General features: G+C 67.0%; 91 protein-coding genes and 4 tRNA genes (1 of these 95 cut by a window edge). 49 read left to right on the top strand and 46 right to left on the bottom strand.

The window, feature by feature from the left end; genetic code table 11:
- From XARJCFBP2528_RS10930 to XARJCFBP2528_RS10875, 12 genes are all read right to left on the bottom strand, one after another.
- On the bottom strand, positions 1–554 hold a 554-nt coding region (locus XARJCFBP2528_RS10930), incomplete at its 3' end, for a GTP-binding protein (protein ID WP_047124661.1).
- A 46-nt stretch (positions 555–600) separates the two neighbouring features.
- Positions 601–676: transfer RNA gene (locus XARJCFBP2528_RS10925), tRNA-Thr, on the bottom strand.
- Positions 677–709: 33 nt separating this feature from the next.
- Positions 710–783: transfer RNA gene (locus tag XARJCFBP2528_RS10920), tRNA-Gly, on the bottom strand.
- 29 nt (positions 784–812) lie between these two features.
- Positions 813–898: transfer RNA gene (locus XARJCFBP2528_RS10915), tRNA-Tyr, on the bottom strand.
- A gap of 154 nt (positions 899–1,052) precedes the next feature.
- Positions 1,053–2,144, bottom strand: coding sequence for a redox-regulated ATPase YchF (ychF, locus tag XARJCFBP2528_RS10910; protein ID WP_016900686.1), 1,092 nt, complete (start codon positions 2,142–2,144; stop codon positions 1,053–1,055).
- Between the two features lie 77 nt (positions 2,145–2,221).
- Positions 2,222–2,800 (bottom strand): aminoacyl-tRNA hydrolase, encoded by a 579-nt coding sequence (pth, locus tag XARJCFBP2528_RS10905; RefSeq protein WP_016900687.1) that lies wholly within the window; start codon positions 2,798–2,800, stop codon positions 2,222–2,224.
- Positions 2,801–2,849: 49 nt separating this feature from the next.
- A complete protein-coding gene (locus XARJCFBP2528_RS10900; RefSeq protein WP_016900688.1) occupies positions 2,850–3,485 on the bottom strand; it encodes a 50S ribosomal protein L25/general stress protein Ctc in 636 nt (211 codons plus the stop codon).
- A 110-nt stretch (positions 3,486–3,595) separates the two neighbouring features.
- Positions 3,596–4,555 (bottom strand): ribose-phosphate diphosphokinase, encoded by a 960-nt coding sequence (locus XARJCFBP2528_RS10895; protein ID WP_002811729.1) that lies wholly within the window; start codon positions 4,553–4,555, stop codon positions 3,596–3,598.
- A gap of 186 nt (positions 4,556–4,741) precedes the next feature.
- Positions 4,742–4,818 (bottom strand) — tRNA-Gln (locus tag XARJCFBP2528_RS10890).
- A gap of 3 nt (positions 4,819–4,821) precedes the next feature.
- Positions 4,822–5,709: a 4-(cytidine 5'-diphospho)-2-C-methyl-D-erythritol kinase gene (ispE, locus tag XARJCFBP2528_RS10885; protein ID WP_026063965.1), complete on the bottom strand. Its 888-nt coding sequence runs from the start codon at positions 5,707–5,709 to the stop codon at positions 4,822–4,824.
- The gene (gene lolB, locus XARJCFBP2528_RS10880) at positions 5,691–6,335 is read right to left on the bottom strand and encodes a lipoprotein insertase outer membrane protein LolB (protein ID WP_016900690.1); all 645 of its coding nucleotides are present in this window, start codon (positions 6,333–6,335) and stop codon (positions 5,691–5,693) included. The genes ispE and lolB overlap by 19 nt, the downstream gene beginning before the upstream one ends.
- Positions 6,332–8,020: a tetratricopeptide repeat protein gene (locus tag XARJCFBP2528_RS10875; protein ID WP_026063966.1), complete on the bottom strand. Its 1,689-nt coding sequence runs from the start codon at positions 8,018–8,020 to the stop codon at positions 6,332–6,334. The genes lolB and XARJCFBP2528_RS10875 overlap by 4 nt, the downstream gene beginning before the upstream one ends.
- A 65-nt stretch (positions 8,021–8,085) precedes the next feature.
- Between XARJCFBP2528_RS10875 and hemA the strand changes: the two genes are divergently transcribed.
- The 5 genes from hemA to ppk2 all read left to right on the top strand — a co-directional run bounded on the left by hemA (position 8,086) and on the right by ppk2 (position 14,042).
- Positions 8,086–9,384: a glutamyl-tRNA reductase gene (gene hemA / locus XARJCFBP2528_RS10870; RefSeq protein WP_016900692.1), complete on the top strand. Its 1,299-nt coding sequence runs from the start codon at positions 8,086–8,088 to the stop codon at positions 9,382–9,384.
- Positions 9,362–10,447: a peptide chain release factor 1 gene (gene prfA, locus XARJCFBP2528_RS10865; protein WP_016900693.1), complete on the top strand. Its 1,086-nt coding sequence runs from the start codon at positions 9,362–9,364 to the stop codon at positions 10,445–10,447. Before hemA ends, prfA begins: the two co-directional genes overlap by 23 nt.
- Complete coding sequence (locus tag XARJCFBP2528_RS10860) at positions 10,444–12,150, top strand: O-linked N-acetylglucosamine transferase, SPINDLY family protein (RefSeq protein WP_016900694.1); 1,707 nt, start codon at positions 10,444–10,446, stop codon at positions 12,148–12,150. The genes prfA and XARJCFBP2528_RS10860 overlap by 4 nt, the downstream gene beginning before the upstream one ends.
- Before the next feature lie 560 nt (positions 12,151–12,710).
- On the top strand, positions 12,711–13,229 hold the full coding sequence (gene moaB, locus XARJCFBP2528_RS10855) for a molybdenum cofactor biosynthesis protein B (RefSeq protein WP_016900695.1): 519 nt from the start codon (positions 12,711–12,713) through the stop codon (positions 13,227–13,229).
- A gap of 30 nt (positions 13,230–13,259) precedes the next feature.
- The gene (ppk2, locus tag XARJCFBP2528_RS10850) at positions 13,260–14,042 is read left to right on the top strand and encodes a polyphosphate kinase 2 (protein ID WP_016900696.1); all 783 of its coding nucleotides are present in this window, start codon (positions 13,260–13,262) and stop codon (positions 14,040–14,042) included.
- Here ppk2 and XARJCFBP2528_RS10845 read toward each other — a convergent pair.
- The 4 genes from XARJCFBP2528_RS10845 to XARJCFBP2528_RS10830 form a co-directional block, all read right to left on the bottom strand.
- A complete protein-coding gene (locus tag XARJCFBP2528_RS10845) occupies positions 14,024–15,247 on the bottom strand; it encodes a hypothetical protein (RefSeq protein ID WP_016900697.1) in 1,224 nt (407 codons plus the stop codon). The genes ppk2 and XARJCFBP2528_RS10845 overlap by 19 nt on opposite strands.
- Before the next feature lie 84 nt (positions 15,248–15,331).
- The gene (locus XARJCFBP2528_RS10840) at positions 15,332–15,598 is read right to left on the bottom strand and encodes an acylphosphatase (protein ID WP_016900698.1); all 267 of its coding nucleotides are present in this window, start codon (positions 15,596–15,598) and stop codon (positions 15,332–15,334) included.
- The gene (locus XARJCFBP2528_RS10835; RefSeq protein WP_016900699.1) at positions 15,598–16,206 is read right to left on the bottom strand and encodes a TlpA family protein disulfide reductase; all 609 of its coding nucleotides are present in this window, start codon (positions 16,204–16,206) and stop codon (positions 15,598–15,600) included. The genes XARJCFBP2528_RS10840 and XARJCFBP2528_RS10835 overlap by 1 nt, the downstream gene beginning before the upstream one ends.
- Positions 16,203–17,480 carry a YihY family inner membrane protein gene (locus XARJCFBP2528_RS10830; protein ID WP_016900700.1) on the bottom strand — a complete coding sequence of 426 codons (1,278 nt, stop codon included), beginning with the start codon at positions 17,478–17,480 and terminating at the stop codon, positions 16,203–16,205. Before XARJCFBP2528_RS10830 ends, XARJCFBP2528_RS10835 begins: the two co-directional genes overlap by 4 nt.
- Positions 17,481–17,531: 51 nt before the next feature.
- Between XARJCFBP2528_RS10830 and wrbA the strand changes: the two genes are divergently transcribed.
- The 4 genes from wrbA to ybaK all read left to right on the top strand — a co-directional run bounded on the left by wrbA (position 17,532) and on the right by ybaK (position 19,578).
- A complete protein-coding gene (gene wrbA / locus XARJCFBP2528_RS10825; RefSeq protein WP_026063967.1) occupies positions 17,532–18,188 on the top strand; it encodes an NAD(P)H:quinone oxidoreductase in 657 nt (218 codons plus the stop codon).
- Positions 18,185–18,529 (top strand): DUF2069 domain-containing protein, encoded by a 345-nt coding sequence (locus XARJCFBP2528_RS10820; protein ID WP_016900702.1) that lies wholly within the window; start codon positions 18,185–18,187, stop codon positions 18,527–18,529. The genes wrbA and XARJCFBP2528_RS10820 overlap by 4 nt, the downstream gene beginning before the upstream one ends.
- 85 nt (positions 18,530–18,614) lie before the next feature.
- The gene (locus XARJCFBP2528_RS10815) at positions 18,615–19,100 is read left to right on the top strand and encodes an asparaginase domain-containing protein (RefSeq protein ID WP_016900703.1); all 486 of its coding nucleotides are present in this window, start codon (positions 18,615–18,617) and stop codon (positions 19,098–19,100) included.
- Between the two features lie 4 nt (positions 19,101–19,104).
- On the top strand, positions 19,105–19,578 hold the full coding sequence (gene ybaK, locus XARJCFBP2528_RS10810) for a Cys-tRNA(Pro) deacylase (RefSeq protein WP_016900704.1): 474 nt from the start codon (positions 19,105–19,107) through the stop codon (positions 19,576–19,578).
- 186 nt (positions 19,579–19,764) lie between these two features.
- Here the strand turns inward: ybaK and XARJCFBP2528_RS10805 are convergent, their stop codons facing one another.
- The 5 genes from XARJCFBP2528_RS10805 to sufT form a co-directional block, all read right to left on the bottom strand.
- A complete protein-coding gene (locus tag XARJCFBP2528_RS10805; RefSeq protein ID WP_016900705.1) occupies positions 19,765–21,462 on the bottom strand; it encodes a S8 family peptidase in 1,698 nt (565 codons plus the stop codon).
- Positions 21,463–21,827: 365 nt separating this feature from the next.
- Positions 21,828–23,237 (bottom strand): S8 family peptidase, encoded by a 1,410-nt coding sequence (locus tag XARJCFBP2528_RS10800; RefSeq protein WP_016900706.1) that lies wholly within the window; start codon positions 23,235–23,237, stop codon positions 21,828–21,830.
- A gap of 261 nt (positions 23,238–23,498) precedes the next feature.
- Positions 23,499–25,244 (bottom strand): S8 family peptidase, encoded by a 1,746-nt coding sequence (locus XARJCFBP2528_RS10795; RefSeq protein WP_016900707.1) that lies wholly within the window; start codon positions 25,242–25,244, stop codon positions 23,499–23,501.
- A gap of 315 nt (positions 25,245–25,559) precedes the next feature.
- The gene (locus tag XARJCFBP2528_RS10790; RefSeq protein WP_016900708.1) at positions 25,560–26,645 is read right to left on the bottom strand and encodes a branched-chain amino acid aminotransferase; all 1,086 of its coding nucleotides are present in this window, start codon (positions 26,643–26,645) and stop codon (positions 25,560–25,562) included.
- A 64-nt stretch (positions 26,646–26,709) separates the two neighbouring features.
- Positions 26,710–27,264, bottom strand: coding sequence for a putative Fe-S cluster assembly protein SufT (gene sufT / locus XARJCFBP2528_RS10785; RefSeq protein ID WP_016900709.1), 555 nt, complete (start codon positions 27,262–27,264; stop codon positions 26,710–26,712).
- A gap of 174 nt (positions 27,265–27,438) precedes the next feature.
- On the opposite strand from sufT, the gene XARJCFBP2528_RS10780 reads away from it, so the two are divergent.
- Positions 27,439–27,858 (top strand): hypothetical protein, encoded by a 420-nt coding sequence (locus XARJCFBP2528_RS10780; protein WP_016900710.1) that lies wholly within the window; start codon positions 27,439–27,441, stop codon positions 27,856–27,858.
- A gap of 955 nt (positions 27,859–28,813) precedes the next feature.
- On the opposite strand, the gene XARJCFBP2528_RS10775 is transcribed toward XARJCFBP2528_RS10780, so the two are convergent.
- Both XARJCFBP2528_RS10775 and XARJCFBP2528_RS10770 read right to left on the bottom strand, forming a co-directional pair.
- The gene (locus XARJCFBP2528_RS10775; RefSeq protein WP_016900711.1) at positions 28,814–30,271 is read right to left on the bottom strand and encodes an NAD(P)(+) transhydrogenase (Re/Si-specific) subunit beta; all 1,458 of its coding nucleotides are present in this window, start codon (positions 30,269–30,271) and stop codon (positions 28,814–28,816) included.
- Entirely contained in the window at positions 30,268–30,573 is a 306-nt protein-coding gene (locus tag XARJCFBP2528_RS10770; RefSeq protein WP_024940817.1) for an NAD(P) transhydrogenase subunit alpha part 2, read from the bottom strand. The genes XARJCFBP2528_RS10775 and XARJCFBP2528_RS10770 overlap by 4 nt, the downstream gene beginning before the upstream one ends.
- A 123-nt stretch (positions 30,574–30,696) precedes the next feature.
- On the opposite strand from XARJCFBP2528_RS10770, the gene XARJCFBP2528_RS10765 reads away from it, so the two are divergent.
- The 3 genes from XARJCFBP2528_RS10765 to XARJCFBP2528_RS10755 are packed head-to-tail and all read left to right on the top strand — an operon-like array spanning position 30,697 to position 32,098.
- Positions 30,697–31,260: an RNA polymerase sigma factor gene (locus tag XARJCFBP2528_RS10765; RefSeq protein WP_016900713.1), complete on the top strand. Its 564-nt coding sequence runs from the start codon at positions 30,697–30,699 to the stop codon at positions 31,258–31,260.
- The gene (locus XARJCFBP2528_RS10760) at positions 31,257–31,601 is read left to right on the top strand and encodes a hypothetical protein (protein WP_016900714.1); all 345 of its coding nucleotides are present in this window, start codon (positions 31,257–31,259) and stop codon (positions 31,599–31,601) included. Before XARJCFBP2528_RS10765 ends, XARJCFBP2528_RS10760 begins: the two co-directional genes overlap by 4 nt.
- 5 nt (positions 31,602–31,606) lie before the next feature.
- Positions 31,607–32,098: a DUF3106 domain-containing protein gene (locus XARJCFBP2528_RS10755; protein ID WP_016900715.1), complete on the top strand. Its 492-nt coding sequence runs from the start codon at positions 31,607–31,609 to the stop codon at positions 32,096–32,098.
- Positions 32,099–32,267: 169 nt separating this feature from the next.
- On the opposite strand, the gene XARJCFBP2528_RS10750 is transcribed toward XARJCFBP2528_RS10755, so the two are convergent.
- The 4 genes from XARJCFBP2528_RS10750 to XARJCFBP2528_RS10735 all read right to left on the bottom strand — a co-directional run bounded on the left by XARJCFBP2528_RS10750 (position 32,268) and on the right by XARJCFBP2528_RS10735 (position 38,540).
- Positions 32,268–33,359, bottom strand: coding sequence for an NAD(P) transhydrogenase subunit alpha (locus XARJCFBP2528_RS10750; RefSeq protein WP_016900716.1), 1,092 nt, complete (start codon positions 33,357–33,359; stop codon positions 32,268–32,270).
- Positions 33,360–33,419: 60 nt separating this feature from the next.
- Positions 33,420–33,635, bottom strand: coding sequence for a hypothetical protein (locus tag XARJCFBP2528_RS10745; protein ID WP_016900717.1), 216 nt, complete (start codon positions 33,633–33,635; stop codon positions 33,420–33,422).
- A 78-nt stretch (positions 33,636–33,713) separates the two neighbouring features.
- The gene (locus tag XARJCFBP2528_RS10740; protein ID WP_026063969.1) at positions 33,714–36,071 is read right to left on the bottom strand and encodes a DUF1631 domain-containing protein; all 2,358 of its coding nucleotides are present in this window, start codon (positions 36,069–36,071) and stop codon (positions 33,714–33,716) included.
- Positions 36,072–36,293: 222 nt separating this feature from the next.
- Positions 36,294–38,540, bottom strand: a complete 2,247-nt coding sequence (locus XARJCFBP2528_RS10735) for a DUF1631 domain-containing protein (protein WP_016900719.1) — start codon at positions 38,538–38,540, stop codon at positions 36,294–36,296.
- 130 nt (positions 38,541–38,670) lie between these two features.
- On the opposite strand from XARJCFBP2528_RS10735, the gene XARJCFBP2528_RS10730 reads away from it, so the two are divergent.
- From XARJCFBP2528_RS10730 to XARJCFBP2528_RS10715, 4 genes are read left to right on the top strand one after another with little or no spacing between them, the layout of a single operon-like run.
- Positions 38,671–39,246 carry a nitroreductase family protein gene (locus tag XARJCFBP2528_RS10730; RefSeq protein ID WP_016900720.1) on the top strand — a complete coding sequence of 192 codons (576 nt, stop codon included), beginning with the start codon at positions 38,671–38,673 and terminating at the stop codon, positions 39,244–39,246.
- A gap of 14 nt (positions 39,247–39,260) precedes the next feature.
- The gene (locus tag XARJCFBP2528_RS10725) at positions 39,261–40,229 is read left to right on the top strand and encodes a 5'-3' exonuclease (protein ID WP_016900721.1); all 969 of its coding nucleotides are present in this window, start codon (positions 39,261–39,263) and stop codon (positions 40,227–40,229) included.
- On the top strand, positions 40,226–40,777 hold the full coding sequence (locus XARJCFBP2528_RS10720; protein WP_005988855.1) for an NUDIX hydrolase: 552 nt from the start codon (positions 40,226–40,228) through the stop codon (positions 40,775–40,777). The genes XARJCFBP2528_RS10725 and XARJCFBP2528_RS10720 overlap by 4 nt, the downstream gene beginning before the upstream one ends.
- A complete protein-coding gene (locus XARJCFBP2528_RS10715; RefSeq protein ID WP_039810807.1) occupies positions 40,770–41,555 on the top strand; it encodes an N-formylglutamate amidohydrolase in 786 nt (261 codons plus the stop codon). The genes XARJCFBP2528_RS10720 and XARJCFBP2528_RS10715 overlap by 8 nt, the downstream gene beginning before the upstream one ends.
- Positions 41,556–41,807: 252 nt before the next feature.
- Here XARJCFBP2528_RS10715 and pip read toward each other — a convergent pair whose 3' ends face one another.
- A complete protein-coding gene (pip, locus tag XARJCFBP2528_RS10710; protein WP_039810810.1) occupies positions 41,808–42,749 on the bottom strand; it encodes a prolyl aminopeptidase in 942 nt (313 codons plus the stop codon).
- 235 nt (positions 42,750–42,984) lie between these two features.
- Positions 42,985–43,836, bottom strand: coding sequence for a peptide chain release factor N(5)-glutamine methyltransferase (gene prmC / locus XARJCFBP2528_RS10705; RefSeq protein WP_016900724.1), 852 nt, complete (start codon positions 43,834–43,836; stop codon positions 42,985–42,987).
- Between the two features lie 200 nt (positions 43,837–44,036).
- Between prmC and ahpC the strand changes: the two genes are divergently transcribed.
- The 6 genes from ahpC (at position 44,037) to XARJCFBP2528_RS10675 (ending at position 50,223) form a co-directional block, all read left to right on the top strand.
- Positions 44,037–44,600: an alkyl hydroperoxide reductase subunit C gene (gene ahpC, locus XARJCFBP2528_RS10700; RefSeq protein ID WP_016900725.1), complete on the top strand. Its 564-nt coding sequence runs from the start codon at positions 44,037–44,039 to the stop codon at positions 44,598–44,600.
- A 215-nt stretch (positions 44,601–44,815) separates the two neighbouring features.
- Positions 44,816–46,408 carry an alkyl hydroperoxide reductase subunit F gene (gene ahpF, locus XARJCFBP2528_RS10695; protein WP_047124660.1) on the top strand — a complete coding sequence of 531 codons (1,593 nt, stop codon included), beginning with the start codon at positions 44,816–44,818 and terminating at the stop codon, positions 46,406–46,408.
- 79 nt (positions 46,409–46,487) lie between these two features.
- Positions 46,488–47,429, top strand: coding sequence for a LysR substrate-binding domain-containing protein (locus tag XARJCFBP2528_RS10690; RefSeq protein ID WP_016900727.1), 942 nt, complete (start codon positions 46,488–46,490; stop codon positions 47,427–47,429).
- A 423-nt stretch (positions 47,430–47,852) separates the two neighbouring features.
- Complete coding sequence (gene rnk, locus XARJCFBP2528_RS10685) at positions 47,853–48,275, top strand: nucleoside diphosphate kinase regulator (protein WP_016900728.1); 423 nt, start codon at positions 47,853–47,855, stop codon at positions 48,273–48,275.
- 75 nt (positions 48,276–48,350) lie between these two features.
- The gene (tal, locus tag XARJCFBP2528_RS10680; RefSeq protein WP_016900729.1) at positions 48,351–49,316 is read left to right on the top strand and encodes a transaldolase; all 966 of its coding nucleotides are present in this window, start codon (positions 48,351–48,353) and stop codon (positions 49,314–49,316) included.
- A gap of 337 nt (positions 49,317–49,653) precedes the next feature.
- On the top strand, positions 49,654–50,223 hold the full coding sequence (locus XARJCFBP2528_RS10675) for a type 1 glutamine amidotransferase family protein (protein WP_016900730.1): 570 nt from the start codon (positions 49,654–49,656) through the stop codon (positions 50,221–50,223).
- A 330-nt stretch (positions 50,224–50,553) separates the two neighbouring features.
- Here the strand turns inward: XARJCFBP2528_RS10675 and msrA are convergent, their stop codons facing one another.
- On the bottom strand, positions 50,554–51,204 hold the full coding sequence (gene msrA, locus XARJCFBP2528_RS10670) for a peptide-methionine (S)-S-oxide reductase MsrA (RefSeq protein WP_016900731.1): 651 nt from the start codon (positions 51,202–51,204) through the stop codon (positions 50,554–50,556).
- An 82-nt stretch (positions 51,205–51,286) separates the two neighbouring features.
- A complete protein-coding gene (locus XARJCFBP2528_RS10665) occupies positions 51,287–51,802 on the bottom strand; it encodes an SgcJ/EcaC family oxidoreductase (RefSeq protein ID WP_016900732.1) in 516 nt (171 codons plus the stop codon).
- A gap of 124 nt (positions 51,803–51,926) precedes the next feature.
- Here XARJCFBP2528_RS10665 and XARJCFBP2528_RS10660 point away from each other — a divergent pair, with 124 nt between their 5' ends.
- The 3 genes from XARJCFBP2528_RS10660 to XARJCFBP2528_RS10650 are packed head-to-tail and all read left to right on the top strand — an operon-like array spanning position 51,927 to position 55,002.
- Positions 51,927–52,634, top strand: a complete 708-nt coding sequence (locus tag XARJCFBP2528_RS10660) for a helix-turn-helix transcriptional regulator (RefSeq protein ID WP_016900733.1) — start codon at positions 51,927–51,929, stop codon at positions 52,632–52,634.
- Complete coding sequence (locus tag XARJCFBP2528_RS10655; protein WP_047124659.1) at positions 52,631–54,541, top strand: ATP-binding protein; 1,911 nt, start codon at positions 52,631–52,633, stop codon at positions 54,539–54,541. Before XARJCFBP2528_RS10660 ends, XARJCFBP2528_RS10655 begins: the two co-directional genes overlap by 4 nt.
- Positions 54,538–55,002 (top strand): response regulator, encoded by a 465-nt coding sequence (locus XARJCFBP2528_RS10650; protein WP_016900735.1) that lies wholly within the window; start codon positions 54,538–54,540, stop codon positions 55,000–55,002. Before XARJCFBP2528_RS10655 ends, XARJCFBP2528_RS10650 begins: the two co-directional genes overlap by 4 nt.
- Positions 55,003–55,143: 141 nt before the next feature.
- Here the strand turns inward: XARJCFBP2528_RS10650 and XARJCFBP2528_RS10645 are convergent, their stop codons facing one another.
- Together XARJCFBP2528_RS10645 and XARJCFBP2528_RS10640 are read right to left on the bottom strand one after the other, a co-directional pair.
- Entirely contained in the window at positions 55,144–55,374 is a 231-nt protein-coding gene (locus XARJCFBP2528_RS10645; protein ID WP_016900736.1) for a putative signal transducing protein, read from the bottom strand.
- A 1-nt stretch (position 55,375) separates the two neighbouring features.
- Positions 55,376–56,017, bottom strand: a complete 642-nt coding sequence (locus XARJCFBP2528_RS10640; RefSeq protein ID WP_016900737.1) for a glutathione S-transferase family protein — start codon at positions 56,015–56,017, stop codon at positions 55,376–55,378.
- A gap of 243 nt (positions 56,018–56,260) precedes the next feature.
- On the opposite strand from XARJCFBP2528_RS10640, the gene XARJCFBP2528_RS10635 reads away from it, so the two are divergent.
- From XARJCFBP2528_RS10635 to rlmM, 6 genes are all read left to right on the top strand, one after another.
- On the top strand, positions 56,261–58,000 hold the full coding sequence (locus tag XARJCFBP2528_RS10635; protein ID WP_016900738.1) for a glutamine--tRNA ligase/YqeY domain fusion protein: 1,740 nt from the start codon (positions 56,261–56,263) through the stop codon (positions 57,998–58,000).
- Between the two features lie 218 nt (positions 58,001–58,218).
- Entirely contained in the window at positions 58,219–59,148 is a 930-nt protein-coding gene (locus XARJCFBP2528_RS10630; protein ID WP_016900739.1) for a DMT family transporter, read from the top strand.
- Positions 59,149–59,188: 40 nt separating this feature from the next.
- A complete protein-coding gene (locus tag XARJCFBP2528_RS10625; RefSeq protein ID WP_126750566.1) occupies positions 59,189–59,461 on the top strand; it encodes a hypothetical protein in 273 nt (90 codons plus the stop codon).
- Between the two features lie 175 nt (positions 59,462–59,636).
- Entirely contained in the window at positions 59,637–60,053 is a 417-nt protein-coding gene (locus XARJCFBP2528_RS10620; RefSeq protein ID WP_080591274.1) for a hypothetical protein, read from the top strand.
- Entirely contained in the window at positions 60,053–60,613 is a 561-nt protein-coding gene (locus tag XARJCFBP2528_RS10615; protein WP_016900742.1) for a nucleoside deaminase, read from the top strand. The genes XARJCFBP2528_RS10620 and XARJCFBP2528_RS10615 overlap by 1 nt, the downstream gene beginning before the upstream one ends.
- 36 nt (positions 60,614–60,649) lie before the next feature.
- A complete protein-coding gene (gene rlmM / locus XARJCFBP2528_RS10610; RefSeq protein ID WP_016900743.1) occupies positions 60,650–61,693 on the top strand; it encodes a 23S rRNA (cytidine(2498)-2'-O)-methyltransferase RlmM in 1,044 nt (347 codons plus the stop codon).
- A 280-nt stretch (positions 61,694–61,973) separates the two neighbouring features.
- Here the strand turns inward: rlmM and XARJCFBP2528_RS10605 are convergent, their stop codons facing one another.
- Positions 61,974–63,083 carry a Gfo/Idh/MocA family protein gene (locus XARJCFBP2528_RS10605; RefSeq protein WP_047124658.1) on the bottom strand — a complete coding sequence of 370 codons (1,110 nt, stop codon included), beginning with the start codon at positions 63,081–63,083 and terminating at the stop codon, positions 61,974–61,976.
- Between the two features lie 260 nt (positions 63,084–63,343).
- Here XARJCFBP2528_RS10605 and XARJCFBP2528_RS10600 point away from each other — a divergent pair, with 260 nt between their 5' ends.
- The 7 genes from XARJCFBP2528_RS10600 to XARJCFBP2528_RS10570 all read left to right on the top strand — a co-directional run bounded on the left by XARJCFBP2528_RS10600 (position 63,344) and on the right by XARJCFBP2528_RS10570 (position 70,330).
- Positions 63,344–64,246: an SMP-30/gluconolactonase/LRE family protein gene (locus XARJCFBP2528_RS10600; protein WP_047124657.1), complete on the top strand. Its 903-nt coding sequence runs from the start codon at positions 63,344–63,346 to the stop codon at positions 64,244–64,246.
- An 81-nt stretch (positions 64,247–64,327) separates the two neighbouring features.
- The gene (locus tag XARJCFBP2528_RS10595; protein WP_016900745.1) at positions 64,328–65,050 is read left to right on the top strand and encodes a hypothetical protein; all 723 of its coding nucleotides are present in this window, start codon (positions 64,328–64,330) and stop codon (positions 65,048–65,050) included.
- A gap of 166 nt (positions 65,051–65,216) precedes the next feature.
- On the top strand, positions 65,217–65,612 hold the full coding sequence (locus tag XARJCFBP2528_RS10590) for an EF-hand domain-containing protein (RefSeq protein WP_016900746.1): 396 nt from the start codon (positions 65,217–65,219) through the stop codon (positions 65,610–65,612).
- Between the two features lie 146 nt (positions 65,613–65,758).
- Complete coding sequence (locus XARJCFBP2528_RS10585; RefSeq protein WP_016900747.1) at positions 65,759–66,232, top strand: MarR family winged helix-turn-helix transcriptional regulator; 474 nt, start codon at positions 65,759–65,761, stop codon at positions 66,230–66,232.
- Positions 66,233–66,266: 34 nt separating this feature from the next.
- Positions 66,267–67,094 carry a p-hydroxycinnamoyl CoA hydratase/lyase gene (locus XARJCFBP2528_RS10580; RefSeq protein ID WP_016900748.1) on the top strand — a complete coding sequence of 276 codons (828 nt, stop codon included), beginning with the start codon at positions 66,267–66,269 and terminating at the stop codon, positions 67,092–67,094.
- Positions 67,095–67,177: 83 nt separating this feature from the next.
- The gene (locus tag XARJCFBP2528_RS10575; protein ID WP_047124656.1) at positions 67,178–68,647 is read left to right on the top strand and encodes an aldehyde dehydrogenase; all 1,470 of its coding nucleotides are present in this window, start codon (positions 67,178–67,180) and stop codon (positions 68,645–68,647) included.
- Between the two features lie 204 nt (positions 68,648–68,851).
- Positions 68,852–70,330 carry an AMP-binding protein gene (locus tag XARJCFBP2528_RS10570; protein WP_047124655.1) on the top strand — a complete coding sequence of 493 codons (1,479 nt, stop codon included), beginning with the start codon at positions 68,852–68,854 and terminating at the stop codon, positions 70,328–70,330.
- A 185-nt stretch (positions 70,331–70,515) separates the two neighbouring features.
- On the opposite strand, the gene XARJCFBP2528_RS10565 is transcribed toward XARJCFBP2528_RS10570, so the two are convergent.
- The 3 genes from XARJCFBP2528_RS10565 to XARJCFBP2528_RS10555 form a co-directional block, all read right to left on the bottom strand.
- A complete protein-coding gene (locus XARJCFBP2528_RS10565) occupies positions 70,516–71,517 on the bottom strand; it encodes a LysR substrate-binding domain-containing protein (protein WP_016900751.1) in 1,002 nt (333 codons plus the stop codon).
- A gap of 66 nt (positions 71,518–71,583) precedes the next feature.
- Positions 71,584–71,943 (bottom strand): protocatechuate 3,4-dioxygenase, encoded by a 360-nt coding sequence (locus tag XARJCFBP2528_RS10560; protein ID WP_039523676.1) that lies wholly within the window; start codon positions 71,941–71,943, stop codon positions 71,584–71,586.
- 10 nt (positions 71,944–71,953) lie between these two features.
- Positions 71,954–72,859 (bottom strand): gallate dioxygenase, encoded by a 906-nt coding sequence (locus XARJCFBP2528_RS10555; RefSeq protein ID WP_024938270.1) that lies wholly within the window; start codon positions 72,857–72,859, stop codon positions 71,954–71,956.
- Positions 72,860–73,094: 235 nt separating this feature from the next.
- On the opposite strand from XARJCFBP2528_RS10555, the gene XARJCFBP2528_RS10550 reads away from it, so the two are divergent.
- On the top strand, positions 73,095–73,769 hold the full coding sequence (locus XARJCFBP2528_RS10550) for a GntR family transcriptional regulator (protein ID WP_039514223.1): 675 nt from the start codon (positions 73,095–73,097) through the stop codon (positions 73,767–73,769).
- A gap of 201 nt (positions 73,770–73,970) precedes the next feature.
- On the opposite strand, the gene XARJCFBP2528_RS10545 is transcribed toward XARJCFBP2528_RS10550, so the two are convergent.
- The 5 genes from XARJCFBP2528_RS10545 to ubiH all read right to left on the bottom strand — a co-directional run bounded on the left by XARJCFBP2528_RS10545 (position 73,971) and on the right by ubiH (position 78,871).
- Positions 73,971–75,005, bottom strand: a complete 1,035-nt coding sequence (locus XARJCFBP2528_RS10545; RefSeq protein WP_039810838.1) for a SphA family protein — start codon at positions 75,003–75,005, stop codon at positions 73,971–73,973.
- Positions 75,006–75,130: 125 nt separating this feature from the next.
- Entirely contained in the window at positions 75,131–75,562 is a 432-nt protein-coding gene (locus XARJCFBP2528_RS10540; protein WP_039514219.1) for a nuclear transport factor 2 family protein, read from the bottom strand.
- A gap of 85 nt (positions 75,563–75,647) precedes the next feature.
- Positions 75,648–76,370 carry an alpha/beta fold hydrolase gene (locus XARJCFBP2528_RS10535; RefSeq protein ID WP_039514216.1) on the bottom strand — a complete coding sequence of 241 codons (723 nt, stop codon included), beginning with the start codon at positions 76,368–76,370 and terminating at the stop codon, positions 75,648–75,650.
- A gap of 114 nt (positions 76,371–76,484) precedes the next feature.
- Positions 76,485–77,666 (bottom strand): UbiH/UbiF family hydroxylase, encoded by a 1,182-nt coding sequence (locus tag XARJCFBP2528_RS10530; RefSeq protein ID WP_047124654.1) that lies wholly within the window; start codon positions 77,664–77,666, stop codon positions 76,485–76,487.
- A complete protein-coding gene (gene ubiH / locus XARJCFBP2528_RS10525) occupies positions 77,663–78,871 on the bottom strand; it encodes a 2-octaprenyl-6-methoxyphenyl hydroxylase (protein ID WP_047124653.1) in 1,209 nt (402 codons plus the stop codon). The genes XARJCFBP2528_RS10530 and ubiH overlap by 4 nt, the downstream gene beginning before the upstream one ends.
- A gap of 284 nt (positions 78,872–79,155) precedes the next feature.
- Here ubiH and XARJCFBP2528_RS10520 point away from each other — a divergent pair, with 284 nt between their 5' ends.
- The 9 genes from XARJCFBP2528_RS10520 (at position 79,156) to XARJCFBP2528_RS10480 (ending at position 88,480) form a co-directional block, all read left to right on the top strand.
- Positions 79,156–79,734 (top strand): hypothetical protein, encoded by a 579-nt coding sequence (locus XARJCFBP2528_RS10520; protein WP_039515445.1) that lies wholly within the window; start codon positions 79,156–79,158, stop codon positions 79,732–79,734.
- Between the two features lies 1 nt (position 79,735).
- The gene (locus XARJCFBP2528_RS10515) at positions 79,736–80,293 is read left to right on the top strand and encodes a cob(I)yrinic acid a,c-diamide adenosyltransferase (RefSeq protein WP_039515447.1); all 558 of its coding nucleotides are present in this window, start codon (positions 79,736–79,738) and stop codon (positions 80,291–80,293) included.
- A 37-nt stretch (positions 80,294–80,330) separates the two neighbouring features.
- On the top strand, positions 80,331–81,239 hold the full coding sequence (locus XARJCFBP2528_RS10510; RefSeq protein WP_039515448.1) for a histone deacetylase family protein: 909 nt from the start codon (positions 80,331–80,333) through the stop codon (positions 81,237–81,239).
- Between the two features lie 125 nt (positions 81,240–81,364).
- The gene (lptD, locus tag XARJCFBP2528_RS10505; protein ID WP_047124652.1) at positions 81,365–83,797 is read left to right on the top strand and encodes an LPS-assembly protein LptD; all 2,433 of its coding nucleotides are present in this window, start codon (positions 81,365–81,367) and stop codon (positions 83,795–83,797) included.
- The gene (locus XARJCFBP2528_RS10500) at positions 83,794–85,194 is read left to right on the top strand and encodes a peptidylprolyl isomerase (RefSeq protein WP_047124651.1); all 1,401 of its coding nucleotides are present in this window, start codon (positions 83,794–83,796) and stop codon (positions 85,192–85,194) included. The genes lptD and XARJCFBP2528_RS10500 overlap by 4 nt, the downstream gene beginning before the upstream one ends.
- Positions 85,195–85,198: 4 nt before the next feature.
- Positions 85,199–86,167 (top strand): 4-hydroxythreonine-4-phosphate dehydrogenase PdxA, encoded by a 969-nt coding sequence (pdxA, locus tag XARJCFBP2528_RS10495; protein WP_047124650.1) that lies wholly within the window; start codon positions 85,199–85,201, stop codon positions 86,165–86,167.
- Between the two features lie 116 nt (positions 86,168–86,283).
- Positions 86,284–87,072, top strand: coding sequence for a 16S rRNA (adenine(1518)-N(6)/adenine(1519)-N(6))-dimethyltransferase RsmA (rsmA, locus tag XARJCFBP2528_RS10490; RefSeq protein WP_047124649.1), 789 nt, complete (start codon positions 86,284–86,286; stop codon positions 87,070–87,072).
- 36 nt (positions 87,073–87,108) lie between these two features.
- Complete coding sequence (gene apaG, locus XARJCFBP2528_RS10485) at positions 87,109–87,492, top strand: Co2+/Mg2+ efflux protein ApaG (protein WP_039523655.1); 384 nt, start codon at positions 87,109–87,111, stop codon at positions 87,490–87,492.
- A gap of 28 nt (positions 87,493–87,520) precedes the next feature.
- Entirely contained in the window at positions 87,521–88,480 is a 960-nt protein-coding gene (locus XARJCFBP2528_RS10480; RefSeq protein WP_039523653.1) for a symmetrical bis(5'-nucleosyl)-tetraphosphatase, read from the top strand.
- Positions 88,481–88,832: 352 nt separating this feature from the next.
- Here XARJCFBP2528_RS10480 and XARJCFBP2528_RS10475 read toward each other — a convergent pair whose 3' ends face one another.
- The 4 genes in view from XARJCFBP2528_RS10475 to lgt are tightly spaced (at most 53 nt apart) and all read right to left on the bottom strand, a layout consistent with a single transcriptional unit that may run on beyond the window.
- Positions 88,833–89,327 (bottom strand): dihydrofolate reductase, encoded by a 495-nt coding sequence (locus XARJCFBP2528_RS10475; protein ID WP_047124648.1) that lies wholly within the window; start codon positions 89,325–89,327, stop codon positions 88,833–88,835.
- Positions 89,324–89,611 (bottom strand): hypothetical protein, encoded by a 288-nt coding sequence (locus XARJCFBP2528_RS10470; RefSeq protein WP_016900770.1) that lies wholly within the window; start codon positions 89,609–89,611, stop codon positions 89,324–89,326. The genes XARJCFBP2528_RS10475 and XARJCFBP2528_RS10470 overlap by 4 nt, the downstream gene beginning before the upstream one ends.
- A gap of 53 nt (positions 89,612–89,664) precedes the next feature.
- Positions 89,665–90,459, bottom strand: a complete 795-nt coding sequence (locus XARJCFBP2528_RS10465; RefSeq protein ID WP_016900771.1) for a thymidylate synthase — start codon at positions 90,457–90,459, stop codon at positions 89,665–89,667.
- Positions 90,456–91,231, bottom strand: the 3' portion of a protein-coding gene (lgt, locus tag XARJCFBP2528_RS10460) for a prolipoprotein diacylglyceryl transferase (RefSeq protein WP_016900772.1). Its footprint extends 115 nt past the window's final position; only the last 776 of its 891 coding nucleotides appear in the window; its start codon lies off the right edge, out of view; it ends in the stop codon at positions 90,456–90,458. Before lgt ends, XARJCFBP2528_RS10465 begins: the two co-directional genes overlap by 4 nt.

The raw sequence follows: 91,231 nt of genomic DNA, 5'->3' as shown, positions 1-91,231 counted from the left end.
TCGCTCTGATCGCCGTCCAGCGCCAGACGCGCCGAACCGTGGATGATCGGGGTGTCATCGCCCGGGAAGTCGTACTTGCTGAGCAGCTCGCGCACTTCCATTTCGACCAGCTCGAGCAGCTCGGCGTCGTCGACCATGTCGGCCTTGTTCAGGAACACGACGATGTGCGGCACACCGACCTGACGCGAGAGCAGGATGTGCTCACGGGTCTGCGGCATCGGGCCGTCAGCAGCCGAACATACCAGGATTGCGCCGTCCATCTGCGCCGCACCGGTGATCATGTTCTTGACGTAGTCGGCGTGGCCGGGGCAATCGACGTGCGCGTAGTGACGGTTCGGGGATTCGTATTCGACGTGGGCGGTCGAAATCGTGATGCCGCGCGCCTTCTCTTCCGGCGCCGCGTCGATCGCGTCATACGCCTTGAACTCGCCACCGAAACGCTCAGCACCGATCTTGGTCAGCGCGGCTGTCAACGTGGTCTTGCCATGGTCAACGTGACCGATGGTGCCGACGTTCACGTGCGGCTTGGTGCGCTCAAATTTAGCTTTTGCCATGGGTGCGTGTCTCGGTAATCGTTTGGAGTTAAAGACGATTGAGTAGTGGTGCTCACGAAAGGAATCGAACCTTCGACCTCCTCCTTACCAAGGAGGTGCTCTACCGACTGAGCTACGTGAGCGAGTTTTGCATTATGCCATGCATTTGCGTTCAATGGAGCGGGAGACGGGAATCGAACCCGCACCATCAGCTTGGAAGGCTGAGGTTCTACCGTTGAACTACTCCCGCGCCGGGAACTGCATGCCACAACGTGAAACTGGTGGAGGGAGGTGGATTCGAACCACCGAAGGCGTAAGCCAGCAGATTTACAGTCTGCCCCCGTTGGCCGCTTGGGTATCCCTCCAGCTTTTACTACCGGACCGGTGCGCGATGAGGCGAATTCGGTTCGGGGTGAAGCAGCCCGTTATTTTGTTGTGGGATGCATGCAGTGTCAACAAAAATTTTGAGCAAATCGTCAGTACCGAAGACGCGCGACCATCGGGGTCGCGCGCAACCGGTCAGACGTTGAAGCGGAAGTGCAGCACGTCGCCTTCCTGCACGCGGTATTCCTTGCCTTCCAGACGCAAACGCCCCGCATCGCGCGCACCGGCTTCGCCGCGGTGCTTGATGAAGTCGTCGAAGCCGATCGTCTCGGCGCGAATGAAGCCCTTCTCGAAGTCGGTATGGATCACCGCTGCCGCCTGCGGCGCGGTCGAGCCAGCCCTGACCGTCCACGCACGCACTTCCTTGACGCCGGCAGTGAAGTAGGTCTGCAGGCCAAGCAACTTGTAGGCGGCACGGATGACGCGATTCAGGCCCGGCTCGTCCAGACCCAGATCGGCCAGGAAGGTGTCGCGGTCCTCGTCGTCAAGCTGCGACAGCTCTTCCTCGATCGCTGCCGAGACCGGCACCACTTCGGCGCCTTCGGCCAACGCATGCCGACGCACCGCGTCCAGGTGCGGATTGTTCTCGAAACCGTCCTCGAGCACGTTGGCGATGTACATCACCGGCTTGAGCGTCAACAGGAACAGGTCGCGCACCAGCGCCTTTTCATCGTCGTCCAGGCCGGCTGCACGCCCCGCCTTGCCATCGGCCAGCGCGGCCTGCAATTTGGCCAGCACCGGCTTGCGCGCCGCGGCATCCTTGTCGCCACCCTTGGCACTGCGCTCGGCACGGTTGAGCGCCTTTTCCACGCTGTCCAGATCGGCCAGTGCCAGTTCGGTATCGATGGTTTCGATATCGCTGATCGGGTCGACCTTGTTGTTTACATGGATGACGTCGTCGTTTTCGAAGCAACGCACCACGTGGGTAATCGCATCGACCTCGCGGATATGCGCCAGGAACTTGTTGCCCAGCCCTTCGCCGCTGGCCGCACCCGCCACCAGGCCGGCGATATCGACGAACTCGACCGCGGTCGGAATCAGTTTCTGCGGCTTGACGATCTCAGCCAGTTGATTGAGGCGCGGATCCGGCACCGGCACGATGCCGACGTTAGGCTCGATGGTGCAGAACGGAAAATTGGCCGCAGCGATGCCCGCCTTGGTCAGCGCATTGAACAGGGTCGACTTGCCGACGTTGGGCAGGCCGACGATGCCGCATTTGATACCCATGGGTTTTCCAGTGAATGGAGAATCGGGAATCGAGAATGGCAAGAGCAAGGCTCATCCCATTCCCGATTCCCCATTCTCTATTTTTCCGTATGCAGGCGCTTCATCGCCTCGTTGAAATTACCCTCCAGTGCCAGCGGCAGGACATCGATGGCTGCGTCCACTGCAGTGCCGATTGCCGCGTCGTCGTCGCGCCCTGCCCGTCCCAGCACCCAGGGCACCACACGGTCCTTGTGGCCGGGATGGCCGATGCCGATCCGCAAGCGATGGAATTTACCGTGTCCCAGCAGGCGAATGGTGTCGCGCAGGCCGTTCTGGCCGCCGTGGCCGCCATCGAACTTGAGCCGCGCGATGCCCGGCGCAAGATCCAGTTCGTCGTGTGCAACGAGCAGTTGCTCCGGCTCGATCTTCCAGAACCGCAACGCGGCGGCGATCGATTTGCCGCTGAGATTCATGAAGGTGGCTGGCTTGAGCAGCCAGACCGATTGCCCGGCGATCTCGACCTTGGCGGTCTCGCCGAACAACTTGGCGTCCAGCCCCCAACGCACGCCATGGCGCTCGACGAGGGCATCGACGAAACGAAACCCGGCGTTGTGCCGGGTTTGCGCGTGCTCCGGACCGGGATTCCCGAGTCCGACAATCAGGCGGAGTGCAGACATGCCAGTGACCGCAGCCGATCCCGCGCAGTGCGAGGGATCGGCCGACGGCTTACTTGGTCTCGGCGCCTTCGCTGCCTTCTTCACCGGCAGCGTCTTCTTCCTCGATCCGCACGTGCTTGGCAGCAACCACCGCCACGTCGTGCTCCTTGCCCAGCTTCAGTTCCGGAATTTCCACACCGGCCGGCAGCTTGATCTCGGACAAGTGGATCACGTTACCCACTTCCAGGGCACCGAGGTCCACTTCGATGAACTCCGGCAGATCCTTCGGCAGGCAGACGACCTGAACTTCGTTGAGTTCGTGGGTGACGACCACTTCGCTGGACTTACCGGCCGGCGATGCTGCTTCGTTGATGAAGTGCAGCGGCACGGCGGCGCTGAGCTTCTCGTTGGCGCTGACGCGCTGGAAGTCGATGTGGATGATCAGCTGCTTGAACGGATGGCGCTGCATGTCACGCAGCAGCACCTGCTGCACGTCGCCATTGAGGTTCAGGTCGAGGATCGACGAGTAGAACCACTCGTTCTGCTGGGCAAGCCAGATCTGCTCGTGGTTGAGCTGGATGCTGACCGGCTCGAGTTCGCCACCGTAAACGATGGCCGGAATGACGCCAGCGTGACGTAGGCGGCGGCTCGCACCCTTCCCCTCGTTCGCGCGGCGCTCGACCTTGATTTCGTGAGTCTTTGCCATGTTGTTTCACTACCTAGATTGGAATACCGCCTCGCGGCGATGAAGCGTCTCACCCGCGACCAGGCGAGACGTGGTACCGACACCCGGAACTCCGGGCGCCGAATGCGGCATCAGTCGACGTAGAGCGAACTCACCGACTCGCCGAAGGCGATACGGCGAATGGTCTCGGCCAGCAGTTCGGCCACGCTCAGCTGACGAATCTTGGCGCAGGTGCGCGCGGCTTCGTTCAGCGGAATCGTGTCGGTGACCACCAGCTCGTCGAGCTGCGAATTGTTGATGTTGTCCACTGCCGGGCCGGACAGCACCGGGTGGGTGATGTAGGCCACCACCTTGAGCGCGCCGCGCTGCTTCAGCGCTGCGGCGGCGGCGCACAGGGTCCCGGCAGTATCGACCAGGTCGTCGACCAGCACGCAGGTCTTGCCCTGCACGTCGCCGATAATGTTCATCACCGTGGCGACGTTGGCGCGCGGACGGCGCTTGTCGATGATGGCCAGATCCGCATCGTCCAGACGCTTGGCGACGGCGCGCGCGCGCACCACGCCGCCCACGTCCGGCGATACCACGATCAGGTTGTCGGTGCCGTAGGCGCGCCAGATGTCGGCCAGCAGCAGCGGCGAGGCATAGACGTTATCGACCGGCACATCGAAGAAGCCCTGGATCTGGTCGGCATGCAGATCGACCGTCAACACGCGGTCGGCCTCCATCGCGCAGATCATCTTGGCGGCGACCTTGGCAGTGATCGGCACGCGCGAGGAGCGCATGCGGCGGTCCTGGCGCGAGTAGCCGAAGTACGGGATGACCGCGGTCACCGACGCGGCGCTGGCGCGCTTGAGCGCGTCGATCAGCACCAGCAGCTCCATCAGGTTTTCCGCGCTTGGCGCGCAGGTCGGCTGGATCACGAACACTTCCTGCCGGCGCACGCTTTCTTCGATCTCGACCTGCACCTCGCCATCGGAGAAGCGCGTGACCAGCGCCTTGCCCATGCGAACGCCGAGCTCCTTGCAGATGCTCAAGGCGAGCGGTTTGTTGGCATTGCCGGAGAACACCAGCAGGTTACGTTGGTCTTGCATGGGATCTCTCGGGCGGCGGCAAAGAGCGTGCGGGCGATGGTTGAGCTGGACAAAGCCGACCAAATGCCGGGCTTTTCGTTGAATCCCCCGCACATGGATGTGCGGGCTGTTGCAGGGGACCTGCATATACGGCTGTTGCAGAGGGACCTGCATGTACGACTGGTGCAGGGGACCTGCATCAACAACTGGCAGGGGCGGTAGGATTCGAACCTACGAATGCCAGGATCAAAACCTGGTGCCTTGGGCCTCTTGGCGACGCCCCTGCATCAAACCTGTCTCGCGTCCAGCGCGTCGAGCAGTGGCGAGTGCGCTGCACCTTCCACGACCCACGCCCTCAGGCTGCCCGGCAACTGCGCCATGGCCTGCTCTGCAGCAGCGCGCGTGGCGAATTCGACGAAACACCCGCTCCCTGACCCGGTCAAACGCGGCGTCCCGATCCTGGACAGGGCCTGGAACACTGCCTCGATGGCGGGTTCACGGCGCCGCAGGACCGGCTCGAACGCATTGTCGAGCAGGGAACCCGAAGCGAAGTCCGCTATTTTCACGGGCGCAGCATCCCGCGTCAATTCCCGTGATTGAAATAAGACCGGGGTGGGCACGTGAATTCCCGGATCGACCAGCACGTAGGACGCCGCCGGGAGACTGATCGGGGTCAGTCGCTCGCCAACACCCTCGGCCCAGGCATTGTGACCGCGCACGAACACCGGCACGTCGGCGCCCAGTCGCAGCCCCAACTCGGCCAGCGTCTGGACCGGCAAGCCCAGGCCCCACAAGGCGTTCAGCGCGACCAGCACGGTGGCGGCATCCGACGATCCGCCGCCGAAGCCGCCGCCGGCGGGGATGCGTTTGTCGACCCGGATGTCAGCGCCGGCCTGCGTGCCCGCGCTGGATTGCAGCAGGCGCGCGGCCCGGATGACCAGGTCATCGGCTTCAGCCACGCCGGGCAGGCTGTCGCCGATGCGCCGGATCAGCCCGTCGTTGCGCACACGAAGATGAATGGTGTCCCCCCAATCCAGCAGCCGGAACACGGTCTGCAGCAGGTGGTAGCCATCGGCGCGGCGCCCGACGATCTGCAGGAACAGGTTGAGCTTGGCCGGCGCAGGCCACGCCGACCAGCCCGTCTCCAGCGCGGACATCAGGGCGATACCGTCCACTGATCGACCAGCAGGCGCACCTTGGCCTCGCCGTTGCGGGCTTCGATGCGCTGCGGCAGCTCGGGTTGCCCGGCGCCGGCCGGCGCCCAGGCGAGAAAGTCGATCGTCCAGCCATCCTGCCGCACGGTACGTGGCCGCCCGGCCGCATCCAGATCGGCGCGCGCGTCGGCGATGCGCAGCGCGCGCACCCAGTCCGGCATCTGGTTGACCGGGATGGTCCAGCCGGTCGCTTCCAGCAGCACCTGCTCGGCGTCCGGGCCGCTACGCGGGCCGCCGTCCAGCCCTTCCAGGCGTCCGCCGCCGCTGGCGGTGTCGCCGGTGAGCACCCAGCTCTGCCGGGTTACCGGCGCACTGAGCTGCACGCGGTATTTCGCACCGTCCTGCTGCCAGTCGATGCGGCCGCTACCGCCGTTGCTGCCCTTGCTGATCGCCACCCGGCCCTGGAACGACCAGGTCGGATGCGCCAGCAGCCAGGCCTGGCGTGCGGCTTCGGCCTGACGCGCACTCTCGGAAACCTGTTCGACCACTGCGGCACCACTGCCCTGCCCGCGCGGCACGCTGACGCAGGCCGACAGCCCGACCAGCACCAGCCCGCTCAGGGCCAGTGTTCGGATCGCCCCGCTCATAGCCCGAATTTTTCCACGGCGCGTTGCAGCGCGCGGTTGTCCGGATCCAGGCGCCGCGCTTCATCGAAGTAGCGCCGCGCCTCATCCTGCTTGCCGCTGACCCACAGCACCTCGCCCACGTGCGCGGCGATTTCCGGGTCCTTGACCAGGGCCCAGGCACGGCGCAGTTGCACCAGGGCTTCCTTGGTGCGGCCCATGCGATACAGCACCCAGCCGTAGCTGTCGACGATGGCCGGGTTGTCCGGGTCGGCGGTGCGGGCGCGGTCGATCAGCGCCAGCGCTTCCTTGTAGCGGGTGGTGCGGTCGGCCAGGGTGTAGCCCAGCGCGTTCAGCGCCGCCACGTTTTCCGGTTCGGCCACCAGGATCTTGCGCAGGTCGGCCTCGGCACGCGCGACATCGTCACGGCGCTCCCAGGCCAGGCCGCGGGCGTACAGCAGCGCGCCGTCGTCCGGATAGGCGGCCAGGCCGCGCTCGAAGGCATCCAGTTCGCCCGCTGCATCGTCGGCGCGCTGGTGCAGCTCGGCTTCGAGCACGTAGGCGTCGCGACGCGCGTCGTCGTCGGCGCTGGCATCGCTCTGCAATGCGCGGGCTTCGGCGAGCGCCTCGGGCTTGCGGCCCAGCTCGTACAGGGCGCTGGCGGCGCGCAGGCGCGCCTCGCTCAGCTGCGGGCCGCCGGGCACGCCGCGATACCACTCCACCGCCTCGTCGTAGCGCTTGAGGAATTCGGCGATCTTGCCGAGCAGCAGGCGGCGGTCCGGGTCGGGCTTGGTGGCGTTGCTCTTGAGCTCGCCGTACAGCGCCTCCAGCGCGGTGCGATCCTTTTCCTTGGCCAGCATGGAGGCACGCAGCCCGTAGGTCTGGGTGTCCTGCGGCCCGGTCGACAAGACCCGCGCGGCGGCTTCGGTCTGCCCCATGGCGTCGTAGGCAAAGGCCAGCGCACCACGCAGCTCGGAATCCTTGACCGCCTGCGGCTCGACATTCTTCAGCAATGCCAGCGCTTCGTCGTTCTTGCCTTCCTGCTGCAGCTGGGTGGCGTGCAACAAGGCCACGCGCGGCTCTTCGGGGAAGCGGCGCACCACTTCGTCGACGATGCGCTTGGCCAGCGCCGGGCGCTCCATGCGCAGGGCGAGCCGGCCAAATTCCTGCCAGGCTTCGATCTGATTGGGGATGGCGCCGGCCTTGACCAGGTCTTCGAGCACGTCGGCCGAGGCTTCCGGCTCGCGCCCGCCATTGGCCAGGGCGATCAGAGCAAAGCGCCAGCCGCGCGGGTCGGGCTCCTTGAGCAGGCCGAGCAGGTCACGGCGAGCGGTACGCAAGTCGTTGCGGCGCAAGGCCAGCGAGGCCTCGGTACTGCGCATGGACATCGACGAGGGTGCGCGGGCACGCCACAGCGCCAGGGCCTCGATCGCACGCGGGTCGTCGTTGGCCAGCATGGCGATGCGGGCAGCGCGTTCGGCCAGCCCGGCGTCGCCGGCCTCGGCCTTGGCGGCATCCAGGTAGGCGCGGGCGGCATCGTCCAACTGCCCGGCCTGCAAGGCAAATTCGCCGGCGAGCACCGGCTCCAGCGAGGTGGTGCCGGCGCGACCGGGCGGCGGCGCGGGCGGTGCTTTCTTGGGTGCTGCAGTGGCACTGGTGGAGACTGCGACCAGCAAAAGAACACACAGGATGCGAATCGGTACAGGCATCGGGGGCAACCGGGCCGTAAAATGGGGCCCTGAATGGCCGCCAGCTTATCGCAAGCAACTGAACAATGACGTTGTGGGTGCTCGGACTGAATCACCAGACCGCACCTGTGGACCTGCGCGAACGCGCGGCGTTCGCAGGTGACGCGTTGCCGCGCGCACTCGAATCCCTGCGCGCGTTGCCGCAGGTGCGCGAGGCCGCGTTGCTGTCCACCTGCAACCGCACCGAGCTGTATGCGATGTCCGACGACCCGCACAGCCTGGTGAGCTGGCTGGAGACCCATGCGCCGGGCTTGAGCGGTTACCTGTATCAGCACCAGGAGGAAGCGGCGGTACGCCACCTGTTCCGCGTTGCCACCGGGCTGGACTCGATGGTGCTGGGCGAGCCGCAGATCCTGGGCCAGGTGAAGGACGCCTGGGCAGTGGCGCGTGCACATGGCGCGCTGGGCAGCGGGCTGGACCGCCTGTTTCAGCAGACCTTCTCGGTCGCCAAGCGGGCGCGCACCGATACCCGCGTCGGTGCCAATCCGGTGTCGGTGGCCTCCACCGCGGTGCGACTGGCGCAGGAATCCTTCGCGCGGCTCAACGAATCCACCGTGCTGCTGATCGGCGCGGGCGAAACCATCGAGCTTGCGGCCAAACATCTGAGCGAAGGCCGCGTGCGCCGCTTGTTGATCGCCAATCGCACACTTGCGCATGCGCAGACGCTGGCCAGCCAGCACGGCGGTTACGCCCTGCCGCTGACCGATCTGGACCGCCATCTGGCCGAAGCCGACGTGGTGTTCTCGGCCACCGCCGCGCGCGAGCCGATCGTGACGCGCACGCAGGTAGAACAGGCGCTGCGCGCGCGCAAGCGCAAGCCGATGCTGCTGTTCGACCTGGCGGTGCCGCGCGACATCGAAGCCTCGGTGGCCGAACTCGGCGACGCCTACCTGTACACGGTGGACGACCTGGAACGCGCGGTGGAAGACAACCGCCGCGGCCGGCGCGAAGCCGCCGACCAGGCCGAAGCCATCATCGACCTGCAGGTGGCTCGCTATGTCGAGACCTTGCAGGCCAACGCGCGCCAGGCGCCGCTCAAGCGCTTGCGCGCGTTCGGCGACAGCACCCGCGACGAACTGCTGGCCAAGGCGCGCCAGCAATTGCACAACGGCAAGCCGGCCGACGAAGTACTGGAACAGCTGGCGCACGCGCTGACCAACCGGCTGCTGCATCCGCCCACCGCCGCGCTGCGCGATGCCGCGCTCAACAACGACCTGGAATTGACCAACGCGGCCGACCGGCTGTTCCCGGAAAAACCGGGTTACCGACATCCCCCTGTAGCCACCCCGATCGTGAGGACCGATGACGCCGACCCTGCGCCGTAAGCTCGAAGCGCTGGCCGAGCGCCGCGAAGAACTGCAGCACCTGCTCTCCGACCCCGATGTGGTCAACAACAACGACAGGTTCCGCACGCTGTCGCGCGAACTGTCGCAGCTGGAGCCGGTGGCCGTGGCCCTGGAAGACGAAGCGCGCGCCAAGGCCGACCTGAGCGCGGCCGAAGCGATGCGCAACGATCCGGAAATGCGCGAGCTGGCCGAAGAGGAGATCGCCGCCGCACAGGCGCGCCTGGAAGAACTGGATGCGCAACTGGCCTTGCTGCTGGTACCGCGCGACCCGCGCGATGACGGCAACCTGTTCCTGGAAGTACGCGCCGGTACCGGCGGCGACGAGGCGGCGATCTTTGCCGGCGACCTGTTCCGCATGTACGCGCGCTATGCCGAGCGCCAGGGCTGGAAGGTGGAAATCGAATCCGACAGCCCCGGCGAGCACGGCGGCTACAAGGAAGTGGTGGCACGGGTGGTCGGACGCGGCGCGTATTCGCGGCTGAAGTTCGAATCCGGCACCCACCGCGTGCAGCGCGTGCCGGCGACCGAGTCGCAGGGCCGCATCCACACCTCGGCGGCGACGGTGGCGATCATTCCCGAAGCCGACGATGTGGAAGAGATCGTGATCAACCCCGCCGACCTGAAAGTGGACACCTTCCGCTCGTCCGGTGCCGGCGGCCAGCACGTCAACAAGACCGAATCGGCAATCCGCATCACCCATGTGCCCAGCGGCGTGGTGGTGGAATGCCAGACCGAGCGCAGCCAGCATGCCAACCGCGACAAGGCGATGAAGCGGCTGAAGGCGCAATTGGTGGAAGCCGAACGCAGCAAGGCGGCCGCCGCCGAAGCGCAGACGCGCAAGTTGCAGGTCGGCAGCGGCGACCGCAGCCAACGTATCCGCACCTACAGCTTCCCGCAGGGCCGCATCACCGACCACCGCGTGGAAGGCCTGACGCTGTACGACCTGCCCAACATCATCGAAGGCGATCTGGATGCACTGATCGCACGACTGCTACACGAGCATCAGGCCGACGAACTGGCACGGTTGAGCGACAGCCCGTGAGTGCGCAGGTGCCGCGCGAGCTGCTGCAGCTGCGCGAGGCGGTGCGACGCCAGCCGGGTGATTTCATCGCCTGGCTGATGCTGGCCGACGCCGAACTCGGCATGGGCGCAATCGCTGCAGGCGAGGCCGCGGTGCAACGCGCGCTTGCACTGCAGCCAGGCCATCCGGAAGCAGTGGCGCGGCTTGGCCGGGTGCGCTGGACACAGCAACGACATGCCGACGCGGCAGCGTTGTTGCAGCAGGCATCGGACCTGGTGCCGCAGCATCCGGGCATCGCGTTGTGGCTGGGGCACGCATTGGAAGATGCAGGCCAGGCCGAAGCGGCCGCGGCTGCGTATACGCGTGCGCATCAGTTGCTGCCCGACGAGCCGTATATCACTGCGCAACTGCTCAACTGGCGACGCCGCCTGTGCGACTGGCGCGAGCTGGATGCGCTCGCTGCGCAGGTGCGTAGCGCCGTGGCGCAGGGCGCTGCTGCGGTGGAGCCGTTCGCCTTCCTGAGCGAGGACGCCAGCGCTGCCGAACAGCTGGCGTGTGCACGGACGCGCGCGCAGGCAGTCGCTGCGATGTTGCGCCCGTTACCGCCGACTGCCGTGCGCAGCCAGGGCGGGTTGCGGCTCGGCTTCGTTTCCAACGGGTTTGGTGCGCACCCCACCGGCTTGCTGACGGTCGCGTTGTTCGAAGCGCTGAAGCGCCGGCAGCCGGCGCTGCAACTGCATCTGTTCGCCACCAGCCATGACGACCGCAGCGAGATCCGCGCGCGCCTGGCGCAAGCCACCACGCTGCACGATGTCACCGAGTTCGGGCACCTGGCCACCGCGCAGCACATCCGCGACCAGGGCATCGATCTGCTGTTCGACCTGCGCGGCTGGGGCGGTGGCGGGCGCCCGGAAGTGTTCGCACTGCGGCCGGCGCCGCTGCAGCTCAACTGGCTGGCATATCCGGGCACATCGGGTGCGCCGTGGATGGACTATGTGCTGGGCGATGCGTTTGCGCTGCCGCCGGCGCTGGAGCCGTTCTACCGCGAGCGCGTGCTGCGCCTGAACGGTGCGTTTCAGCCGTCGGACACCTCGCGCGTGGTCGCCGAGCCGCCGTCGCGGGCGCAGTGCGGCCTGCCCGAGCATGGCGTGGTGCTGTGCTGCTTCAACAACAGCTACAAGCTCAATCCGCGCAGCATGGCGCGCATGCTGGCAGTGTTGCGTGCGGTGCCGGGCAGCGTGCTGTGGCTATTGTCCGGACCGGGCGAGGCCGACGCACGCCTGCGTGCGGTAGCGCAGACGCAGGGCGTGGCTGCGCAGCGCCTGGTGTTCATGCCGAAGCTGCCGCACGCGCAGTATCTGGCGCGCTACCGGCATGCAGACCTGTTCCTGGATACGCATCCGTACAACGCGCATACCACCGCATCGGATGCTCTATGGGCGGGTTGCCCGGTGTTGACCACGCCCGGCGAGACATTTGCCGCGCGCGTGGCCGGCAGCCTGAATCATCATCTGGGGCTGGATGAGATGAATGTGGCCGATGACGCTGCGTTCGTGGCCAAGGCGGTGGCGTTGGCGAGTGACACAGCGGCATTGAGTGCGTTGCGTGCGCGGGTGGCGGAGCGTCGGCGCGAGTCGGGCGTGTTCGATATGGATGGGTTTGCCGACGGGTTCGCGGACCTGATGCAAGCACTCGCGCGCCAACATGGTTGGTCAGGTAACTAGCGGGCTGCTCGCCTTTTCAAACTAGATGGCTGTCTTCCGCCGCACCCTCACCCCAAGGCACGCGCGCCCAGCTGTGCCTCCTCGCCCCTGCGGGAGAGGTGCTTGAAAGCGTCACTGAGTTTCTTCGAGACCTTTTCAGGTCATGGAAACAACGTGCAGAGCGGCAGCGTGGCCGGGGATTGGCGGAGAGCGGCACAGGGATGTGCCGCGGCGGCGAGTCAGACAGGATGTCTGCCGAGCCGAGGAGCCGATTCCCCGGCCGCGCTGCCGCCCTCACCGAAGCGAGTACCGACAGGCATCTTGCTTCGCCGTACCCTCACCCCACCCCCTCCTCCCGGCGGGAGAGGGACGTCCAATCTTGCGGCGTGGGCGCTCGGCGGCACGCACACCACGGGCGCGCAAGCTGTGCCTTCTCGCCCCGCAGGGAGAGCGACTTATCGATTTGCCACGAACTATCAGTTGCTAATTGCCAGTGTCAGCGAACCCCGCCGGCAACCAACGTTGTGCGGCTTCACGCCGTGGTGCTGTACCCGGTCGTTCCGGCTCGCTAGGCTTGGGGCATGCCTTCCAATCTCGACTTCATTCCCTTGCACCTGTGCGTGCTGACGGTGTCCGACAGCCGCACGCTGGCCGATGATCGCTCCGGCGACTATCTGGTCGATGCCCTCACTCACGACGGTCATGTGCTGCACGAGCGCGCCCTGTGTCCGGACGATCGCTACCGCATGCGCGCGATCGTCTCTGCGTGGATCGCCGATGCGCAGGTCGACGGCATCCTGATCACTGGCGGCACCGGCTTTACCGGCCGTGACAGCACGCCGGAGGCGATCACGCCGTTGCTGGACAAGACCATGCCCGGTTTCGGCGAATTGTTCCGCGCGGTCAGTGTCGAAGAAATCGGCACCTCGTCGCTGCAGTCGCGCGCGTTTGCGGGGCTGGCCAATCACAGTTTCGTGTTCTGCCTGCCCGGCTCCACCTCGGCCTGCCGCACGGCCTGGGAAAAGATCGTGCGTGCGCAGCTGGATGCGCGGACCAAGCCCTGCAATCTGGCGACACTGCGTCCACGTCTGGGCGAATAGCCTGCGCGCTCCATCGCTGTCGGAACGCGCATGTCGCACCTGAAACGCAAGGCCTACAAGAAGTTGCTGGCACCGCTGCAGCTGGAACTGGTCAACATGGCGCGCTGGCTGCGGCATACCAACCAGCGCGCGCTGGTACTGGTGGAAGGCCGCGACACCGCCGGCAAGGGCGGTGTGATCCAGGCCATCGCCAGCCATCTGAACCCGCGCCAGTGCCGGGTGGTGGCGTTGCCGACACCCAACGACCGCGAAAGCACGCAATGGTATTTCCAGCGCTATGTGGCGCACCTGCCGGCGGCCGGCGAGTTGGTGCTGATGGATCGCAGCTGGTACAACCGCGCCGGCGTGGAACGGGTGATGGGCTATTGCACCGACGCGCAATACGACGCGTTTCTGGAGCAGGCGCCGCGCTTCGAACAACTGCTGGTCGACGACGGCATCCTGCTGTTCAAGTACTGGCTGTGCGTGGATCAGGCCGAGCAGGAACAGCGCTTTGCCGAACGCCAGGAAGATCCGCTCAAGGGCTGGAAACTGTCGCCGGTGGATCTGCAGTCACGCAGCAAGTACGAGGACTACACCGCCGCGCGCGAGCGCATGCTCGAGGTGACGCATACGCCGGATGCGCCATGGACGCTGGTGGATTTCAACGACCAGAAGCGCGGCCGGTTGAGCCTGATCCGCAATCTGCTGGATCGGCTCCCGGACACCGCGGTGCCCGATGACACGCTGCAGCTGCCGCCGTTGAACGGCAAGCCGCACAAGGAACGTTACGGCGTGCTGGAACCGATCGACGATTACGCCGGCCAGTCCTGAGAGATCTCGTCACTGGCCGCAGTGGCACGCGGCAAGGGATACAGGCCGGCCTGGCGCTCGGCCTGCTCGGCCTGCAGCACCAGCTGACTCAGGCGCTGACTGAACAGCTGCATGAAACCGCGGTGCAGCGGACGCATCGCTTCGATGTAGTCGACGTCGTCGGCTTGCGCACCGAGCGGGCTGCAGGACGACAGCAGCACTTCGTCCAGGCGTAGCGCGCTGTCGGGCAGACGCACCAGCGCGGCGCGGCGCAACCAGTCGCGCATGCCCTGACGGTACTCGGCAGCCAGGATGTAGGCCACTTCGACCTGATCCAGGTCCACATCCGGATTCCACGCCAGCACCTGGATGACCTGCGAGCGCTCGTCCAGCATGCGGCTCTCGGCAACCAGGCCGTGCAATTGCTGCAGCAGACGCCATTGGACGCCGGCGGCCTCGCGCTGCGGGGCCGGCATGGTCTCGATCGCCAGCGCCAGGCGACGTGCGAACAGCGCCGGCACTTCGGCCAGGACGATCGGGCCGGCATCGGCGCCGAGCAGGAAACGTTCGGTGCGCAGCGTGGCGGTGTCGGGCAGGTAGCCGTCCTGCAGCGGGCGCATCACGCCGTGGTCGAGCAGCGACAGCACCACATCCAGCCAGTAGCGACGCTCCTGTTGCAGCGCGCGGTTGGCGGTGGCGTTCTGCCAGGCCGGACGGAGATCATCCAGACGCGAGATGCAGGCCTGGGCATCCAGGGTGTCCCAGGGCGCACGGGTGGCGTCGTTGGGATCGAAATTCTCCACGCTGAGCATGCCGCCGCCGAAGCGGTGCCAGGCTGCGCCGCGCTGGCTGCCGGCAGGATCCGGCCTGGAGGCCGACAGCGGCGCCGCGGGGGCCGGGCGTAACAGCGCCGCGTAGGCGTCGGCCCAGGAATCGGGCAGACGTGCCGACAGCGGATAGCTGGTAGCGGGCGCGCCCAGGCCGTGACGTGCGAGCTTCAGGCTCCACAGCACCGCAGCGATCACGATGCCGCCGAAGATCCAGGCCAGCAGCCAGCTGGTGGCCGCCTGCCCTGGCTGCAGCACGCGGGTCTGTGGCTGCAGAAACAGCAACCAGCCGCTGCCCGACAGGACGCCCAAATACAGCCATGGCGCCAGCTGCGCCAGGCGACGGTTGCGGGCAGGCAGTTCGTGCCCGTCGGTGTGATCTTGAGATGGAGCGGCCATACATTCCCCCTGCACGCCTGATCGCGCTGACAAGGTTATCGGCGACGCATCGTAAGTCTGTTGGCCTGCCCGGCTGGCAGCGACTCAGCCAGTTACAAATTCTTCAGTCGGCGGCGGCGCGGAGGGCGTGCGGGTCACCGCCGCCACCCTGGCCGCCGGCGGACCTTGCCATAACCAGGTTTCCAGCGCGTCCAGCGCGGCGTCGGGCCCGGCAGCGACCACTTCCACGCTGCCGTCGGGCTGGTTGCGCGCATGCCCACGCAGGCCCAGCGCAACCGCGCGCTCGCGGGTGGAGGCGCGGAACCACACGCCCTGCACCACGCCGGTGACGACGAAGCGCGCCGCCTGCATCAGCCGGCCTTGCCGGTGATGCCGACCGCCGTTTCGATGTCGCGTGCGGTCACCGGGCCGAGGAACTGCTTGGCCACCTTGCCGTCCGGCCCGATCAGATACGTCATCGGCAAGCCGCGCGGCGTGGCGAAGTCCTGCGGCGGCTGGTAGGGGTCGAGGATGGCGATCGGGTACGACACCGGGTGGTCCTTCAGGAACGCCTGCATGTCGGCGCTGCTGATGTCTTCATAGGCCAGGCCCACCACTTCGATGGTGTCGCGCATGGTGTGCAGCGCCGACAGCTCGGGCATTTCCTTCAGGCATGGCGCGCACCAGGTGGCCCAGAAATTGACCACCACCCACTTGCCGCGATGCGCGGCCAAGTCATAGGCCTCGCCGGTCACGGTCGGCAGCGACAGCTTGGGCATCTCGGCGGTCTGCTGCACCACCGAGGTGTCGGTTGGGCTGGCCGGGTCGGCGGGGGCGGCCGGCGTTTGCGGTGTCTGTGCGGTGGTCGCCGGCGCTGCACCGCCGGCGGCGGGCGTGCCCTCGCCGGTGGGTTTGCAGGCGGTCAGCAACACCAGCGGCAACAGCAGCGCACAGGCGCCGCGCACAAGGCGCACGGTCATGTAAGGTCTCCGGGAAGGTGGGTGTAGAGGTCGCCGACCGGTTGCGCCAGCACGCTGCGCAAGGGTTGGCGCAGTTGTTCCAGCGCAGCGGCAGCGGCCTGGCCGTAGGCATCGTCGCGGCACGGCAGGGGGCGGTCTTCGATCGGCACGCGCAGCTGGCAGCTTTCGTAGAGTTCGGCCAGCGGCACCACGTCCAGGTCGCGCGCCAGCAGCCATTGGCCGCGCTCGTCGCGGCGCAGCAGGCGGATGCGTTTGAGTTCGCACAGCAACTCCTGCATCAGCGTGTCGGTGAGCATCGGCTCCAACGCCAGGATGCGGTCTTCGTCCAGCCCGTTGCCGTGAATGCGCGCCTGGCGGAAGCGGCCGAGCAGGCGCAGCAGGCCATAGATCTCGAAGCCCGGCGGCAGCCGCATCGCTTCGGGCTGGTAACGGAATGCCGCCATCGAAGAGGCCAGCGAAGCCCCCAGCAGCACCGAGACCCAGCTCAGGTAGATCCACAACAGCAGGATCGGCAGCGCCGACAGCGCGCCGTAAATACGCTGGTAGGTCTGGAAATTGCCCAGATAGAAGCCGAAGCCCCATTTGACGATTTCCATCAGGATCACCGCCAGCAACGCGCCCGGCAGCGCATGCCGCAGGCGTACCCCATGCTGCGGCACCACGCGGTAGATCAGCACGATGCAGACGAATTCCACCGCCATTGGTGCCAGCCGCCAGGCGAATTCGGCCAGCCACTGGCCTTCGGTGGTGCGGAACAGCGGCAGCGCGAACACGTAGGCGGCCATCGCCATCGAGGCGGCGGCCAGCATCGTGCCCAGGGTCAGCACCGTCCAGTAGATCAGGAAGCGTGTCACCTTCGGCCGTGCCGCAGCCACCCGCCAGATGCTGTTGAAGGTCTGCTCGATGCTGTGCAGGGTGATCAGCAGCGAGGCCACCAGCGCGACCATACCGGCCACGGTGAACTTGCCCAGATCCTCCAGCGAACGATTGAGGTAGTTCTGCACCGAGCGCGCCGCGCCGGGCACGAAGTTGTTGAAGATGAAGTCGGTCAGCGCGTCCTTCCATTCGTTGAAGGCCGGGAACGCCGACAGCACCCCGAACACCACGATCGCCAGCGGCACCAGCGCAAATACCGTGGTGTAGGCGAGCGAGGCGGCCGCCTGGAACAGGCGGTCATCGAGAAAGCGGCGCCACAGGAAGCGCCCGAAGCTGACCGTCCGCGCGCGGTCGCGCAGCCGTTCTTTCCATTGGTGGATTTTGTTCACGCGCAACATCGCGCAAGGGTACCCGATGCGCCGTCATCGCGGCCTTGCCGCAACTGCGGCGTGCAGGCAGGCGGTGGCTTGGCCGATACTGCGGCAACTCACACAGGCGGTGGATGCGCGATGGCGGAGATTCTGGTGCTGTATTACAGCCGTGGCGGTTCGGTGGCGCGGCTGGCGCGGCAGATCGCGCGCGGCATCGGCGAAGTGCCGGGCATGGGCGCGCGGCTGCGCACGGTACCGCCGGTAGCGGCGGTGACCCAGACCAGCGCCCCGCCGGTGCCGGACGAGGGCGCGCCGTATGTGGACAAGGCCGATCTGGCCGAGTGCAGCGGCTTGCTGCTGGGCAGCCCGACCCGCTTCGGCAACATGGCCGCGCCGATGAAGCATTTCCTCGACGGCCTGGGCGCCGAGTGGGCCAGCGGCACCCTGGCCGGCAAGCCGGCAGGCGTGTTCACCTCCACCGCCTCGATGCACGGCGGCCAGGAATCCACCTTGCTGTCGATGCACCTGCCGCTGCTGCACCACGGCTGCCTGATCGTCGGCATCCCGTTCACCGAGCCGGCGCTCAGCCATACCACCAGCGGCGGCACGCCCTATGGCGCCAGCCATGTCTCCGGCGCCGGCGGCGACCCGCAACCGAGCGAGGACGAAGCGCTGCTGGCGCGTGCGCTGGGCCGCCGGGTGGCCGATATCGCCCGGCGCCTGGCCAGCCCATGAGCGTGCGTGCCACGCACTGGCTGCTGACTGCCGCGCTGATCGCGCTGACGGTGCTGTTCGTGAGCTGGTTTCACGACGACCGCCATCGCACCGCGGCGCTGCTGGTGTTCGCACTGCCGCCGGCGCTGATGGCCACGCTGGCGCTGCGCAGCGCGCGTGCGCGTTTCTGGGCCGGCGTGTTCGCGCTGGGCTGGTTCAGTCACGGCGTGATGGCCGCCTGGAGCCAGCCGCAGGCGCGTGGGCTGGCCTGGCTGGAAGTGCTGCTGGCCCTGCTGGTGGTGGCATTGGTGGGCGGCCCCGGCATGGCGGCGCGCTTCGGCCGCAAGCGCCATCCACGTTGACCCGCTTGGGCAGCACCCGCGCCGGGGTCGTATCATGACGGCCCTCGCGCGGCCTGCACCGCGCCCGTTTGAAGGACCCGCAGCAATGGAAGACCTCCTGATCGTCACCACCGGTGGCACGATCGACAAGATCTACTTCGACGACAAATCGGACTACCAGATCGGCGACCCGCAGATCGGCCAGATCCTCAAGGAGCTGGGCGTGACCTTCCGCTTCTCGGTGATTCCGATCATCCGCAAGGATTCGCTGCACATCACCGACGCCGACCGCGAACTGGTGCGCGCCACCATCGCCGCCCAGCCGACGCGCCACGTGCTGATCACCCACGGCACCGACTCGATGGTGGAAACCGGCAAGGTGCTGCAGTCGATCGCCGACAAGACCATCGTGATGACCGGCGCGCTCAATCCGGCGCGCTTTCGCGGCTCCGATGCCGAGTTCAACATCGGCTGCGCGGTCGGCGCGGTGCAGTCGCTGCCGGCCGGCGTGTACATCGCCATGAACGGGCGCATCTGGAATCCGGAAAAGGTGCGCAAGAACGTCGCCGCCAACCGCTTCGAATCGCTCTGACGCCATGAGCAAGGCCACTCGCGCAACCAGGGCATTGGATGCCGCCGGCGTGACCTATGTGTTGCATCCCTACGCTTACCAGGCCGATGCCGACGCGAAGGGCGTGCAGGCGGCAAACGCCTTGGGATTGGCGCCGCATGTGGTTCTGAAAACATTGATGGCCTGGGTCGACGACCAGGCGGTGTGCGTGGTGATCCCGTGCGATCGCCGGGTGTCGCTGAAGAAACTGGCCAGTGCCTGCAACGGCAAGTCGGCGCGCCTGATGGAGGTGGCCGATGCCGAGCGTCGCACCGGCTACAAGGTCGGCGGCATCAGCCCGCTGGGGCAGCAACGCCAGGCGCCGGTCCTGATCGAAGCCAGCGCACTGGATGCCCCGTCGCTGTGGATCAACGCCGGGCAACGCGGTTTGCTGCTGGAGTTGCCGGGCGACGGCATCGTTACCGCATTGCAGGCACGGCCCTGCAGTGTTTGCGACTAGCCGCGGCGAGACACCGCGCCGCGTGCCAGCCGGCATCTGGAAATCCAAAGGTGGCTCCTGTTTGCGGCAGCGATCACGCACGTCCGCTGCGGCGTGAAGCATCGCCAGCGCCACATGGCCGATGCAAGATCACGCCCCAAGGAAGACCGAAGTCCTGCACCCACCGGCGAAGGACTCCGGGCACGCTCAATACGTGGCCACCAGCGTAACCGCCGAGAATGCCAGCGTGGCCTTGAGCCGCACGTAATACACCCCTGGCGCGGGCGCGCTCAGCGTGCAGCTGTCGGCATTGCCCACCACCGCAGTGCGGCAGTTGTAGGCGGTATCGCTCGGTAATGCACCGGCACGCAGCGACAGATCGGCATTGCCGCTACCACCGCTGAGCGCCACCCGCAGGCTGCGCGTGCCTGCGGGCACGTTGACCTGGTAATACAGCGAGCCACCGGTGGCTGCGGCCAGGCCGCTGCGTGCTGCATTGCTGGTCAGGGTGGTCGAGGCGATCACCGCAGCCACCGCACCATCGGCGTTGACCAACCCTGCCCCGCACCCCTGCGGACACGCCACCGGCAATGCACGCGCCGTGCTCTTGAGCATCGCTTCGACGCTGGCCGCGCTGAGCGGATTGAGCGCCACCGACTGCATCAACGCCACCACGCCGGCCACATGCGGCGCCGCCATCGAGGTGCCGCTGTAGACCGCGTAATCTGGGGTGCCCACCGCCGTGCTGCCGCTGTTGAGCGTGGACAGAATCGCCTGCCCGGGCGCGGCGATATCCACGCCCTGACCGAAGTTGGAAAAGCTGGCCTTGGCCCCGGCCGAGGTGGTCGCCGCCACCGCGATCACGTTCGGGCAATTGGCCGGCACGCTCTGGGACACGTCGATATTGCTGTTGCCGGCGGCCACCACCACGCTGGTCCCGCGTGACACCGCGCTGGCGATCGCATTGCTCAAGGTGGTCGAACAGGAACCGATGCCGCCCAGCGACAGATTGATCACCCTGGCCGGGGTCGGATTGGCCGGCACGCCGGACACCGTGCCGCCGGAGGCCCACACGATCGCGTCGGCGATGTCGGACAGATAGCCGCCGCAACGGCCCAGCACGCGCACCGGCAGCACCTTGGCATTGAACGCCACGCCCGCGGTACCGGCGCCGTTGTTGGCGGCGGCCGCGACGATGCCGGCCACATGGGTGCCGTGCCAGCTGGAGCTGGACGCGCTCGCGCCGCTGCCGCACTCGTTGGCCGCGGCCCAGTCGCCCAGATCGGCGGCGTCGGTGTCGCGCGCATTGCCGTCGCGGGCGATGAAGGCGTCGCTGATGAAGTCATAGCCGGCCAGCACATTGGCCGACAGCTCCGGATGCGCGGTCACGCCGGTATCGATCACTGCCACCACCGCGCCCTTGCCGGTGGCCTTGTCCCAGGCCGGCCGCACGTTGATGCCGGCGCTGGTGGTCCCCAGCGCCCATTGCTCGGGCAGGCGGCTGTCGTTGGGCACCAGCATCGGGCGCAGCAGCATGTCCACTTCCACGCGCTTGACCGCCGGGTCGGCCGCCAGACGACGCATCAGGGTTTCCGCATCGACCCGGTCCAGCGCGCGGTCGGCCACCAGCAATTGCGGCCCGACCCCAAGCCAGCGCGACGACGACAGGCTGAGCGCCCGTCCGCGCCGCGCCGGCACCGCGCGGGCGATCTCACGCAACGAGCCACTCAGGCGCCCACGGTTGCCGGCGCTGCTGTCCTTGTAGCTGACGATGAAACGCTGATGGGCGGACGCCGACCCCAGCCCCTGCAGGCTGACGTCGCCAGCGAATGCAGGCGCAGTGCCGCATAGCAGTGCACAGGCCAGCGCGACATGGCGCAGCCCCTTGAACGGTAAGTAACGCATGGATCGACCCCTCCCCGGGATGTCGTGGCGCAAACGAGGGCACACCTGTGCCGCCTTCGCATCGTGGTGAGGCGCGCCGACTGGCGTCGTTGCCCACCTGCCCACGCTATCGACCGGGTATGCGCGGACCTGAGCCGGTATCGCTGGCCAGGCGTGGCGAACCACCGGGTTGGTTAAGGTGGCCGGTTGAAGGCAGATGCCGGCGGCGACCAGGACCGCGCCGTCCCATCCTCCAGCGCCGCCCCCAAAACGCCATTGCCCCGCACTTTGGCGGGGCAATGGGGGTAGCGAGCGTGCTGCAGACACACCGCATCACGCAGACCGCAGCGCTGCCAACGGCTCAGCCGCTGGCACCGCGAGGCGTCTTACGGGGTCTGGCTGACCGCGCCGGCCGCGTTGACGATGCCGGCACCGCAGCCGCCCGAGCAGGCGCCCGGCAGCGGACGCGCGGTGTTCTTCAACAACGTTTCCACCGCCGCCGGGGTCAGCGGACGGCTGGCCGCCGACTGCACCAGCGCCACCACGCCGGCCACGTGCGGCGCCGCCATCGAGGTACCGTTGTAGGAGGCGTAGCTGGCGCTGCCCGGGGTAGTGGTGCCGCTGTTGAGCGTGGACAGGATCGCCGAGCCCGGGCCGGAGATGTCGATGGTGCTGCCGAAGTTGGAGAAGCTCGAACGCGCACCGGCCGAGGTGATCGACGCCACCGAAATCACGTTGGCGCAGCTGGCCGGAGTGAAGTTGGCCACGTTGGCATTGCTGTTGCCGGCGGCCACCACCACCGTGGTGCCGCGCGACACCGCGCCGTTGATGGCGTTCTGGTAGGTGCTTGAGCAGGTGCCGTTGCCGCCCAGCGACATGTTGATCACTTCGGCCGGATTGGCATTGGCCGGCACGCCGGAGACGGTGCCGCCGGATGCCCATACGATTGCGTCGGCAATATCGGAGGTGGTGCCGCCGCACAGGCCCAGCGCACGCACCGGCACGATGCGCGCATTGAACGCGGTTCCGGCCACACCGGTGCTGTTGTTGGTGACCGCAGCGATGGTGCCGGCCACATGGGTGCCGTGCCAGCTGGAGTTGGCCGCTGCCACGCCGGAGCCGCATTGGTTGGCTGCGCGCCAGTCGCCCTGGTCGGCCGGGTTGTTGTCGCGGCCATTGTTGTCACGCGCACGCGCCGCGTCGCTGATGAAGTCGTAGCCCGGCAGCACGTTGGCGTTGAGGTCCGGGTGGCTGGTGATGCCGGTGTCGATCACTGCCACCACCACGCCGGTGCCGGTGGCGGTATCCCAGGCCGGACGCACGTTGATGCTTGAGGCGGTGGTGCCGAAGCCCCACTGCTCGGACAGACGGGTGTCGTTGGGGGTCAGCGTCGGGTACATGATCTGATCGACTTCCACGTACTCCACGCTCGGGTCGGCGGCGATCCGGCGCATCAGCGTCTCGGCCTCGGCACGGTCCAGGCCACGGTCGGTCTTGAGCACTTCCGATCCCAGCGCGGTACGACGCACGTGATTCAGGCCCAGCGCACGCCCGGCGCGTGCCGGCACGGCGGTGGCGACCGAATTGAGCGATGCGCGCATCGAGGTCGGGCTCACCGCGGCGCTGGAACCGTCCCTGTACTTGACGATGAAGCGGTCCAGGGTGGGCTGCGAATCCAGTCCGGAAAGATTCACCTGACCGGCAAACGCCGGCACTGCCAGCAGCGAAGTCAGCGCGGACACACCCAGGACCACCAGCGCGCGCGTGGGCGCACGACATTGCGACACATTGGACATCGATCGTTCCTTATTTGAGAGGGTGCCGCAGTTGCGGCGAGATGGCCGAACCGGCTCCACGTGCTGCGGATCGGGTCAGGCAGTGCACGGGCGCGGGCGCCCGGCGAGACGACTGACCGATGTCCATTCCGGTCGAGCGGCAACACACCGCCGGCGCCTGCCGATGCGGCAGACGTGGGCGATACGTCGCTGATGGGGTGAAGCGGATCTGCTGCAGCGGGTCGGCACTGCCCGGCCGGGGCCAGGCAGTGCCGACGTGCCTCAGTAGCTGGCGCGCAAGGTCACGCCGGAGAACGTGCTGTACGCCTTGACGCGCACGTAGTAAGTGCCAGACGGCGCGCTGATGCTGCAGGTCTCGGCATTGCCGCTGCGGTACGGACGGCAGGTGTAGGTGGTGTCGGTCGGCGCACTGCCGGCACGCACGTACAGGTCTGCATCGCCGCTGCCGCCGCTGATCGCCACGGTCAGCGTGCCGCTACCGGCCGGCACTGCGATGGTGTAGTTCAGCTCCGCACCCGTGGCCGCGCCCAGTCCGGTGACCGGCGTGCCGTTGGTCAGGGTGTTGCCGGTGCCGCCACCGCCGCCGCCATTGCTGCCACTGATGGCGGCAGTCACCGCCGCATCGGCATTGACGATGCCGGCGCCGCAGCCGCCCGAGCAGGCGCCCGGCAGCGCACGTGCGGTGTTCTTCAACAGGGTTTCCACGGCGGCCGGGGTAAGTGCGCTCGGCGCGACCGACTGCACCAGCGCGACCACGCCGGCCACATGCGGCGCCGCCATCGAGGTGCCGTTGTAGGACGCGTAGCTGGCGCTGCCCGGGGTGGTGGTGCCGCTGTTGAGCGTGGACAGGATCGCCGAGCCCGGCGCCGACACGTCGATCCCGGTGCCGAAGTTGGAATAGCTGGCCTTGGCGCCGGCCGAGGTGGTGGCTGCCACCGCGATCACGTTGGCGCAGTTGGCCGGCAGCGAACCGGACACGTTGGCAGAATCGTTGCCTGCCGCCACCACCACCGTGGTGCCGCGCGAGACCGCACCGCTGATCGCGTTCTGCATGGTTGTCGAGCAGGTACCGCGGCCGCCGAGCGACATGTTGATCACCTCGGCCGGATTGGCATTGGCCGGAATGCCGCTGACGCTGCCGCCGGAGGCCCAGATGATGGCGTCGGCGATATCCGACAGCGAGCCGCCGCACTTGCCGAGTACGCGCACCGGCACGACCTTGGCGTTGTAGGCCGTGCCCGCCACGCCGGTGGTGTTGTTGGTCACCGCGGCCACCGTGCCGGCCACATGGGTGCCATGCCAGCTGGAATTGGCGGCGGGAATGCCGGTGCCGCACTCATTGGCGGCGTACCAGTCGCCTTCGTCGGCGGGATTGCTGTCGCGCCCGTTGCCATCGCGCGCCGTGGCGGCATCGCTGATGAAGTCGTAACCCGGCAGGATGTTGGCGTTGAGATCGGCATGGGTGGTGATGCCGGTGTCGATCACCGCCACCACCACATTGGCGCCGGTGGCCTTGTCCCAGGCCGGGCGGATATTGAGGCCGGCATTGGTGGTGCCGAAGGCCCATTGCTCGGACAGGCGGGTGTCGTTCGGGGTCAGCGTGGCGTGCAGGATCTGGTCGACTTCCACGCTCTGCACGTTGGGGTCGGAGGCCAGCTGGCGCATCAGGGTTTCGGCTTCGGCGCGGTCGAGTGCGCGGTCGGCCTTGACCAGCTCCGGTCCCAGCGCCAGGCGGCGCACCGAATTCAGGCCCAGCGCCTTGCCGGCCTTGGCCGGAACAGCGCGCGCGGCGGTGCGCAGCGAGGTGCTCAACGCGGTTGGACTGGCCAGCGCGGTGCTGCCGTCCTTGTAGGTCACGATGAATTTCTGGTGGGTTTGGGCGGTGGCCAGGCCATCCAGATACACCTCGCCGGCAAAGGCCGGGGTTGCCAGCAACAACGAGGTCAGCGCAGCTGCGCCCAGGATGGTCAGTGCGCGGGGGCACTTGCGGAAAGACTCGTTCGACATCGAATTCCCTTCTAGATCAAAGAGAACCGCCGGAGCGGTGGTAGCCGGTGCCGCCTTCCATAGGTCAGCACCGAGGTCCCGGACCGATCCCCTGTTATCGATCCGTTCAGCGAACCTACCGCACTACAACCAGAATGGAAAATAAGAATTTCGAACTTTCCATAAATTAAATATCAGTTTTGTGACACCGTACAGCACCGTTCAGTCAGTTGACGACACATTCGGACATGCGTTGCCACATACCTGCTGCGCTGCGCCCAAAAAAAAGGCCCCTGCGCGACCGCGCAGAGGCCTTTTTTGACGCAATGTCTTGGCTCAGGACAGGCGCGCCAGCCAACCGTGGCGGTCCGGGACGCGCCCGTACTGGATGTCGGTCAGCTCCTGGCGCAGCGACATGGTCACCTCGCCGGCCGGGGCGGACAGGTCGCCGACCGCAAAGCCATCGCCCTTCAGCTCGCCGATCGGGGTGACCACGGCAGCGGTACCGCAGGCGAACACCTCGGTGATCTCGCCCGACGCCACGCCCTGCTTCCACTCATCGATGGCGACCTTGCGCTCGATCACCTGCATGCCGCGATCGCGGGCCAGTTGCAGGATGCTGTCGCGGGTGATGCCCTCCAGGATGCTGCCGGACAGTTCCGGCGTCACCAGCGTGCCGTCCTTGTAGACCAGGAACACGTTCATGCCGCCCAGTTCTTCGATGTACTTGCCTTCCACCGGGTCCAGGAACAGCACCTGCGAGCAGCCCTGTGCATAGGCCTTCTGCTGCGGCAGCAGCGAGGCGGCGTAGTTGCCGCCGCACTTGGCCGCACCGGTGCCGCCCTTGGCCGCACGTGCGTATTCGGTGGACAACCAGATCGACACCGGCGCCACGCCCTTGGCGAAATACGGACCGGCGGGGCTTGCGATGACGTAGTAAGAGGCCTTGTGCGCGGCACGCACGCCCAGGAACGCCTCGTCGGCGATCATGAACGGACGGAAATACAGGCTGGTTTCCGGGGCCGACGGGACCCAACTGGCATCCACCGCCACCAGCTGGCGCAGCGATTCGACAAACAGGTCGACCGGCAGTTCCGGCAACGCCAGCCTGCGCGCCGAGCGCTGCAGGCGCTCGCCATTGGCCTGCGGGCGGAAGGTCCAGATCGAACCGTCGGCATGCCGGTAGGCCTTGATGCCTTCGAAGATCTCCTGGCCGTAATGCAGCACCGAGGCGGCCGGATCCAGCTGCAGCGGGCCATAGGCGCGCACCTGCGCGTCATGCCAACCGAGCTCGTTGGTCCAGGAAATGGCGACCATATGGTCGGTGAAATGCAGCCCGAAGCCGGGCGCGGCCAGGATCACAGACAGCTCGTCGGCACTGCGCGGCGACGGGGAACGGGTGGAAGCGAAGGACACGGACACCGGAAGATTCCTGTATGGCGGGCGAAAGGACGCGGCGCCACCTCTTGGACATGGCGCCTGACGATCAGAGCATGCCGGTCTCGAGACGGGCTGCTTCGGACATCATATGCCGGCCCCACGGCGGGTCGAAGACCAGCTCGACGTCGGCCTCGGCAATGGTCGGAATCATCTCCACCTTGCTGCGCACGTCGTCGACCAGGATCTCGCCCATGCCGCAACCGGGCGCGGTGAGGGTCATCTTGACGTCCACCCGGCGCTGATCGTCTTCCTCGCGATGGCTGACCACCGCCTCGTAGACCAGGCCCAGATCGACGATGTTGAACGGGATCTCGGGGTCGAAGCAGGTGCGCAGCTGCTGCCACACCAGTGCCTCCACCTCTTCGTCGCTGGCATCGGCGGGCAGTTCCAGCCCCGGCGGGGCCTCCTTGCCGATCGCATCGCCATCCTTGCCGGCAATGCGGAACAGGTTGCCTTCGACAAAGACCGTATAGCTGCCACCCAGCGCCTGGGTGATATAGCCGTAACTGCCTGCGGGCAGGGTCACCGAATCGCCCTGCGGCACCATGACGGCATCGCAATCGCGTTCGAACTGGACGGGTTCGCTGCTACGGGAGTACATGGGCTGGATATGGGGCCGCGGCGGATGCGCGCAAGTCCGCCATTCTAGCCGACCACGGCAAGGCCGCTGCCGTTGCGGGATGGAGCCGGCGACGACGCTGCATTCCATCGGCGCGTCCATCACCGCGCAAAGTACATCGCGCGCTTTATCATGTGCGCACTGTCAGGAGCTCCAATGCCGCCTACCACCGCGTCCGCCAGAACCGCCCACTGGCTCTGGCCCCCGCTCCTGCTGCTGGGATGCGTCACCGCCCTGATCGCCTGGATGCTGATCGCGCTCGCGCTGGGCAACCAGGCCGGCTGGATGGCGGTGCTGGTGGCGCTGGAAATCGTCTGGATGCTGCGCCTGGGCACGCTGGGCGCCGGTCCCTTGCGCATCGGCATCGCGGTCGTGGCGACCGCGCTGATCATCGTCGGCGCCAACTGGGGCATCGCCTCGGCGCAGCTGGGTAACGCACTGGGCCTGGACCCGTGGACCTCGGCACAGAAGATGGGCACCGGGCTGGCCTGGACCCTGCTGCAACTGGCCAACAACGGCTTCGACCTGCTGTGCTATGCCGCCGCGCTGATCCTGGCGTGGTGGGCGGCGCGCTGAGTCGGACGCGTTCGCAACGGCTGCCAATAGGCATCCGTTGAAGCTGGTGCTTCATGTGCACAGCTCTAGTCACGCCGCTCCTGCTTAGCGCTGGCGCTTTATTTTCCTGACGCAGCGATATCCGGGGAGTTCTGCGGCTTGGCTGCGGGGGGCCCTTGCCCGCCCACCATCGCGGGACACGCCACAAGTACGTCCCTGTAGGCTCTTACGCGACGGTGGGCGGGCAAGGACCAGTCGAGATGGTCGGTGTGCATAGCTCTCAGTAAAAACAGTCAACTAACTCTCTGGTGCGGTGTCCTTGACGCTGTGAGTTTGCTGCAAGGCCCTTGCCGGCCCACCCTCGCAGGACACGCCGCAAGTACGTCCATGTAGGCTCTTACGCGGCATCCATGCCGCGTAAGGTCCCGCGACGGTGGGCGGGCAAGGACCAAGCGAGATGGTCGGTGCGCTGGTGCAAGCAATGCATGGTGTGCACTGTTCGGATCATCGTGCGTTCGATCGGGTTTCCCAAGCGCAAGCCGAGTAACCGGCAGCGGCTCAACAAAGCAACCTGCAAACTTTTTAGCTTCCCAAGAGCAAGACTCGCAACCGAAAGCAGTTTTGCAACTGACCACCGACCAACTTCCTGGTGCGGTGTCCTTGCCGGTTGCGGGACCCTTGGCGGCATGAATGCCGCCAAGGAGCCTCCATGGACGGATTCACGGCGTGTCCTGCAAGCGCTGAGGGCACCGCGCACTCGAAGAGCCGAGCGTTTGACTGTCACTAAGCACTGCTGTGACTCAAAAGCTCGGTGGCTTGTTTCGGGCTGGCTGATAAGACTGGCCGGATAGTGCGGATAGAGCGTTCGTGAAGCAGCCGATCTGCGGCTCAGCTGCAAGGAACTGGCAGCGAGGACACCGCCCCCCTCGACCAAGCAGCTTCGCAAATTCATCCGCCAAGTCAGCCGCACAACCTCTCAGTGCCCGCCCCCGTCCAGCGCCTTCAGCTCGCTGACCAGCGCGCCGGCCGCTTCCGCGCCATCGCCGTACAGCATGCGGGTGTTGTCGGCGTAGAACAGCGCATTCTCGATGCCGGCAAAGCCGGTGCCCTTGCCGCGCTTGATCACTACCGTGTTCTTCGAATTGACCACGTCCAGGATCGGCATGCCGTAGATCGGGCTGGCCGGATCGGTCCTGGCCACCGGGTTGACCACGTCGTTGGCGCCGATCACCAGCGACACGTCGGTGCTGGCGAACTCGGGGTTGATGTCGTCCATGTCGGCGATCAGGTCGTAGGGCACGCCGGCTTCGGCCAGCAGCACGTTCATGTGCCCGGGCATGCGCCCGGCAACCGGGTGGATTGCAAACTTCACCTTGACCCCGCGCGCGATCAGCCGCTGCGCCAGCTCCCAGATCTTGTGCTGCGCCTGTGCCACCGCCATGCCGTAGCCGGGCACGATCACCACCCGCTCGGCGAACGCCATCATCGCCGCCACGTCGCCGGCCTCGATCGGCTTCTGCGCCCCGGCGATCTCCTGCGCCTGCCCGCCGCCGCCGAAGTTGGAAAACAGCACGCCGCTGATCGGCCGGTTCATCGCCTTGGCCATCAGGCGCGTCAGCAGGATGCCGGCCGCGCCGACCATCATGCCGGCGATGATCAGCGCCTCGTTGCCCAGCACATAGCCTTCGAAAGCCACCGCCAGGCCGGTGAATGCGTTGTACAGCGAGATCACCACCGGCATGTCGGCACCGCCGATCGGCAGCGTCATCAACACGCCCAGCGCCAGCGCCACCACGAAGAAGGCGATGATCGCCAGCGGCTGCAGGCTGCTGGCGGCCCAGATGCCGAGCACCAGCACCGCCAGTGCCACCAGCAGATTGAAGGCCTGCTGGCCCGCGAAGGTCACCCGACGGTCGAGCCGGCCATCCAGCTTGGCCCAGGCCACGATCGACCCGGACAGCGACACCGCGCCGATCGCCGAGCCGACCACTGCCAGCACCACCGTGGTGGTGTCCGGCCGCCGCGCCGCCAGTTCGGCGATCGCCTGGGCGCTCCAGTGGGTAGTGTCGCGGTTGGCGAAAAAGGCAAAGCGCAGCAACTCCACCGCCCCGATCGCCGCCGCCGAGCCGCCGCCCATGCCGTTGTACAAGGCCACCATCTGCGGCATGTCGGTGATGGCGACCTTCCTGGCCGACCACCACGCCACCCCGGTACCGATCGCCAGCGCGGCCAGGATCAGCGGCACGTTATGCAGCTCGGGCAGGAAGAATGTCGCCACCGTGGCGATCAGCATGCCCAGCCCGGCCCAGCGGATGCCGCTGCGCGCGGTCAGCGGCGACGCCATGCGCTGCAGCCCGAGCAGGAACAAGGTCGCCGCGACCAGATAGCTGGACTTCACCAGCCATGCCAGCAGCTCGGCAGTGGAGACGTTCATGGCGCGTCCCCGCCCGACGGCTTCTTGCTGGACTTGAACATGTCCAGCATCCGCTCGGTCACCACATAACCACCGGCCGCATTGCCAGCACCCAGCACCACTGCGACAAATCCCAGCGCCTTTTCCAGCGTGGTATCGGCATGCCCCAACACCACCATCGCGCCGATCAGCACGATGCCGTGGATGAAGTTGGAGCCGGACATCAGCGGGGTATGCAGGATCACCGGCACCCGCGAGATGATCACGTGGCCGGCGATGGCCGCCAGCATGAAGATGTACAGCGCTACGAATCCGTCGCTCATCGTCGTTCGCTCCACTGGCCGGTGCGGCCCGCCGATCATACCCACGCCGTGCGCGCCCGGGCGCGTGTCAACCGAATCGGCACTCGCCCGTTGACGTCGTATCGTCTCCGCGGAAGCTACGCTGTGCTGGTGGGAACCCCTTTCGATCCGCAACCTGCCGCACCGGCCGCCACCGCGCCGGTTTCGCTGGACGCCTTCCTGGCCGGCATCGGCCCGCGTGCGTTCCGCTTTGCCGAAGCCGGCCTGCGTCACCGCGAAGATGCGCTGGACGCCGTGCAGGACGCCATGGTGAAGCTGCTCGGCTACCGCGAGCGCCCGGCCACCGAATGGACGCCGTTGTTCTGGAGCATCCTGCGCAGCCGCATCATCGACCTGCAGCGCCGGCGCAGCTTCCGCCTGAAGTTCTGGGCGCCGGCCGAACGCGCCGACGACGAAGGCACCATCGACTGGGCCGACCCCGGCACCGGCCCGGTGGACGAACAACAGCATCAACAGGCCTACCAACGGCTGGTCGAGGCCTTGCGCAACCTGCCGGCGCGCCAGCGCGAAGCGTTCACGCTGCGCGTGCTGGAAGACCTGGACGTGGCCACCACCGCCAAGGCGATGGGCTGCTCGGAAGGCTCGGTCAAAACCCACCTGTCGCGTGCGCGCGACGCGTTGCAAAAACAGTTCGAGGATTTCCTGTGAACCGCTCCCACGACCCGGCCCAGCTGGATGCGCACCTGCGCCAGCTGCATGCCTCCGCACTGACCAGCCTGCCGCCGCAGACCCTGGCGCGCCTGCGCCAGGCCCGTCACGCGAACGCTCCCACACGCGCCCGGCGCGGCTACTGGTTGCTGGCGACTGCGTGTTCCGGCCTGCTAGCGGTGGGCATCGGCCTGCAGCTGCGTCCGGGCGAGAGCGCCTCGCCGGACCGCGCTCCGACCCAGGTGGTCGCCGGCACCACCACCGATACCGACGACATGCTGACCCAGAACCCGGACCTGTACGTCTGGCTGGGGTCCGATACCGCCCTGGCCATGGAATAAGCACGATGACCCGCACCACCCGCCTGTTGTTGACCCTGCTGCTGTGCGCCGCGCCCTGTGCGTCCTTGCTGGCCCAGGCCCATTCCCCCGGACCGCCGGGACCGCCACCGCCGGATGGCCCCGGCCCGCGAGGACCCGGACCGCGCGAGGCAGACACGCCGATGCCCGAGTGGGACAAGCTCACCCAGCAGCAGCAGCAGGTGCTGATCGATGCGCTGCGCGAACGCTGGAACGATGTGCCGGAAGAACGCCCGCGCATGTACCGCCATGCGCGCCGCTGGCTGGACATGACCCCGGAGCAGCGCAAACAGGCCAAGGCCGGCATGGACCGCTTCCGCAACATGAGCCCGGAGCAACGCCGCGAGGCCAAGGCCTTGTTCGAACGCATGCGCACGCTCAACCAGCAACAACGCAATGAGCTGCAGCAACGCTGGCAGAAGATGAGCCCGGCCGAGCGCAGCACCTGGCTGCGCGAGCATCCACCCACCGACGATTGACGGCAGCGCTGCCGCGGCAAGCGCAACCCGTCAGCGCACCGGTGCATCCCAGTCACGCGCGGCCACCGTAGGAGCGCGCTGGCGCGCGACGGAGCGTTACCGATAAAGCGTCGTCGCGCGCCAGCGCGCTCCTACCCGCCAGCGCGCAAGGCGCATTGGCTGGGCGGGGCTACGCAGTCGCTGGCGCCGACCAGCGTGTCTTGGCCAGCAGTTCGTCGTCCCAGTCGAACGACAGCGCGCCATCCTTGATCAGCAATGCGGCGAACGCATAGACATTACGCGCGAACATCTCGCTGGCGTGCACCGCGCCCTGGCTGGCCAGATTGAGCGGGCCGGCGATCACCACGCCGTCGCGCTCATAGGTGTCGCCGGGCCGGGTAGCGGCGCAATTGCCGCCGGTTTCCGCGGCCAGATCGACGATCACGCTGCCGGCGCGCATGCCGTGCAGCATCTCCATGCTCAGGATCTTCGGCGCCGGCCGGCCGGGCACGGCGGCGGTGCAGACCACCACGTCCACGCTCTTGAGGTGTTCGGCCAGCCGGCGTTGCTGTTCGGCGCGTTCGTCGTCGGTGAGCTGGCGCGCATAACCGCCCTCGCCGGCCGCGCTCACGCCCAGATCCAGGAAGCGCGCGCCCAGCGAGGCGATCTGCTCGCGGGTTTCCGGGCGCACATCGAAGCCTTCAACCTGCGCGCCCAGCCGCCTGGCGGTGGCGATCGCCTGCAGCCCGGCCACGCCCGCACCGATCACCAGCACCTTGCACGGGCGCATGGTGCCGGCGGCGGTGGTCAGCATCGGAAAGAAGCGCGGCGCCAGTTGCGCGGCGATCAACACGGCCTTGTAGCCGGCCATGCCGGCCTGCGAACTCAAGACGTCCATCGATTGCGCACGTGTGGTGCGCGGCAGGCGCTCCAGCGGAAACGCGACCAGCGCACCGGTGGCAATCGCCTGCGCACGTGCCGGGTCGGCGTCCGGCGCCAGCATGCCGATCAGCACGGCGTGGGGCCTGCATTGCTGCAGCAGCTCGGTGGGCGGTGCCTGCACGCTCAGCAGCACCTCGGCCTGGGCCAGCGTGTCTGCCGTAGCGAGCTGCGCCCCGGCCTGCAGATACACCGCGTCGGCCATGCTGCTGGCACAGCCGGCGCCTGGCTCGATCCACACGCTGGCGCCGAGCGCGACCAGTTTCCTGACCGTTTCCGGCGTGGCGGCGACGCGGCGCTCGCCTGCCGCGTGTTCTTTCAGCACCAGCACCTGCACAGCCATGGCTTGCTCCGCTCGCGCGCCTGTCGTCGCGGCGATGCTAGCAGAGCGCGGCAGCCACGCTCAGGGCGTCAGCAAGGCCGGCAGCATCGGGGCGAGCAACTGCTCGGGGGGCGCCAGCGCCACCGCTTCGGTGCGGTGGTCGATGGCAAGGCGAAACTGCTTGGCCGAGACATGCCACGCATCGATGGCATCGATATTGCGGCGCATGCCTGGGGCGATGCGGTGGCGGCCTTCGACCAGGCCGGGCAAGGGCTGAGCAGTGGATGCCTCGGTCATCGAAGCGGCGCTGGACTTTATCGGCCCGGCGCGCGCCTGACCGTACCGCGATGCGGCAAGCGCATCGCGCGGCACCCGCTAGTGCACGGTGCTGTTGTGCAACGGATCCAGGCGGTCGATGACGCCCTGCATGGCGCTGTCGAAGGCGCCGTCATTGATGTGTTCGCGCAGCCGGCCCAGGCGCACCATCACCGCCAGTTCTTCCGGCGAGGCGACGCAGAAGCGCACGCCGCGGCGATTGACGAACAGCAGCCGCTGCGAGATCGGGCTCACCCACGACAGCTTGCCCGCCTGCACCTTGCCGTCCTTGTCGACAAAATCCAGCCAAGTGCCGATATCCATCGCGCGGAAACGCTCGGCATCGGCACTGTCGATGCTTTGCGCCACCGCCTCGGCCCCCAGCACCACGCTGACGCTTTCGGCAGCCGGCGGCGGCAGGTTGACCTGCGGCAGCTCCGGCAAGGCCTTTTCCAGTTCCGGGCGCGCTTCGGCAATGGCCTGCAGGGTGTCGTGCAATGCAGTGATCGCTACCACCACCGCATCGCCATGCAGGCCGACGCTGGCAAATACGCGATGCAATGCCGGTTGCCAGACCTGCAGCCACGGCTTGCCGACGATGTGGCGACGCGCCTCGGCCAGTTCTTCCAGCACGCCATCGGCCAGGGCCAGTGCCTCGACGGTGCCCGGACCTTCCTCACCGTCGCGCAGGATCGCCATGGTCAGATGGTGCAGCCACGGCTGACGCAGGAAATCCTCCACGGCCCTAGGCAGCGGCGTGCCGGCCTGCGTGCGCTGTTCCAGCTCCAACAGCGCGCGGCTGCGTGCCAGCTCGAGCTTTTCCTGGCCGCGCTGGGTTTCGGTGGCGCGCCGCTCGGCAATTTCCACCCGGCGCCGATGCTGCGACAGGAAATCGCGGAATTCCTCTTCCAGGGTCAGGAAGATCGCCAGGTTCTCGTTGAATTCGGCCACCAGGCGGTCGACGATTTCCTCGACCTTGCCCATCAGCACACGCTCGGCAGCGCTGTCGCCGTTGTTGCCTTCGCAGGCCTCGGCCAGCGAATTGAGCAGGCGCCGCGCGGGGTGGGTCTTCTGCACGAACATCTTGCGGTCCAGCAGCGCGACCTTGACGAAGGGCACCACCAGCCGGCCGATCATTTCACGCGAGCGGTTTTCCAGATCGCGCTCGTCCAGCATCACGTCGAACAGCATGCCGACCAGATCGATCGCATCCTCGTCCATCGGGTCCAGGCGCGCGGTCGCCGGGTCCACGCCCAGCCGGGTGGCGCTGGACAGCACTTCGTTCTTCAGCCGCTGCGCCAGCGACTCGGTGTCGTCGCCGATGGCTGCCTGCAGCGTGGCGCTCGGCGTGGCCTGCAGCAGCGACAGCACCGACATCATCTCGCGCTGGCTCAGTGGGCGTTGCTGGCCCACCGCCACCGATGCGGCAGAGGCGGTGTTGTCGCGCACGCTGCGGGTCTGCTGCAGCAATTCGTGCAGCGCCTCCAGCAACATGCCCTGGCTGCCGCCGGGGTGATCGGCCTCGCCCCCATCCATGCCGCCGGCAGCGCCGCCACCGGCCTGGCCACGCTGGGCGGCGGCCTGCATGCGGCCGCGGCTATGCGCCCAGCGGTCCAGGAAGCGGTTGGCCCACGCCGGTGCGTACTGGTCGCTCTGGTCGTCGCCGCCGATGTCGGCAGCCGCGCCCTGGGCCTCGGCCTGGGCGCGCTCCTCGGGCGTGTCGCCGCGTGGCTGCACGCGCGGCGGCGGGCGCTTGGGCTGGGAGATTTCCGGCATGACGCCGGCCTTGGCCAGCGTCTCGTCCAGGCGCGCATACAGCTTGCCGATCGGCTCGGCCAGGTCGCGCTCGCACAGCTTGATCAGTACCAGGCGCACTTCCGGCGCCAGGTCGCAGGTGGCGAAAGCTTCGTGGATCGCCACGCCCAGATGTTCCGGACCGAGCGGGTTGGTGTCGGCCACCAGCTCCAGGCCACCGGCGATCCAGCCCAGGCGGCGGTCCACACGCGCCAGCACCTGCTTGAAGTCGCGCAGCAGCACCGTGGCCAGGTTGCGCACCGCCAGCCGCGATTCGAGCACGTGTTCGGGCACCAGACTCAGCGGGCCGGTGCCGATGTCGCCTGCCAGGACCACCTCGGCCGACAAGGGCTCGCCCAGCAGCAACGCCTGCCAGCCATCGTCCAGCTGCTGGCGGAACTGCGTGGCCACTTCGTCGCGCTTGCGGCGCAACTCGCGCATGCCATCGAGAAACAGCAACTGCGATGTGCCCGCGGATTCGGCGCGATCGAACAACACATCGTCAAAGTGTGCGACTGCAGCTGCAAAAACCTGCGCGAGTGCGGGCACGAACCCGGCGTGCGCCTGTTCGAGCAAGCGTTGGTCACGGCCCGGATGTCCCGACGGACTGGGCTGAAAAGTCATGCGCAAAGGCTCCCCGCCCCTGCAGGCGTGAAAATATTCAAACGAAAGGAAACGGACGCGGCCCCAAATTCCGCCACCGCATGGTAGGCGTTTCGCTCGTTTGTTAAGTGTGACGCAATTCGCACTTTAGTCGTGACCGCCCAGGGTTTGCGTGTCAGTCGGACATCGTAGCGTGCATCGCTGCGGTGGCGCTTGCCAGCGCGTATTAACCGCCTGCGGGGGTTAAGCCTTCAGCATGCGCGGCCGGTCCAGCGCATCAACCACGTCCTGCATCGCGCTGTAGAACGCGTCCTCGTCGCGATGCAGACGCAGGCGGTCCAGCCACACCATCATCGCCAGTTCCTCCGGCGAGGACACGCACAGCCGCCCGCCGCGCCGGTTGACGAACATCAGCCGCCCGGAAATCGGGCTGATCCAGGACAACCTGCCGGCCTGCACACGGCCGTGCCGGTCGACGAATTCCAGGCAGGTGCCGAGCGCCATGCTGCGGAAGAAATCGGCGGTGACACGATCGAATTCCACCTGCGCGGTGGCGTCCAGCATCGGCGTCAGCGGCTCGCCGACCGGCTCGGCCGGACCGGGGCTGGGGCGCAGCGCGCTCAAGGTCGGCGCAAACAGGGCGGGATCCGGCGCTCCCGCAGCCGGCACCGATGGCGTGGACGGCAGCGCGCGCTGCAGTTCCTGCAGGGCCAGCTCGGCGTCGCGTTGCGCCAGGCCCGCCAGCGCGAAAGCCTGCAGCAGCTGCGCACGCTGCGGCTCCAGCGCGGTGCCGCCAGGCGCAGCACCCAGTTGCGCCAACACCGCATCGCCCAGGGCCAGGGCGGCTTCCAACGCCGGGCCGGCGCCGTCGCCACGCAACGCCACCTGTTGCACATACGGCTGCCAGACGCGGCCAAGGAAATGCTCGACCAGCGGCGGCAGCGGCCCGCGCGCCAGGCGCTCTGCCAGCGCCTGCGCGGCCGTGCTGCGTGCGGCTTCGCGGCGTTCTTCGGCGCGCTGCAATTCGCTGGCGCGGCGCTCGGCGATTTCCACCCGGCGCCGATACTGTTCGTAACTGGCGCCGAACTCGGCTTCCAGCGTCAGAAACAGCCCCGGATGCTCGTCGAAATCGCGCACCACCGTGTCGATCACTGCCTGCACCTGGCCGAGCAAGACCTGCTCTGCCGCGGTTTCGCCGGCATTGCCATCGCAGGCGTCGACCAACAGGTTGAGCAGGCGGCGTGCGGGATGGCCATCGCGCACGAACAGGCGGCCGTCCAACATCGCCAGCTTGGCCATCGGCACCAGCAACTGGCCAAGCAGGCTGCGCTGCGCATCCGCCAAATGGCTCTGCAGCAGGATCGCGGCGAACAACAAGGCCACCAGATCCAGCGCGTCCTCGTCGTCGGGGTTGAGGCAGGTGGTGGCCGGATCCACCCCAAGCGCGGCGGCGGCGCGTCTGACCTGCTGCCGCAGGCCACATGCCAGGCCCGAATCGTTGCCGTCGATGGCATCGAAGCCGGCCGCCGGCATGGTCTGCAGCAGCGACAGCGCCGAGACCACCTCGCGCGGCGACAGCAGGCGCTGCCCGGCGGATGCGGGCGTGTCGGCATCGGGTTCGCGCTGGCGGCGGGCATGCTGCAGCAAATGGCGCAGGCTGGCCGGCAACAGCTCGCGGCCGCTGCGCAGATGCACGTCGATCGCCTCGACGCCGGCCAGCGCGCCCTGCCCGCCCGACCAGTCGGCGAAGAAGCGCGCGATCCAGTCCGGCGTCTCGGCGGCCTGCTCGCCGGCGCCTTCGTCCTGGCGCGGAATGCCGCGCCGCCGGCTGCGCGGCTGCGGCAACTCGCGCAAGCGCGCCACCTGCACCAATGCCTGTTCCAGCGCGCCGTAGCGCTGGCCGACGCGTTCCATCAGGTGTTGCTCGCAGACCTTGATCACCGCCAGATGCGCCTTGGGCGCCAGCGTCACCCCCTGAAAGGCCTCGTACAGGGCCACGCCCAGATGCTCCGGCCCGAACGGATTGCTGTCGCCGTCGATACGCAGCCCGCCGGCAATGAAGCCGAGATAGCGATTGAGCCGCATCAGCTCCGTGCGCCACCGGTGCTGCAGCGCGCCGGCCAGGTTGCGCACCGCCAGGCGCACCTCCAGGTCCTGCTCGGGCAGCAGGGTCAGCCCGGCCGCACCGCGTCCCAGGCTGCGATCGGCCGACAACGGCCGCCCGGATTCCAGCCCCTGCCAGGCCTTGGCCAGATGCCCGCGGAAACGCGCGGTGATCTGCTCGCGTTGCTGCCGCACCGCCTGGATCGCTTCCAGGAAGTCGTTCTGGGCCGGGCCGGCATCGGCCGCCAGCTGGAACAGCGCCTCGGCCAAGGTGTCCTGGAATTGGACAAAGGCATCGGCCAGCGGCACCAGCACGATCTCGCGGACCTGATCGAGCAGCTGCGGATTGCGGCTGGGGAGCACGGGGGTGGATACGAACTGGGTCATCGGGCGGCGCACAGGACGAACATGGAAGGGATGTCACGACCGGGCCGGCATCGGCCCGCCACCCATGATGCGGCGGGCGTTGGGAAGGGCCCGTCTATAATTGCCGGCATCCTCGCCTCGACCCGAAATTATGCACGCACCGTATTCGCTCCAGGCGCTGGACGCGCGCCGCTCGGTCCCCTCCAAACAGCTGGGCGAACCCGGCCCGGATGAAGACACCCTGCTGCGCATGCTCACCTCGGCGGTGCGCGTGCCCGACCACGGCAAGCTGGTGCCGTTCCGCTTCTTGCGCATCAGCGGCGATGCCCGCCAGGCACTGGGCGATTTCCTGGCCGAGCGCAGCCTGGCCGCCGACCCGCTGACGCCGCCCGCAACGGTCGAAAAAGACCGCAACCGTTTCAACGATGCGCCGCTGGTGATCGTGGTGATCGCCGCGCTGCGCCCCGGGCACAAGGTGCCCGAGCAGGAACAGCTGCTCACCGCCGGCTGCGTATGTTTTGCGCTGCTGCAGGCCGCGCAGGCGCATGGCTTCGGCGCGCAGTGGCTGACCGCGTGGATGGCCTACGACCCGGCGGTGACCGGCTATCTGGGCCTGGAGCAGAACGAGCGCATCGCCGGTTTCATCCATATCGGCACCCCGCGCCTGCAGGTGCCAGAGCGCGAGCGCCCGGACCCGCGTGCGCTGCTGCGCGACTGGACCCCGTGACCACGCACACCCCCATGCTTGCAGGCGCGTCGCCGGCAATCAGCCGCCCGACCCCGCTGTATCTGGTCGATGCCAGCCTGTACGTGTTCCGCGCCTGGCATTCGATCCCTGACGAATTCCAGGATGCGCAAGGCTGGCCGACCAATGCCGTGCACGGCTTTGCGCGCTTCCTGCTCGACCTGCTCGAACGCGAGGATCCGCAGCACATCACCATCGCCTTCGACGAGGCGCTGGACAGCTGTTTTCGGCATGCGCTCTACCCGGCCTACAAGGGCAATCGCACCCCGGCACCGGATGCGTTGCGGCGCCAGTTCGCGCACTGCAAGGCGCTGTGCGCGGCATTGGGGCTGAGCGTGCTGGCGCACCGCGACTACGAGGCCGACGACCTGATCGGCAGCGCCTTGCACAGCGTGCGTGCGCACGGCCTGCGCGGGGTGATCGTGTCGGCCGACAAGGACCTGTCGCAGCTGCTGCTCGAGCACGACGAGCAGTGGGATTACGCGCGCAACCTGCGTTGGGGCATGGACGGGGTCAAGGCGCGCCACGGCGTGCACGCCCATCAGATCGCCGATTACCTGGCGTTGTGCGGCGATGCGATCGACAACATTCCCGGCGTCACCGGCATCGGCGCCAAATCGGCGGCGGTCCTGCTGGCGCATTTCGGCAGCCTGGATGCCTTGCTGGAGCGCATCGACGAGATCCCGTTCCTGCGCCTGCGCGGCGCGGCGCAGATGGCCGCACGCCTACGCGAGCAACGCGAGCACGCGCTGCTGTGGCGTCAGCTCACCACCATCGCACTCGACGCGCCGCTGGCGCTGACCGATGCCGGTTTCACGCGCGCGCCAGCCGATACCGACATGCTGGGCGGCTTGTGCGAGAGCCTGCGCTTCGGCCCGCTCACCCGGCGCCGGTTGCTGGCCGCGTGCAGCGGGGCGCCGGCACCGCGCACTCCCGTTTCCCTGGAACAAGGCCTGCATCCATGAACCGACACGACACCCCACCCACCGTGGTCTACGAAGGAAAGTACCAGCGCATGGTCGTGCGCGGCACCTGGGAATATTCCGAACGCGTGCACGCCGGCGGCCTGGCCGCGATCATTGTGGCGGTGACCCCGGACGATGCGATGTTGTTCGTCGAACAGTTCCGCGTGCCGCTGCAGGCACGCACCATCGAAATGCCGGCCGGCCTGGTCGGCGACGTGCATGCCGACGAGTCGATCGAGCTGTCGGCCATTCGCGAACTGGAAGAAGAAACCGGCTGGACCGCCGAGCACGCCGAAGTGCTGATGATCGGCCCGACCTCGGCCGGCGCCAGCAGCGAGAAGATCGCCTTCGTCCGCGCCACCGGGCTGCGCAAGGTCGGCGCCGGCGGCGGCGATGCCAGCGAAGACATCACCGTGCACGAGATCCCGCGCGCGCAGGTCGGCGCCTGGCTGGTGCAGAAGATGGCCGAGGGCTATCAGATGGATCCCAAGCTGTGGGCCGGGCTGTATCTGGTCGATCACGCACTGGACGGCACCCCGCGTGGCTGAAGCGACCGCTGCCCGCCTGCTCGGCGCCGACGATCCCGCACCGTTCAGTGTGCACAACCCGCAGGCCGCCTCGCCGTGGCTGCTGACCGCCGACCACGCCGGTCAGCGCGTGCCGGCGCGGCTGGCCAATCTGGGCTTACCGCAGCAGGAGCTGGACCGCCATATCGGCTGGGATATCGGCATTGCCGAGGTCACCCGCCTGCTGGCCGATGCGCTGGATGCGGTCGCCATCGCGCAGACCTATTCGCGCCTGGTGATCGACTGCAATCGCCCGCATGGTTCGGCCACGCTGATGCCCGAGGCCAGCGACGGCACCTCGATTCCGGGCAACCTGCAGCTGTCGGCCGACGATCGGCAGCAGCGCATCGATGCGATCTTTGCGCCGTACCACGCGCGCATTGCGACGGAACTGGATGCACGCGCACAGCGCGGGCAACCCACCGTGCTGGTGTCGATGCACAGCTTCACGCCGATCATGGCCGGCAATGCACGGCCCTGGCATGCCGGCGTGCTGTACAACCGCGACACGCGGCTGGCGCACCGCCTGCTGCAGGCCTTGCGCAACGAGCCGGATCTGGTGGTTGGCGACAACCAGCCCTACGCGGTCAGCGACACCAGCGACTATGCGATTCCGGTCTACGGCGAAGGCCGCGGACTGCTGCATGTGGAACTGGAACTGCGCCAGGATTTGATCGCCGATACCGCCGGGCAACAGGCGTGGGCGCAGCGCCTGGCACGCATCCTGCCGCCGCTGGCGCAGGCGCTGCTGCCGCACTGAAACCAGCAGTCACCGTAGGAGCGCGCTGGCGCGCGATGGGGCGTTTATCGGTAACGCCTCATCGCGCGCGAGCGCGCTCCTACGGGGCATGCGGCGGCCGCGCTGATCCGCAGCCTCGGTGACGACGGTTGCCTCGTAGGAGCGCACCCGGGCGCGACAGGCCGTCCCGTCACCCTACGTCGCGCCCGGGTGCGCTCCTACCGCTGGCGCGCGAGCGCTGCTGCAGCTTCCCGTGCACGCTCGCGGTTGCGCTCAGGCGAACCCGTCGGTGGCGCGCACCAGCGCATCGACGTTTTCCGGCTCGAATGCCGAATGACCGGCGGCCGGGCTGATCTGCAGCTGCGCCTTCGGCCACACCTTGTGCAGGTCCCAGGCGCTTTGCAGCGGGCACACCACGTCGTAACGGCCGTGCACGATCACGCCGGGGATGTCGGCGATGCGGTGCGCGTCGCGCAGCAGCTGGTCTTCGACCTCGAAGAAACCGCCGTTGACGAAGTAGTGGTTCTCGATGCGCGCGAACGCCAGGGCGAAGTGCGCGTCCTCGTGTCCGGTGACGAAGTCGGCGTCCACATGCAGGAAGCTGGTGGCACCTTCCCACACGCTCCACGCCTTGGCCGCGGCCAGACGCGTGGCTTCGTCGTCGCTGGTCAGGCGGCGATGGAAGGCGGAGATCAGATCGGCGCGCTCCACCACTGGAATCGCGTTGACGTAATGCTCCCAGGCATCCGGGAACAGCCGGCTGGCGCCTTGCTGATAGAACCATTCCAGCTCGAAACGGCGCAGCAGGAAGATGCCGCGCAGCACCAGCTCGGTGACCTGCTGCGGGTGGGTTTGCGCGTAGGCCAGCGCCAGGGTCGAGCCCCAGCTGCCGCCGAACACCTGCCAGCGCGCGATGCCCAGGTGTTCGCGCAGGCGCTCGATATCGGCAACCAGGTCCCAGGTGGTGTTGTTCACCAGATCGGCATGCGGGGTGGAGCGGCCTGCGCCGCGCTGATCGAACAGCACGATGCGGTACTTGGCCGGGTCGTGGAAGCGCCGCATCTTGTCGTTGCAACCGCCGCCGGGGCCGCCGTGCAGCATCACCACCGGCTTGCCCTGCGGATTGCCGCACTGCTCGAAATACAGGGTGTGGCGGTCGTCGACCTGGAGGGTGCCGTGGTCGTACGGCGTGATCTCGGGATAGAGCGTGCGCATGCGTCGGTCCTGCGGGAAACCGCTAGTGTATCGGCACCCGGTCTGCACACGCGGGCGCCCCATGCGATCGAGCAAGGGCAGTCGCGCGGCCAAGCGCGAAGGCTTGCAACGACTGGGCAAGACGCCTGCGCGCAGCGCCGGACGGGCGCGGTCGGTGCCCGGAAGCGGCATGTCCTGTTTCAGCTCCGAGCGCGCCGCCCCCCTCCACCTGGCGACCGCTCCGTGGCCCGCCGCGCTAGCTCGTAGCGGGCGACCAGCGCCCCGACGTCACCCGGTCACGCTGCTCCAGGTCCTGACGCGTGGCCACCGCATCGAAGCCACGCGCCTGCAGCAGCCCGGCCACGGCCGCGCCCTGGTCCCAGCCGTGTTCGAGCAGCAGCCAGCCCCCCGGCAGCAGATGCGCAGGCGCATCGGCGACGATCAGACGGATGTCGTCCAGGCCATCGGGGCCGGAAGCCAGCGCACTGGCCGGCTCGTAGCGCAGGTCGCCTTCGCCCAGATGAGGATCCTGCGCGGCGATATACGGCGGGTTGCTGGCGATCAGGTCGAAGCACTCTCCGGCCAGCGGCGCGAACCAGCTGCCCTGCCGGCATTCGACATTGCGCAAGCGGTGGCTGTCGGCATTGCGCCGGGCAACCGCCAGCGCCGCCGCGCTGGCATCGGTGGCGATCACCTGTGCCTGAGGCCTCTCGCTGGCGATGGCCAGCGCGATCGCGCCGCTGCCGGTACCCAGATCGGCAACACGGCGGCCTGGCCGGGCGTCCAGGCGCTCAAGTGCCAGCTCGACCAGCACCTCGGTGTCGGCGCGCGGGATCAGCGTGGCGGTAGAGACCGCCAGATCCAGCGTCCAGAACCCCCGCGTACCGGTCAGGTAGGCCACCGGTTCGCCGGCCTGGCGCCGCTGCACCAATGCCGCGAACGCCTGCGCGACAGACGGCTCGACCGGATCGCGGCCATGCGCGAACAGCCAGGCGCGGTCGCGGCCCAGCGCGTGCAGCAGCAGCGGCTCGGCATCGCTGCGCTCGATCCGTTCGACCGCACGCCGCAACAGCTGCTCGGCGGCAAGACCGGCTGGGTCCTCGCTCATACGGATCATTCACTCATGCGCAACATCGGCCGACCATTATCGGAGATGGAATCGGCCCCTGCAGCGGCAGACGCCGTCTGCAAACTCGATAGCCCCAGCCTATCTATACAATTCCATCAATCGATTTGAGAAATCTATCGATCCTGCCTACCATGGCGACTGTTCCATCCCCCGCCCCCTTCATCGCACGAGGAAACTCAATGTCTCTTATCAACACTCAGGTCCAGCCGTTCAAGGCGAATGCGTACCACAACGGCAACTTCATCGAAGTCACCGAGGCCAGCCTGAAGGGCAAGTGGTCGGTGCTGATCTTCATGCCGGCCGCCTTCACCTTCAACTGCCCGACCGAAGTGGAAGACGCCGCCGACAACTATGCCGCGTTCCAGAAGGCAGGCGCCGAGGTCTACATCGTCACCACCGATACGCACTTCTCGCACAAGGTGTGGCACGAAACCTCGCCGGCTGTGGGCAAGGCGCAGTTCCCGCTGATCGGCGATCCGACCCACAAGCTGACCCGCGCGTTCGGCGTGCATATCGAAGAAGAAGGCCTGGCCCTGCGCGGCACCTTCATCATCAATCCGGACGGCGTGATCAAGACCCTCGAGATCCACGACAACGCGATCGCCCGCGACGTCACCGAGACGCTGCGCAAGCTGACCGCTGCCCAGTTCGTCGCCAACAACCCCGGCCAGGTCTGCCCGGCCAAGTGGAAGGAAGGCGCCAAGACCCTGGCTCCGTCACTTGACCTGGTCGGCAAGATCTAAACCGACTGACACCTCCGGCCTGTGGTTTAGGCCGGAGCATCTCCGGCCCAGCACTGGGCCGGGGGTGAACCGGAGCCGGTGCCGGGCTGCCCGCCAGCCATCGCCAGCACGCATTCCCGACATCGCGCCGGCTGCGGTTCATCCCCTCCTCCCCGGCGACCTGCCTCAGCGCAGCGACGCCACGCCCTCCCCTTGCCCATTCCCAGGAGTTCTCCATGTTGGATGCCAACCTCAAGACCCAGCTGACCGCCTACCTGGAACGGGTTACCCGTCCGATCCAGATCAATGCCTCGATCGACGACAGCGCCGGCTCGCGCGAAATGCTCGACCTGCTCGAGGATCTGGTGCTGCTGTCGGACAAGATCAGCCTGGACATCCACCGCGATGACAACCAGCGCAAGCCCTCGTTCGCGCTGACCACGCCGGGCCAGGACATCTCGCTGCGCTTTGCCGGCCTGCCGATGGGCCACGAGTTCACCTCGCTGGTGCTGGCGCTGCTGCAGGTGGGCGGTCACCCGTCCAAGGCCGCCGCCGAGCTGATCGAGCAGGTGCAGCACCTGGACGGCGACTACCAGTTCGAAACCTATTTCTCGCTGTCGTGCCAGAACTGCCCGGACGTGGTGCAGGCGCTGAATCTTGCCGCCGTGCTCAACCCGCGCATCAAGCACGTGGCCATTGACGGTGCGTGGTTCCAGGACGAGGTCGAAACCCGCCAGATCATGTCGGTGCCCACCGTCTACTTGAACGGCGAGCTGTTCGACCAGGGCCGCATGACGCTGGAGCAGATCGTCGCCAAGCTCGACACCAATGCCGCAAAGCGCGACGCTGCCAAGATCGCCGCCAAGGAGGCCTTCGAGGTGCTGGTGGTCGGCGGCGGCCCGGCCGGCTCGGCAGCGGCTGTTTACGCCGCGCGCAAGGGCATCCGCACCGGCGTGGCCGCGGAGCGTTTCGGTGGTCAGGTGCTGGACACCATGTCGATCGAAAACTTCATCTCGGTGCCGGAAACCGAAGGCCCGAAGATGGCTGCCGCGCTCGAGCAGCATGTGCGCCAGTACGACGTGGACATCATGAACCTGCAGCGCGCCGAGCAGCTGATTCCGGCCGGTGCCGATGGCCTGATCGAGATCAAGCTGGCCGATGGCGCCTCGCTCAAGAGCAAGACCGTGATCCTGTCCACCGGCGCGCGCTGGAGGCAGATGAACGTGCCGGGCGAAGACCAGTACAAGAACAAGGGCGTGGCCTACTGCCCGCATTGCGACGGCCCGCTGTTCAAGGGCAAGCGCGTGGCGGTGATCGGCGGCGGCAATTCGGGCGTCGAGGCCGCGATCGACCTGGCCGGTATCGTGGCGCATGTCACGCTGGTGGAGTTCGACGACAAGCTGCGCGCCGACGAAGTGCTGCAACGCAAGCTGCGCAGCCTGCACAACGTGCGCATCATCACCAGCGCGCAGACGACCGAAGTGCTGGGCGATGGCCAGAAGGTCACCGGCCTGGTCTACAAGGACCGCACCGGCGGCGACATCCAGCACGTGGATCTGGAAGGCGTGTTCGTGCAGATCGGCCTGCTGCCCAATACCGAATTCCTCAAGGGCTCGGTGGCGTTGTCGCCGCGCGGCGAGATCATCGTCGACGACCGTGGCCAGACCAACGTTCCGGGCGTATTCGCTGCCGGCGACGCCACCACGGTGCCGTACAAGCAGATCGTGATCGCAATGGGCGAAGGTTCCAAGGCTGCGTTGAGCGCGTTCGATTACCTGATCCGCTCCAGTGCACCGGTCAGCGCCGACAACGTCGCCCAGGCAGCGTAAGCGTACTCAAGCCAGCGCCCGGCCAGCCCGGGCGCTAAGCTCCAGTCGTACCCCGCCACCGCAATGAGGGCTGCTGCACATGAATCTGCGTGACCTGAAATATCTGGTTGCCCTGGCCGACCACAAGCATTTCGGCCGTGCTGCGACGGCCTGCTTCGTCAGTCAACCGACGCTGTCCACACAGATCAAGAAACTCGAAGACGAGCTCGGCGTGCCGCTGGTGGAACGTGCGCCGCGCAAGGTGATGCTGACCCCGGCCGGCCGCGAAGCGGCGATGCGCGCACGCGGCATCGTGGCCGAAGTGGAACAGATGAAGGAAGCCGCGCGGCGCAGCCAGGATCCGGAAGCCGGCACCGTGCGGCTGGGCATCTTTCCTACCCTGGCGCCGTATCTGTTGCCGCATGTGGTGCCGGGGATCCGCGAGCGGTTCCCGCGCCTGGAACTGCTGCTGATCGAAGAAAAAAGCGATCAACTGGTGCACCAGCTGCGCGAAGGCCGTCTGGATGCGGCGCTGCTCGCACTGCCGTTGCAGGATGAGCAGCTGCATGCCGAATTCCTGTTCGAGGAACCCTTCGTGCTGGCGGTGCCGGAAGGCCATCCGCTGTCGCGCCACGACAGCATGACGCTGGACGATCTGTCCGAGCAGCGGCTGTTGCTGCTGGAAGATGGCCACTGCCTGCGCGAACAGGCGCTGGATGTCTGCCATCTTGCTGGCGCGCTGGAAAAATCCGAATTCCAGGCCACCAGCCTGGAGACGCTGCGCCAGATGGTGGCTGCCAATGTCGGTGTGACCTTGCTGCCGCTGCTGGCGGTCAAACCGCCGGTCGCGCGCTCGGAGAACATCCGCCTGATCCGTTTCCGCGAAGACAAGCAGCCCAGCCGCCGCATCGCCATGGCCTGGCGCCGCAGCTCGGCCATGACCGCGTTCCTGGAGCAGCTGGCGCAGTTGTTCAAGGAGTTGCCGGAGAGCCTGTTTACGCTGGACCAGCCGGCGACTGGGCCCAAAGCGGTTGCGGCCTGAGGAATCGGGAATCGGGAATCGGGAATCGCAAGATCGTTTCATGGCTGCGGTTGCTTGGCGGGATGTTTTTCACCTGTTCTCGGGCAGAAGCGACGCGCAAGCGTCGTTTTTTGTTTGGTGGGTGGTTACGACGTGATGTCTCTGGACGCACGTGGCGGTTGCGGTGTCATTGGCACGTGGTGGACTCTCACGAGGCACTTCAAGTCAGTCGCTGGGTGATGGCAGATGGCACGCACCTGGGCGCTGCAGCGCTGCCTGCCTGATGCGCTGGCCACGGCCCGTCACTCGCGGTGCCGCGCCGGCCTCGCCCGATACCTGCCGTGCACTGCGCCATCTCGCATGCATTGCGATCGGGCAGCGGCGCCCTCATGTGGGCAGTGAGGCTTGCCATGTTGGCGGGCCGTCATCGTCAAGGAGATTGCCATGACTTCGCAGCACCACAGCGGCTTGCCGCCGTCCATCCTGGTTTCCAGCCATGACCTCGCCCGTCTTGAGGCCCTGCTCGATTCCCCCGCTTTCAACAAGCACCCGGCCGCCACCGCGCTGAGTGACGAACTGGGCCGCGCACGCGTCGTGCCGCCCGACCAGATTCCCGGCGATGTCGTCACCATGCACTCCCGCATCGATTGCGAAGATGAGCTGCATGGCGAACGACATACGCTCACCCTTGTGTATCCGCACGAAGCCGATGTGCAGCACGGCCGCATCTCGGTGCTGGCGCCGGTCGGCAGTGCGCTGCTTGGCCTGTCGGTCGGTCAGAGCATCGACTGGCGCACGCCCGACGGGCGCGACCTGCGTCTGCGTGTCAGCGCCGTGCACGATCAACATGCCCTGGCCGGCGCCTGACTTCACACGCCAGGCGCGCTACCGTAGCGCGCTGCGTCCTATTCACGACCCGTTCCACGATTCGAGAGAACCCGCATGACTGCTCCCTCCAAGCTTGCCCAGTTGCGTGACCTGTCTGTCGTCGTTGCCGACACCGGCGACTACGACGCCATCAAGCGCCTGAAGCCGGTCGACTGCACCACCAATCCCACCCTGGTCAAAAAGGCATTGGATCTGCCGGTGTATGCCGACCTGATCGAGCGCGAACTGGCCTGGGGCCGCGAACACGGCGGCGAAGACCGCACCAGCACCGTCAACGAAGTGGCCGACCGCCTCACTATCGGCGTCGGCGTCAGGCTGGCCGAGCTGGTCCCGGGCCGCGTCTCCACCGAGGTCGATGCCGACCTGGCGCACGACACCAAGGCGACCATCGCCAAGGCGCGCAAGTTCATTGCGATGTACGCCGAGCGTGGTGTGTCCAAGGACAAGATCCTGATCAAGATCGCGGCCACCTGGGAAGGCATCGAGGCCGCCCGCCAGCTGCAGCGCGAAGGCATCGACTGCAATCTGACCCTGATCTTCAACCGCTCGCAGGCGCTGGCCTGTGCGGAAGCCGGCGTGTTCCTGATCTCGCCGTTCGTCGGCCGGATCCTGGACTACTACGTCGCCCAGGGGCAGACCCCGGCCAGCATCGACGAAGACCCGGGCGTGGTGTTCGTGCGCACGGTCTACAACGAATTCAAGCAACGCGGCTCGTCCACCGTGGTGATGGGCGCCTCGTTCCGCTCCACCGCGCAGATCGAGGCCCTGGCCGGTTGCGATCGCCTGACCATCTCGCCGGAGCTGCTGGAAAAGCTCGACGCCGAACATGGCGAACTGCCGCGCAAGCTCTCGCCTGCGCAGGCCGACAACGCGCAGATCACCCCGATCGACAGCGACAGCTTCGCCACCGATCTGGCAGCCGACCCGATGGCCACCGAAAAGCTGGCCAGCGGCATCGATGCCTTCGCCAAGGATCTGCAGGCACTGCGCAAGACCATCACCGACAAGCTTGCCGGCTGATTGCAACGCGCGGTTCGCAGTGCCAACGCCTGCAGCCTGGTGGCTGTGGGCGTTTTGGTTTTTGCAGTCTGGCTGCGCAGCACGCTGCAGCCACGACGTGTAAGGCAACGCCTCTTGCGATGCTGGCATTGGAAACTGCGGCCGGCCTCGGGCTGCCTTACTTTCCAGGCAACGTTGAGCTTGTGGGCTCATCGACGCCTGCACAGCCGCCACCGAGCTGCCATGCGCGCGTTTTGGCATGATCGGCGCGCGGTTCGGCGTCGTTCTCCACACGTCGCTTACACCCGCGCAACCCGCACTGCCTAGAATCCGGGTTCCTCAACTGGCGTAGCGGACAATGGCAAACATTGCAGTGGTGATGGTCGACGGCGTGGCCGATTGGGAAATTGGCGTTGTCCTGCCGGCGGCGCGCGAATGGTTCGGCGACCAAGTCGCCATCGCCAGCATCGATGGTCAGCCGGTGCAGTCGATCGGCGGGCTGCGCATCACCCCGGACTTTGCCCTCTCCGATCTGGCGCCGCTGGACGCCGATCTCTGGATCCTGCCCGGCAGCGAGCGTTGGCAGGCCGGCGAAATCCCCGGCCTGAGCGGCCTGCTGGTCGAGCGCGTGCAGCACCAGCGCCCGGTCGCGGCGATCTGCGGCGCCACCATCGCCCTGGCCTATGCCGGCCTGCTTGACCAGCGCGCGCATACCAGCAACGCGCTGGCCTTCCTGCAGGAACACGTGGTGCCGTATGCCGGTGCTGCGCAATACCGGCACGAAAAGGTAGTGACCGCCGACGGCGTGATCACCGCACCCGGCACCAGCCCGGTCGGCTTCGCGCTTGCCTGCATGCGACTGCTGCATCCGGAGCGCACCGACATGCTCGCCCAGCTGCGCGGCATGTTCGCCGGCGAGTTCGTCTGACCCAGCGGATTCAGGCACGCCTGGCGCATTGGCTGCACTGACTGGATGCAGTGGGTCGCCATACCGATCCATCGCACCGATTGGCGGTCGTGATTGACCGCAATGATCCGCCGGGCCGGTTCGCCGCTCGGCCACCCGCGGCGGTGCCGGCGCGTGGTGCGCACGCCGCAAAAAAAGATGGCCACGCCGTCTCCGGCGTAGCCATTCAAGTTGCCTGGCATGCACTCCCATGCGCTGCCTGATCGTGATAACGCTGCCGGTCACTGTTGGCCATCGGCACGCCGCCACGATCACGTGGATGACAGCGCTTCAATCCGGCCCGCCTTTCCGTCAGGCATCCAGCCCGATCGGGCAGCTCACTCCCGTTCCGCCAAGCCCGCAATAGCCATTGGGATGCTTGGCGAGATACTGCTGGTGATCGTCTTCGGCGTAGTAGAACGCGGGCGCCGGGAAACGGATCTCCGTGGTGATCGCGCCATACCCGGCGGCGTCCAGTTGCTGCTGGTACGCATCGCGGCTGGCAAGCGCGGCGTCGTATTGCGCCTGTGTCGTGCAATAGATCGCCGAGCGGTATTGCGTGCCGACGTCGTTGCCCTGCTGCATGCCCTGGGTGGGGTCGTGGCTTTCCCAGAACGTGCGCAGCAACTGTGCGAACGACACCGACGCTTCGTCGTACACCACCAACACCGCTTCGGTATGGCCGGTCTGCCCGGAACACACTTCGCCGTAGGTGGCGTTGGGTGTCTCGCCGCCGGCGTAACCCACCGCCGTGGTGTACACCCCTGGCAGGTTCCAGAACTTGCGTTCTGCACCCCAGAAGCAGCCGAGCCCGAACTGCACCTGGGCCAGGCCGGTGAACTCCCCGCGCAACGGATGGCCGTTGATCAGGTGGGCGTTGTGGAGCGGTAGTGCCTGCTCGCGTCCGGGCAAGGCCTCGCCCGGACGTGGCATGCGTTGTTTGAAAGCGCCGATTCCCAGCATGGTGCAACTCCGCAATCGTGAGGATTGCCTGCTGGATGGCGCCGGCCGTCGCGGCTTTCAAGCCACTACGGCCAATGCGGCGTTACTTCCTGGTCACCGCGGCGGTGGCGGTGTCCACTTCCGGCATCGCCGAGCTGTGGTGATTGATGATCAGCCACTTGCCGTCGCGCTTCTCGTACACGAAGGTGTAGCGCGCCTGCACGTCGGTTTTCTTGCCGTCCTTGTCGGTCAGCGTGAAGGTGTAGACGCCGGCATCCACCGCGCTGTCGTCATCGAGCACACGCACGGTGCGGTAGTTGACGACGCCCTGCGGCTTCTTGGTCAGGAACATCTCGAAGTATTTTTCGATCTGCTCGCGCGAGGCGCGGACCTCGTTGGACACGGTCGGCAGCAGCACACCGTCCGGGGCATACAGATCGGCCACCTTGTCCGGATTGCCGGTAGCCAGTGCAGCGTTCCAGGTGTCGAACAGCGCGGCGACTTCGCGTTCTTCGCCGCCGGCCGGCAACGTGGCCTTGTCGGTGTAGTGCATCACGCCGCCAGCCAGCGCCGGGGTGGCAGCCAGAGCCAGAACCAGAGAGAACAGAGTGCGACGCATGGGAAATCTCCGTGTGGTTGAGGGGGTTGCCGCATCGGGCAAGCGCAGTATCGAAACCAAGCGGCCCCAACAATTCTGCCGACTGGCATATACTCGAATATGCTGATCGGCCTAGAGCGAACTCATGGAAACCCCTACCAATGCTGGCGATTGGCGCCTGACGCTACGCCGCGAAGCATCCGACAGCGCACGCTGGCAGGCGCTCTGGGAGGTCGCGGTAGCGCTGCGTCAGGCACAGACGCCGGAACAGGCCTGCGACGCGGTACTGGGCCGGGTGCTGCTGTTGCTGGGCCTGGAAGATGGCGCGGTGCTGGCACAGCGCGGGCCACGCGCGCAGGTGCTGGCCAGCCGCGGCCGTGCATTGCCGCCCGGTGCCAGCGCAGCCGGCGACAGCCATGAAGCGGCCTGGCTGATGCCACCGCGCCCGGCCGATATCCGCGAGGCCAAGGTGCCGATCCAGGCGCTAGGCAGCACCCTGGGCATGCTGTGCGTGGCCTGGAACGACACCCGTCCCGCCCCCGGCAACGACGATGTGCAGGCGCTGCAGGCCTTCGCACTGCTGCTGCCGTCAATGGTGGCCGAACCGGCCAGACCGCTCGCCACGCGTCGGCGCAAGCCGGCGCAGGACGACCGTCTCAACGCGCTCAGCAAGCGCGAGAAACAGGTGCTGTCCCTGCTGCCGCGCGGCCTCACCAATGCGACGCTGGCAGCTGAACTGGGGATTTCTCCCGGCACGGTCAAAGTGCATGTGGAGCGAATCCTGCAGAAACTTGAGGTAAAAGATCGCACCCAGGCCGCGGTGTACGCGGTTCAAGCCGGACTCGCGCTATGAATGCAATGGCGGTGCGTTGGAACGATTGGCCGATCACCCGCAAGAGCCTGGCGGTGGTGACCCTGCCCCTGCTGCTGCTGGCGGTGGCCTTGATGGCGATCTACAGCGTGGAGCGGCAGAACATCGCCGCCGAAAACGATGTGCGGCAGACGCTGGAAGTGTTGAGCGACCTGTACGAAGCACACGCGCTATTGGCCGAAACCGCGGCCGGCGTGCGCGGGTATCGGCTGGTGCGCCGCGATGAATTCCTCACCCCGTACCGCGATGCCGAGCCGCGCCTGCAACGGGTGGCCGAACGGCTGTCGCAACGCATCACCGACCCGGGGCAGGCGCAGCGGTTTGCGCGCATCAAACCGTTGTTTGCGGAAAAGATGCAGGGATGGCGCCGGTTGCTGGCACCGGATCTGAGCCGCGAAGAAGAGATCCGCCAGCTGTGGGACGGCAAGTACAAGCTCGACATCCTGCGTGCCGAACTGCGCGAACTGCGCAATTACGAAACCGCGCAATTGCAGGTACGTACCGCCAAGGCGCAGGGACTGCGCCAGCGCAATCTCATCATCACTTTAAGTGCGGCAATGCTGGGCGGCCTGGGCGCAGTGTTCGCGGTGGCGTGGTTCGCCTCGGCGCTTTCCGGGCGCCTGCGCACGCTGGCGGCCAACGCCGACCGATTGGGCGAAGGCCTGCCGCTGGCGCCGCAGCCGCGCGCCGGCGACGAGCTGGGCCAGGTCGGCCAGCGCCTGGCGCAGGCCAGCGAACTGCTCGCCGCACGTGCGGCCGAAGCGCAACTGGCACGGCGCGAGGCAGAAACCGCCAACCGCGCAAAGACCGAATTCCTGTCGCGCAGCAGCCACGAATTGCGCACGCCGCTCAATGCGATCCTGGGCTATGCGCAGGTGCTGGAAATGGATCTGCCCGAGCCCGGGCATCGCCGTCATCTGCAGCATATTCTCGGCGCCGGTCGGCACCTGCTGGGGCTGATCAACGAGCTGCTGGACATCGCGCGGATCGAAGCCGACCAACTGGATCTGAGCCCGGAGCCGATCTCGGTGCGCGCGGCCGTCCACGAGGCGCTGGGCCTGATCGCGCCGGACGCGGACAAGCACGGCATCGCGCTGCAGCCGGCCGCCATCGACGGGCCGTGGACGGTGCGCGCCGATGCGCAGCGGCTGCGCCAGGTGCTGCTCAACCTGCTGTCGAACGCGGTCAAGTTCAATCGCACCGGCGGCCAGGTGCAGGTGAGCGCGCAGCCGGATGGCGAGCAGGTGCGCATCACGGTCGCCGACCAGGGCGCGGGCCTGACGCCGGCGCAGATCGAGCGGCTGTTCACGCCGTTCGAGCGGCTGGGTGCCGAGCGCTCGGCGGTGGAAGGCACCGGCTTGGGCCTGGCCCTGAGCAAGCGGCTGATCGAGGCCATGGGCGGGCGCATCGGCGTGGACAGCAGCCGCGATGGCGCGCGTTTCTGGATCTCGCTGCCGCAGGGCGAGCCGCAACGCAACGAGCCGGTGCGCACCATCGTGCCGCCGAGTAATGCGGGCACCGGCGTATGCCGGCTGCTGAGCATCGAAGACAACCCCTCCAACCAGGCCCTGATCCGCACCCTCAGCGAACGCCGCCCGCAATGGCAGCTGCTGGAAGCGGCCAGCCTGGCGCAGGCGCGCGCGCTGCTGCAGCACGGCGTGCCGGATCTGATCCTGCTGGACCTGCATCTGAGCGACGGCAACGGCGAAGAACTGCTGCGCGAGCTGCAGGCGCAGCCGGCCACGGCCGGTGTGCCGGTGGTGGTGATCAGTGCCGATGCCACCACCGCCACCCTGGCGCGCGTCGGCAATCAGGGCGTGCGCGCGTATCTGACCAAGCCGCTCGATGTGGCGGAATTCTTCACTGTGATCGACGGACTGCTGGCATGACACGCGACGAAATCCTGGCTTCCCGCATCCTCATCGTCGACGACGAGCCGGCCAATGTGCGGCTGCTCGAAGACCTGCTGCAGCGCGAAGGCTTCCAGCAGGTCATCGCCACCACCGACCCATTGCGGGTGATGGGGCTGGTGTCGGCATTCGCGCCGGACCTGATCCTGCTGGATCTGAAGATGCCGGAACTGGACGGCTATGCACTGCTGGAACAGCTGGCGCGGCTGTCCGATCCCGGTCACTTCCTGCCGGTGATCGTGCTCACCGCCGACCACAGCCGCAGCGCGCGCCATCGCGCCCTGGGCCTGGGCGCCAAGGACTTCCTGACCAAGCCGCTGGACACCTTCGAGGTCGCGCTGCGGGTCTGGAACGTGGCCGAAACCACCGTGCTGTTCAAACGCCTGCGGGCGCTGGCCGCACCGGATGCGGCGCCGCCAGGGTGGCGCCAGCCGAAATGACGCGCGCACATCGTAGGAGCGCACCCGGGCGCGACCGGGGCTTTGCCGATAACACCAGTGCAGGAGCGCACCCGGGCGCGACGTGGCGTTCATCGGCACAGCCTCGTCGCGCCCGGGTGCGCTCCTACGACTGGCGCTGCGCTACAGCGCGCGGGTGACCTCGCCGCACAGGCCGATCTCTGCCAGTACCGCCTGTGCCTGGCTCAGGTGCAGGTCGGCCACGCAGACCTGCAGCACGCCGAAGGCAGGCAGTTCCCCGGCACCGCCCAAGAGCGACTCGCCGAACACGAAGGCGGTGATGCCGGCATCCTCCAGCGCGTGCTTGGCCAGATGCGCGTCGATGATGTGACTGGCGCGATAGGCGATCTGCATGTCAGCCGCGCTCCAGGCGTTCGCGCGCGGCGTCCTGCTTCCACTCGCGCAGTGCCGGCAGTGCATCCAGTGCAGCCAGGTAATCGCCGGCAGCCTCGAACAGCGGCACGCCGTAGCTGGCAAAACGCAGCGCGACCGGGGCGAACATCGCATCGACAATGCCGAAGTCGCCGCACAGGAACTGCCCGGCATGGCCATGCTCGGCGCGCAGGCTGGCCCACAGCGCCTGGATGCGGGTGATGTCGCGCTCGGCAGCCGCGTCCCAGCGCGCCGGGCCAGGCGCGCGGGCCAGGTTCATCGGCAGCTGGGTGCGCAAATCCACAAAGCCCGAGTGCATTTCCGCCGCCGCGGCGCGTGCCTGCGCGCGCGCGGACAGCTCGGCCGGCCAGCCGCGGCCATCCAGCCAGCGTTCGTTGACGTATTCGCAGATCGCCAGCGAATCCCAGACATGCAGGGTGCCGTCCCACAGCACCGGCACCTTGCGGGTGGGCGAATAACCGGCAATGCGGGCCTGGAACTGCGGCGTATCCAGCGGCAGCGCGATCTCTTCGAACGGTACCTGGAAGTGCCGCAGCAGCAGCCACGGGCGCAGCGACCAGGAGGACAGGGTCTTGTCGCCGATCACCAGGCGGGGCAAAGGCATGCGTGGGGCACTCCGAAGGATCGCCGCAGCGTACGCGCCGGCGGCGGTGCCGGCCAGCCCGCTGTGCCGCCTGCCGATGGCACCCGCCTGGCTGCAGTCAGCCCGTGCAGCCCCAGGCAGCAAGGCGCCTGCGCGCAAGACCACTGCGCGCAGGTGGCGCGCGATGGCCGGCCCCTGACACGCCGCCTACCCCTAACCGGTGCCACCGCCTAAACTTGCGGTTTACCTATTGCTGATGCGCGCATGTCCGAGACCCTAGCCACCGACGCCACCGCCCCGGCGGAGAAGAAAGACTTCATCCGCCAGATCGTCCGCGAGGATCTGGCCAGCGGCAAGCACACGGTCATCCGCACCCGCTTCCCGCCCGAGCCCAACGGCTATCTGCATATCGGCCACGCCAAGGCGATCTGCCTGGATTTCGGCCTGGCCTCCGAGTTCGGCGGGCTGTGCAATCTGCGCCTGGACGACACCAACCCGGCCAAGGAAGACCCCGAGTTCGTGGTCGCCATCCAGGACGACGTGCGCTGGCTCGGATTCGAGTGGGCGCAGCTGCGCCATGCATCGGATTATTTCCAGGTGTATTACCTGGCCGCGGAAAAACTGATCCGCGACGGCCATGCCTTCGTCTGCGACCTGTCCGCCGAGCAGGTGCGCGAATACCGCGGCACGCTGACCGAGCCCGGCCGCAATTCGCCGTTCCGCGAGCGCAGCGTCGAGGAAAACCTGGACCTGTTCCGGCGCATGCGTGCCGGCGAATTCCCCGATGGCGCGCGCACCCTGCGCGCCAGGATCGACATGGCCAGCGGCAACATCAACCTGCGCGATCCGGCGCTGTACCGCATCAAGCATGTCGAGCATCAGAACACCGGCAATGCGTGGCCGATCTACCCGATGTACGACTTCGCGCATTCGCTGGGCGATGCGGTGGAAGGCATCACCCATTCGCTGTGCACGCTGGAATTCGAAGACCACCGCCCGCTCTACGACTGGTGCGTGGACAAGGTGGACCTGGCCGCGCATCCGGAGCTGCTGCAGCCGCTGCTGGACAAGGGCCTGCCGCGCGAGGCCGCCAAGCCGCGCCAGATCGAGTTCTCGCGCCTGAACATCAACTACACGGTGATGAGCAAGCGCAAGCTCACCGCGCTGGTGGAAGAACAACTGGTGGACGGCTGGGACGACCCGCGCATGTACACGCTGCAGGGCCTGCGCCGGCGCGGCTATACGCCGGCGGCGATGCGCCTGTTCGTGGATCGGGTGGGGATCAGCAAGCAGAACTCGCTGATCGATTTCTCGGTGCTGGAAGGCTGCCTGCGCGAGGATCTGGATGCGGCCGCGGCGCGCCGCATGGCGGTGGTCGACCCGCTCAAGCTGGTGCTGACCAATCTGCCGGAAGGGCACAGCGAGACGCTGAGCTTTTCCAACCATCCCAAGGACGAATCCTTCGGCACGCGTGAGGTGCCGTTCGCGCGCGAGCTATGGATCGAGCGCGAGGATTTTGCCGAAGTCCCGCCCAAGGGCTGGAAGCGCCTGGTGCCCGGCGGCGAGATCCGCCTGCGCGGCGCCGGCATTGCGCGCGTGGACGAGGTGGTCAAGAACGACGCGGGCGAGATCGTCGAGCTGCGGGGCTGGCTGGATCCGGAGTCGCGTCCGGGCATGGAAGGCGCCAACCGCAAGGTCAAGGGCACCATCCATTGGGTCAGCGCCGCGCATGCGGTGGAAGCGGAAATCCGCCTGTACGACCGCCTGTTCTCGGTGGAAAAGCCCGATGACGAGTCCGAGGGCAAGACCTACCGCGACTATCTCAACCCCGAGTCCAAGCGCAGCGTGCGCGGCTATGTGGAGCCGAGCGCGGCACAGGCGGCGCCCGAGCAGTCGTTCCAGTTCGAGCGTACCGGCTACTTCGTTGCCGATCGCCGCGACCATAGCCCCGCCACGCCGGTGTTCAACCGCAGCGTGACCCTGCGCGACACCTGGGCCAAGTGAGTCCGAACCGCGCCGGGTGCCAGCCATCCGGCGCGGGAACGGCGGCAGGCAGCCGCAGCGAGGCCTGCGGCGATCGACGTGCCGATGGTGGTCACCGCGCGTGATGCAGCCAGCGGGGACGACGCCTCAGAGCGGTATCTTCTGAGTTGATGAGCAAGCGCAATGGAGACTGCGTGCCGCACTTCGTTGCATGCTGCATGGCATGAAGGAGCAGCACGATGCGTGAGCGCTTGATGGTGGGTGTTGCCTGCGGCATCGGCGCAGGTGCGTTATGGGGACTGGTGTTTCTGGCGCCGCAGTTGCTGGCGGCGTTCACGCCGTTGCAACTGACCGTTGCCCGTTACCTGTCGTATGGCGCGGTCGCAGCCCTGGTGCTGGCACCGCGCGCGCGCCAGACCGCTGCGCGGCTGGGGCGCGCCGAATGGTGGGCGCTGGTGCGTCTGAGCCTGTTGGGCAACCTGATCTATTACGTGCTGCTCGGCAGCGCGGTGCAGTGGGCCGGCAGTGCGGCGACCGCACTGATCATCGGCCTGCTGCCGGTGGTGGTCACCGTGATCGGCACGCGGGCCGCAGGCGCGGTGCAACTGCGACGCCTGGCCGCGCCATGCGTGTTGTGCGTCATCGGCGTGGCGCTGGTCGCCCTGGACACCTTGCAACACGATGCCGGTCACCACGCCAGCGATCGCGCCACCCGCATCGCCGGCCTGCTGTGCGCATTCGGTGCGCTGGTGTCGTGGTCGGCCTATTCGATCGGCAATGCGCGCTGGCTGCGGCGGCGCCCGGACCTGTCCGGTGGCGATTGGTCGCTGCTGACCGGTGTGGTCACCGGCGCATTGGCGCTGTTGCTGGCGCCGGCCGCACTGATCGGCAGCGCGCCACATGCGCCGATCGACTGGGCCAGTTTCTGGGGTATTTCGCTATTGCTGGGCATCCTGGCCTCGGTGATCGGCAACGCCCTGTGGAACCGGGCCAGCCGGGTGCTGCCGCTGACTTTGGTTGGCCAGATGATCGTGTTCGAGACGATCTTTGCGTTGCTGTACGGCTTTGCCTGGGAAATGCGCCTGCCCACGCCGCTGGAGCTGGCCGCCATCGCCTGCCTGCTGGTCGGCGTGCTGTGGTGCGCAGCACTGCATGCGGAAGCGAAATGACGCCGGCACCTGATGCACGCAGCGGCCTAGATTGCAGGCTGTGTCCGCCAGCAACGCCGCCATGTGCCTCCCACAACCATGTCCACGCCCGCCTGCAAACACGCTGCGCAGCGCGGTGTTTTCGCTGTCGTTCGGCCTGGCGGCCTGTTCGCCGCAGCCACCCGTCCCGAACGCGGTGACCCCGGCCGAGGTGTTCTGCACGCTTCTTCCGGGTCGGCCAGATGACGATCTGCCCAGCGACCGCCGCGACGAAAGCATGCAGCAACTGGACCTTGCCACGCGCTGCCACCGGGCGCTGCGCAGACAGCGTTGACTGCATTGAGACTGCAGGCATGTTGCAGTCGCACGCCGCGCCCCGGCCAACGTCATCACCCCAACGCGCGCACGGCCCCGATCCCCGGGGTTTCCGTAGCTGATCCAGCGCGCGCCACATTCCGCGCATCCGGGGCTTACCATGGCCGCTCACCTGTCCTGATCGGAGCGGCCGCATGTCCCGTCTTTTGTCCCGGTGTCTGAGCTCGCTGTTGCTGCTGGCCTGCCTGGTGTCGACCGGCTGCGTGGCCGCACCACCGGCCGATACCGCCGGGCCGCCTCCGGCGACCGGCTCGGCAAGCGGCCCGGCCACCGGCAAACCGGTCACCGTGACCACCACCTGCCGCACCGACGCCGATTGCACGGTGAAGAACGTCGGCAACTGCTGCGGCGCCTTCCCGGCCTGCGTCAACGTCAACAGTGCCACCGACCCCAAGGGCGTACTGGCGCAGTGCCAGGCCAGCGGCACGATGAGCGTGTGCGGCTTCCGCGAGATCAGCGCCTGCCAGTGCGTGGCCGGGCAATGTGCCGCAAAGGACGCCCAGGCCGATACACTGCGCCCCGCTCCCCCCTCTACAGAAATGGTCCACTGATGCTTTACGCGCAAGTCCACCTCACGCTGCCCGACTGGATCCACGCGCATGTCGACGACAGCCGCGCCTATCCCAGCGACGAGGACAAGGTGGCGCTGGCAATCGAACTGTCGCGGATGAATGTGCAAGAGCGCAGCGGCGGCCCGTTCGGTGCGGTCGTGTTCGGCCCGGACCACCGCATCATCGCCGCGGCGGTGAACCGCGTGGTGCCGCAGACCACCTCGCTGGCGCATGCCGAAAACATGGCCTACATGCTCGCGCAGCAGCGCCTGCAGACGCCGCGCCTGAACGATGTGCTGTCGCCGGTGACGCTGGCCACCTCCGCGCAGCCGTGCTGCCAGTGCTACGGCGCCACGGTGTGGGCCGGCATCGACCGCCTGCTGATCGGCGCACGCGCCGAAGACGTGATGGCGCTGAGCGAATTCGACGAAGGCCCGCTGCCTGCCGACTGGGTGGGCGAGCTCACCCGCCGCGGCATCGAGGTGGTGCGCGACGTGCATCGCGATCAGGCCTGCGCGGTGCTGCGCAACTATGGCGAGGGCGGCGGTGACCATTACTGATCTGCCCCGCAGCGATCGCGCACGCCAGGCACTGCGATGAGCGGCCTGCTGTGTTACTGCCGCCAGGGCTTCGAGCCGGAGCTGGCCGCCGAGTTGAGCGCGCGCGCCGCATTCGTCGGCATCGCCGGCTATGCGCGTACCCAGCGCAACAACGGCTATGTGCTGTTCGTCTGCGATGAGGCCGCACAACTGGCTGCCAGGCTGCACTGGCGCGAGCTGATCTTCGCGCGGCAGAAGCTGGTGGTGATTGCCGAACTCAAGGGCATCGACCCCAAGGACCGCATCACGCCGATCCTGGCCGCACTGGAGGGCCAGCCGCGTTTCGGCGATCTGTGGGTGGAACACCCGGATTCGGACGCGGGCAAGCCGCTGGCAGGGCTGGCACGCAGCTTCGGCAACGCCTTACGCCCGGCCTTGCGCAAGGCCGACCTGCTCACCGACAAGCCGCAGCCGCGCCTGGCACGGCTGCATATCTGTTTTCTCGATGGCGACCACGCCTTGCTGGCGGTGGCCGACAGTGCCGACAGCGCGCCCTGGCCTCTGGGCATTCCACGTTTGAAGCTGTTGCCGGAGGCGCCATCGCGCTCGGCGCTCAAGCTCGACGAAGCCCTGCTCACCCTGCTCGCGCCGGACGAACGCGAGGCGCTGGTCAAGCCCGGCATGCGCGCCGCCGACCTGGGCGCAGCTCCCGGCGGCTGGACCTGGGTGCTCACCCGCCAGCATGTGCATGTCACCAGCGTCGACAACGGCCCGCTACGCGAGCACGTGCTGGAGACCGGCCTGGTCGAGCATCTGCGCGCCGACGGCTTTCATTGGAAGCCTGCGCAGGCGCTGGACTGGATGGTCTGCGACATGGTCGAGCAACCGCGCCGCGTGGCCGAACGCATGGCCACCTGGATCCGCGAAGGCTGGTGCCGCAACACCATCTTCAACCTCAAGCTGCCGATGAAAAAGCGCTGGGACGAGACCCGCCTGTGCCTGGACCTGTTCGAGCAGCAGGCCGAGAAATCGCTGATCGTGCGTGCCAAGCAGTTGTATCACGATCGTGAGGAGATCACGGTGTTGGCGATGCGGGATTAGGAGCTGGGATTCGGGAATCGGGAATCGGGAATCGGGAATCGTAAAAGCGGGGGATTGGTGGCGTTACTGCTGTGGGTGCTGGGGGGTATCGCGTAACTTGGTGTGGCGTTCCACATCAGCGCAGTCGGCAGTGCTGGCAGTCCGGCGTGATTGATCAGCAGCCGCTTTCGGTGCTGGACTGCACGGCCCTTGGGGACTTCACCGTGGCAGGCTGGTGCGCGCCAGCCTGCTCGTTGCGCTTCGGCGGTCAGCTCCGTCGTTTGACGGAGCTTAGGCGCGATCAGAGCACGATTCGCTTGCTGCCCTCGCGGGCCGAGCGGTAGATCGCATCGACGATGCGGATGTCGCGCAGGCCTTCTTCGCCGGGCGCACGCAGCGGAGTGCCATTGATGATCGCCAGCGCGTCCTCGTCCATCTGCAAGGCCTGCTGGTGCGGCACCTTGGCGTCGAACACGCGCCCGTCGCTGGCCTTGCCGGTCACGCCCTGGTAGCTCTGGAACGGCGACAACTCATACCAGCCGCGCTCGCATTCGGCACGCAGCACATTCATGTTGTTGCCGAAGCTGGTCTTGCACTCGGCACGCACCGCGTTCGGGAATTCCAGGGTGAAGTCCATATGCTCGTCGACTTCGTCGAACAGCTCGGGGCGATCGGTCCAGCGCTTGGCGGTCACGGCCAACGGCTCGCTGCCCACCGTGTAGCGCGCGGCATTGAGCGGATACACGCCCATGTCGTACATCGCCCCGCCGCCGAACTGGGAGCGCAAGCGCCACGGACGATCGGCCTTGGTCGCATCGTGATAGCCGTTGTACCCGGCCTCGGCGCGCACACGCTGCATCGCGCCGAACGGTTTCTCGCTGGCCATCGCGATCAGGCGACGCGTGTTGGGTTCGTGCTGCATGCGGTAACCGATGGTCAGCGCCACCTTGTTGCGCTTGCACGCCGCGATCATCGCCTCGCATTCGCCGGCATGCATCGCCATCGGCTTTTCGCACCAGACGTGCTTGCCGGCCGCCGCCGCGCGCAGCGTCAGCGGCGCATGCAGATGGGTCGGCGTGACGATGTACACCACGTCGATGTCGTCGTTGTCGGCGATCCGGTCGAAGTTCTCGTAGTTATAGACATTGCGATCGGCGATGCCGTACTTGGCCTGCCACTGCGGAATCTTCGCGGGCGTGCCGGTGACGATACCGGCCAGCTTGCAATGCTTGGTCAATGCCAGGCCCGGCGCGAGCTGTTCGCTGGCATAACTGCCCAGGCCGGCCAATGCCACGTTGAGCGGTTTGCCCGGCTTTTTCTTCGGCAATGCCCAGCCGGGCGCAGCAAGCAGGATGCCAGCACCGCCGAACGCGGCGAGCAAACGGCGACGTGTGATCGATTCCACGGACATGCAAACCTCCTTGGCAAGATTGAGAGCGGCTGACACCATCGCGTGCGTTCGTCAGTGACGACAACACACTCGCACCGGAGTGTCAGTGGGTACATGCCGCACCGCGCCCAATCGCACTGCCCGCAGGCGGACGCAGTGCTGCTGTTGGTCGCTCGTCGGCCAATGCTGCCCGGGCACCTTACTTGATCGTGCGTGATCACCGCCATGGCCGCTGCGCACGTTCTGGCACACTGGCAACGATCCCATCTGGAGCATGCCGCATGACCGCTGTTGCCCGCGGCCGTTTCCTGCCATTGGCGTTGCTGTTGTCCAGCTCGCTGGCGACCGCTGCCGATGCGCCGTTCGTTGCGCGCGACCTGATCGGCGATGGCGCCTTCACCCACAATGCCGAAGGTCCTGCAGCCGGACCGGATGGCGCGCTCTATGCGGTGAATCTGGGCAAGGACGGCACCATCGCACGCATTGCCCTGCACGCCGATGGCAGCGCCAAGGCAGAGGTGTTCGTGACCTTGCCCGAGGGCAGCACCGGCAATGGCATCCGCTTCCGCGACGGGACGATGTACGTGGCCGATTTCACCGGCCACAAGATCCTGCAGGTGAACCTGCAGACGCGTGCAGTCAGCACCTTCGCCTCGCTGCCCGACGCTGACGGCCCCAACGATCTGGCGATTGCGCCCGATGGCAGCTTCTATGCAAGCGACCCGAACTGGAAGGACAACAGCGGCCGCCTGTGGCACATCAGCCGCGAGGGCGTCGTCGCGTTGATGGAATCGGGCATGACCACGCCCAACGGGTTGGACGTCAGCCCCGAAGGCAAGCATCTCTACGTCAACGAAAGCATGTCGCGCAAGGTGTGGGTGTACGACCGCGTCGATGGCGGCCTGCGCAACAAACGCCTGCTGATCAGCTTCCCGGACTTCGGCATGGATGGCATGCGTTGCGATGCCGACGGCAACCTCTATATCGCCCGCTACGATGCCGGGCAGATCGCGGTGGTCTCGCCGCAGGGCAAGTTGCTGCGCACGGTCGCGTTGAAGGGCCGCAAGGCCAGCAACGTCGCGTTCGGCGGCACCGATGGCAAACAGGTGTTCGTCACCTTGCAGGATCGTGGCGCAGTTGAAACGTTCAGGTCCGATCGTCCGGGCCGCGAAACCGGACGCTGAAACTGCTGCGCGCGTCGCAACGGTTCTCAGGTCGCGCAACAGCGTCCTGGCATCCTGCAGGTCACCCGTGGAGGACTCCCCATGCAACCGATCGAACTCAAGGACGCGGCTGCCTTCGGCAACGAATTCCTGCGCCTGACCCTGCTGCAGGGATTCCAATCGCTGACCAAGCGCGATCTGGAATTGCTGATCTTCGTGCTGCTCGAACGCGACGGCGCCATCTCGCGCAACAGCTCCAACGCGATGGTCGCGCTGCAGCTGCGGGTGACCTCGGCCAAGGTCAAGGCGTTGCGTCGCGACGGCTATGCGCGCTGGCGCTCGCTGGTGCCCGAAGAAGGCGACGCGGCAATGCAGCGCATCGTCGCCAACGTGCTCACCGAAGACAACCTGCGCTCCGGTGCCAAGCACGTCAGCGAGCGTAGCCGCAAGGAAGGCTTTCTGGCGGTGCGCATCGAACACCCGGATGACGCGCAGCAATTCGAACAGGCCATCCTGGATGTGGGTGCCTTGCCGGTGTACGAGCGCAATCGCGAAGTGGTCGCGGTGCGCTTCGACACGCTGCTGAAAGTCGCCGAGCGCTGGGGCTATCTGCAGCCGGATCCGCAGGCCACCGTGCGCGAGCTGCAAAAGCTCACACCCACCGCCGAAGAAGTGGCGGACCTGTTGAAGAAGGACATCGCGCAGGTGCGTTGGGAAGACGTACGGCGCGCGCTCAACAGCCTGGGCGCCAAGGCCGTGGCCAGCACTGCCGAGGGCGGTCTGAAGGGCTTGTTGAAGATCGTGTTTCCATTCATCCCCGGCTGAGCCGCTTTCCTGGATGCGGCGTGCGACGGTGCGGTGTGGCCATGGGTTCCGATTGCCGATGCCGCATCGCGCACGCTGCACTGACGTCAGCCTGAGCGCACGTTGCACACCTCAGGACGCCCGACAGCCTCTATGCTTGCGGGCTGTTCCACATCAGGGGGATCTGATGACCACCGTTCGTACCGTTTCGTTTTCCGTATTGCTGCTGCTCTGCGGCCACGCGCTCGCGCAACAGGCGCCGACGCCGGCCAGCAGCATGCCGCTGATCGATGTGCCCAATGTGATTCGCACCCAGCCGCTGTCCAGCGGCGAGGTCACCCATCAGGCCCAGCTGGAGCGTCCGCGCGGCGAGTCCACTGTGATCGTGCGCTCGATCCAGCCCAACAGCGTGGTCGGCAGCTACCGCATCGACTTCCAGGCCATGGATACCGACGGCGACGGCAGCATCAGCCGCGCCGAGGCACAGGCCAACCCAGCACTGGCCGATGAATTCGACGCGCTCGACACCCAGCACAGCGGCCACCTGAGCCGCGAACAGCTGGCCGGCTGGCTGATCCAGTAGGTCATTCGGCAGCATCGCAAACAGGGGCCGCGCGCGTCCGCGCTACGCAGGCGCGCACGGCCCTTCGTTTGTGACCGCCACAACCTCTTGCAGTGCCCGCTTCGGTCGGCTAGATTGTATTTAACGGATACAATTTGGATGGATCGATGAGCGCTCGCCTGGCCCTTGCCGCAGACCTTGGCTATCAATTGCAACTGGCGACCCTGGCCTCCCGCCATGCCGCGCGCCAGGAACTGGCCGAACTGCATCTGACCCCGGCGCGCGTCACCGCCTTGATCCATATCCGCGACCAGCCCGGCTGCGACCAGACCGAACTGGGTAACCGCCTGCTGGTCAATCGCGCTGCCGGCATGAAGATCGCCAACACACTGGCCGAGCAGGGCCTGATCGAGCGCCTGGCCGGCCGCGACCGACGCAGCAAGGGCCTGTACCTCACCCCGCTTGGCGAGCGCACGCTCGGCACCGCGCAGGGCTGTCTGGCGCGGGCGGTCGCGCGCACCTGCACCGGCCTGCAGGCCAGCGAGCAGCAGACCTTGCTGCGCCTGCTCTGCAAGTTGAACGCCAGCGCCACGCTGGAACGGGCAAACGTGCCGGACGCCGCGCTCGCCGAAGAACTGTGACTTCCACTCTGTACCGACTCGAAGGAGACGCCGCTTGAACGAGCATGACGTGGTATCGGTCCGCATCGAAAACCGCATTGCCTGGGTGAAGTTCGCACGCCCCGACAAACGCAATGCGATGAGCCCGGCGCTCAACCGCCGCATGATGGACGTGCTGGACGAGCTGGAATTCGACGACAACGTCGGCGTGCTGGTGCTCGGTGGCGAAGGCACCGCCTGGTCGGCCGGCATGGATCTGAAGGAATATTTCCGCGAGACCGAGGCGCAGGGCCTGCGCGGCGTGCGTCGCTCGCAGCGCGAATCCTACGGCTGGTTCCGCCGCCTGCGCTGGTACCAGAAACCCACCATCGCGATGGTCAACGGCTGGTGCTTCGGTGGCGGTTTCGGGCCGTTGTTCGCCTGCGACCTGGCGATCGCCGCCGACGAGGCGCAGTTCGGCCTGTCGGAAATCAACTGGGGCATCCTGCCCGGCGGCGGCGTCACCAAGGTCGCGGTGGAACTGCTGTCCATGCGCGATGCGATGTGGATGACGCTGACCGGCGAGATGGTCGACGGCAAGAAGGCCGCCGAATGGCGCCTGGTCAACGAAAGCGTGCCGCTGGAACGGCTGGAAGCACGCACCCGCGAAGTGGCCCAGTTACTGCTCAAGAAGAATCCGGTCGCGCTGAAATACGCAAAGGATGCGGTGCGCCGCGTCGGCACCATGACCTACGACGAAGCCGAAGATTATCTGGTGCGCATGCAGGAAGCGGCCAATTCGTTCGACAACAACGCCCGCAAGGAAGGTATCCGTCAGTTCATCGACGAGAAGAGCTATAAGCCTGGCCTGGGCGAATACGACCTGACCAAAAACAGCGCCTGAGCACGTCCTACGGCGCCTGAAGCGATGCGTGCAACACGCGCATCGCTGGCGCTGCCAGTGGTTTTCTGCACCGAGGAGGGAGTATGGAAGCCTTGTCCGCAACCCTGCGCGGGATCGCCGCGCGTGGGCCATCGGGCCTGTTCATCGACGGCCAATGGCGCGCAAGCAGCGGCGATCGCGACGTCGATGTGATTGCCCCGCACACCGAACAACGCCTGCTGCGCTACACCGAGCCCTCGCCGGCAGACACCGAGGCGGCCATCGCCGCAGCGCGTGCCGCGTTCGACGGCGGCCCCTGGCCGCAGCTATCGCCGCAGGAGCGTGGCGTCGTGCTCAAGCGCGTGGCCGCACAGCTGCGTGCGCGCATGCCGGAGCTGGCCGAAGCCTGGACCGGACAAGTCGGCGCCACCATCGGCTTCAGTCGCCGCGCCTCGCAGCAGGCACCCGGCCTGTTCGACTATTACGGCGATCTGATCGCGACCCACCCATTCGTGGAGCCGCGTGCACGTGCCAACGGCGGCCGCGTGCATATCGTGCAGGAGCCGGTGGGTGTGGTCGCCACGATCACTCCCTGGAACGCACCGCTGGTACTGCTCTGCTACAAGGTCGCTGCGGCCCTGGCGGCCGGTTGCACGGTGGTGGCCAAGCCCTCGCCGGAAACGCCGATCGATGCCTACATCCTGGCCGAATGCATCAGTGCCGCCGGCGTGCCCGATGGCGTGTTCAATCTGCTGCCGGGCGGTCGCGAGGTCGGCGAACAGCTGATCCGCCATCCGCAGGTGGACAAGGTGAGTTTCACCGGTTCCACCCAGGCCGGGCGGCTGATCGGCGTGGCCTGCGCCGAGCGCCTGGCGCGGGTCGGGCTGGAGCTGGGCGGCAAGTCGGCCGCGATCGTGCTGGACGATGCAGACATCGCCAAGCTGCTGCCCAGCCTGGTGCCCTACTCGATGCCGATCACCGGCCAGGTGTGCTTCGCGCTCACCCGCGTGCTGGTGCCGGCGCAGCGACGCGATGAGATCCTGCAGGCGTACTGCGCGGCTGTGGGCGCGCTCAAGCTGGGCGACCCGTTCGCAGCGGAGACCGGCATGGGCCCGTTGGCGCTTGGCCGCCAGCTCGAGCGCGTGCAGTCCTACATCGCACAAGGCCGCGCCGAGGGCGCACGCCTGGTCATGGGCGGCGGCCGCCCAACGCATCTGCCGCGCGGCTTCTTCATCGAGCCGACGGTGTTTGCCGAGGTGACGCCGGACATGACCATCGCCCGCGAAGAGATCTTCGGCCCGGTGGTGAGCTTCATCGATTACCACGACGAGGCCGACCTGATCGCCAAGGTCAATGCCAGCGACTTCGGCCTGCACGGCACGGTCTACAGCGAGGATCCCGATCGTGCCTACCGCATCGCCCGCCGCGTGCGCAGTGGTAGTCATTCGATCAATGGCATGTGGGTGGACTTCGACATGCCGTTCGGCGGGGTCAAACATTCCGGGATCGGCCGCGAAGGCGGCATCGAAGGGCTGCACGCCTTCCTGGAAACCAAAACCATCTACCTCAATTAGGCCCTTCAGCCCACCGACCGCGCAACCACCAGAGCGCGGTCGCAACGCGATGCGACAGGCACTGCCTTGTCCATCGGTTCCTGCGGTGTGTCCGCACTTTCTGGTGAACGTTCGCCAGGTGTTTTCGCACACGCGTCAACCTTCAGCCGCAGCCGTCGCACTCACGCCAGTCACTCCCCCAATCTGCATTCGGAAGACAGCGCCATGACCATGCCGACCGACTCGATCTCCTTCCACGCCCGCCTCACCCCACACCGGCTTGCCGCCCGCGACCTACTGCAGGACCGGCAATGGACGTACGCAGAACTGGATATCTTGATCGGCCGTCTGGCCGCCTTGCTGCAGGCGCGCGGCTGCATCGATGGCGAACGGCTCGCCGTGCTGGCGCGCAATTCGGTCTGGCAGGTGGCGCTGCATTTCGCCTGTGGACGCGTCGGCGCGATTTACGTGCCGCTGAACTGGCGGCTGAGCACGGCCGAACTGGATGTATTGCTGCAGCGCGCCGAGCCACACCTGCTGTTGGGCGACGACGTTGTGGCAGGGCGCGCCGATGTCGCCTCGCTGGCCGACTTCGTCGATGCGGCGAACACGCTCGAACCGGCGGACACCGGGTCGATTCCACCCGAACGCATCAGCCTGATCCTGTTCACCTCGGGCACCTCCGGCCAGCCCAAAGGCGTGATGCTGAGCGAGCAGAACCTGCAGCAGGTGGCGCACAACTTCGGCGTCACCACGCGCGTGGATGCCGGCAGCAGTTTCCTGTGCGAAGCGCCGATGTTCCACATCATCGGCCTGGCCACCAACGTGCGCCCGGTGCTGGCGGTGGGCGGCTCGATCCAGGTTTCCAACGGCTTCGAGCCCAGGCGCACGCTGGGCTGGCTGAGCGACCAGTCGCTGGGCATCACCCATTACGTCGGCGTGCCGCAGATGATGCAGGCCTTCCGCAGCCAGCCCGGTTTCGACGCGGCGTCGCTGCGGCATCTCACCGCGCTGGTCAGCGGCGGCGCGCCGCATGCCAGCGATGACCTGCTCGGCTGGCTGGACGACGGTGTGCCGATGGTCAGCGGCTTCGGCATGAGCGAGGCCGGCACGGTGTTCGGGATGTCGGTGGACTGCGCGGTGATCCGCGACAAGCTGGGCGCAGTCGGCATTTCGACCCCTGCGGTGCAGACGCGCGTGGTCGATAGCGATGGCAACGACTGCCCGGTCGGCGTGCCCGGCGAGCTGTTGTTGCGTGGCCCCAACCTCAGCCCCGGCTACTGGCGCGATCCTCAGGCAAGCGCCGCTGCGCTCGACGAACACGGCTGGTTCCACACCGGCGACATTGTGCGACGCGATGCCGACGGGTTCTTCTGGATCGTCGATCGCAAGAAGGACATGTTCATTTCCGGCGGCGAGAACGTGTATCCGGCCGAGATCGAAGCGGTGCTTGCCGATCACCCGCAGGTACGCGAATGCGCAGTGGTGGGGATCGCCGACCCGCAGTGGGGAGAGGTGGGCTACCTGGCGATCGTGCCGGCCGACGAGACGCCGGATCTGGAGCAAATCCGCGCCTATCTGATCGAACGACTGGCCAAGTACAAGGTGCCCAAGCACCTGCGCGTGGTCGAGGCGCTGCCGCGCACCGCGACCGGCAAGCTGCAGAAGGCGCGCCTGAAAGATGCCCTGGCCACCGAGACGTGATGCGGCCGGATGTGGATTACGCCGCGAGCAGCCGGCAGTGACCCGCAGGCTCGCTGCCCCAGCCAAGGCGGCGACCGATGCCAGACAGCACAACGGGCAGCCTGAGCTGCCCGTTGTGCGCATGCCGCACTCCAGCGCCATCGCGACACGGCAGCGGCTTGCGCCGCGCATGCGCGCTCAATCGATCAGGCGGACTCGCCCAGCAACAGGTTGTCCTCGCTGATCTGGTCGTCCACCCACACCGCCCCCTGCTCGGCCATGACCGCCAACTGGTGTTCCAGTTCGCGCATCAACAGGCGCACGCCGGGCTTGTGGATGGCACTGCCATCGCGATAGATCACCCCGCCTGCGCGCGCCTGCGACGGCTGCTGCAGCTGGAAGGCACGCAGCTCGCCGCGTGCGATATCCCCGGCCACCATCATGCTCGGCATCACCGCGATGCTGTCGGTGCCGAGCAGGATCTCGCGGGTGAAGCTGGCCGAACTGGAACGCAGCTGATCGCGCGTGGCCAGCCCGTGCTCGCGCATCACCTGCGCCACGTCGCGCTCGACGTGCTGGCTCAGCGTCGGCAACACCTGGCGATACGCAGCGGCTTCGGCGATGCGCACCTGGCCATTGGCAAACAGGGGGTGATCGCTGCGCGCCACCAGCGCGATCGGGTCCTGGTACAGCACCTTGCGGATCAACGCGTCGTAGCGGGCCAGCGGATACAGCCGGCCCACCACCAGGTCGATCTCGTTGCCGGCCAGCTTGGGCAGCAGTTCGTCGGTGCGCCCATGCAGCAGGCGTACCCGCAGCGTGGGCTCGGCGCGATACAAGGCGGCCAGCACGGCCGGCAACAGGCCGCTGGCGGCGACCGGCAACGCGCCCACGGTGATGGTGAGCGCGTCGTCCTGCAGCAGCCCCTCGAAGGTGTCCTGCGCGCGGCGCAACTGGCCGAGCACGACATGCGCGGTCTGTACCAGCACCTCGCCCATCGCATTGGGGCGCACGCCGCGCGAATGGCGCTCGAACAGCGGCGCGCCGACGATCTCTTCGATCTCCTGCAGGGCACGCGTCAATGCGGGCTGGGTGACGTTCAAGACGCGTGAGGCACGGAGCAGGCTTTTCTGCCGGTCCAGCGCCTCGATGACACGTAGATGCCGGACCTTGATGCGGTGTTCGAAGAACACGGAGGACATGGTCATGGGGGTAGACCTTACGTTGGGAAGTCGGGGAATGCGGCGGGACGGCACCAGGCCGCCGCCTGCAGCTCAGCGTGCATCGGGTACACGCCGGGTCTGCATGAAATCTTCGAAGGATTCGCCACGCATGATGGCGTAGACCTGCAGATTGGTCATGCGCACCACGCGGGCAAATTTTTCGATGACGAAGAAGTTGGCGCCGTACTGCACCAGCCCGAGCCAGTCGCGTGCACGGATCAGCGCCTTTTCATGCTCGGTGAGGCCGGCTTCCTGCATCAGGGTTTCGGAATCTTCAAGAAAGCGATCGCGCCATGGGGCGCGGATCATATGCCAGAAGAATCGGTTGATGCGCAACGCGCGGTTGCTGGTGCGCAGATCGAACAGGTAAGTGCCGCCGATCTGGTCCATGCCCTGTACTTGCGGATTCATCGGCCGGCCCTCATGCAGCATTCGCGGTAGACGTGGCGTGCGCGAGCAACTGCGCCGAAGACGGCGCGTCAGCGGCTTCGACGCCCGGCTCGTACAGCACCACCGTCATCGCGGTGGTGGTCATCAGGTAGTAGTTCTGATGCAGCTTGCGGATCGGCCCGCCCAGCGCGCCACGCATCGCCAGCCACATGATCTGCTCCACGCTCTCGGCGCCACCCAGGCGCACGTAATCGGTGTGGGTGAGATCGGTCAGCGTTTCCGGCGCATGCTGGAAGCGGTCCAGAAATTCCATGTCCCAGTCGGTGTTGTTGAAACCGGTGCGCTCGCCGTGGATCTGGTGCGACAGCCCGCCGGTGCCCACCACCACCACCCTGAGATCCTCCGGATAGGATTCGATCGCCCGCCGCACCGCCTGGCCCAGGCGATAGCAGCGGCGCGCGGTCGGCAGCGGGTACTGCAGCACGTTGATCGCGATCGGCACCACCGTGCCCGGCCAGTCCGGCACGTGCGGCCACAGCAACGGCAGCGGCGCCGCGCAGCCATGGTCGATCGGCTTGTCCTGAAAGACCGTCAGATCGAATTCGTCGTTGACCAGACATTCGGCGATATGCGCCTGCAATTGCACATCGCCGCGGATCGGCGGCAGGTTGCGCAGCCCCGCGCCTTCGTCGGCCACCGGGAAGCGCTCGCCGATGCCCAGGGCGAAGGTCGGATACAGGTCGAAGAAGAACGTCGTGCAATGGTCGTTGTAGAAGAACACCAGCACGTCTGCCTGCTGCTCGGCCAACCAGGCAGCCACCGGTGTGTAGCCGTCGAACAACGGCTTCCACAATGGATCCTGCTGTTTGCCCTTGTCGTAGGCCACCCCGATGGTGGGAACGTGCGAGGTTCCGATGCCGCCGATGATGCTTGCCATGCTGCACTCCTGCGATGCACGCCGGCCACCGCTGCTGGCCGATTGCGCATCATTGATTGAGTCGAAATCCGTCCCGCTTTGGGATCCCAACAACGCCGACCAGCCACTCCGGACCGCCAAAACGGTATCCTTGGGATCCAAAGTGCCACCAAGCGCTCTCATCTGCAAGGTTTTTATACCGGTTTTGCGAGTTTTCCCCTTCGAAGGAACGTGCGCTGCAGTACGGCGCGAGAGAATGGAGCCAATGGCGAACAACCACCGATTGCAAGCGGTCCAGCAGCTACGCGAACTGATCCTGTGCGGCACCTTCGCCCCCGGTGAGCGCATCACCGAAGCCGCGCTGGCCGAACGACTGGCCATCTCGCGCACCCCCATCCGTCAGGCCCTGCCCGCGCTGTGCCAGGAAGGCCTGCTGGTGCAGGCCGGCAACCGCGGCTATGCGGTGCGACGTTTCAGCCAGCAGGAGAGCCTGGACGCCCTGGCGGTGCGTGCCCTGATGGAAGGCATGGCCGCACGCGCCGTCGCCGAACAGGGCGCCTCGGCTGCATTGCTGGCCACGCTGCATGCCTGTCTGGGCGAAGGCGACCGGATCCTGGCCACGCGCAGCCTGGATGCCGACGACGAGCAGGCCTATGCCGCGATGAATGCCCGCTTCCACCGCGCCATCGTGGTGGCCGCCAACAAGCCGATCCTGACCGAGACCGTGGACCGGTGCACCGTGGTGCCCTTCGTCAGCCCGGTCAATGTGGTGTTCGGCCAACGCTCGCCCACCCTGGCCTACGACGATCTGTACTACGGACATCGGCAGCACGGCGCCATCGTCTCGGCCATCGAACAACGCGATGGCGCACGTGCCGAACTGTTGTTCCGCGAGCACGCAAATACCCAGCGCCACAGCATGGGCATCTGACGCGCGCACGGGTTTGGCGCGGACAGCGTGGCGCAGCAGCGTGCACAGCTTCAGAGCTCGAGCGTGGGATCACCCGGCCTTGCGCTGCATGCAGCGTTGCTTGCAGCAGCGTGCTGCATCCGTCTGCGCCGCGGCATGCACGCAGACGCGCCGGCGTGCATGCTGCGGATCCGGGCGGATTTCCACGCCGGAGAGTCCACGCTAGAGGGAATGCACGAACATCAGGTTGACGCTGGTGCCGGCCACCGAATTCTTCACCTCTACCGGCAGATAGACATTGAAATTCAGCAGGTTGCTGGCATCCAGCCGCCAGGACAGCCCCGGCCCGAGATAGAACTGCATGCGCTTGCTGTCGGGCACACGCTGCCCGTTGGTGCGGTTGTCCTTCAGCTGCTGCAGGTAGTACCCGTTGATGCCCAGGCGCAGTTGCTCGCTGACCTTCACCGAGCTGGCCAGGTTGGCCCACAGCACATCGCCGGCCTGACCATTGCGAAAACGGAATCCCGGGATCGGCGGTACGCCGCCGGCGCGATCGGTGCGGAAATTGTAGAGATAGTTCAGCCGCATGCTGATCTCCCAGTTGTCGCTGGGTTGCACGGTGAACGCCCAATGCGGCGCCGCCGACCAGAATCCGGTGCTCTGGTTGATCGCGACATCGCGATCGAACTTGCCCACCGGAGCAAACGCATCGATCGCGAAGCGCTGGAAGAACAGGACTCGCCCGTTGCGCATCACCGGGTCGATCTGCAGCGCCGGCCCGAAGGAGATGTCGCCCATTCCGAACCCGTTGCCGCGCAACTGCACAGGGCTGTCTGCAGCGAAGGACGTGTCGTAGTTGACCAGCGGCACGATCGTATTGAAGCTCAGCGACGCGCGCTTCCACCGATAAGGCGTGACGTAGATCAGCTGGGTCAGCAGGACGCTGACACCGACCTTGGGATCGCGGAAGGCGGCCGAATCGTCGCCGCGCGCGTCCTTGATCGCGTCGAAGTCGTAGTGGCGCAGATACTCGATCACCGTCCAGCCCGGCGTCGAGGAGCCGAAGCCATCGAGAAAACTCGTCCCGCCCAGGTTGATGCCCTGCGGCGGTGCAGCGGTTTCCGGCACCGCTTGTGCGGATGCCGCAACGGGCACGCCGGCACCAAGCATCGTTAGCAAGGTCAGGACACGGCGCCGGTACGACGGCAACCGTGGCGGTGCAACGGCACAACGGGCAGATGAGCTCACGCGTTCCACTAGGCGATTCTCCAATGCGATGGATGGATGACTGCGGCGCGACGTGGGGGAGGAAAGCGGTGCTGCGGTACGCGGCGGCGGCGACTGCGCCGTCTGTGCGTCGATGAATCGGTTCGAGGCAGCGATCAGTCAGCGCCGATGCGCATCAGCAAGGCGCCAAGCCGCTGCTTGAACAACCAGCGCCCCTGCTCCAGCACCAGCACGTCGTCGAAACTGCCGAGCAACGCAGGCGATTGGGCCGTCCAGGGCGGCGCCGTCGAGGTGTCTGCAGCGGTGTAGAGCAGGACCTTGCTGTGCGCATGCGCCAGGGTCGGCGACTGGATGCTGACCAGGGTGTTGAGCATCAGGTGACAGGTCGTACGCGGCGGGCGCGCGCGGAACGATTGCAGAATCGCCTCGCGCCCGTGCACCGGCAGCTCCGGCGCACTGGGGCGGGCGAACACGCCGTTGGCGGTGAACAATGCGGCGAGGCCGTCGTGATCGTGCCGATCGTTGAGCAGTGCGAATCGGCGAATCACCTGCTCGCAGGCAATGATGATCGATGCATCGTCGGGCATGCAGCTTCCTCGGGTCGTTGCTGAAAAACCGACACGCCTGGTCAGCGACGGCAGCGCACGCGCCGCCAGCCAGACCGGGCCGCCATCACGCGTCCTGCAGCCAGTCGCGCATTGCTGCACTGACGGCCGCGGGTGCTTCCAGCGGCGCCATATGCCCGCTGTTTTCGAAAACCACCAGCCGTGCGTGCGGGATCTGCTGCGCCATCTGCTGGTGCTGGGCCAAGGGGCTCCAGACGTCCTGGCGACCCACGCCCAGCAAGGTCGGGCAGCGGATCTGCGCCAGCACCGGCGCGGCATCGGGGCGCTCCAGCAAGGCTTCGATCTGGCCGGCGTAGTCCTGCACGCTGTGCCGCTGCACCATCGCCATCAGTGGGTTCATCAGCCCGGCATCGGCGTGCCGGTCCGGATGCAGCATCGGCGGCAGCCATTGCCGTGCCAGCGCCTGCATGCCTTGCGTGTGCGCAAGCCGCACCAGCGCCGCGCGCTGCTCACGCTCGCCGTCGCGGCGTGGCGCGATGCCGGTGTCCAGCAAGGCCAGGCGCTGCACGCGTTGCGGCGCCTGGCGCATGATCTCCAGCGCCACCCGCCCGCCCATCGAATGGCCGGCCACTGCGAACTGCGGCGGAGCGACGGCCAATACGTGTGCCGCCATCTGCACGATGCTGTCGAAGCCGGCGAAGTCCAGCACCTGCACCTCGGCCAGATCGCTCAGCGCCGCGCGTTGCGGCTGCCAGATGCTGGCGTCGCAGAGCAGGCCGCAGAGCAGCAGCAGGCCAGGTCGGGACGAACGGGTGGCGGAAGATGACATGGCTCGACTGTAGCCACGCCGGCTGCGCCCGTCTTATGGAACATGCTGCCCGCGCTATAAGCGAATCAACATACCAAGACATGGCCGCCGCCGGGGGCGTCGGCCGTCAGGCGATCACGCGCTGCCGGAGGCGCGCTTCCACAGCACATCGACCAGCGGCGGCAACTTGCCGGCCAGCCCGAGCACCGACCCGCGCAACAGGGTCAGGTGCATGTCGTCGTTGGAGAACGCCGTGTTGATCGCATCGAAGCCATACGCGGCCACGGTATTCTCGCTGCGGCGGCTGCGCGCCCAGCGCTGCAGCCGATGCGGGGCGGCCCAGTCCGCACGCTTTGCCAGCGCATTGCGCACTTCATCGCGCAACGCAGCGACATCGCGCAGGCCCAGATTGACGCCCTGCCCGGCCAGCGGATGCACCACGTGCGCGGCATCGCCCAAGGTCAGCACGCGGCCGCTGACGTATTGCTCCACCAGTTGCCGTTGCAGCGGAAACGCCGTGCGCGCGGAGACCACGCGCACCTGCCCCAGCCGCGCCGCGAAGGCCTGGGTCAGCTCGCGCGAGAAGTCGGCATCGTCCAGCGCCAGCACGCGCGCGGCCTCGGCATCCGACAAGGTCCATACGATCGAACTGCGGCCATCGGCGAACGGCAGGAATGCCAGCGGGCCGGTGGTCAGGAAACGCTGCCAGGCCGTGGCCTGATGCGGCTGCTCGGTCTCCACGAAGGCGACCACGCCGCGCTGCGCGTAGGCATGCCGCGACACCGGCAGACCGGCCAGCTCGCGCAAGGTCGATGCGGCGCCGTCGGCAGCGATGGCGAGCGCCGCTTCCAGGCGGCTGCCATCGTCCAGGCGCAGGCGCACGCTGTGTGCGTCCTGGTCCAGCTCGACCACGCGTGCCGGGCAATGCACCTCGATGCCGGCCGCGTGCACGGCGGCCCACAGGCGATCGACCAGCACCGCGTGTTCGATGATCCAGCCGAGTTGTTCGCGGCCCAGGGTGTCGGCATCGAAGCTCAGCTCGCCGCCACCGGCCGCATCCCAGACCCGCATGCGCCGGTACGGCTGCACGCGGGCAGCGCGCACCAAGGACCATACGCCCAGGCTGTCGAGTAACGCGGCATTGTCGGCGGCGAAGGCATAGACGCGCAGATCGGGCTGGTCGGCCCGCCAGCGCGCGGGCTCGCGGCCTTCAATCAGGGCAACGCTCAGGCCGGCATCGGCCAGCGCCAGCGCGCAGGCGGCACCGACCACGCCACCGCCGACGATCAAGGCATCGCGGGTACCACGGCGACTCATGCGACGCCCCTGCACAACTGCGGCACATCGCCCCGGAAACCCATCGCCCCGCCGACCAGCATCGACTGCAGCGGCGCCGCCTGCGAGGTGGCGAGCAGGCCGAGGCTGCGCAATGGCCGCAGCAACGGCGCCGGATTGCCGGTGAGCCGCGCCAGCCCGCTGGAAAACCCGATGGTCTGCTCGCGGTCCACGCGCCGCCGCGCCAGGTACTCGGCCAACAATGCGCCCGCCCCGGCATCGCTGCGATCGTGCTCGATCAGTTCGGCCAGCGTCAGTGCATCGCGCAAGCCGAGGTTGAAGCCTTGCGCGCCAATCGGATGCAGCGTCTGCGCCGCGTTGCCCAGCAGCACCACGCGCTCGGCGACCAACTCGTTGGCCAGCACCTGCACCAGCGGGTACGCGCTGCGCTCGCCGCTGGCGACAAAGCGCCCGGCGCGCCATCCGGCCGCCCGCTGCAACCGGGCCAGCCAGCCGGTCTCGTCGAGCGCGGCCACCGCCTCCGCCTCGGCGCGCGCCACGCAGTGGATCGCGCCGTAATGGCGGTCGCCGCGCGGCAACAGCGCAGTCGGCCCATGCTCGCCGAAGCGCTCCCAGGCGGTGCCATCCGGTGGGCGGGAGGCACGCACCCGCGCCACGAACAAGGTTTGCAGGAAGTCGTGCGCGTTGCTGCCGATATGCAGCAGCTCGCGCACTGCGCTATGGGTGCCGTCGGCGCCCACCACCAGCCGGGCCTGCACGCGTTGCTCGCCTTCAGCGGTGGCGATCCGCAGCGCGCGCAGACCGTCCTGCACCGGCTCGACCCCGATGCAGCGTGCCGGGCGATAGCGGCGCAGCCGGGTCAGCTCGTCCAGGCGTGCCTGCAAGGCCTCACCGAAATCGCGCGCCACCACCACCTGACCGAAGCTGTCGCGGCCGTAATCGGCCGCGTCCAGCTGCACACGGCCGAAGTCGCCGGCCCGGCTGACGTGGATGCGCCGGATCGGCCCAGGGGCGCTGCGCAGCTTGGCCATCACCCCCAGCACGCTCAGCGCATTGACGGTGGCGGCGGCAAAACTCAGGTTGCGCTGGTCGAACACCGCTGGCGGCGTGCCGGCCGGGGTGGCTTCCACCAGCCCGACATCCAGGCCGATGCGGTCCAGCGCAATCGCCAGGCTGGAGCCGACCAGGCCGCCGCCGACGATCAGAACGTCATGTGGATGTGTCATTGCCACATGATAAGCCTTCGCCCATGACCCGTTGCCGCGAACGGGTGGGACAGCTTGCCGCGCCCTAGCTGGTCTGACGCGGCCGGCTGATCGCGCAGGGAGCAGTGCCGGCCCTTGCCGGTGCAGGACGCATCCGGGCACCCACCGATTTGCGTCCGCCGTGTTCGGCAACGGGGCGCTAGGCGGTCGCTTGCGCCAGGCGGGCCACCGCAAGGCCGCCAATGGCGCGGGCGTGCCGGGTTCCACGCTACACTCGCCAGCCTGTGATCCGGCCACCTCCGCGCATGACTCCTCGCTCGCACGACACCCTGGTTTTGAGTCTGCTTGCCGTTCTGATGGCGGCCACGCGGATCAATCACTTCGCGCCGATCCCGGACGCATCCTGGGCGGTGTTCTTCATCGGCGGCTTCCATCTGGCCGCGCGCACCAGGCTGGCGTTCCCGCTGCTGATGCTGCTGGCGGTGGCGGTGGATTGGCTGGTGATCACCAACCAGGGCCTGAGCTTCTGGCAGCACTACTGCGTGTCGCCGGCGTACTGGTGCCTGATCCCGGCGTATTTCGCGCTGTGGGCCGGCGGCGTGTGGCTGCGTCGGCAGTATCACGGCGCACAGTGGAGCGCGCTGGCCCGGCTGGTGCCGGCGCTGCTGCTCTCGGTGGCGCTGTGCCAGTTGATCGCCCAGGGCAGCTTCTACTGGATCAGTGCCAGCGTGGCCGAGCCGACCGTGGCCGGCTGGTTCAAGAACTACACCGACTGGCTGGGGCCGTATCTGCGCAGCGCCGCGCTGTATGTCGCCGCAGCCGCGGCGATCCAGGTGGCCGCCGAGCGCCTGACCAGCGCGCCCGGCCAGACCCAGGCCGGCTGAGATGGGCAACCGGCTCTCGCGGATCTATACGCGCACCGGCGACGACGGCAGCACCGGGCTGGGCGACGGCAGCCGTACCGGCAAGGACGCGCTGCGGGTCAACGCCTACGGCACCGTGGACGAGGCCAATTCGGCCATCGGCGTGCTGCTGGCCGCTCCCGGCGTGCCGGAACCGATCGCCGAGCTGCTAACCACCGTCCAGCACCAGTTGTTCGATCTGGGCGGCGAGCTGTGCATCCCCGGCCACGCCGCCATCGATAGCGCCGATATCGATGCGCTGGAGCGCCAGCTGGACCTTTTCAACGACACGCTGCCCCCGCTGAAGGAGTTCATTCTGCCGGCCGGAGGCGAGGCCGCTGCGCGCTGCCACCTGGCCCGCACCATCGTGCGTCGGGCCGAGCGCGAGACCGTTGCGCTATCGCGCCAGGAGACCGTGCGCAGCGAGGCGATCGGTTACCTGAACCGGCTGTCCGACCTGCTGTTCGTGCTGGCGCGCGTGCTGGCGCGCGCCGATGGCCAGCAGGAAGTGCTGTGGCGGCACGACCGCCGGCGCGGCTGACCTGCACATGGCACGGCGGACAGGCTAGATTTGCCCCATGTTGGTCTTTACCCATCCCGCCTGCCTCGGGCACGACGCCGGCCCCGAGCACCCCGAGAGCCCCGCCCGCCTGGAAGCGGTGGTGGGGGCCCTGCGCGACGCGTTCCCGGACCTGGACTGGCGCGAGGCGCCGCTGGCCAAGCTGGGCGACCTGTGCCGGGTGCATGAGCGCGAACAGGTCGACGCGGTGCTGGAAACCGCCTTCGAAGGCCACCATCGGCTCGACGTGGACACCGTGATGTCTCCCGGCTCGCGCGCGGCAGCATTGCGCGCGGCCGGCGCCGGCATCGCCGCGGTGGACGCGGTGATGCAGGACGCCACCCGCACCGCGTTTTGCGCCGTGCGCCCACCCGGGCACCACGCCACCGCGCAGGTGTCGATGGGCTTTTGCCTGTTCAACAACATTGCCGTGGCCGCCGCGCACGCGCGCGACCGGCATGGGCTGGAACGCATCAGCATCGTGGATTTCGACGTCCACCACGGCAACGGCACGCAGGCGATCTTCGAGCGCGACCCGAGCGTGCAGTATCTCAGCACCCACCAGTCCGGGCTCTATCCGCACTCGGGCAGCGTTTACGAGCGCGGCATCGGCAACATCCACAACTTGCTGCTGCAACCAGGCAGCGACGGGCTGCGCTTCCGCAACGTGTGGGAAGACGAGATGCTGCCGCTGGTCGATGCCTTCCGCCCACAGCTGATCCTGATCTCGGCCGGCTTCGATGCGCATCTGCGCGATCCGCTGGCCGATCTGATGCTCGATGCCGACGATTTCGCCTGGCTGACCGGCGCGCTGCGCACCCTGGCCGAGCGGCATGCCCGTGGCCGGGTGGTATCCATGCTGGAAGGCGGCTACGACCTGCAGGCCTTGCGCGAAAGCAGCGTGGCGCACGTGGCCGCGCTGCGTTGAACCCTACCGGCGCCTTGCTCGCGCCCCCATCGCGATGAACCTCGCCCTCCCGACCAGGGAGCTCTTCATTGCCCCTATGCGGGGTATGCGGCAAGCTAGTCGCCATTTTATTGGTTGAATCACGCGTGCGCCGAGTTCTCCGCCTGCTGCCCCTGCCCTTGAGCATCGCCATCTGCCTCCCGGCCATGGCTGCCGACAAGCCGTTGAACTGGGGACTGTGCCCGGCCGTGGACCCGCTGCCAGGCTTTGACGGCGCGCCCGCCGCAGATGCCAAGGCCGCCGAAATGCGCCAGGAGTTGCCGACCGACATCGAAGGCGACCAGCTGTCCGGCACCAGCACCACCCCGCAGTACCAGGGCAACGTGGCGCTCAAGCGCGGCGACCAGTTCCTGGGTGCCGACAACCTGCGCATGGACACCGAGACCGGCAACTACATCGCCGAAGGCCATGTCCGCTACCAGGACACCTCCTTCCGCATGGTCGCTGACCGCGCCGAAGGCAATCAGGACACCGACGCCCACAAGGTCACCAACATCCAGTACCAGCTGGTGGACCGGCGCGGCAACGGCGCGGCCGAATCGGTCGACCTGCAGGGCCAGGTCGGGCAGATGCACCGCTCGACCTATACCACCTGTGATCCCTCGCAGCCGATCTGGCGCGTGCGCGCGCCAGAGATCGACGTCGACAACGAAGAAGGCTTCGGCACCGCCCGCAACGCGGTGCTGCAGATCGGCAAGGTGCCGGTGCTGTATTTCCCCTGGTTCAAGTTCCCGATCGACGACCGTCGCCAGACCGGCCTGCTGTTCCCACAGTTCGGCCTTTCCGGCCGCAATGGCTTCGACTACCTGCAACCGATCTACCTGAACCTGGCGCCGAACTACGACGCGACCCTGTTGCCGCGCTACATGAGCAAGCGCGGTTTCATGTTCGGCACCGAGTTCCGCTACCTGTACGAAGGCGGTCGCGGCGAGATCACCGGCAACTACCTGCCCAACGACAAGTTGCGCGACAAGGACCGCGGTAGCGTCTTCTACAGCGGCTACCACAACATCAATGATCACTGGCAGGCGCGCAGCAGTATCTCCTGGGTCAGCGATACGCGTTACGTGGAAGACTTCACCAGCCGCCTGAACGGCATGGGCTCGGCCTCCAGCGTGCAGAGTACCGTGGGCATCTACGGTACCGGCGAAACCTGGACCGCCGGCCTGATGGCCGACCGCTGGCAGCTCACCGACTACACGCTGGATGAGCAGTCGCTGCCCTACAACCGCCAGCCGCGCGCGTATTTCACCTGGGACAAGCCGTTCGGCATCTTCGAGGCCGGCGTGTATGCCGAGGCAGTGCGGTTCACTCACGATGATTCTTACTTCGTCAGGCCCCCATTGAACGGGAGCACCAGCGGCAATGACGATGATGACGATTACGTCCGCACCAATATCCGCAACAAGGAATATGGCAGCGGTTCGCGCCTTGACATCAAGCCCTACATCTCGATGCCGTTGTCCGGCGCCGCCTGGTTCTTTACTCCGACCGTGGCGTGGCGCTACACCACCTATCAGCTGGATTCGACGTTGGCCAACACCGCGCCGCTGACCGGTGATCGCTCCCCCTCGCGCAGCCTGCCGATCGCCTCGCTGGATGCCGGCCTGTATTTCGACCGCGAGACTTCGGTATTCGGCACCAACTATCTCAATACGTTGGAGCCGCGCCTGTACTATTTGTACGTGCCGTACCGCGACCAGGACGATCTACCGGTCTTCGATACCCGCCCGTTCACCTTCAGCTATGGCCAGTTGTTCCGTGACTCGCGCTACACCGGCGCCGACCGTCAGAACGATGCCAACCAGCTGACCCTGGCGGTGACCTCGCGCTGGCTGCGCCAGGATGACGGTCGCGAGAAGCTGTCGCTGAGTGCAGGCCAGATCCTGTATTTCAACGATTCGCTGGTCACCATCAACAACAGCACCAATTCGGCCGCCGGCAGCGAACAACCCATCGAACAGGGCAAGTCCGCCTGGGTGGCAGATGCCAACTACATGATCAACGACCGCTGGTCGATGGGCGCCACCTATCAATGGAACCCGAATTCGCGTAAGGAAGATCTGGCCAGCCTACGTACGCGTTATCTGCTCAACAACGACGGCATCATCAATCTTGCGTATCGCTACCGCCGTAACCCGACCAACAATAGCGACCAGCTCGAGCAGGCAGATTTCTCCTTCCTGTACCCGATCAACCCCAGCTGGAGTGCGGTCGGCCGTTACTACTACTCGCTCCTGGACCGCAAACCGCTGGAGATGATCGGTGGCGTGCAGTGGGACAGCTGCTGCCTGGCGGTGCGCGCGCTGGTGCGCCGGTTCGTGCGCAACCGCGATGGCGAAATGGACAACTCCATCCAGGTGGAGTTCGTGCTGAAGGGCTTGAGCTCGTTCGGGCAGAACACGGACCGCACTTTGCGCCGTGCTATTCTCGGCTATTACCGCGACGACCTGTACCTGGTCCCGCCCAGCAATACCACGACTAATCCGGACGATTACGATCCGAACTTGATTCCATGACCAAGCCTTTCTCTGTTGTTCTTGCCTCGCTGCTGGTACTCACCAGCACGCTCTCGCCGTTGGCCTCGGCACAGCAATCCCAGCCGCTGGATCGCATTGCCGCCATCGTCGATGAAGACGTGGTGCTGCAGAGCGAGCTCGATCGCGCCGTACGCAACGTCAAGTCGCAGTACGCCGGCCGGGAAAACCAGCTGCCGCCGGACGATGTCCTCCAGCGCCAGGTGCTCGAGCGTCTGGTTCTGGTCAAATTGCAGGTCGGTCGTGCCGATGGCAGCGGTATCCGCGTCAGCGACGAGGAACTCAACCGGGCAATTGCCAGCATCGCCCAGCAGAACGGCACCACTGTCGATGGCCTGCGCCAGAAACTGGCGGCCGACGGCATGGGCTATGGCGATTTCCGCGCTTCGGTGCGTGACGAAATCATCGTGCAGCGCCTGCGTCAGAGCTTTGCGCAGAGCCGCATCAGCGTGAGCGAAGGTGAAGTGGACACGGCGCTGGCACAGCAGGCCACCACCGGCAGCCAATATCACCTGGCGCACATCCTGGTCGGTTTGCCGGAAGGTGCGACGGCTGACCAGATCGCCACCGGCCAGAAAAAGGTCGATGGCGTGAAGGCATTGATCGACAAGGGCGAGCTGGACTTCTCGGCAGCGGCAGTGCGGTATTCCGACAGCCCGAACGCGCTGGAAGGCGGCGATCTGGGCTGGCGCAGCCTGGACGAAATCCCCAACGCATTCGCCCAGCTGATTCGGGACATGCAGCCCGGTCAGGTCGCCGGTCCGTTGCGTGGCCCGAGCGGTTTCCAGTTGCTCAAGCTGGTGGAAATGCGCGACGCCAATGCCGGCGGCGAGAAGAAGCTGGTCACCGAATACAACGCACGCCATATCCTGGTGCGCATCAACGACAGCCAGACCGAGGCGCAGGCCAAGGCCAAGATCGACACGCTGCGTGCCCGCATCACCGGCGGCGCCGATTTCCAGGCTACCGCGAAGGAGTCTTCCGAAGACACCAACAGCCGTGGCCAGGGTGGCGATCTGGGCTGGTTCCCGGCCGATGCGTTCGGCCCGGACTTCGGCAAGCAGGTCGAAGGCCTGGCCGATGGCGCGGTGTCCGAACCGTTCCGCACCCAGGCGGGTTGGCACATCGTGCAGCGCGTGGGCAGCCGTCAGACCGACGTCAGTGCCGAAAGCCAGCGTGCGCAGATCCGTGAAACGATCGGCCGCCGCAAGCTGGAAGAAGAGTACAACCGCTATCTGCAGGAGCTGCGTGGCGAAGCGTATGTGAGCTTCCGCACCGGCGACCGCGCCGATGGCGATGCCACTGCCGCTCCGGCCAAGCCGGCTGACCCCGCGGCGCCTGCCGCACCGACGCCGCCGCCGGCACAGCCGACGCGCTGATTCGATGTTCCCGTCGCTCGCGCTGGTGCCAGGCGAGCCGGCCGGGATTGGGCCGGAACTGTGCGTCCGGCTCGCCCAGCGGCCGCGCTCGGACGCCCACCTGATCGCATACGCCGATCCGGATACCCTGCACAGCGCCGCAAAGGCGCTGTCTTTGTCTGTACGGCTGCTCGATCCGGACCAGCGCGCCCGCGCGCCCGGTGACCTGCCGCTGCATCCGATCCGCCAGGCCGTGCCGACCCGTTTCGGCATCGCGGACCCTGCCAATGCGGCGGCGGTCATCGCCGGCCTGCGTGGCGCTGCCGGCGACTGCCTGTCCGGCAAGCTGCAGGGCATCGTCACCGGCCCGGTGCACAAGGCAGTGATCAATGCCGGCGGCATTCCCTACACCGGCACCACCGAGCTGCTGGCCGAACAGGCGGGCTGCCCGGTGGTGATGATGCTGGCCAATGCCATCGTGCGTGTCGCCCTGGTGACCACCCATTTGCCACTGCGCGCAGTGGCCGATGCGATCACTGCCGACGCGGTGACGCGCTGCCTTCGCATCACCGACGCCGCGATGCGACGTGACTTCGGCCTGGAACGCCCGCGCATCGCGGTGCTGGGCCTCAACCCGCATGCCGGCGAAGACGGGCACCTGGGCCGCGAGGAGCTGGACGTCATCATCCCGGTACTGGAGCAGCTACGCGGCGACGGCATGCAGCTGATCGGCCCGCTGCCGGCCGATACCGCATTCTTGCCGCAGAAGCTCACCGGCTTCGATGCGGTGGTGGCGATGTATCACGACCAGGGCCTGCCGGTGCTCAAGTACAGCGGCTTCGAGCAGGCGGTCAACATCACGCTCGGCCTGCCCTATCCGCGCGTGGCGGTCGATCACGGCACCGCGCTGGAGCTGGCCGGGCGCGGTATCGCCGATCCGTCCAGCCTGATGGCGGCGACCGAGCTGTGCGCGCGCTTGGCCGCACGCGGCTAAGCGAGGGGGCGATTGCCGGGCTTGGACGGGGCACAGCGTGCACGCAGCCCGTCTGGCGTGCCGGCGATGCGCAGAACCGGCACCGCGTGCAGGCGCTGCCACGTTAAACTGCGCACATGAATCATTCTTTCAGCGCACCGGCCAAGAAGTCGCTTGGCCAGCACTTTCTTGCCGACCGGTATTACATCGACCGCATCGTGCAGGCAGTGGACCCGCGCGCCGGCCAGCACTTGGTCGAAATCGGCCCTGGTCAGGGCGCGATCACCTTTCCGCTGCTGCGCAAGCACGGCGCACTGACCGTGATCGAATTCGACCGCGACCTGATCGCACCACTGACCGACGCCGCCGCACCGATCGGCGCGCTGAGCATCATCCATCGCGATGTACTCAGTGTGGATTTCACTGCACTGGCCGATGGCACGCCGATCCGGCTGGTTGGCAACCTGCCCTACAACATCTCCTCGCCAATCCTGTTCCATGCGCTGGACCATGCCGCAGCGGTGGCCGACATGCACTTCATGCTGCAAAAGGAAGTGGTCGACCGCATGGCTGCCGGCCCCGGCAGCAAGGTGTACGGGCGCTTGAGCGTGATGCTGCAGGCGTATTGCGAGGTCACCGCACTGTTCGTGGTGCCGCCGGGCGCGTTCCGGCCCCCGCCGAAGGTGGACTCGGCGGTGGTACGGCTGGTGCCGCGCGATCCGGCCACGGTGCTGATCAGGGATCGGCGGCGCTTTGCCGACGTGGTGCGCGCCGGCTTCGGCCAGCGTCGCAAGACCCTGCGCAATGCCTTGTCCAACGTCTGCGAGCCTGCCCATTTCGAGGCCGCGCAGGTGCGCCCGGATGCACGCGCCGAACAACTCGAGGTCGCGGATTTCATCCGCCTGGCCAATGTCGAGCCGGCTTGAGCGCCGCTCCCACACGGTTTTATTTAGACTTTCCGCATGCACGATGATCCGCGCTACCGGGTCGAGGTCGAGGTGTCGCCCCGCTTCCTCGCCCATCAATCGACCCCCGACGAAGGCCGCTATGCCTTCGCCTACAGCATCCGCATCCAGAACGCGGGGGCCGTGCCTGCGCGCCTGATCGCACGCCACTGGCAGATCACCGACGCCAACGGACGCACCGAACGGGTGGATGGCGAGGGCGTGGTCGGCGAACAGCCCTGGCTGCGTCCCGGCGAGGCGTTCAGTTACACCTCCGGCGTGCTGCTGGAGACCGAGCAGGGACAGATGCAAGGTCATTACGACATGGTGGCCGACGATGGCACCGAATTCACCGCCCCGATCGCCGCCTTCGTGCTGAGCGTACCCAGGACGCTGCACTGATGGATGCTGGACTGATGGAGCGCACGCAATGAGCGTCTGGGCAATTGGCGACCTGCAGGGGTGTTACGACATCACCCGGCGCCTGCTGGAAAAAATCAACTTCGACCCCGCGCAGGACACCCTGTGGTTCTGTGGCGACCTGGTCAACCGCGGCGGTCAATCGCTGGAAACGCTGCGCCTAGTGCATTCGCTGCGCGCACATAGCGTGGTGGTGCTGGGCAACCATGACCTGTCGCTGCTGGCGATCGGCGCGCGTTCGGAAGAGGAACAACGCAAGGTCAATCCGGATCTGCTGCGCATCGTGCTGGCCGAGGACCGCGACCTGCTGCTCGACTGGCTGCGGATGCAGAAGCTGGCCCATGTGGACCGCGAACTGGGCTGGATGATGATCCATGCCGGGCTGGCGCCGAAATGGACCACGCAGATGGCCGAGAAACATGCGCGCGAGGTCGAGCAGCAACTGCAGGGCGGCGGCTATCGCAAACTGCTGCGCAACATGTACGGCGATCAGCCGGGCTGGTCGCCGGGCCTGAGCGGATATGACCGCAGCCGCGCAATCATCAACCTGTTCACGCGCATGCGCTATTGCACCCCGCGCGGGCGCATTGCCACCGACGACAAGGGCACCCCGGGTACCCAGGCGCAGGGCCTGTATCCGTGGTTCGAAGTGCCGGGCCGGGTCGAGCGCGATCTGAAGATCGTCTGTGGGCATTGGTCCGCACTCGGGCTGACCATCACCCAGGGCGTGCACGCCATCGATACCGGTGCGGTATGGGGCGGCAAACTCACCGCCCTGCAGCTGGATACCGACGAGCTGCGCGTGGTGCAGGTGCCGGGAATCCCGATCACGCAGCCGCCGAAGACCGCACAGCGCAGCCGGCCACCGCGCCGTAGGCAACGCCAGCGTGGCGGTGGCGGAGACAATGCGAACGGGAGCGCCGGTTCGACCGCTCCCAGTGCTGCTCCGCCCGCTCCCGCTGCGGACTAGTTAACGTGAGTGATCGGCGCACTGGCTGCAGCACGCCAGGGGTAGTACCTCGCCGATTGCAAATTAGCCAGAGCATGCGTCCGTTACGCGACTGGCACGTTTGCACGCTCGACCTTCGACGCGCGGACACACGGGCCGCATTCACCGCCCTGGAACAGATGGGGTGCGTGCACTAGACACGCACCATCGTGCACGCGCGACGGGTCGCGTCAGGCGAGCTGGTGGTGAACAAGCACATCGGATGATCGCGCGGCAGCTGCTTGAACGTGATCTGCGTAGTGCCGAACAGCGCATGGACAACACGGCGTGCCGCAACCACTGAACCACTCGCTCTTCATTCGAAGCGCAAGCCTCAGCGTCGCCGATAGTCCACATAGTCGAATGCGAAGGCATGCCGCGCATCGGGCGCATGCGACTCGCGCTGCACCGGCTCCCACACGGCCGGGTCGATCGGCGGAAAGTAGGTGTCGGCCCGTTCCACGGTGGTGTCCACTTCGGTGACGGCCAGCAGGTCCGCACGCTCCATGCTCAGGCGATAGACCTCACCGCCACCGATCACGCACAGCTCCTGTGCACCGGCCGCCTCGGCCTGCGCAATCGCCTCATCGAGCGACGCCACCGCCTGCATGTCCGCGAACGGCACCTGCCCCGAACGCGTCAGCACCAGGTTCACTCGCCCCGGCAAGGCACGCCCCAGCGACTGCGCGGTCTTGCGCCCCATCAGGATCGGCTTGCCCACGGTCAGCGCCTTGAAGCGCTTGAGATCGTCGGGCAACTTCCACGGCAATTCGTTGTCGCGGCCGATGGCATTGTTGCGGTCGAAGGCGACGATCAGGGTCAGTTTCATCGGTCCGGATACAGCGTGTCGTAGATTTTCATCGCGGCGTGCCGGCCCATCATTCCAAGGCAGAAAGCCACAAGGTACAACACGGCAATCACCGCCAACGCCGCCGAAGACTGCCCGCCGAAGAGGTTCGTCAGCTGCAGGGGTTCGCCCTTGTACAAGGCAATACCGAAAAAGCCGATCGGTGCGATGAGCAGGATGCTCGTGAGATTCACCAACAGGCTGGCCTGCATTGCCATCAGCGAATCAGCCAGTTTTTCCCGTGCCTTGATCGAATGCTTGGCCATCACAGTGCTGTCGTCTCAAGTGGATGCCGGCGGACCATGCCGCAACTCGCTCGTCACACCGCCACCGGCGCCTTGATCGCCGGATGCGGGTCGTAGCCCTCGATGGCGATGTCCTCGAAGCGGAACGCGAACAGGTCGGTCACCGCGGGATTCAGGCGCAAGCGCGGCAGCACGCGCGGGGTGCGGGTCAGCTGCTCGCGTGCCTGCGCGAAGTGATTCGCGTACAGGTGCGCATCGCCCAGCGTATGCACGAAATCGCCCACGCCCAGGCCGGTGGCCTGCGCCACCATATGCGTCAGCAATGCGTAGCTGGCGATATTGAACGGCACGCCGAGAAAGATGTCGCCGCTGCGCTGATACAGCTGGCAGCTGAGCTTGCCGTTCACCACATAGAACTGGAACAGGCTGTGGCACGGCATCAAGGCCATCTGCGGCAGCTCGCCGACGTTCCAGGCGCTGATCACCAGCCGGCGCGAATCCGGGTTGCGCTTGATCTCGTCCACCAGCCATTGCATCTGGTCGATCTCGACACCGTCCGGGCCGGTCCAGCGCCGCCACTGCTTGCCGTATACCGGGCCGAGATCGCCGTCGTCGTCGGCCCATTCGTCCCAGATGCGGACCTGGTGGTCCTTGAGGTAGCCGATGTTGGTGTCGCCCTGCAGGAACCACAGCAGCTCGTGGATGATCGAGCGCAGGTGCAGCTTCTTGGTGGTGACCAGCGGAAAGCCGTCGTTGAGGTCGAAGCGCATCTGCCAGCCGAACACGCTGCGCGTGCCGGTACCGGTGCGATCGGACTTCTCGGCGCCGTGTTCCAGCACATGCTGCAGCAGGTCCAGATAAGGCTTCACTTGGCCGCCTCCGCGCCCGCGGTCTGCACCAGCATCGGCTGCAACACCGGCGCGCGGCGCGACATCGCCAGCAACACCAGGCCGCCGATGATCAACGGCAGACTCAGGATCTGCCCCATCGTCAGCCAGTTGAAGGCCAGGTAGCCGATCGGTGCATCCGGCACGCGCACCAATTCCACGATGAAACGGAACACGCCGTACAGCAGCGCGAACATCCCCGACACCGCATAGCGTGCACGCGGCTTCATCGAGAAGGTCCACAGCACCACGAACATCACCACGCCTTCCAGCGCCGCCTCGTAGAGCTGCGAAGGATGCCGCGCGAACTGGTTCAATGCACCGGCGGCGTACTGCGCCTGGAGTTCTGCCGGCAACTTGCCGGCCAGTTCCGGCGCAAGCGGGAAGATCACGCCCCAGCCAGCATCGGTGAACTTGCCCCACAACTCGCCGCCGACGAAATTACCGAGCCTCCCGAAGCCCAGACCCAGCGGCACCAGCGGCGCCACGAAATCCATCACGTCGAAGAAGTGCAGCCGGTGCTTGCGCGCCCACAGCCCGCAGGCGATCAGCACGCCCAACAGCCCGCCGTGGAAGCTCATGCCGCCCTGCCACACCTTGAACAGGATCAACGGGTTGGCCAGCAGGCTGTCGAACGCATAGAACAGCATGTAGCCGATGCGCCCGCCCAGCACCACGCCGAGCATGCCGTAGAACAGCAGGTCGGAAAATCCGTCCATGTCCACGCCCGGCAGGCGGCCGCGCAGGATGCGCG

Origin of the sequence: Xanthomonas arboricola pv. juglandis (assembly GCF_001013475.1) — a bacterium.
In the GTDB taxonomy this organism is placed as follows: Bacteria; Pseudomonadota; Gammaproteobacteria; order Xanthomonadales; family Xanthomonadaceae; genus Xanthomonas; species Xanthomonas arboricola.
The sequence above is the reverse complement of the archived record's forward strand: the minus strand, read 5'-3'. Positions and strand labels throughout refer to the sequence as shown.

Excerpts from the sequence above, each read along its gene's own strand:
- XARJCFBP2528_RS10875 (WP_026063966.1), bottom strand. The coding sequence starts at position 8,020 with ATGCCTGTACCGATTCGCATCCTGTGTGTTCTTTTGCTGGTCGCAGTC.
- rsmA (WP_047124649.1), top strand. The coding sequence starts at position 86,284 with ATGAATCATTCTTTCAGCGCACCGGCCAAGAAGTCGCTTGGCCAGCAC.
- XARJCFBP2528_RS10840 (WP_016900698.1), bottom strand. The coding sequence starts at position 15,598 with ATGCAGGCGGCGCGCTTCGTCGTCACCGGCGTGGTGCAGGGCGTGTGG.
- tal (WP_016900729.1), top strand. The coding sequence starts at position 48,351 with ATGACTGCTCCCTCCAAGCTTGCCCAGTTGCGTGACCTGTCTGTCGTC.
- XARJCFBP2528_RS10540 (WP_039514219.1), bottom strand. The coding sequence starts at position 75,562 with ATGCCCGACGATGCATCGATCATCATTGCCTGCGAGCAGGTGATTCGC.
- XARJCFBP2528_RS10575 (WP_047124656.1), top strand. The coding sequence starts at position 67,178 with ATGGAAGCCTTGTCCGCAACCCTGCGCGGGATCGCCGCGCGTGGGCCA.
- XARJCFBP2528_RS10620 (WP_080591274.1), top strand. The coding sequence starts at position 59,637 with ATGTCCCGTCTTTTGTCCCGGTGTCTGAGCTCGCTGTTGCTGCTGGCC.
- prmC (WP_016900724.1), bottom strand. The coding sequence starts at position 43,836 with ATGAGCGAGGACCCAGCCGGTCTTGCCGCCGAGCAGCTGTTGCGGCGT.
- XARJCFBP2528_RS10660 (WP_016900733.1), top strand. The coding sequence starts at position 51,927 with ATGGAAACCCCTACCAATGCTGGCGATTGGCGCCTGACGCTACGCCGC.
- XARJCFBP2528_RS10615 (WP_016900742.1), top strand. The coding sequence starts at position 60,053 with ATGCTTTACGCGCAAGTCCACCTCACGCTGCCCGACTGGATCCACGCG.
- XARJCFBP2528_RS10595 (WP_016900745.1), top strand. The coding sequence starts at position 64,328 with ATGCAACCGATCGAACTCAAGGACGCGGCTGCCTTCGGCAACGAATTC.
- XARJCFBP2528_RS10745 (WP_016900717.1), bottom strand. The coding sequence starts at position 33,635 with ATGACCGAGGCATCCACTGCTCAGCCCTTGCCCGGCCTGGTCGAAGGC.
- XARJCFBP2528_RS10815 (WP_016900703.1), top strand. The coding sequence starts at position 18,615 with ATGGAAGACCTCCTGATCGTCACCACCGGTGGCACGATCGACAAGATC.
- pth (WP_016900687.1), bottom strand. The coding sequence starts at position 2,800 with ATGTCTGCACTCCGCCTGATTGTCGGACTCGGGAATCCCGGTCCGGAG.
- XARJCFBP2528_RS10775 (WP_016900711.1), bottom strand. The coding sequence starts at position 30,271 with ATGAACGTCTCCACTGCCGAGCTGCTGGCATGGCTGGTGAAGTCCAGC.
- XARJCFBP2528_RS10560 (WP_039523676.1), bottom strand. The coding sequence starts at position 71,943 with ATGAATCCGCAAGTACAGGGCATGGACCAGATCGGCGGCACTTACCTG.
- XARJCFBP2528_RS10740 (WP_026063969.1), bottom strand. The coding sequence starts at position 36,071 with ATGACTTTTCAGCCCAGTCCGTCGGGACATCCGGGCCGTGACCAACGC.
- XARJCFBP2528_RS10470 (WP_016900770.1), bottom strand. The coding sequence starts at position 89,611 with ATGGCCAAGCATTCGATCAAGGCACGGGAAAAACTGGCTGATTCGCTG.
- XARJCFBP2528_RS10690 (WP_016900727.1), top strand. The coding sequence starts at position 46,488 with ATGAATCTGCGTGACCTGAAATATCTGGTTGCCCTGGCCGACCACAAG.
- XARJCFBP2528_RS10655 (WP_047124659.1), top strand. The coding sequence starts at position 52,631 with ATGAATGCAATGGCGGTGCGTTGGAACGATTGGCCGATCACCCGCAAG.
- apaG (WP_039523655.1), top strand. The coding sequence starts at position 87,109 with ATGCACGATGATCCGCGCTACCGGGTCGAGGTCGAGGTGTCGCCCCGC.
- ybaK (WP_016900704.1), top strand. The coding sequence starts at position 19,105 with ATGAGCAAGGCCACTCGCGCAACCAGGGCATTGGATGCCGCCGGCGTG.
- XARJCFBP2528_RS10650 (WP_016900735.1), top strand. The coding sequence starts at position 54,538 with ATGACACGCGACGAAATCCTGGCTTCCCGCATCCTCATCGTCGACGAC.
- ahpF (WP_047124660.1), top strand. The coding sequence starts at position 44,816 with ATGTTGGATGCCAACCTCAAGACCCAGCTGACCGCCTACCTGGAACGG.
- XARJCFBP2528_RS10600 (WP_047124657.1), top strand. The coding sequence starts at position 63,344 with ATGACCGCTGTTGCCCGCGGCCGTTTCCTGCCATTGGCGTTGCTGTTG.
- msrA (WP_016900731.1), bottom strand. The coding sequence starts at position 51,204 with ATGCTGGGAATCGGCGCTTTCAAACAACGCATGCCACGTCCGGGCGAG.
- XARJCFBP2528_RS10770 (WP_024940817.1), bottom strand. The coding sequence starts at position 30,573 with ATGAGCGACGGATTCGTAGCGCTGTACATCTTCATGCTGGCGGCCATC.
- pip (WP_039810810.1), bottom strand. The coding sequence starts at position 42,749 with ATGCGCACGCTCTATCCCGAGATCACGCCGTACGACCACGGCACCCTC.
- XARJCFBP2528_RS10535 (WP_039514216.1), bottom strand. The coding sequence starts at position 76,370 with ATGTCATCTTCCGCCACCCGTTCGTCCCGACCTGGCCTGCTGCTGCTC.
- XARJCFBP2528_RS10800 (WP_016900706.1), bottom strand. The coding sequence starts at position 23,237 with ATGTCCAATGTGTCGCAATGTCGTGCGCCCACGCGCGCGCTGGTGGTC.
- rnk (WP_016900728.1), top strand. The coding sequence starts at position 47,853 with ATGACTTCGCAGCACCACAGCGGCTTGCCGCCGTCCATCCTGGTTTCC.
- moaB (WP_016900695.1), top strand. The coding sequence starts at position 12,711 with ATGCCTTCCAATCTCGACTTCATTCCCTTGCACCTGTGCGTGCTGACG.
- pdxA (WP_047124650.1), top strand. The coding sequence starts at position 85,199 with ATGTTCCCGTCGCTCGCGCTGGTGCCAGGCGAGCCGGCCGGGATTGGG.
- XARJCFBP2528_RS10475 (WP_047124648.1), bottom strand. The coding sequence starts at position 89,327 with ATGAAACTGACCCTGATCGTCGCCTTCGACCGCAACAATGCCATCGGC.
- XARJCFBP2528_RS10520 (WP_039515445.1), top strand. The coding sequence starts at position 79,156 with ATGACTCCTCGCTCGCACGACACCCTGGTTTTGAGTCTGCTTGCCGTT.
- XARJCFBP2528_RS10895 (WP_002811729.1), bottom strand. The coding sequence starts at position 4,555 with ATGCAAGACCAACGTAACCTGCTGGTGTTCTCCGGCAATGCCAACAAA.
- hemA (WP_016900692.1), top strand. The coding sequence starts at position 8,086 with ATGACGTTGTGGGTGCTCGGACTGAATCACCAGACCGCACCTGTGGAC.
- XARJCFBP2528_RS10630 (WP_016900739.1), top strand. The coding sequence starts at position 58,219 with ATGCGTGAGCGCTTGATGGTGGGTGTTGCCTGCGGCATCGGCGCAGGT.
- XARJCFBP2528_RS10480 (WP_039523653.1), top strand. The coding sequence starts at position 87,521 with ATGAGCGTCTGGGCAATTGGCGACCTGCAGGGGTGTTACGACATCACC.
- lolB (WP_016900690.1), bottom strand. The coding sequence starts at position 6,335 with ATGAGCGGGGCGATCCGAACACTGGCCCTGAGCGGGCTGGTGCTGGTC.
- XARJCFBP2528_RS10515 (WP_039515447.1), top strand. The coding sequence starts at position 79,736 with ATGGGCAACCGGCTCTCGCGGATCTATACGCGCACCGGCGACGACGGC.
- XARJCFBP2528_RS10635 (WP_016900738.1), top strand. The coding sequence starts at position 56,261 with ATGTCCGAGACCCTAGCCACCGACGCCACCGCCCCGGCGGAGAAGAAA.
- XARJCFBP2528_RS10510 (WP_039515448.1), top strand. The coding sequence starts at position 80,331 with ATGTTGGTCTTTACCCATCCCGCCTGCCTCGGGCACGACGCCGGCCCC.
- XARJCFBP2528_RS10550 (WP_039514223.1), top strand. The coding sequence starts at position 73,095 with ATGGAGCCAATGGCGAACAACCACCGATTGCAAGCGGTCCAGCAGCTA.
- XARJCFBP2528_RS10665 (WP_016900732.1), bottom strand. The coding sequence starts at position 51,802 with ATGCGTCGCACTCTGTTCTCTCTGGTTCTGGCTCTGGCTGCCACCCCG.
- XARJCFBP2528_RS10570 (WP_047124655.1), top strand. The coding sequence starts at position 68,852 with ATGACCATGCCGACCGACTCGATCTCCTTCCACGCCCGCCTCACCCCA.
- XARJCFBP2528_RS10820 (WP_016900702.1), top strand. The coding sequence starts at position 18,185 with ATGAGCGTGCGTGCCACGCACTGGCTGCTGACTGCCGCGCTGATCGCG.
- XARJCFBP2528_RS10725 (WP_016900721.1), top strand. The coding sequence starts at position 39,261 with ATGCTTGCAGGCGCGTCGCCGGCAATCAGCCGCCCGACCCCGCTGTAT.
- XARJCFBP2528_RS10730 (WP_016900720.1), top strand. The coding sequence starts at position 38,671 with ATGCACGCACCGTATTCGCTCCAGGCGCTGGACGCGCGCCGCTCGGTC.
- XARJCFBP2528_RS10530 (WP_047124654.1), bottom strand. The coding sequence starts at position 77,666 with ATGAGTCGCCGTGGTACCCGCGATGCCTTGATCGTCGGCGGTGGCGTG.
- XARJCFBP2528_RS10555 (WP_024938270.1), bottom strand. The coding sequence starts at position 72,859 with ATGGCAAGCATCATCGGCGGCATCGGAACCTCGCACGTTCCCACCATC.
- XARJCFBP2528_RS10805 (WP_016900705.1), bottom strand. The coding sequence starts at position 21,462 with ATGCGTTACTTACCGTTCAAGGGGCTGCGCCATGTCGCGCTGGCCTGT.
- XARJCFBP2528_RS10830 (WP_016900700.1), bottom strand. The coding sequence starts at position 17,480 with ATGTTGCGCGTGAACAAAATCCACCAATGGAAAGAACGGCTGCGCGAC.
- XARJCFBP2528_RS10845 (WP_016900697.1), bottom strand. The coding sequence starts at position 15,247 with ATGGCCGCTCCATCTCAAGATCACACCGACGGGCACGAACTGCCTGCC.
- XARJCFBP2528_RS10640 (WP_016900737.1), bottom strand. The coding sequence starts at position 56,017 with ATGCCTTTGCCCCGCCTGGTGATCGGCGACAAGACCCTGTCCTCCTGG.
- XARJCFBP2528_RS10900 (WP_016900688.1), bottom strand. The coding sequence starts at position 3,485 with ATGGCAAAGACTCACGAAATCAAGGTCGAGCGCCGCGCGAACGAGGGG.
- XARJCFBP2528_RS10720 (WP_005988855.1), top strand. The coding sequence starts at position 40,226 with ATGAACCGACACGACACCCCACCCACCGTGGTCTACGAAGGAAAGTAC.
- XARJCFBP2528_RS10795 (WP_016900707.1), bottom strand. The coding sequence starts at position 25,244 with ATGTCGAACGAGTCTTTCCGCAAGTGCCCCCGCGCACTGACCATCCTG.
- prfA (WP_016900693.1), top strand. The coding sequence starts at position 9,362 with ATGACGCCGACCCTGCGCCGTAAGCTCGAAGCGCTGGCCGAGCGCCGC.
- XARJCFBP2528_RS10585 (WP_016900747.1), top strand. The coding sequence starts at position 65,759 with ATGAGCGCTCGCCTGGCCCTTGCCGCAGACCTTGGCTATCAATTGCAA.
- XARJCFBP2528_RS10590 (WP_016900746.1), top strand. The coding sequence starts at position 65,217 with ATGACCACCGTTCGTACCGTTTCGTTTTCCGTATTGCTGCTGCTCTGC.
- XARJCFBP2528_RS10565 (WP_016900751.1), bottom strand. The coding sequence starts at position 71,517 with ATGACCATGTCCTCCGTGTTCTTCGAACACCGCATCAAGGTCCGGCAT.
- ppk2 (WP_016900696.1), top strand. The coding sequence starts at position 13,260 with ATGTCGCACCTGAAACGCAAGGCCTACAAGAAGTTGCTGGCACCGCTG.
- XARJCFBP2528_RS10675 (WP_016900730.1), top strand. The coding sequence starts at position 49,654 with ATGGCAAACATTGCAGTGGTGATGGTCGACGGCGTGGCCGATTGGGAA.
- XARJCFBP2528_RS10750 (WP_016900716.1), bottom strand. The coding sequence starts at position 33,359 with ATGGCTGTGCAGGTGCTGGTGCTGAAAGAACACGCGGCAGGCGAGCGC.
- XARJCFBP2528_RS10500 (WP_047124651.1), top strand. The coding sequence starts at position 83,794 with ATGACCAAGCCTTTCTCTGTTGTTCTTGCCTCGCTGCTGGTACTCACC.
- XARJCFBP2528_RS10645 (WP_016900736.1), bottom strand. The coding sequence starts at position 55,374 with ATGCAGATCGCCTATCGCGCCAGTCACATCATCGACGCGCATCTGGCC.
- sufT (WP_016900709.1), bottom strand. The coding sequence starts at position 27,264 with ATGTACTCCCGTAGCAGCGAACCCGTCCAGTTCGAACGCGATTGCGAT.
- XARJCFBP2528_RS10780 (WP_016900710.1), top strand. The coding sequence starts at position 27,439 with ATGCCGCCTACCACCGCGTCCGCCAGAACCGCCCACTGGCTCTGGCCC.
- XARJCFBP2528_RS10605 (WP_047124658.1), bottom strand. The coding sequence starts at position 63,083 with ATGTCCGTGGAATCGATCACACGTCGCCGTTTGCTCGCCGCGTTCGGC.
- ubiH (WP_047124653.1), bottom strand. The coding sequence starts at position 78,871 with ATGACACATCCACATGACGTTCTGATCGTCGGCGGCGGCCTGGTCGGC.
- ahpC (WP_016900725.1), top strand. The coding sequence starts at position 44,037 with ATGTCTCTTATCAACACTCAGGTCCAGCCGTTCAAGGCGAATGCGTAC.
- ychF (WP_016900686.1), bottom strand. The coding sequence starts at position 2,144 with ATGGGTATCAAATGCGGCATCGTCGGCCTGCCCAACGTCGGCAAGTCG.
- XARJCFBP2528_RS10735 (WP_016900719.1), bottom strand. The coding sequence starts at position 38,540 with ATGACCCAGTTCGTATCCACCCCCGTGCTCCCCAGCCGCAATCCGCAG.
- XARJCFBP2528_RS10835 (WP_016900699.1), bottom strand. The coding sequence starts at position 16,206 with ATGACCGTGCGCCTTGTGCGCGGCGCCTGTGCGCTGCTGTTGCCGCTG.
- XARJCFBP2528_RS10755 (WP_016900715.1), top strand. The coding sequence starts at position 31,607 with ATGACCCGCACCACCCGCCTGTTGTTGACCCTGCTGCTGTGCGCCGCG.
- rlmM (WP_016900743.1), top strand. The coding sequence starts at position 60,650 with ATGAGCGGCCTGCTGTGTTACTGCCGCCAGGGCTTCGAGCCGGAGCTG.